The following is a 112,056-nucleotide window of genomic DNA, read 5'->3' as shown; positions in this document are numbered from 1 at the left end:
GCGCGACGCCGTAGAGGAAGAAGCCGGAGGAGAACGCGCCGAGCAGGAAGTACTTGAGCGCGGCCTCCTGCGAGAGCAGCCGGCGCCGGCGGGCGAGCCCGCACAGCAGGTAGAGCGGCAGCGACAGCACCTCGAGGGCCACGAACATGGTGAGCAGGTCGTTGGCCGTCGGGAAGAGCATCATGCCGCCGACCGCGAACATCAGCAGCGGGTAGACCTCGGTGTGGTCGAGCCCGCGGGTCGAGGCCTCGCGCTCGGCCTCGGTGCCGGGCAGCGCCGCGGCCTGGCCGGCGAACGCCGAGACGCCCGCCTCGAGTCGGCGCTCGGCGAAGAGGAGCACGCCGCCGATGGCGAAGACCAGGACCAGGCCCCAGAGGTAGACCGCGGGGCCGTCGACGGCGAGCGTGCCCTCGACGGCGAGCTTGCCGCGGGCCACGCCCTTGCCGAGCTCGCCGAGGCCGGAGCCGACGTAGATCGAGCCGCCGAGGGCGACCACGAGGCCGGCGGTGGCTAGCCCGGCCTGGGTGAGGTACCGGCGCTCGCGCGGGACGAAGGCCTCGACGACCACGCCGAGCGCGGCGACGCCGAAGACCACGAGCATCGGCCAGAGCTCGGCGTACTGGATGGTGGGCTTGTCGAACATGTCAGTGGTCACCCTCGCTGGAGGCGGCGTCGACGGGGACCCGGGGTCCGTCGTCGGGTACGCCGGTCTGCTGGAGCAGCTGCTCGGAGAACGGGTTGCTCACGTCGAGCAGCGGGCCGGGCACGAACCCGAAGAACACCAGCGCCAGCATGAGCGGGACCAGGACCAGCACCTCGCGGCGGCCCAGGTCGGCCACGCCCGCGCCGCCGGCGGCCACGTCGGTGTCCAGCGACTCGGGGTTCGGGCCGGTGAACATCTTCTGGTAGGCCCAGAGCATGTAGATCGCGGCCAGCACGATGCCGGTCACGGCGATCGCGCCGACGTACCAGCGGTAGTCGAAGGCCGAGATCAGCACCAGCATCTCGGAGACGAACTGGCTGAGCCCCGGCAGCCCGGCGGTGGCCAGCGCCGCCACCAGGAACAGCCCGGCGGTCACCGGGGTGACCTTCTCCAGCCCGCCCATCCGCGAGATGAGCGTGGTGCCGCGGCGGCGGATGAGGAAGCCCGCGATGAGGAACAGCGCGGCCGTCGCGATGCCGTGGTTGACCATGTAGAGGATCGAGCCGCTCGCGCCCTGGGTGGTGAAGACGAAGATGCCCAGGGTGATGAACCCGAAGTGGCTCAGCGAGGTCAGGCCGATCAGCCGCAGCACGTCGTCCTGGCCGATGGCCACGATCGCGCCGTAGACGATCGAGATCAGCGCGAGCACGACCACGAACGGCGTGGCCCAGTCGCTGGCCTCGGGGAAGAGCCCGAGGCAGAAGCGCAGCATCCCGAAGGTGCCGATCTTGTCCAGCACGCAGACCAGCAGCACCGACGTGGCCGGCGTGGCCTGCTCGGTGGTGTCGGCCAGCCAGGTGTGCACCGGGAACAGCGGCGCCTTGACCGCGAACGCGATGAAGAACCCGGCGAACAGCCACCGACCGGCGCTGGTCGAGATGTCGAGCTGGGCCAGGTCGTCGTAGAGGTACGACGGGGAGCCGGCGTCGGCCGAGACGACGTAGAGCCCGATGACCGAGCCGAGCAGCACCAGTCCGCCGCCGAGCTGGAACATCAGGAACTTCAGCGCGGCCGCCGAGCGCTTGGCGCGACCGAAGCCGCCGATGAGGAAGTACGCCGGGATCAGCGTGGCCTCGAAGACGACGTAGAAGAGGAACACGTCGGTGGCCAGGAAGACGACCAGCGAGAGCGCCTCGAGGGCCAGGGCCCAGGCGAACCAGCGCTTGGCGTCCTCCTCGGGGGCGTCGTTCCAGGCCGCGACCAGCACGATCGGCGTGAGCACCACGGTGAGCAGGACCAGGAGCAGTCCCAGCCCGTCGAGCCCCAGGGCGTAGTGCACCCCGAAGGCCGTGATCCAGTCGTGGGTCTCGTCGAGCTGGAAGCCGGAGCCGTCGCGGTCGAACTGCGTGGCCGCGACGATGGCCACGACCAGGGTCACCAGCGAGGCGACCACGGCGGTCTGCTTGGCCAGCGCGCCGCGCGGGCCGAAGGCCACCGCCAGCGCGCCCACCAGGGGGACCACCCAGAGGATGGTCAGGATCGGGAAGTCGTTCATGCCAGGTTCACCGCCAGCAGCGCGAGGACGACGAGGAGCACGCCGCCGAGCAGGGACAGGGCGTAGGAGCGGACGAAGCCGTTCTGTGCGCGGCGCACGAGCGTGCCCACCCCGTTGACGGTCAGCGCCCCACCGCGGAACAGGCCGTCCACGACGCTCCGGTCGAAGACCAGCAGGCCACCGGTCAGCCGCTTGCCGGGCTTGACCACGAGCTCGTCGTTGATCGCGTCGCCGTAGATGTCGCGACGGGCCGCACGGGTCACGAAGGAGACGTCCTGCGGCGCCTCGCGGGGCACGTCACGCTGCCCGACGAAGACGACCGCGACGGCCACGCCGATGACCACGACGACCAGCGCGAGCACGGTCACCACGATCGGTGCCAGCGGCGGGTCGGCGGCCTCCTCGAACCCGGTGACCGGCCCGAGCCAGTCGTGGATCCAGCCACCGGCGAGCATCAGCCCACCGAGCGCGGAGAGCGCGGCCAGCACCATCAGCGGGAAGGTCATGACCGCGGGCGACTCGTGCGGGTGCACGTCCTCGTCCCAGCGCTCCTTGCCGAAGTAGGTGAGCAGCATCAGTCGGGTCATGTAGAAGCCCGTGACGCCGGCCCCGAGCAGGGCGCAGATCCCGACGATCCAGTTGTGCTCCAGCGCGACCTCGATGATCTTGTCCTTGGACCAGAAGCCGGCGAACGGCGGGATGCCGATGATCGCGAGGTAGCCCAGCGCGAAGGTGATGAAGGTGATCGGCATCGCCTTGCGCAGTGCGCCGTAGTGGCGCATGTCCACGTCGTCGTTCATGCCGTGCATCACCGAGCCGGCGCCGAGGAACATGTTGGCCTTGAAGAAGCCGTGGGTGAGCAGGTGGAAGATCGCGAACGCGTAGCCGCCGACACCCAGCCCGGCGCCGAGCATCATGTAGCCGATCTGGCTCATGGTCGAGCCGGCCAGCGCCTTCTTGATGTCGTCCTTGGCGCACCCGATGACCGCACCCCACAGCAGCGTGACCGTGGCGACGATGACCACGACCGTCTGCGCGTCGGGGGCCCGCTCGAAGATGAAGTTCGAGCGGACGATCAGGTAGACGCCCGCGGTGACCATGGTCGCCGCGTGGATCAGGGCCGAGACCGGGGTCGGGCCCTCCATCGCGTCGAGCAGCCAGGCCTGCAGCGGCACCTGGGCGGACTTGCCGCACGCGCCCAGGAGCAGCAGCAGCCCGAGGGCGGTCATGGTCTTGTCGCTGGCGCCGTCGGCGTTCGCGCTGATGACCGTGAAGCTGGTCGAGCCGAAGGTGACGAAGGCCAGCATGATCGCGGTGGAGATGCCCATGTCACCGACGCGGTTGATGACGAAGGCCTTCTTGGCCGCCGCCGCCGCGGAGTGCTTGTGCTGCCAGAAGCCGATGAGGAGGTACGACGCGAGGCCGACGCCCTCCCAGCCGAGGAACAGCCCGAGGTAGTTCTCGCTCAGCACCAGCGTGAGCATCGCGGCCACGAACAGGTTGAGGTAGCCGAAGAACCGCACCCGCCGCGGGTCGTGCTCCATGTAGCCGATGGAGTAGACGTGGATGAGCGAGCCCACCCCGGTGATCAGCAGCAGGAACAGCGCCGTCAGCGGGTCGTAGAGCAGGTCCGCCCCGACGTGCAGCCCGCCGACGTCGATCCAGTCGTAGAGGTGCTGGCTGACCTGGCGGTCGCCCTCGTCGCGGCCGAGCAGCGTCACGAACATCGCCAGGCTGATCGCGAAGGAGCCGATCGGCATCAGCGTGCCGAGGAAGTGGCCGAACGCCGCGAAGGGCTTGGGCGCGAGCGCCCCGCCGATCAGCAGGATCGCCGCACCGGCCGCCGGCAGCGCGATGACCAGCCAGGCCAGGGAGAAGACACCGTCCGCGGTCGTCGGGTCGACGACCGGGATGCCTCCTTCGTGGAGTGTGAACATCGTGTGGGTCTGTCCCGTCCGGTCAGTACTTCAGCAGGCTGGCGTCGTCGACCGAGGCCGAGCGCCGGGTGCGGAAGATGGTCATGATGATCGCGAGGCCCACGACGACCTCGGCCGCGGCCACCACCATCACGAAGAACGCCGCGATCTGGCCGTCGAGGTCACCGTGCTGCTTGGCGAACGCGACGAGCGCGAGGTTGCAGGCGTTGAGCATGAGCTCGACGCACATGAACACCACGATCGCGTTGCGGCGCACGAGCACGCCGGTGGCACCGATGGTGAACAGGATCGTGGAGAGCACGATGAACGGCGTCACGCTGTCCACGACTCACTCACCGCCCTTCGTCGAGGTGTCGCCGGGGGCGGTGATGGTCTCCGCACTGGTGTCGGGGCCGCTCGAGGAGCCCGGGCCACGCGCCGAGGCGCTGCTGCGGACCTCGGGCGAGGTGGTGGAGACCGGCGTCCCGTCGGCGTGCAGGTCGATGGAGCGCTGGACCGAGTCGACGTCGTGCGGCACGACGGTGCGGACCGTGCCGCGGGCGGCCAGCACCCGCGAGATCGAGGACTCGGCCACCGAGCCGTCCGGCAGCAGCGCCGGCGTGCCGACCGCGTTGTGCCGGGCGAAGACGCCGGGAGGGGGCAGCGGACCGAGGTGCTCGCCGCGCTCGGCGTAGTGCCGGACGCGCTGGGCGGCCAGGTCGGCCTGGGTCGGCTTGGGCGTGAGGCGCTCGCGGTGGGCCAGCACCATCGCGCCGACCGCGGCGGTGATGAGCAGCGCCGAGGTGACCTCGAAGGCGAAGACGTACTTCGAGAACAGCACGTTGGCCAGCGCCTCGATGTTGCCCGGCTGGTTGGTGTCCGACAGGCCGACGACCGTGCCGAGCGAGATCTGGCTGAGGCCGACGACGAGCACGACGCCCAGGGCCAGGCCGCCGGCGATGGCCAGCAGCCGCTGACCGCGGATCGTCTCGACCACCGAGTCGGAGGCGTCGACGCCGACCAGCATCAGCACGAAGAGGAAGAGCATGAGGATCGCGCCGGTGTAGACGATGATCTGCACCGCGAAGAGGAACGGCGCCTCCAGGGCGGCGTACAGGACGGCCAGCGAGATCATCACGACGGCCAGCAGCAGCGCGGCGTGCACGGCCTTGCGGACGAACAGGATGCCCAGCGCGGCCAGCACCATGATCGGGCTGAGCACGTAGAACGCGATCACCGCTGGTCCCCGTCCTCGACGAGCTGCTCGCCCTGGGCCAGGTCGCGCAGCGCGGACTCCTCGAGGTGGAACTCGGGCTGCTCCGCGGCGGGCTGCTTGAACTGGCCGCGGTAGTAGTCGCCCTCGTCGTCACCGAGCCGCATCGCGTGCGGCGGACGCTCCATGCCCGGCAGCAGCGGGGCGAGCAGCTCGTTCTTGGTGTAGATGAGGTCGGCGCGGTTGTCGTCGGCCAGCTCGTACTCGTTGGTCATCGTGAGCGCGCGGGTCGGGCACGCCTCGATGCACAGCCCGCACAGGATGCAGCGCAGGTAGTTGATCTGGTAGACGCGGCCGTAGCGCTCGCCGGGGCTGAAGCGGCCATCTCCATCAGGGCCATCGGTGTTGGAGGCACCCTCGACGTAGATGGCGTCGGCCGGGCAGGCCCACGCGCAGAGCTCGCAGCCGATGCACTTCTCCAGCCCGTCGGGCCAGCGGTTGAGCTGGTGCCGGCCGTGGAAGCGCGGCGCCGTCGGCAGCTTCTCGAAGGGGTACTGCTCGGTCACGACCTTCTTGAACATCGTCCGGAAGGTCACGCCGAACCCGGCGACCGGGTCCCAGAACTGTTCCTTGAGCGTGGGCATGGTCAGTCCTCTCCAGTGCCCGCAGTGGTCCCGGCAGCCACGGTCCGGCTGCTGGTCTTGAAGGTCAGGGGCTGGGCGGCACCGCGCACCGCGCCGCCGGCCGGCATCGGCGGGACGGGGAAGCCCCCGGTCGCACCGTCGGCCTGGTCGCGGTCGGACTCCTCGTCGGAGCGGGCCGGCCAGAACGAGAAGGCCAGCAGGACGACGAGCAGCGCGCCGATCACCATGAGCAGCTTGTCGCGGTCGATGCCGCCGTCCAGCGAGATCGCGCGGATGGTGGCCACGGCGACGATCCAGCCGAGCGAGATCGGGATCAGCCACTTCCAGCCGAGGGCCATGAACTGGTCGTAGCGCAGCCGGGGCAGGGTGCCGCGCAGCCAGATGAAGAAGAAGATGAAGGCGAGCACCTTGCCGAAGAACCACAGCAGCGGCCAGTAGCCCTCGTTGAACCCGCCGTAGAGGTGGTCGATCCAGAACGGCGCGTGCCAGCCGCCGAGGAACAGCGTCGTGGCCAGCGCGGAGACCGTGGCCATGTTGATGTACTCGGCCAGGAAGAACAGCGCGAACTTCAGCGAGCTGTACTCGGTGTGGAAGCCGCCGACCAGCTCGCCCTCGGCCTCGGGCAGGTCGAACGGCGCGCGGTTGGTCTCGCCGACCATCGAGATCACGTAGATGACGAAGGACGGCGCCAGGATCAGGCCGTACCAGAGGTCGTCCTGGGCCGCGACGATCTCCGAGGTCGACAGCGACCCGGCGTAGAGGAAGACCGCGACGAGCGCGAGGCCCATCGCGACCTCGTAGGAGATCATCTGGGCGCTGGAGCGCAGGCCGCCGAGCAGGGCGTACGTCGAGCCGCTGGCCCAGCCGCCGAGCACGATGCCGTAGATGCCGATCGAGGCGATGGCCATCACGAACAGCACGGCGACGGGCATGTCGGTCAGCTGCAGCGGGGTGCGCTCGCCGAACATGCTCACCGTCGGGCCGAACGGGATGACCGCGAAGGTCACGAACGCCGTGGTGGCCGCGATGACCGGCGCGATGAGGAAGACCACCCGGTCGGCGGCCTTGGGGATGATGTCCTCCTTCAGCGCCAGCTTCACGCCGTCCGCGAGGGACTGCAGCAGGCCGAAGGGGCCGTGCACGTTGGGGCCGATGCGGTGCTGCATCCGGGCCACCACGCGGCGCTCCCACCAGATGTTGAACAGCGTGAGCAGCACCAGGACCACGAAGATCATCAGCGTCTTGATGATCACGATCCACCACGTGTCGTGACCGAACTGCTCGAGCGCCATCGGCGCGATGAGGCTGCTCATGACTGCGCTCCCTCCACGGTGACGCGGCTGCCGGGCGAGGCCAGGTCGGCCCAGACGCCACGGCCGGTGTTGTGGGTCGGGACCCAGACCACACCCTCGACCAGGTCCGGCGCCACCTCGACGGGCAGCGTCCAGGAGCCGCGGTCGCCGGTGAGGGTGACCGTGGCCGGCTCGCCCCCGAGCGCGGCGTACGTCGCGGGGCTGACCCGGGCGAGCGTCGTGCGGGCGGTGGCGCGCAGGTTGTCGTCGCCGTCCTGCATCGTGCCCAGGTCGATCAGCTGCTTCCAGGTCGACAGCACCAGGCCCTCGCCCGTGCCCCGGCCGCTGGTGGTGCCGCTCGGGCTGGCGGTGACCGCGCCGAAGGCGGCGCGCTCGCCGTCCCACGGACCGAGCTCCTCCATCTGGGCGCGGACCTCGGGCACGGTGCGGAAGCCGAGCGGGCGGTCCAGCTCCTCCGCGATCCCGGCCAGCACCCGGCTGTCGGGCAGCGCCTGCGGGTTGGTGAAGACCGCGTCGAACCAGCGCGGCCGGCCCTCCCAGGTCACGAACAGGCCGGCCTTGTCGGTCACCGCGGCGACCGGGAAGACCACGTCGGCCGCGCGGGTCACGTCGGTCTCGCGCAGCTCCAGCGCGACGACGAAGTCCGCCTGCGCCAGCGCCGTGCGGAACGCCGCGGGGTCCGCGGTGTCGTCCGGGTCGACGCCGCCGACGACGAGCCCGTTGAGCTCGCCGGTCAGCACCGCGGCCACGATCTCGTCGGCGTCGCGGCCGGGCACGCCGGGCAGCGAGCCCTCGAGCCCCCAGGCGGTGGCGACGTCCACGCGGGCGCGGGCGTCGTCGACCGGGCGGCCGCCGGGCAGCAGGTTGGGCAGGCAGCCGGTCTCGACCGCACCGCGGTCGCCGGCCCGGCGCGGGACCCAGGCCAGCTTGGCGCCGGTGCGCGAGGCCAGCCCGGCCGCGGAGGACAGCGCACCCGGCGAGGTGGCGAGCCGCTCGCCGACCAGGATCACCGAGGTGCCGTCGACCGGATGGTCGCCGGTGAGGCCGAGCGCGTCGAGCGCCGCGGCCTCCTCGCCCGGGACGGTGGGGACCAGGACGCCGCCGGCCTTGCGCAGCCCGCGGGTGGCGTACGGCGCGATGGCGACGACCTTGGTGCCCTTGGCGCGGTTGGCCTTGCGCAGCCGCAGGAACACCGCGCCGGCCTCGTCCTCGGGCTCGAAGCCGACCAGCACCACGGTGCCGGCGCGCTCCAGGTCGCCGAAGGTGGCGGCCCCGTCACCGGGGCCGTGCAGCACGACGTACGCGGCCAGGAACGACGTCTCCTCGGCCGAGAGCGGCCGGGAGCGGAAGTCGATGTCGTTGGTGCCGAGGCCCACGCGCGCGAACTTGCTGTAGGCGAAGGCGTCCTCGGCGGTGACCCGGCCACCGGGCAGCACCCCGACGCCGCCCGCCGTGCGGGCCGCGGCCAGGCCGCGCGCGGCCACGGCGAACGCCTCGGTCCACGACGCCGGGCGCAGGGAGCCGTCGGAGTCACGGACCTGCGGGTAGGTCAGCCGGTCCGGGGCGGTCGTGTAGTGGAACGCGAAGCGGTCCTTGTCGGTGATCCACTCCTCGTTGACCTCGGGGTCGTTGCCCGAGAGGCGCCGCATGACCTTGCCGCGGCGGTGGTCGACGCGGATCGCGGAGCCGCACGCGTCGTGCTCGGCGATCGAGGGCGTGGAGACCAGGTCGAAGGGGCGCGAGCGGAAGCGGTACTCCGCCGAGGTGAGCGCGCCGACCGGGCAGATCTGGATGACGTTGCCGGAGAAGTAGCTGTCGTACGGCTCGTTCTCGTAGATGCCGACCTGCTGCAGCGCCCCGCGCTCGACCAGCTCGATGAACGGGTCGCCGGAGATCTGGGAGGAGAAGCGGGTGCAGCGCGCGCACAGCACGCAGCGCTCGCGGTCGAGCAGCACCTGCGCGGAGATGTTGATCGGCTTGGGGAAGGTCCGCTTGAGCCCGCCGGACTCGAAGAAGCGCGACTCGCCGCGGCCGTTGGACATCGCCTGGTTCTGCAGCGGGCACTCGCCGCCCTTGTCGCAGACCGGGCAGTCCAGCGGGTGGTTGATGAGCAGGAACTCCATCACGCCCTGCTGCGCCTTGTCCGCGACCTCGCTGGTGACCTGGCTGTTGACGACCATGCCCTCGGCGACCGGCAGGGTGCAGGAGGCCTGCGGCTTGGGGAAGCCGCGGCCGTTGCCGGCGTCGGGGATGTCGACCAGGCACTGGCGGCAGGCGCCGACCGGCGCCAGCAGCGGGTGGTCGCAGAAGCGCGGGATCTGCACGCCGACCTGCTCGGCCGCGCGGATCACCAGGGTGTTCTCGGGGACCTCGACCTGGATGCCGTCGATGGTGAGCGAGACCGTCTTGACCGTCTCGACCTCTCCGGTCGCGGGCTTCTCCGGAGCCGTCGTCATGCCATCTCCAGCTCGTCGGCGAACAGGGTCGCCTTCATCGGGTCGAACGGGCAGCCGCCCTGGGTGAGGTGGTCGAGGTACTCCTGGCGGAAGTACTGGATCGAGCTCGAGATCGGGCTGGTCGCACCGTCGCCGAGCGCGCAGAACGAGCGGCCCAGGATGTTGTCGCACTGGTCGAGCAGCAGGTCCAGGTCGCTCTCCTGGCCGATCCCCTTCTCGAGGTTGGCCAGGGTCTGCACCAGCCACCACGTGCCCTCGCGGCACGGGGTGCACTTGCCGCACGACTCGTGCTTGTAGAACTCCGTCCAGCGCAGCACCGCCCGGACCACGCACGTGGTCTCGTCGAACAGCTGGAGCGCGCGGGTGCCGAGCATCGAGCCGGCCGCGCCGACACCCTCGAAGTCGAGGGGCACGTCGAGGTGCTCGGCGGTCAGCAGCGGGGTCGAGGAGCCGCCCGGGGTCCAGAACTTCAGCTCGTGCCCCTCGCGCATCCCGCCCGCGAGGTCGATGAGCTCGCGCAGCGTGATGCCGAGCGGCGCCTCGTACTGACCCGGGGTGGTGACGTGGCCGGACAGGCTGAAGATGCCGAAGCCCTTGGACTTCTCGGTGCCCATCGAGGCGAACCACTCCGCGCCGTTGCCGATGATGCTCGGCACCGAGGCGATGGACTCGACGTTGTTGATGACCGTGGGGCTGGCGTAGAGCCCGGCCACCGCGGGGAACGGCGGGCGCAGGCGCGGTTGGCCGCGACGGCCCTCGAGACCCTCGAGCAGCGCGGTCTCCTCGCCGCAGATGTAGGCGCCCGCACCGGCGTGCACCACGATGTCGAGGTCGTAGCCGGAGCCGTGGATGTCCCGGCCGAGGTGACCCGCGGCGTACGCCTCGGCGACCGCGGCCTGGACCCGGCGGATGACGTGCAGGACCTCGCCGCGGATGTAGATGAAGGCCTGGTTCGCCCGGATCGCGAACGAGCTGATGATGACGCCCTCCACGAGCACGTGGGGGTTGGCCATCATGAGCGGGATGTCCTTGCAGGTGCCCGGCTCGGACTCGTCGGCGTTGACGACGAGGTACTTCGGGTTCGGGTTGTCCTGCGGGATGAACGACCACTTCATGCCGGTCGGGAAGCCCGCGCCGCCGCGACCGCGGAGGCCGGAGTCCTTGACGGCGGTGATGATGTCGTCGGGGGCCATGGTCAGCGCCGTCTTGAGCGCCTCGTAGCCACCGCGGTCGGCGTACGTCGCCAGCTTCCAGGACTGCTCGGCGTCCCAGATGTCGGTGAGCACCGGGGTGAGGGTGCTGATCTCGCTCACTTCGCCTCGTCCTTCTCGGCGCCGCGCTCGGTCGCGGAGCTGCTCTCGTCGACGGCAGCGGCCTCGGTGGGGTTGGAGTCGGCCTCGTCGGCCGGGGAGCCTGCGGCGGCGCCGAGGCTCTTGCCGTCGTCCTGCGGCTTCGCGTCGCTCTCCGGCGCGGTCCACCCGCGCTCGCGGGCGATGCTCAGGCCGACCAGGGACGACGGACCCGCGCCCGGGCCCTCGTCGACGCGGCCGTCGGGGTAGCCCGCCAGCACGCGCTCGGCCTCGCGCCAGGTGCACAGCCGCGGGCCGCGGGTGGAGCTGACCTCGGTGCCGGCGCGCAGGTCGTCGACCAGCTGGACGGCCGACTGCGGGGTCATGTTGTCCATGAACTCCCAGTTGACCATCATCACCGGGGCGTAGTCGCAGGCCGCGTTGCACTCGACGTGCTCGAGCGTGATCTTGCCGTCCTCGGTGGTCTCGTCGTTGCCGACGTCGAGGTGGTCCTTGAGCCGCTCGAAGATCTGGTCGCCGCCCATCACCGCGCACAGGGTGTTGGTGCACACGCCGACGAGGTAGTCGCCGACGGGCTTGCGCTTGTACATCGTGTAGAACGTGGCCACGCCGCTCACCTCGGCGGCGGAGATGCCGAGGATCTCGGCGCAGGCCTCGATCCCCTCGGGCGTCACGCGGCCCTCGACCGACTGCACCAGGTGGAGCATCGGCAGCAGGCCGCTGCGGGCCTCGGGGTAGCGCGCGGCGATCTCCTCGAGCTCGCTGAGCGTCTCCTGGGTCAGGGCCGTCACCGGTCCACGCCTCCCATCACCGGGTCGATGCTGGCGATCGCCACGATCACGTCGGCGACCATGCCGCCCTCGCTCATCACGCTGGTGGCCTGCAGGTTGGTGAACGACGGGTCGCGGAAGTGCGCGCGGAACGGGCGGGTGCCGCCGTCGGAGACGACGTGCGCGCCCAGCTCGCCGCGGGGCGACTCGATCGGCACGTAGGCCTGGCCGGCCGGGACCCGGAAGCCCTCGGTGACCAGCTTGAAGTGGTGGATCAGGGCCTCCATCGACTCGCCCATGATGTGGCGGATGTGGTCGAGGCTGTTGCCCATCCCGTCGCTGCCGATGGCCAGCTGGCTCGGCCAGGCGATCTTCTTGTCGCCGATCATCACCGGGGCGCCCTCGAGCCCGGCCAGCCGGTCGGCGGCCTGCTCGACGATCTTGAGCGACTCCCACATCTCGTTGAGCCGGATGCGGAACCGGCCGTAGGAGTCGCAGGTGTCCCAGGTCTGGACCTCGAAGTCGTAGTCCTCGTAGCCGGAGTACGGCTGGGTCTTGCGCAGGTCCCACGGGTAGCCCGTGCTGCGCAGCACCGGCCCGGTCATCCCGAGCGCGAGGCAGCCGTCGAGCTCGAGGTGGCCGACGCCCTCGAGCCGGCCCTTGAAGATCGGGTTGGCGTTGCACAGGGCGGCGTACTCGGGCAGGCGCTTCTTCATCAGGGCGATGAACGCGCGGATCTCGTCGAGGGCGCCGGGCGGGAGGTCCTGCGCGACGCCGCCGGGACGGATGAACGCGTGGTTCATGCGCAGGCCGGTGATGAGCTCGAACAGGTCCAGGACCAGCTCGCGCTCACGGAAGCCGATGGTCATGACGGTCAGTGCGCCGATCTCCATGCCGCCGGTCGCGATGCAGACCAGGTGGGAGGAGATGCGGTTGAGCTCCATGAGCAGGACCCGCATGACCTGGGCCTTCTCGGGGATCTGGTCCTCGATGTCGAGCAGCCGCTCCACGCCCAGGCAGTAGGTCATCTCGTTGTAGAACGGCGAGAGGTAGTCCATGCGCGTGCAGAACGTGACGCCCTGCACCCAGGAGCGGTACTCCATGTTCTTCTCGATGCCGGTGTGCAGGTAGCCGATGCCGCAGCGGGCCTCGGAGACCGTCTCGCCCTCGAGCTCGAGGATCAGCCGGAGCACGCCGTGCGTCGACGGGTGCTGCGGGCCCATGTTGACCACGACCCGCTCGCTGACGTCCTCGGCCAGCCCCTCGGTGATCGAGTCCCAGTCCTGCCCGCTGACGGTGAAGACCTTGCCGTCGGAGGTGTCGGCGTCGCTCGCGTAGTAGTCGGTGCTCATCAGTTGTAGCTCCGTCGCTGGTCGGGCGGCGGGATGCTGCCGCCCTTGTACTCCACAGGGATTCCGCCGAGGGGGTAGTCCTTCCTCTGCGGGTGGCCCGGCCAGTCGTCGGGCATGAGGATGCGCGTCAGTGCGGGGTGGCCGTCGAACACGATCCCGAACATGTCGAAGGTCTCGCGCTCGTGCCAGTCGTTGGTCGGGTACGTCGCCACGATGGACGGGACGTGCGGGTCGGCGTCGGGGCAGCTCACCTCGAGCCGGATCCGGCGGTTGTAGGTCAGCGACGCCAGGTGGTAGACGGCGTGCAGCTCGCGGCCGGTGTCCTCGGGGTAGTGCACCCCGCTGACGCCCGAGCAGAGCTCGAAGCTCAGCGCGGGGTCGTCGCGCAGCCGCTGGGCCACCGTGGCCAGGTCCTCGCGGCGCACGTGGAAGGTGATCTCCCCGCGGTGGATGACCACGCTCTCCACGGCGTGCTCGACCCCGGCGCTGCGCAGCGCGCTGTCGAGCGCGGAGGCGACCTCCTCGTGCCAGCCGTCGAACGGGCGCTGGCTGGGCGCGGGGAACACGACGGGCTGGCGCAGCCCGCCGTACCCGCTGGTGTCGCCGGAGCCGCTGACGCCGAACATGCCGCGCCGCTCGCCCACCGCGTGCACCTCGGGCTCGAGGGTGGCGGGGGCGTTCTCCGGGCTCTGGTCGACGGCGTCCTGGGTCGGGCCCTTCGGCTCGGGGAGGACGTCCTTCTGGCCCTCGCTCACCGCAGCAGCCCCTTCATCTCGCTGGTCGGCAGCGCCTTGAGGGCGTCGTTCTCGCGGTGCTCGATCGCGTCGGCCATGTTGGAGCCGAGCGGGCGCTGCTGGACCTGGTCGTGCAGCTTGAGGATCGCGTCGATGAGCATCTCCGGGCGCGGCGGGCAGCCGGGGAGGTACATGTCGACCGGGACGACGTGGTCGACGCCCTGGACGATCGCGTAGTTGTTGAACATGCCGCCGCTGGAGGCGCACACGCCCATGGCCAGCACCCACTTCGGGTCGGGCATCTGGTCGTAGATCTGGCGCAGGACCGGTGCCATCTTCTGGCTCACCCGCCCGGCGACGATCATCAGGTCGGCCTGGCGCGGGCTGGCCCGGAAGACCTCCATGCCGAACCGCGCGAGGTCGTACTTCGGGCCGCCGCTGGTCATCATCTCGATCGCGCAGCAGGCGAGCCCGAACGTCGCCGGCCAGAACGACGCCTTGCGCATGTAGCCGGCGACGCCCTCGACGGTCGTCAGGAGGACGCCGCTCGGCAGCTTCTCCTCGATACCCACTTCGTTGTCCCTACGTCTCGGTGGTGCGCGTCAGTCCCAGTCCAGGCCGCCGCGACGCCAGACGTAGGCGTAGGCGACGAAGACGGTGAGGATGAAGACCACCATCTCGGCGAGGCCGAACCACTCCATGGCGTCGAAGTGCACGGCCCAGGGGTAGAGGAAGATGATCTCGATGTCGAAGACGATGAAGAGCATCGCGGTGATGTAGTACTTCACCGGGAAGCGGCCGCCTCCGACGGGCTGCGGCGTCGGCTCGATGCCGCACTCGTAGCTGTCCAGCTTGGCCCGGTTGTAGCGCTTGGGGCCCACCTGGCTGCTCATCGCGACCGACCCGGCGGCGAACAGGAACGCCAGGGCCGCGAGCGCCAGGACCGGGTAGTAGAGCTCCACCGCTGTGCCTTCTCTCCGTGTTGCAGTCTTGCTGCTCGGCTCTCTCAGCCGCTCCGCGGACCCCGGTTGCGTGTGGTGCACGTCTCAGTTGTGCGTTTGTGAACGCAATCACGAAGTCCCGCAGCGCTCAGTCTGCCACTCCGGCCGGACACCGTCACGCCGGGGGGACACCCTCTCTGACCTGGGCGGATAAGGTCACAACGGCATGTCTTAAATCGGCCCCGCTCGGTGGGCCTCGCCCTGGAGGGAGGTCCCGCCTCGGGTCACGCCGCAGCGCGGTGCAGGGCCACGATCCCGCCGGACAGGTTGCGCCACTCCGGGCGCTGCCAGCCGGCCTCGGCGATCAGGTCCGCGAGGCCCTGCTGGTCGGGCCAGGCACGGATGGACTCGGCGAGGTAGACGTAGGCGTCGGGCGAGCTGCTGACGGCGCGGGCGACGGGCGGCAGGGCGCGCATGAGGTACTCGACGTACACGGTGCGGAACGGCGCCCAGGTCGGGTGGCTGAACTCGCAGACGACCAGCCGGCCGCCGGGGCGGGTGACGCGGCGCATCTCGCGCAGGCCGGCGAGGGGGTCGACGATGTTGCGCAGCCCGAAGGAGATCGTCACGGCGTCGAAGGTGGCGTCGGCGAAGGGCAGCCTGGTGCCGTCGCCCGCGGTGAAGGGGAGCGCGGGCTTGGCCTGCTTGCCGACGCGGAGCATGCCCAGCGAGAAGTCGCACGGGACGACGGTGGCGCCGCGGTCGGCGAAGGGCTGGCTGGAGGTGCCGGTGCCGGCGGCCAGGTCGAGGACGCGCTCGCCGGGACGGGGGTCGACCGCCTCGATCACGTCGTGGCGCCAGCGGCGGTCCTGGCCGAGGGACAAGACGTCGTTGGTGAGGTCGTAGCGCTTCGCGACCGCATCGAACATGCGCCGGACGTCGGCGGGCTGCTTGTCGAGGTCGGCGCGGGCCACGCCGCAAAGATAGGTGCGGCGCGTCTGCAACCCGAATCCTTCCCCGGGCGTCACTGTGGTGACCACTCCCCTTCCCCTCAGGAGCCCGCACCACATGACCGCGTTGCGTCGCGCCGGCCTCGGCCTGCTCACCGTGCTGCTGCTGGCCGTCCTCGCCGTCGGCGCGGTGTTCGCGCTCGAGCGGCCGACCGGCCCCGACCTCGGCGCCCCGAGCGTCGCCGCCACTCCCGCGCCGGTGGTCAACGCCGCCGCGGAGCCGACCCCCACCACCGCCCCGGCGCCCGCCCCGGCCGCCGTCGACCCGGGCGCCGAGCCCGCGACGTACGAGCCGCGCTCGCAGGTCCGCCCGATCCGCGGCCTGGAGCCGGGCAAGGTCCTGCTCGAGCAGGGCGACCACGGCATGAGGGTGCGCGACCTGCAGGCCCGGCTGCGCGCGCTGGCGTGGTACTTCAGCACGCCGGACGGCCGGTACGACGACGAGACCGTCGAGGCCGTCCGCGGCTTCCAGGCCAAGCGGGGCATCCCCGTCACCGGCGCGGTCGACCAGCGCACGCTGGACCGCCTGCGCTCCATGACCGGTACGCCGACCCGCGACGAGCTGGGCCTGCACAACCGGCCCGGCCCGCTGGACGCACGGTGCAAGAAGGGCCGCGTCCTGTGCATCGACAAGACCTCACGCACGCTGCGCTGGGTCGTCGACGGCCGGGTGCTCAAGACCGTGGACGTGCGGTTCGGCTCGCAGTACACGCCGACCCGGGAGGGCGTGTTCAGCGTCTACTACAAGGACATCGACCACGTCTCGTCGCTCTACGACAGCTCGATGCCGTACGCCATGTTCTTCTCGCGTGGGCAGGCGGTGCACTACTCCAGCGACTTCGCGGCGACCGGCTACAACGGGGCCTCGCACGGGTGCGTCAACGTCCGCGACCACGACGCGATCGCGTGGCTCTACGACCACGTCGAGGTGGGCGACGAGGTCGTCGTCTACTGGAGCTAGATCTTCTCGGCCACGTCGTGGGTGAGCGCGACGGTGTCGTCGACGCTGTGGCCGTTGCTGGTCAGCTGGACGGTGTGGCCGTCGGCGGCGAGCTGGCAGGTGACGGCCAGCGGCGGCCCACTGGCGTCCTGGCCCTGGGGCACGGCCTGCTGGTTGACGATGCAGACCGTGTCGTCCTCGCGGACCAGCTCGGTGGTGGCGCGCTCGAGCCCCTGGGCGTCGGGGTCGGCCAGCCCGCTGGGCGGGCCGAAGGCGCCGCCCTCGCCGGTGAAGACGGTGACGACCAGGAAGTCCTGGAGGTCCTGGTCGGCGTACGCGCGGAACGCGACCGGCGCGTCGTACACCTCGGCGTAGACGTCCTCGACGTAGCGCACGGCCCGCTCGCGGTCGGCCTGCCGGTCGGCGTCGTCGCCGTCCAGCCCCGTGGGCCGGTCCACCGCGGTCCAGCCGCCCGGCAGGGTGTCGGGCAGGTCGACGGCGTCGGAGTCCGAGCCGGAGGCCTCGGGCAGCAGGACCCCGAAGGCCACGACCACCGCGAGGCCGACGACCCCGAGGACCAGACCGAGGGGCAGACCTAGGCGGCGCAGCGGAGTCACGGGGTTCGAGGTTACCGATCTCACGCAGCCGCGGCTTCGGGTCCCCGGCCCTCGCGTGGGTAACCTCGATCCTCGTGACCAGCGGCGCCAGGGGCGAAGTCGTCCCGGACAGCGCACCCCTCGTCGTCCGCACGGTCCGCCTGGAGATCCCGCGCGAGGCCTCGCTCATCGAGATGCTGCCCGAGGACCACCCGGTCACCTGGCTGCGGCGCGGCGACGGCGTGGTCGGCTGCGGCGTGGCCGCCGAGCTGCGCCCGCGCGGCCCGGGCCGCTTCGCCGAGGCCAACGAGTGGTGGGGCCAGCTGACCAGCCGCGCCATCGTGCGCAGCGACGTCGACGAGCCGGGCAGCGGCCTGGTGGCCTTCGGCTCCTTCGCCTTCGCCGACGAGCCGGGCGACTCGACCCTCGTCGTGCCCGAGGTGATCCTCGGCCGCCGCGGCGACGTGTCCTGGCTGACCACGGTCTCCTCGGTCGGCGGCCTGGACCAGCTGGACCGCCGCCTCGAGCTGGCCACCACCCCGCCCGCGCCGGTCGGCGTGAGCTTCACCGACGGCGCCCTGAACGGTGATGAGTGGATGGCCGCCGTCGGCGAGGCCGTGCGCCGCATCAACCGCGGCGACCTGGAGAAGGTCGTGCTGGCCCGCGACCTGATAGCCACCGCCGCGGAGCCGATCGACGTGCGCTGGCCACTGCGCCGGCTGGCCGCGGACTACCCCACCTGCTGGACCTTCCACGTCGACGGCATGTTCGGCGCCACCCCGGAGCTGCTGGTCCGCCGCGAGCGCGGCCTGGTCACCTCCCGCGTGCTGGCCGGCACCATCCGCCGCACCGGCGACGACGCCCGCGACCTCACCCTCGCCGCCCGCCTGGCCCGCTCGTCGAAGGACCTCGAGGAGCACGAGTACGCCGTCCGCTCGGTCGCCGAGGCCCTCGAGCCGCACTGCTCGTCGATGAACGTGCCCGAGGCGCCGTTCGTCCTGCACCTGCCCAACGTCATGCACCTGGCCACCGACGTGGCCGGCGTGGTGCACGACTCCGAGGAGATCACCTCCCTCGACCTGGCCGCCGCCCTGCACCCCTCCGCGGCCGTCGGCGGCACGCCCACGCGCGACGCCCTGGCGCTCATCACCGAGCTCGAGGGCATGGACCGCGGCCGGTACGCCGGACCGGTCGGCTGGATGGACGCCGCGGGTGACGGCGAGTGGGGCATCGCCCTGCGCTCGGCCGCCATCGAGGGCGACACCGTCCGGCTCTTCGCCGGCTGCGGCATCGTCGCCGACTCCGACCCCGAGGCCGAGCTCGCCGAGACGCAGGGCAAGTTCGTGCCGGTGCGGGACGCGCTCGGCGGCTAGGCGCAACCGGCTCCGTCGCCGCCGAGGGCGGGGCAGGCCAGGGCCAGGTGCACGTCGTGCCACCAGCCGATGGTCAGGGTGGCGGGCTGGCCGGTCGCGGTCACCAGCAGCCCCGGGTCCTGGGTCCACACAAGCCTCAGCACGTCCTGGTTGCCGGTGCAGAACAACCGGCCCGCGGCCTCGTCGACCGGGTCCAGGCCGCCGGCCTCCTGCTCGGCCACCGTCACCGCGTCGCCGTGCCCGAGGTCCAGGTCCCAGCTCAGCTCGCCCTCGGTGGAGGTCCCGCTGCAGTCGCCGACGTTCTCCGGGGCCGAGCCGCCCGCCAGCGCCGCGACCTGGTCCGCGTAGGCGTCGTACAGCGCCTGCGTCGTCGGGTACGGCGTGAGCACGACGGTCCCCATGCTCGGCGCCGGGTCGCGGCAGGTGACGGTCTCGGCGCCGGCCGTGCACGAGGCGGCCGGCAACCGCGCGGAGGCCGCGGCGGCGATGGCGGCCAGCACGTCGGCGGCCGGGGTCGTGGCGGCCGCCGCCGGAGCGGCCGACGCGGTCGCGGACGGGGACGGCGCCGCGGGCGGTGGGGAGGCCGCCTGGTCGGCACCCTTCGCCAGCACCGCCACCAGGACCAGGCCGGCGGCCGCGGCCAGCAGCACCGCCCCCACGAGCAGGTCGATCCTGGTCCAGCTCCGACCCGGCCCGGACGGCTCGACGGTCGGTGGGTCAACGCGCGACGTGGCGGGCGGCGGCGCGGGCGGCGCCGGCGCAGGCGCAGGCGGCTCGCTGCCCAGCGCCTGGTCCACCGCCCGGGCCAGCACCGACCCGGAGCGCCGGTCGTCCGGGTCGAACCGGCGCGCGCCGTCGAGCTCGAGGCGGACCACGGGCAGCTCGGCGGCCACCGCGCGCTTGGCCGCGAGCCGGCAGGTGTGCGCCTCGGCGTACGCCGGCGAGACCACGGCCACGAACGCCTCGCACGAGTCGATGCGCCGGATGACCTCGTTCCACCACGCGGACCCGCGCACGTCGTCGGTGTCGTCCACCGGCTCGTGCCCGGCTGCGCGGAGCAGCTCCCCGACCCGTCGACCCGCGTCCCGGTCGCGGTAGGCCGCGCTGACGAACACCCGGCTCATGCCTACCTCCCCCGTCGCGCAACCTGGTCCAGACCAGACAACGTCGACCTGTCGCGCACCACATCACCCAGGGTGGGGACGTTCGCCGACGGGAGCGGGCGGAGACCTAGGCTCCCCAGGTGCCTTCCGGAGCCCACGACCACGCCCGCGACCCCCGCAACGACGAGATCCTGATCTGGGTCAACGGCGAGCTGAAGCCGCGGGCCGAGGCGACGGTGTCGGTCTTCGACTCCGGGTTCGTGCTCGGCGACGGGATCTGGGAGGGGCTGCGGATCCACGACGGGCACCCGGCGTTCGTGGACCAGCACCTCGACCGGCTGTGGGAGGGCGCCGCGGCGCTGATGATCGACCTCGGCGTGAGCCGCGAGGAGCTGGTCCGGGCGGTGTACGACACCCTCGACGCCAACGGCATGACCGACGGGGTGCACGTGCGCCTGATGTGCACGCGCGGGGTGAAGTCGACGCCCTACCAGGACCCGCGGGTGACGCTCGGGCCGGCGACGATCGTCATCATCGCCGAGCACAAGGAGCCGACGCCGGAGACGGTCGAGCAGGGGCTGGCGCTGTTCACGACCCACGTGCGCCGCGCGACCCCGGACACCCTCGACCCCAAGCTCAACGCGCACAGCAAGCTCAACGACATCCTGGCCTGCATCCAGGCCTACCAGGCCGGCGCGGACGAGGCGCTGATGCTCGACCCGCACGGCTTCGTGGCCACGTGCAACAGCACGCACTTCTTCCTCGTGAAGGGCACCCCCGAGGACCCGGAGTTGTGGACCTCCGACGGCCGCTTCTGCCTCGGCGGGATCACCCGCGGCAACGTGCTGGCGATGGCGCGCCACCACGGCATCGCCGCGCGCGAGCTGACCTTCAGCCTCACCGACGTCTACTCCGCGCAGGAGGCCTTCGTGACCGGCACCTTCGCCGGCGTCGCTCCGGTGCGCTCGGTGGACGGCCGCACGATCGGCACCGGCGAGCGCGGTCCCGTCGTGCGCCGCCTCCAGGAGCTGTACGTCGACTGGGCGGCCCGCGACGTGGCGGGGAGGACCCGCCCGTGAGCGAGCCGGTCCGCGTGGCGATGTGGTCCGGGCCGCGCAACATCTCCACCGCGATGATGCGGGCCTGGGAGAACCGCCCGGACACGGTCGTCGTGGACGAGCCGCTCTACGCGGAGTACCTCGTGCGCACCGGACTCGACCACCCCGGCCGGGACGAGGTCGTCGCGGCCCAGCCGACCTGGCTGCCCGAGGTCGTCGAGGGCCTGCTCGCGCCGCTGCCGCGCGGCAAGGGCGTGCACTACGCCAAGCACATGGCCCACCACCTCGACCTCGAGGCGGAGGCGGACTGGACCGACGACTTCCGCAACGTGCTGCTCGTGCGCGACCCGGCCGAGGTGGTGGCGTCCTACGTCCGCTCCCGTGAGGCCTGCGAGCCCGACGACATCGGGCTGCTGCAGGAGCAGTGGCTGCTCGACCGCTGGGACGCGCTCGGCGCCGACGTCCCGGTCATCGACTCCGCGGACTTCCTGCGCGACCCGGAGGCCCACCTGCGCTGGCTGTGCGACTGGCTGGGCATCGCGTTCACCGACCGGATGCTGTCCTGGCCGCCGGGCCCGCGAGCCTCCGACGGGGTGTGGGCGCCGTACTGGTACGACGCGGTGCTCGCCTCCACCGGCTTCGAGCCCTACCGGCCGCGGGCCGTCGAGCTCTCCGAGCACGACGCGGCGGTCGCCGACGCCTGCCGCCCGGCGTACGAGAGGCTGCGTGAGCGGCGGGTGAGGATCTAGCGGAGCCAGAGCTCGACGACGGCCTCGACGGCCAGCACCACGACCAGCGCCTCGACGAAGACGGTGACGGCGATCCCGACCCACCGCCCGAGGGAGACCTCGCCGGTGAGCTGACCGTCCGGGCCGGGCTTCACGGAGTAGGGGTACTCCACCACGCACAGCGCCCGCGAGGGGTCGCGCGAGTCGGCCAGCACCACGCCGTTGGTGTAGAGCAGCCCGCGGTAGGTCAGGCTGCCGGCCACGCCGTCGAGGGTGTAGTCGATCTTGTTGGTGTACGCCGGCCCGCTGTACCAGATCGTCGAGACGTCCCAGCCGCGCGCGGTGCGCTTGCGCATGTTGTTGTAGGTCAGGCCGCCGTAGTAGGTGCCCTGGGTGAGCACCTCGGAGTGGGTGACGGTGGCAGCCTTGCCCCACTTCAGCATGCCGATGCGCCGGGCGTAGCGGCGGCCGCGGAACGCCGCGATGACGGCGACGGCCAGGAGCAGCGCGGCCGGCACGACGACCGGGAAGTAGACCCAGACCGCGATGGGCGCGGCGGTGAGGATGACGAGCAGGAACAGCTCGTACCAGCTCAGGTCGAAGGTGGCGAGCCGGAAGGACAGCGGCACCCGGCGCGGCGGGTCGGCCAGCGGCGCGACAGGCTCGGGCGGCGCGGGCGGGCCGGCCATGCCGCCGAAGAGGGCGCTGTGCCCGAGCCCGAGCGCCTGCAGCGAGCTGCGGAGCTGCTCGGTGGCCTGCGGGCTGAGGTAGGACGACACGTCGACCGGCTGGCCCATGACCGTGAACGCGTGCGGGGCGCCGTACGGCACCGCGGGGACAGGAGTGCTCGGTGGCGCCCCCGCGGTCGGGGCCACCCCGCCCTGGGCGACGGTGAGCTGGGCCTGCACGTGGGCCACCTGGGCCGCCGCCTCCGCCAGCTGTCGCTGCAGCTCGCTCACGTGCTCAGCGCTCAGGCCTGCGCCCGGCGTCGGGTCCTGCGTCATCCTCGCCCCTCCCCCTCCGGGGTGAGTATGGACCTCGGACGCTCAGCCGACGAACAACCGCGCCAGCGTCCAGACCAGCAGGGCGGTGAGACCCAGCTCGACCGCCAGGCTGAGGAGAAGGAGCAGCCAGCGCACGACGGAGAGCCGACCGCGGTACTGCCCGTCGACCCCGGGCTCGACCGAGTGCGCGAACTGGCTCACGACCAGCGCGCGCTGAGGGTCGCGGGAGTCGGCGAGCACGACGCCGTCGGTGTAGGGCAGGCCGTGCAGGTACACCTTCCCGCTGCGCCCGTCCAGGCGGTAGCGGACCGTCGTGCGGGTGCCGCGCCCGGTGGCCAGCACGGTGCTGACGTCCCACCCGCTCGCCCGGCGGACCGGCCAGTTGGTGGACGACGTGACGTCGGGCGCGGCCGTGACCCTGATGACGGTCGCGACCGCGCCCCAGCGGAGCAGGCCGATCCGGTACGCCGCGCGACGGGCCACGAGCCAGAGCAGCAGCGGCACGCCGAGGAGCAGCGCGACGGCCCGGGCCACCGGGCTCAGGATCCACAGGGCCAGCGGCGCCAGGACGGCGAGGCCGATCGCGAAGAGCCCCCAGAAGGGCAGCTCCAGCGCGGCCAGCCGGAAGGCCAGCGGCACCCGCCGGGGCGGCCCGGACAGCCGCACCGACCCGGTCGGCGCCGCGCCGCCGTCGGGCTCCTCGGTCAGCGGCCGCAGCCAGCGCGGCAGCGGCTCGGTCGAGGCCGGCGCGCCGTCGTCCCGATCCGGATCCGGGTCGACCGGGTCGCCGTACGGGACCGGCGGGTCGGTCATCCCTAGAGGTCCTCGCCGTCCCCTCGGCGCACCCACTCCAGGCCACGCGGGCCGGCGAGCTGCTCCATCTGCATCGCCAGGAACTGGTGGCCGGTCTCGGAGTAGATCCGGTCGTGGATGGCCAGGTTGCGCGGCGCCCCGACACCGCGGACGAACTCCACCGCCATCTCGCTGCGCAGCCAGGGCGCGGAGGCCGGGCACAGCAGCAGGTCGACCGGCACCTCGGGCAGGGCCAGGGCGTCGCCCGGGTGGTAGACGGTCTGGTCGCCGACCGTGACGAGGTAGCCGGAGTTGTAGGGCTGCGGCAGCTCGGGGTGGATGATGTTGTGGAGCTCGCCCACCGCGCGCACGGGCAGGCCGACGTCGAAGGCCGCGCCGACCGCGACCGTGGTGGTGCGCTCGGCCACGTCGGGGGCGTCCTCGCGCAGCTGGTCGTGCACCTGGCCCACGGTGAAGACCGGCGCGTCGGTGGCGCGCAGGTTGTCGGGGTGCAGGTGGTCGGGGTGCAGGTGGGTGACGAGGACGGCCGTCGCCCCGTCGACCGCCTCGGGTTCGGTGAAGACCCCGGGGTCGAGGACGACGACCTGGCCCTCGTGCTCGATCCGGACGCAGGCGTGGCCGAACTTGGTGATCCGCATGCCCCGCAGCGTAGGCACCGACCAGTTCCGGCGCACCCGCGGATCACACCAGACGAGAGCGGTCGTGCGGCCGCCCGCCGGACCCCGGTCCGGGACTGGTGAGGAGTGGTGGATGGACGGGAAGGGACGGCTCCGCTGGGTCGTCGTGCTGACGGCGGCCGGATCGTTCATGGCGGCCCTGGACACCCTGGTGGTGGCCTCGGCGCTGAGCACGATCCAGCGTGACCTCGGCGCGTCGCTGGCCGAGCTGGAGTGGACGGTGAACGCCTACAACCTGAGCTTCGCGGTGCTCCTGGTGCCGGCGGCGGTGCTCGGCGACCGGCTCGGCCGGGCGCGGACGTACGCCGCCGGGCTGGTGCTGTTCGCGCTGGCCTCGGCCGGCTGCGCGCTGGCCGGTGGTGCGGGCGCGCTGATCGCGATGCGCGTGGTCCAGGGCGCCGGCGCCGCACTGGTGATGACGCTGGGCCTGGCCCTGCTGACCTCGGCCTTCCCGGCCGAGAAGCGGGGTGCGGCGCTCGGGCTGTTCAGCGCGGTGACGGGGGTCGCGGTGGCGAGCGGGCCGCTCGTGGGCGGCGCGGTGGTGGACGGCCTCGCCTGGCCGTGGATCTTCTGGCTCAACGTGCCGGTCGGGCTGCTCGCGGCGCCCCTCGTGCTGCGCCACGTGCCGGAGGCGCGGGTTGCCGGTGCGCGGCTGGACGTGCCGGGCGTGGGCCTGCTCGCCGGCGGGGTGCTCGGCGTGGTCTGGGCGCTGGTCCGCGGCTCCGCGGCCGGGTGGACGTCGGCCGAGGTGCTCGGCGCCGGGCTCGGCGGCCTCGCGCTGCTGGGCGCCTTCGTGGCCTGGGAGCGGCGCGCGGTGCAGCCGTTGCTGCCGCCACGCCTGCTGCGGGTCCGCGGCTTCGTGGCCGGCAACGCCGCGATCGCGCTGACCTTCGCGGCGCTGTTCTCGGCCGTGTTCTTCTACGGCCAGCTGCTCCAGGTGGTGCAGGGCGAGTCGCCGCTGGGTGCCGGCCTGCGCCTCATGGCCTGGACCGGGACCTTCCTGGTCTTCGCACCCGCGGCGGGGGCGCTGGCCGACCGGATCGGCGAGCGGCCCCTGGTCACCGTCGGGCTCACGGTGCAGGCGCTGGCCATGGTCTGGTTCGCGAGCACCGTGGGCACCGACGCGTCCTACGTCTCGATGCTCGGGCCGTTCGTGGTCGGCGGCTTCGGCGTCTCGCTGGCCATCCCGTGCGGCCAGAGCGCCGTCGTCGCCGCGGTGGCCGACCGCGACGTGGCCACCGCGTCCGGGGTGAACGCGACCATGCGCGAGCTGGGCGGCGTGCTCGGGATCGCGGTGACCGTGGCGGTCTTCGCCAGCCGCGGTGGCTACGCCTCGCCCACGGAGTTCGTGGACGGCTTCCGGGCGGCGGTGCTGGCCGCGGCCGGGCTCTCGGCGCTCGGCGCGGTGGCCGGAGCGACCCTGCCGACCCGACGGCCCGGCGTACCGGCTCCTGCGGACGTGGCCGCCTCGTCCCCCGCGGCGGTGGCGGCGTGAGCGCCCGGATGGTGACCTACCGGGTCAAGGAGGGGCGCGCGGCGGAGAACGCGGCGTACGTTCGCGACGTGATGGCCGACCTGGCGCAGCGGGGCGCGGAGGGCGTCGCCTACCGGGTCTACCTGCTCGAGGACGGCGTCACCTTCCTCCACGTCGTGCACGAGGACGGCGAGGGCGGCGCGCTGGAGGTCTCCGAGGCGTTCCAGCGGTTCACCTCGACGCTGATCGAGGACCGGTGCGCCGACACCCCCGAGCTGCACCGGATGACGCTGGTCGGGAGGTACGACGGGTGAGCGTGGCCGCGGAGGGGTTCGCCGAGCAGGTCGCGCCGCTGCGGCCCGGGCTGCTGCTGCACTGCTACCGGATGCTCGGCTCCTCGCACGACGCCGAGGACGCCGTGCAGGAGACCCTGCTGCGCGGCTGGCGTGCGGTCGAGCGGTTCGAGGGCCGCAGCTCGCTGCGGACCTGGCTCTACTCCGTGGCCACCAACGTCTGCCTGCGTGAGATCGAGCGGCGCGGGCGGCGACTGGTCCCGGTCGACCTGGGCCCTTCCTCGGACCCGGCCGTCGGGCTGGCGCCGCCGGTCGAGACGGTGTGGCTCGGGCCGCTCCCGGACGCCGGCATCAGCTGGGGCGCGACGCCGACCGAGGCGGTCTACGAGCAGCGGGAGGCGGTGGAGCTGGCCTTCGTGGTCGCGCTCCAGCGCCTCCCGGCGCTCCAGCGGGCGGTGCTGGTCCTGCGCGACGTGCTGGCCTTCTCCGCGGCCGAGACCGCCGAGGTCCTGGACACCACGGTCGACGCGGTGACCAGCGCGCTGGCCCGGGCCCGCGGGTCGCTGCGCGCCGACCTGCCCCAGCGCAGCCAGCAGGAGGTGCTGGCCGAGGTCGGCGACCGCCAGGTGCGCGCCACGGTCGCGGCGTTCGTCGCCGCCTGGGAGCGCAGCGACGTGGACGCGGTCGTCGCGCTGCTGGCCGAGGACGTGGTGATGACGATGCCGCCGTTCGCCGAGTGGTACGTCGGCCGCCCGGACGTCGCGGCGTTCCTGGCCGCCGTACCCCTGCACCCGGAGCGGCGCTGGCGCGCCGAGGCCACCACGGTCAACGGCCAGCCGGGGATCGCCTTCGCGGGCTGGGACGAGCGCGTCGGGGCGTTCCTGCACCACGGTCTCGCCGTGCTCACCTTCGCGCCCGACGGCCTGGTCGCGGACTTCACGACGTTCCTCGACCCCACCGTGCTCCCCGCCTCGTAGGGTCGCGCCATGGCGCTCCCCTCGCACGTGACCATCCGGCGGGCGGTGCCCGAGGACGCCGAGGCGCTCGGTCACCTGCACCTCGACGTGTGGGACGACGCCTACACCGGGCTGATGCCGCAGTCGGTCCTCGACCGGCGCCGGGCCGACGCGTCGGGGCGGATCGAGCGGTGGCGGGAGATCCTCACCTCCTCCGACGAGCCGACCTACCTCGCCGAGGCCGCCGAGGAGGGACTGGTCGGCTTCGCCGGCTCGGGTCCGACGCGCGACAACGACGTGGACATCGAGCTCGAGCTGTGGGCGCTGTACGTGCGGGCGGCCTACTACGGCACCGGCGTCGGGTACGCGCTGTTCGAGACCGTCGTCGGTGACCGGGCGTGCTGCCTGTGGGTGCTGGCCGGCAACGAGCGGGCCATCGCGTTCTACGAGCGGCAGGGGTTCCAGCTCGACGGCACCGAGGACGAGCACGACGAAGGGCTGCACGTCCGGATGGTGCGCGCGGGGGTCTAGTTTCTGCGTCGTGCCGCTGTACGTCTTCGAGGGCAAGACCCCGACCGTCCACCCGACCGCCTTCGTCGCGCCGAGCGCCGACCTGATCGGCGACGTGGTCGTGGAGGCCGGCGCGTCGGTGTGGTTCGGGGCGGTGCTGCGCGCGGACTTCGGGCGGATCGTGGTGCACGAGGGCGCGAACGTCCAGGACGGCTCGGTCCTGCACGCCGGTGTGGGCGAGGACTGCACCATCGGCGCCGGCGCGACCATCGGCCACGCCTGCGTCGTGCACGCCTGCACCATCGGCGCCGAGGCGCTCGTCGCCAACCACGCGACGGTGCTCGACGGCGCGGTCGTCGGCTCGCGCACGCTGGTCGGCGCCGGCTCGCTGGTCACCGGCGGCACCACGCTTCCCGACGGCGTGCTGGCCATCGGGACGCCGGCCCGGGTCATGGGCCCCATCGAGGGGACGAGCGCCGAGGCCTGGGTCGAGGGCAACCCGTCGGCGTACCAGGAGCTCGCGCAGCGCTACCTCGCAGGCTTCGGGCCCGCGTGATGTTCGACCTCGGCGACCCGCGCTTCGACGTCACCTCGGCGCAGGTGCACGCCGCGCGCGAGCAGGACTGGTACGTCGAGACCACCTGGGGCTGGGCGGTGCTGCGCTACGCCGAGGCCAGCGAGCTGCTGCGCGACCGGCGGTTCCGGCAGGGCAACGCGCGGTGGCCGGAGCAGAACGGCATCCACTCCGGGCTGTTCTCGGACTGGTGGAAGCAGACGCTGCTCTCGCTCGAGGGCGACGACCACGCGCGGATCCGCAAGCTCATGGTGCCGGCGTTCAAGAACCGGGTCATCGCCGAGATGCGCCCGGTCTTCCAGGAGATCGCGAACTCGCTCATCGACGAGTTCGCCCCCCGTGGCGAGGTGGAGTTCATCCACGAGTTCGCCGAGCCGTACGCCGCGCGGATCATCTGCCTGCTGCTCGGCCTGCCCGACGACCACTGGCCGCAGGTGGCGCGGTGGGCCGACGACCTCGGCCACTCGTTCTCCATCGACGTCGGCAACCAGGTGCCCACGATCGAGGCGGCGCTGGAGGGTCTCTCGTCGTACGTCGCTGATGCCGTCGCCGCCCGCCGGGCCTCTCCTCAGCCCGACCTGGTCACGACGCTGGTGCAGGCCGGCTCGCTCACCGACCGCGAGCTCTCGGTGGCGCTGGTCTTCCTGGCCTTCGCCGGCATGGAGACCACCCGCAACCAGCTCGGGCTCGCGCTGCAGACGCTGCTCGCGCACCCCTCGCAGTGGGCACTGCTCGCCGCCGACCCGTCGCTCGGTGCGAACGCCGTGGAGGAGGTGATGCGCGTGAACCCCACCGTCACGTGGGTGACCCGGGAAGCGCTGGAGGACCTCACCTTCCACGGGCTCGACATCCCGCGCGGCGGCATCGTCCAGGTGCTCTCGCACTCGGCCGGCACCGACCCGCGCGCCGTACCCGACCCGGCCTTCGACATCACCCAGCAGCGCCCGCCCCACCACGGCTTCGGCGCCGGCATCCACCACTGCCTCGGCCACTTCGTGGCCCGCACCGACATGGCGGTCGCGTTGCCGCTCCTCGCTCGGCGGATGCCGGACGCGCGGCCCGACGGCCCTGGTGAGTGGCTACCGGTGTCCGGCAACACTGGTGCCGTGCGCTTCCCGATCTCCTTCACCCCCACCCCGCTGTCGTGACCGGCGTCGTCGGCATCACCGGCGCCACCGGCGCCGTCGGCGGCCGGGTCGCCCGCGCCCTGGCCGAGGACCTGCGCGTCGACCTGCGCCTGATCGTGCGCGACGCCTCCCGCGCGCCGGACCACGACACCGACGTGCGCGAGTGCACCTACGCCGACTCCTCCGCTGCCCGCTCGGCCCTGGAGGGCGTCACGACGCTCTTCATGGTCTCGGCCGCCGAGGCCGTGGACCGCCGCGCGCAGCACCGCACCTTCATCGAGGCCGCGGCGTCCGCCGGCGTCGCGCACATCGTGTACACGTCCTTCGCCGGCGCCGCGCCCGACGCCACCTTCACCCTCGGCCGCGACCACCACGACGCCGAGGCCGCCATCCGCGCCAGCGGGATGCGGTTCACCTTCCTGCGCGACAACTTCTACTCCGACCTGCTGCCCTTCTTCGCCGACGCCTCCGGCGTCATCCGCGGCCCCGCCGGGTCCGGCCGCGTCGCCGCCGTGGCCCGCGCCGACGTCGCGGACTCGGCCGTCGCGGTGCTGCGCTCGCCCTCCGCCCACCTGGACGCGACGTACGTGCTCACCGGCCCCGAGGCCCTCACCCTCACCGAGGTCGCCGCCCGCGCCTCGGCCGCCCTCGGCCGCGACCTCCGCTTCGGGGACGAGACCGTCGACGACGCCTACGCCAGCCGCCGCGCGGCGTACCCCGACGCCGGCGACTGGCAGCTCGACGCCTGGGTCTCGACGTACACCGCCATCCGTGACGGCTCCTGCGCCGAGGTCACCGGTGACGTCGAGCGCCTCACCGGCCACCCCGCCCGCACCCTCGAGCAGGCCCTCTCCGCCTGACCCCCCGCCCGCTTGTAACGCTCATTTACCGGTACTTCCGACCCGTTGCCACGGGTCCGAAGAGCCGACAACGAGGCGACAGATGGGCTCAGGCGGCTCGCCGGCGCGGCTCGTGGACGACGTACGCCGCGAGGTCGTCGATGCTCGTGCCGAACCGTGCACGCGTGTCCAGGACCTCGCGGGCCAGCCACGTGCGGGTCCGGTCCCAGGCGCCGGGGCGGACGTCGTCCCACACGAGCCGCGACATGCCGAGCTTGAACCCGCAGAGCCAGTCCTGGCGGCGCTTCTCCTCCCAGACGACGTCCTCGACGGGGCGGTCGGCGAGGCCACCGCGCTGGTACTTCACACGGCCGTCGAACTCGACCAGGTGCCGGCCCACGCGGAGGTCGACCCACGCCGTCCGACCTCCCGCGCTCAGCCCGAACTGCGTCTCAGGCTCACCCAGACCCAGGCTTGCGACCAGGAGGCGGCTCAGGCTCTCGCCGGCACTCTCCGCACCCCCCGTCGGCGAAGTCGACCGCCTCACGGGCCACGGTGACGCCGGGCCAGCTGCGCATGGGCGCGACGGCGGCCTCGAGCTGCTGCTTCGTCGCGCCGGCCCGCAGCGCCGAGTCGCAGGCCACCACGCCGTACGCCAGCCCGTCCGAGCCGTGACTGCGCGCGATGTCGACCGCCGTGCGCGCCAGGTCGAACGTGGGCACGCCCTCGATCTCGACGATCTGGTCGTCTCGGAACGGCGCGAGGTGGTGCGAGACACCGTGCCTGGTGCGACACCCCTGCACGCCGAAGCGCGTGACGTGCACCAACTCGCGGCGCGGCCGGAGGATCGGCAGACCGTGCGCGAGTGCCGCCGACTCGTGGCTGAGGACGTGCGGCATCGACATGTTGAGGCTCGCCGCCCACGCCCGGGCGAGTGGCCGGCCGCGGTGCTCGTCGAGGCTCGCCCAGTGCTCGGCGGTCGCGTACACGCCCCGGCGGACGGCGACCCACGTCCCTCGCCGGATGAGGTCGCGAACGGCGTCCTCGTCGACGCCGGCGTCCAGCACCTGCCGGCGCAGCACCAGCCCGCGCTGGCTCCGCATCAGGGCCGACACGTCCGCCTTCATGCCCTGAGCCTTCCGAGCGCCTCGTCACCTGAAGCCGAGGCCGCCGTACCTGTGGACAGGCGCCCGCCCGACGCTTGTAACGCTCAGTTACGGGATGTTCGGACCCGTCAGAACGGGTCGGGAGTTCCCATAACTGAGCGTTACAAGCCGGCGGCGGGCCGGCACGCGACGGCCCCCTTCCACGAGACGACCCAGCCGGTGATGGAGACGGCCGAGCCGGGGCGAGGACTGGCGGTGGTGCTCGGGGCGCCGCAGAGCGGCCGTCAGGCCGTGGCGTGGTGCACGTAGCACCAGCGCCAGTCCTCACCCGGCTCAGCCGTCTCCATCACGGGATGCGTGGTCTCGTGGAAGTGGGCCGTCGCGTGCTGGCCGGCGGAGCTGTCGCAGCAGCCGACCTCGCCGCACTCGAGGCACTGGCGCAGGGCGACCCACTCGAGGCCGTCGTCGAGGCAGTGCTGGCACACCGGGGAGGCGGCGGTCTCGACGACGGGGTAGCGGTTGAGGTCGTCGCAGACGAAGCCGGTACGCCGGCGGCGGGAGTACTCCTGCAGCTCGCGGCGCTCGTCGGTGGCGATGTCGAGCATCGACTCCTCGACGTCGAGCATGGCGAGGACGTCGGCGACGACGTCGGAGTCGACCTTGCCGGAGTCGCGGATCTTGAGGACCTTGGTGCGCTCGGCCTCGAGCATGGAGAGGCGGACGCGGGCGTAGAGGTCGGAGGGCGACTCGCGGTCGGCGACGGTGCCGAGGCGCTCCCAGGCGGCGAAGTTGCGCTGGTCGAGGCGCTGGCGGATGAGGTCGACGACGCCCTGCTGGTCGTCGTACTCCAGGTCGTCGAGGCGGTGCAGGGCGGCCTTCGAGGCCTGCTGCAGCAGCGTGGCGCGGGCGAGGGCGTCCTCGGCGGGGTCGGGGCTGGGCACGCGGAGCCGGCGGGCGAACCACGGCAGGGTCATGCCCTGGAGGAAGAGGGTGCCGGCGACGACCGTGAAGGCGGTGAGGAGCAGGACCTCGCGGTACGGCGTGTCTTCGGGGATGACGAACGCCGCGGCGAGCGTGACCACGCCGCGCATGCCGGCCCAGCCGAGCATGAACGTCGAGGTCCACGGCGGCTGCTCGCCGGTGACGGGGTCCGGGCCGGGGCGCACCAGCAGGTAGCGCGACGGGAAGACCCAGGCGAGCCGCAGCACGATGCAGGTCCCGAGCGCGGCGAAGCAGACCGCGAGGATCCGGCCCCAGGACAGTGAGCCCTCGCCGGCGTCCCTGATGATCTTCCAGGCCTGCAGGCCGATGAGCAGGAAGACGGCGTTCTCCAGCAGGAACGCGATGGTGCGCCAGTTGAGCCGCTCGGCGATCCGCGACTGCGCGCTCTGCAGGACCGGCGCCTGGTGACCGAGCAGCAGGCCGGCGACCACGACGGCGATCACGCCGGAGGCGTGCACCTCCTCGGAGACCGCGAAGGCCAGGAACGGCACGACCAGCGACAGCGCGCTGTCCAGGACCGGGTCCTGGAGGTGCTTGCGCACCCGCGCGACCACGAAGAAGAACACGAGCCCGACCAGTACGCCGCCACCGGCGGCCAGCAGGAAGTCCAGGCCGACGTGCGGCACGCTGAAGTGCCCGCCGCCGATGAGCGAGACCGCCGTGCCCAGCGCGACCAGCGCGGTCGCGTCGTTGAGCAGGGACTCGCCCTCGAGGATGGTGACCACGCGGCGCGGCAGCCCGATCCGGCGCCCGATCGCGGTGGCCGCGACGGCGTCGGGCGGCGCGACCACGGCGCCGATCGCAAAGGCCACCGGCCAGGTCACGCCGGGCAGCAGCAGGTGGGTCACCACGGCGACGCCGGCGGTCGTGAACGCGACCAGGCCGACGGACAGCAGCAGGATCGGCCGCTTGTTGACCCGGAAGTCGATGAGCGACGTGCTCTGCGCGGCGGCGTACAGCAGTGGCGGCAGCAGGCCGAACAGCACCACGTCCTCGGAGAGCTCGACGTTCGGCACCCAGGGGACGTAGGAGGCGATGACGCCGACCACGACGAGCAGGAACGGCGCCGGCACGTCGACCTTCTCGGCCACCCAGGTGCACGCGAGCACACCCACCGCCAGGCCGCACAGCAGCAGGGTGATCTCCACGGCGGCCATTCTGCTGATCGCACCCCAGCCGGACCTAACGCGTCCGCTGAGGGCGCAATCCGGGTCGAGCGGGAACGGGCGCCGGTGCCCCACGATCGGCCTGTGACCGCCGCGGACACCGGTCTTCCGGCGCCGCCTGCTGCTCGAGCGCGCGGCGTACCGCATGGTCACGACGCGCGCGCCGCTGGTCGAGATCGCGGTCGAGGCCGGCTGAGGCTCGCGCGAGGCGTTCTCGCGCGCCTCCGCCCGGGCGTAGGGCGTCGCGCCGGCGGCCCGGCGCCGAGCTCGACGAGCTCGACGAGCAGACCGTCCGCGCGCTGCTCCCCCGCCTGATCGGTCAGCTCGGGATGGGGAACGCCGCCGTGGCCGTGCGCGAGTGCGACTGGTCGGTCGAGGACCACGAGTCGCGCACCGCCGCACGCTCGTCACGCTGGCGCTGGCCCACCACGGCCACGACGAGCTCGGCTGGGGCGACCCGATGACCTGGGTGGCCCGGGCCTGAGGTCGGCTAGGGCCTGAGCGCCCGGATCGCCTCGTCCAGCGCGCGGCGGCGGGTCCGGTCGACGACGGCCTCGACCACCTCGATGCCGCCGTTGGGCTGGGCCAGGGCGTGCTCGAGCTCGGCGGTGGAGTCGACGCGCCAGTGCGGGGTGCGGGTGGCGGCGCAGAGGGCGGCCAGGTCGACGTGGTGCGGTGTGGCGAAGAGCCGCTCGTGGGCGTGGGCGTACTCCGGGCCGCCCTGCTCCAGCGTGGCGAAGATCGAGCCGCCGTCGTCGTTGACGACCACGATCGTCAGGTCCGGGCGGGGCTCGTCGGGTCCGAGGACCAGGCCGCCGGCGTCGTGCAGGAACGTCACGTCGCCCATCAGCGCGAGGTTGCGGTTCCCCTCGCGGCGGGCCAGCGACGCGCCGATCGCGGTCGAGACGGTGCCGTCGATGCCGGACAGGCCGCGGTTGGCGATGACCTTGCGGCGGCTGCCCACGTCGTACGCCGGGGCCATGAGGTCGAGGTCGCGGATCGGGTTCGAGGCGCCGACGACCAGGTGGCCGCCCGGCGGGAGGGCGCGGGCGACGGCGCCCGCGACGGCGTACGCCGTGAAGCCGGCCCCGGCGAGCAGCGCGTCGAGCTGCCGCGCGACCGAGGCGTCGGCGGCCCGCCACGCCTCGAGCCAGGCCGGGTCGTCGGGACCGGCCACCTCGGGCTCGGGCAACGGCGTGACGGCGTAGGGCCGGACCCACGACGGCGACGCGTCCAGGACCTCGACGCCGGGCCGCGAGAGCAGCCGCTGCACCGGGCGGGACAGCGTGGGGTGGCCGAAGAGCACGACGCGCTCCACGTCGGCGGCCAGGTCGGTGCCCAGCAGCAGCCGGTAGGTCCGCAGCGCGGGGCCGGTCCGCGCACCCGACGTGGGCTCGGCCAGCAGCGGCCAGCCGGCGTCGGCGGCCAGCCGGCGCGCGCGGGGGCCGGCGTCGTCGCCGGCGACCACGACCGTGCGCGGCCCGAGCGGGAGCGTCACGGCACCCACCGGTCCGCGGGCACGAGCGGGTCGTCGAGCTGGACGTTGAGGTGCACGAGCCCGTCCGCGACCGAGGACAGCTCGGCGGACACGTCGACCGTCGGCACCAGCGGCCCGAACACCCCGACCTGGTCGGTGGTCTGGTTGGCGTCGGTGCCGCGCAGCCGCGCGGGCCGGTCGGCGGTGACCGCGACCAGCGCCACGCGGGCGTGGCAGGCCTCCAGCACGGCCGGGTGCAGGTTGGCCACGGCCGTCCCGGAGGTGCACACGACGGCCGCCCGCGAGCCGCCCTTGGTCAGTCCGAGCGCGAGGAAGCCGGCGGTCCGCTCGTCGATGCGCGTGTGCAGCCGCAGCAGCCCGGCCTCGGCGGCGTCGAAGACCGCGAAGGCCAGCGGCGCGTTGCGCGAGCCGGGCGCGAGGACCACCTCCCGGACTCCCGCCGCGACCAGTGCCGTCACCACCGACCGTGCCACGGCCGTCGCGCTCACGAGGCGGCCACCGCCCGGCACGCGGCCAGCCGCGCCTCCCAGTGCGCGACCCGGTCGGCGGACGCGCCCAGGATGTCGAGCGCGTGCGGGTCGACGGCCGGGCGGCGCACGGGCAGCGCACCGTCGACGGGCAGCAGCGGCTCGCCCACCACGTCGGCGGTGAGCAGCTGGACCGTCGCCAGCCCGCAGGCGTACGGCAGCGAGGGCAGCGCCGCGGCCAGCGCGACCCCGGCGGCGATGCCGACCGACGTCTCCAGCGCCGAGGACACGACCACGGGCAGGCCGATCTCCTCGGCGATGCGCAGGCACGCGCGGACCCCGCCGAGTGGCTGGACCTTGAGCACGGCGATGTCGGCGGCCTCCCGGTCGCGGACCAGGTAGGGGTCGGCGACCCGCCGGATCGACTCGTCGGCGGCGATGGGCACGGACACCGCGCGGCGCACGGTGGCGAGCTCGTCGACGGTGGTGCACGGCTGCTCGACGTACTCCAGCCCGCCCGCGGAGCGGTCCAGCACCGGGATGGCGGCGACCGCCTCGTCGACCGACCAGGCGCCGTTGGCGTCGATCCGCACCCGCCCGGACGGGCCGAGCGCGTCGCGCACCGCCTCGAGCCGGGCCTGGTCGTCGGCCAGCGTCTGGCCGGGCTCGGCCACCTTGACCTTGGCCGTGGTGCAGCCACCGGCGGTGACGATCGCGTGCGCCCGCGACGCTTGTACGGCGGGCACGGTGACGTTCACCGGCACCGAGGAGCGCACCGGCGCGGGCCAGTCGCCCGCCGCGGCCTCCTCGGCCGCGCGGAGCCAGGGCTCGGCCACGGCGGGCTCGTACTCCAGGAACGGGCTCCACTCGCCCCACCCGGCCTCGCCGCGCAGCAGCATCCCCTCGCGCACCGTGATGCCCCGGAACCGGTGGTGCAGCGCCACGGCGTACACCCGGGTCTCGCTCACGCGCCTCAACCTACGACCCGGCCAGGGCCGCCAACCGCAGCCGGTCCACCTTGCCGTTGCCCAGCAGCGGCAGCGCCTCGAGGGCGACCAGCTGCCGCGGCGCCCACGAGCGCGGGTGCGCCTCGGCCACCCACGCCCGCGCGTCCTCGAGCGCGAGGTCACCGACCACGAAGGCGACCAGCCGGTTGCCCCACTCCTCGTCCGGTACGCCGAGCACCTCGGCCTCCCGCACGGCCGGGTGCATCCGCAGCCGGCGGGCCACCACGGGCGCGGGCACGTTGACGCCCCCGGTGACCACCACGTCGTCCAGCCGGCCCAGGACCTGGAGCCGGCCGTCCTCGTCGATGCGCGCCGCGTCCTCGGTGCGGAACCACCCGTCGACCAGCACCCGCGCGGTCAGCTCGGGGTCGCCGTCGTAGCCCTCGAACAGCGTCGGTCCCGCCACCCGCAGCCGCCCGTCGGCCTCGGTGGCCAGCGCGACGCCGTCGAGCGCGACGCCGTCGTACACGCAGCCGCCCGCGGTCTCGGCCGAGCCGTAGGTCGCGACGACGCGCACGCCCGCCCCGGCCGCCCGGGCACGCAGGGCCGGGTCGATCGGCCCGCCACCCAGCAGCACGGTGTGCAGCGAGCGCAGCGCGTCGACCTCCTCGGACACCTCCAGCATCCGGACCAGCTGGGTCGGCACCAGCGAGACGAAGTCCACGCCGGCCGCGGCCTCGGCGAACGAGCCGTGCTCCTCGAGCAGCACCGGCGGCTCCCCGGCCACGACCGAGCGGCACACGACCTGCGCGCCGGCGACGTACGCCGCGGGCAGGGCCAGCAGCCACCGCCCCTCCCCGCCCAGCCGCCGGGCGGTCGCGCGCACCGAGGCCAGCACGGCCCGCCGCGACAGCACCACCCGCTTGGGTCGGCCGGTCGAGCCGGACGTCTCCACGACCAGCGGCTCGTCGTCGGACGCGGAGACCCAGGCGCTCAGCGCGGTCACGACCTCCGGCGTCGTCCCCCGCAGCTCCACGTGACGGACCGTATCCCCGCGTGGTCTGATGCCCCTCGTGTCCGGGCACCTTGGCAGCATCCTGCCGTCGAACCCCCTCACGCGGCGACTGGCCGCGCAGTCGGTGCTCTTCGCGGTCGGCGAGGGCACCTTCATCACCGGCAGCGCTGTCTTCTTCACCCAGATCGTGGGCCTGAGCGCCGGTCAGGTCGGCATCGGCATCACCGTGGCCGGGCTGTTCAAGTTCCTCCTGTCGGTGCCGCTCGGCCGGCTCGTGGACCGGGTGGGCGCCCAGCGGATGTGGGCCCTGGGGGCGACCGGGAGCGCCGCGCTCTACGCCGCGTGGCCGTTCATCGAGGGGTTCGCGGCCTTCCTCGTGATGATGGTGGCGCTGAGCCTGGTCGAGGTGGCCGGGTGGTCCGGGGCCGGCGCGTACTCCCTCGCGGCGTTCCCGCGCGAGGAGCGGGTCCAGTCGCAGGCCTTCCGCCGCTCCGCGCTCAACCTCGGCTTCACCCTCGGCGCCCTCTTCAGCGGCATCGCGCTGGCCTTCGACAACGACGACCTGGTGCGCGCGGTCCCGGTCTTCACCGCCGTCGTCCTCGCCGCCAACGCCTTCTTCGTCACCCGGCTGCCGGCCGCGGCCCACGCCGTGGAGCGGGCGGTCGACGACCAGCCCGCCCGCGGCAGCGCCCTGCGCAACCGCGGCTTCGTCCTGCTCAACGTCTGCGACGGCGTGCTCGGCACCAACCAGGTGCTGCTCAACGTCGTCATCCCGCTCTGGCTGGTCCAGGAGACCGACGCCCCGCGCGTGCTGCTGGCCTGGCTCTTCGGGACCAACACCGTCATGGCGGTGCTCCTGCAGGTCGCGGCGGCGCGCGGCGTGGACTCGGTCGACCGCTCACTGCGCGCGGCCCGGATCAGCGCCGGCTTCTTCGTGCTCTCCTGCCTGGTCGTGCTCGTCACCCACGACACCATCGGCTGGGTGACCATCGCCCTGGTCTGGCTCGGCCACGTCACCGTGACCGGCGCGGAGCTGTTCCAGTCCGCCTCGCACTGGGGCTTCCTCGCCGAGCTGTCCGACCCCGAGCGGCTCGGCGAGTACCAGGGCGCGGCCAGTCTCGGCAGCACGCTCGGCGAGGTGTGGGCGCCGGCGGCCTACACCTTCCTGGCCATCGAGTGGGGCGCGCCCGGCTGGATCGTCATCGCCGGCATCGTGGTGCTGGCCACGCTCGGCATGGGTCCCACGTCACGCGCGGCACAACGGTTCCTCGCCCGCGACTCGGCGGTGGACCCGCAGCCTGCTTGAATCACCCCTCGTGGCAACTCCCGGTCAGTGGGTCGCCGGCGCGCGGCCCCGGACCCTCCCCGCAGCGGTCTCGCCGGTGCTCGCCGGCACCGGCGTCGCGGCGTACGTCGACCACGCGGTCTGGTGGAAGGCGCTGCTCGCGCTCGTCGTGAGCCTGGCCCTGCAGGTCGCGGTCAACTACGCCAACGACTACTCCGACGGCATCCGCGGCACCGACGCCGATCGCGTCGGCCCGATGCGGCTCGTCGGCTCCGGTGCCGCGACGCCCGGCGCCGTGAAGCGGGCGGCGTTCCTGGCCTTCGCCGTGGCCGGCGTGGCCGGCCTGGTGCTGGCCGCGACGACCGCGTGGTGGCTGGTCGCCGTCGGCCTGGTCTGCGTCCTCGCCGCGTGGTTCTACACCGGCGGCGCGCGGCCCTACGGCTACCTCGGCCTGGGCGAGGTGATGGTCTTCGTGTTCTTCGGGCTCGTCGCGGTGCTCGGGACGACGTACGTGCAGACCGAGTCCTTCGACCTCCCCGCGCTGTACGCCGCGGTCGGCGTCGGCGCGCTGGCCTGCGCGATCCTCGTGGCCAACAACCTGCGCGACATCCCCACCGACACCGTGGCCGGCAAGCGCACCCTCGCGGTCCTGCTCGGCCCGGACCGCACGCGCGGGCTCTACGCGCTGCTCGTCGCGGCCGCGGTCGTGGCCTGCGTCGCGGTGGCCGTCTCCACGTCGTGGTGGGCGCTGCTCGGGCTCGGCTTCCTGGTCCCGGCGCTGCGCGGGGTCTGCACCGTGCTGTCGGGGGCGGTCGGTCCGGCGCTCATCCCGGTGCTGCAGTCGACGGGCCTGGCCGAGCTGGTGTGGGCCGCGCTGGTCGGCGTACCGCTGCTGCTGGTCGGGTAGCGACCCTGGGCGCGCGGGCTAGCCTCGGAGCATGCTGACCCTGCTGATCATCGTGGCGATCGTCGTGGCCGCGGTCGTGGTGTGGCGGATGCGGGTGCCGCTGCTGGCCAAGCTCCTCGGCCAGTCCGAGTCGCGCATCGACCGCCAGCTCAACCGCCGCCGGCGCTAGTCGGACTCGGCGTCCTCCCTGGCCCGCCGCTGCTCGAACGCGGCGGCCGCGCGGGACGCACGCGCCTCGACGTGACGGGCCAGCGCCTCGCGCTGCCGGTCCAGCAGGAAGTAGGAGCCGAGGCCGCTGACCACGAAGGCGGCGATGACCGCGACGAAGATGTTGGCCGAGTCGCCCACGGCCGTCCACACCCCGACCACGATGCCGAAGGTCGCGGCGAACAGCAGCAGCCGCAGCCCGGTGTAGACGACGAACTCCTTCACGCCCCCAGGGTACGGAGTCCCGGCGCGGGGTTTGCCGGTGCGCCTTAGGCTGGGCGTGTGCTCAAGGTCCTGCTGGTGGTGCTGCTCTTCGCGGCCGTGACGTACGCCCTGGTCCGCGTCATCGAGCGCCGCGGCGTGGCGCGCCCCGCACCCCGAGGCCAGCGGACCCAGCGCCCACAGCGTCCACCGGCCCGCCCGGTCGCCCCGGACGACGACGAGGACTTCCTGCGCGACCTCGACCGCAAGCGGCGCCACCCCGAGGACCCGGAGGCCTAGCGCCTCCTCGCCCCCTCGGGGCCGCGAACCCAGCACGCCGTCGCGCTGGTCTGGACCGTGAGCCCGGCTTGGATGCGGACTGTTACCTCGGTGTGTCTCGAGCGAGGACGCGGCGTGCCCCGCCCGGCCCTAACGTTCTTCTCGGAGCCGTTCCCACGGGGGTGGTCGGCACCGGGTGGAGCCCAGCTCGTCGTCTTCGGGGGTTGACGTCGATCGGGCTCACCAGAGTCAGAAGCAGCCCGCCGGACGCCTCAGGGACGCGTCCTGCGGGTTCTTCTGTTTCCGGGCGGCGCTACGCCGACGTGCGGGCCCGCGGGCCCCTGCCGGGCACCCGGACCCAGTCGCTGCCCTTGCCGGGGCGGCTGTTGGTGCCCTGGGAGTACTTCACGCGCACCTTCCAGCGACCCGGGTCGACGCCCACGAAGCGGGCGATGGCCTTGCCCTTCTTGACCGCGACCGTGCGTTGGGCCTTGCCGAGCAGGATCTGCACCTGGCCGTCGGGCACCGCGATCCCGGGCGCCGTCACGTCGACGTGCACGATGACCTTGCCGCCCGGCTTGCGCTGGGTGCGGATGGCCAGGGTCGGGATCGACCGCGCCGCGCGGTCTGCGGCGACGCTCTGGGCGACCGGTGCGACACCCGGGAGCGAGCCGGTGACCACGACGCCGACGGTCTGGCCGACGTCCTCCGGCGCCACGACGTACGACGAGGCGACCGCGCCGGCGATCGGCGTACCGTTGCGCAGCCACTGGTAGGTCACCGCGGCCGTGTTGGGCTTGAACTTGCCGTCGGCCACGGTGAGCGTGTGGCCGAGGGTGGCCTTGCCGCTGATGACGTAGGGCTGCTTGAGCTTGAGCGTGGCCGCGGCGATCCCACCGGCGGCCGCCGTGCGCAGGGCGGGCAGCTGGGCGTAGAGGTTGCCGCCGGGGCACGCGGTGTCGTTGGTGTCGCGGTGGCCGTCGATGACCGGCAGGGTGACCGTGCGGCCGCTCGGGAACTTGTCGCTGCCCTCGGAGACGACCTGGGTCCAGCCCTGCGGGTCGCGGGCGTACATCGACAGCTTCCACGCCGCCAGCGCGGCCAGGGAGTTGAGGGTGGCCTGCGTCGGCGCGACCTGGTCGAGGTTGCCGATGACGCAGAAGCCGGTCGAGGAGGCGTTGAAGCCGAGCGTGTGCGCGCCGCGGACGGCCTGGTCCACGCCGCCGTACCGGCCCTCCCAGATCGTCCCGTAGGCGTCGACCAGGAAGTTGTAGGCGATGTCGGACCAGCCCAGCGACTTGGTGTGGTACTTGTAGAAGCTCCTGATCAGGGCGGGTACGTCGGCCTGCGCGTAGCCGTTGCCCGAGGCGCTGTGGTGGATGTGCGCCTGCAGGATCGTGTCGTTGTAGCGCGGGGCGCCGTCGCGCCAGCTCTCGTTGGCGCCCCACTGCGCGCGCGAGTAGATCGTCGGTGCACTGACCGGCGTGGTGTCGGCCTTCGCCGCCACGACCCGGGCGCTCGAGCGCGACGCCTCCGCCGCGACGCGGGCGTCGCCGGCCAGCCGGTCGGCGTGGATGAGCGTGACGGAGAGCTCGGGCGGCAGCGCGCCGTTGACCTGGACCTGGATGCCGTCGGCCGGCTGGTCGAGGGCAGGGCACAGCACCAGGCCGGTGCCGGTCTTGCCGTTGCCCTCGCCCGACGTGCGGTCCGGCTCGTCGTGTAGCAGTGGCGCGGGCAGCCACAGCGACCAGCGGCCGCCGGTGCGGTAGCGCACCAGGATCCGCGGTGGCGTCCGCGTCCCGGCCCGCCAGGTGAAGCCGGTCATCGACACCAGCGAGGTGTCCAGGACCGGCGTCTGCCAGCTGCTGGCGCTCTGGGCCTTGAGCCCGAGGCCCTTGAGCCCGCGCTCCAGGATGCCGACCCCGCTGGTGGCGTCGGCCTGCAGGAGCAGCCGGCCGCCGGCGCTGCCGTCGGAGGAGTTCAGGGCGCGCAGCACCCCCGCGCCGGTCCCCGTGACGACCCCCGCACCGAGGACCGTCGCCGTGGCGGCACGCAGCACGTGTCGTCGTCGGGGGCCCTGGGCGCCCGAGTCGTCGTCAGTAGTCACTTCAGTCTCACCTGCCACACATGGAAACACACCGACCCGCATCCGCGCAGGTCCACGCGCCCATCCGGACCTCGCCCGCGAGGTTGTCCAAACCGCCCACGCACCCCTGTGACCCGCCGTAACTTGGTCGGCATGGCCGCCGACCCCCAGCGCCCGGGCGCTGACTCGACCGATCTCATCGGTCGGTGGCTGGCCCACCACGAGGGGAAGCCCGACGCCCCGTCGGCCGAGGGACCCGAGACGCCCGCCGACCAGCCCGCCCGTCGCCTGCCCACCGCCGCCGTGGCCTCCTCGGCCGTCCAGCGCGACCCGGTCATCGGCGCGCGCGTGGTGCCGCCGTCCGGCTTCGGCGCGCGCCGCCCCTCCCCCGCCGCCGGCGCCTCCGCCGCCTCGCCCGACGCCGACCGCCAGGCGCCGCAGGCCTGGGAGCCGATCGTCATGCGCTCGGTGCGCAAGAAGGCCGAGAAGGAGGCCGCCCGCACCCCCAAGGCCCCCGACGGCCAGGGCCGGCTCAAGCGCCTCAAGGCCCGCTTCGTCGACCCCGTCGAGCACGGCGACGACCCCACCCTGGACCACGAGGCCGACAGCGACCTCGCCACCGAGGAGCAGGCCCCGCCCCCCGCCCTCGGCGGCCCGGCCTTCCTGGCCCCCGCACCCACGCCTCCCCCGCTCCCCGTGCGCTCGCCCGCCCCGCCGCCGCAGATGCTGCCGTTCGAGGAGGTGCTGCGCCGCGCCGTTCCGCCGCCTCCTCAGCGGACCCCCCGCCGCGCGGCCGCGCCGGCGCCGGCTCCCGAGCCTGTGGTCGAGACGCCGGTCGCTTCCGCGCCCGCCCCGGTCGTCCCTGCACCCGCGCCTCCCTCGACGCCCGCCCTCCCGGTGGAGGAGGTGCTCGAGCGCGCCGTCGCGCGGGCGCCCGAGCCGGCCTCGCGCCGGGCCGCGGAGCCGGAGCCCGCCGTCGAGCCGGCGCCCGTCGAGCCGGCGGTGGTCGAGCCGGCGGTGGTCGAACCGGCGGTCGTCGAGACGCCCCCTGTCCAGGCGCCCCGGGCCGAGGTGCCCGCTGCCCGTGCGCCGATCCCCCAGCGGCCGCGGCCCGCCGCGCCGGCGCCCGAGCCGGCACCGGTCGCACCGCAGGAGTCGTTCTCGTTCCTCACCAAGCGCCCGCAGCCGACGGTCCCGGTCGCCGCGCCGCCGGTCCCCGCCCCTCCTGCTCCGTCGCCGGAGCCGGTGGTGGTGCCGCCGGAGCCCGTGGCGGTGGTGCCACCCGAGCCTGAGGCTTTCATCGAGCCCGAGCCCGAGCAGGTGGTCGAACCCGAGGTCCTCGCCGAGCCAGAGCCCGAGGTCCTCGCCGAGCCTGAGCCCGAGGCGCTCGTGGAGCCCGAGCCCGAGCCGACCGCGGCACCCGCGGCGAAGGAGCCGCTGCCGACCCGGACGCGCCTCACCGGCCTCCTCAGCCGCAAGACTCCGCCCGAGCCCGAGCCCGAGCCCGAGGCGCTCGTCGAGCCTGAGCCCGTCGTCGAGTCCGAGCCCGTCGACGAGGCCGAGCCTGAGGCGCTGCCCGAGCCCCTAGACGAGCCCGAGCCCGAGCCGACCGCTCCACCGGCCCCCCGCACCGAAGGAGACGCTGCCGACCCGCACGCGCCTCACCGGCCTGCGCAGCCGCAAGACCCCGCCGGCACCCACCCCGGAGCCGGCGCCGGTCCGGACGCCGGCCCAGGCGCCGGTCCAGGCCGCCACGCCGGCACCCGTCCCCACACCCGAGCCACCCGCGCAACCCGAGACCCCCAAGGCCCCCAAGGCCGCCAAGCCCGCCGACACCGCGGCGGAGATGCCCGGCGTCTACGTGTTCAAGGCCAGGCGGACGTCGCGGCAGCTGCTGACCATCGCGCTGCTGATCGGGCTGGTGGGGTCGGCGTACTTCGTGCGGGAGGCGGTGACCTACCAGGACACGCTGTCGATCGGGCTGGCGGCGATCGCGCTGCTGGTGACGGTGGTGGTGTGGGCGATCCGGGCGGGTGCGAGCGTGACCCGGCTGACCGTGCGGCAGGGGCAGCTGGAGGTCGTGCAGCAGGGCGGGCGGTACGTGTTCGACCTGGCCAGCCAGTACACGATCTTCGAGGTGCACGGGCGATCGGAGCGGCGCGGGTGGTACGTCCTGTTCCACCGGCGCGACCTGGCGCCGTTCAAGGTCGACAAGACGATGGTCGACCCGCAGGACTTCATGCGGGTGCTGCGCTTCTTCCGTCCGCAGTTGGTCGAGCAGCAGCGCTGATCCCGGTCGCGACCCAGTAGCGGCGCTTGCCGTTGCGGCTGTCCTCGTAGGCGCCGCCGTTGGTCTCGATGGTCCGCGCCGAGGCGACGTTGTCCTCGTCGCAGGTGACCAGCACGCGGTCGAGGCCGAGGCCGGCGGCGCGCCGTACGCCGAGCGCGAGCGCCGCGGACGCGTGGCCCTGGCGGCGGCGCGAGGGCCGGATGGAGTAGCCGATGTGCCCGCCCTCCTCGAGCAGCCAGGCGTTGAGCCGGTGCCGCACCGCCAGGAAGCCGATGACCTCGTCGCCGGCGGTGATCCAGAGGTAGTCGCAGTGCACCGAGCCCTCGGGGAGCGCGGCGGCCGGATCGGCGTACGGCCCCCAGAGGGCCAGCAGCTCCTCCAGCCCGGCCCGGGTGAGGTCGACCGGGCCCTCGCGGTGCCACAGGCCGGCGCCGTGGACCGTCTCGGGGCCGAACTCGTGGACGCAGGCGGCCCAGCTCGCGTGCAGCCGGGCGTCGGGGCGGACGAGCGCGGTCATGCCCCATTGCACCAACCGCGCCGGGGTCCGGGCCACCCGATAACTACAGTGCGGTGGTGACCTCCGGCTACCAGATGGACGACGCGAGCCTCGAGGGGCTGGAGGCGGAGCGGGCGCTCTACGGGCCGTTCACCCAGGCCGTCCGGGACCTGGTCGACACCGCGATCCGCACCCAGGCCGGTCCGGAGGAGGTGCGCCGGGCGCAGGCGGAGGTCGAGGCGATCACCGCCCGGCTGCGCGAGGAGGGGCTGACTGGCCCGTACGGCGTGCGCTTCCGTCAGGACGGGTTCAGCCGGGCGTGGGGCAACGCGGTGGTGGGCCTGCGCAACGCGGTGGCGCCGCCGCTGGTGGTGGAGACCGGCGAGCGCGGGGTGCACGCGACGTTCCACCTCGGCGCGGCGTACGAGGGGCCGCCGGGCAGCGTCCACGGCGGGGTGTCCGCGCTGGTGCTGGACCAGATGCTGGGGCAGGCGGCCGGCGCGGGCGGGAAGCCGGGCATGACCGCGACCCTGACCGTGACCTACAAGCAGCGCACGCCCCTCGGCGACCTGAGCGCGAGCGCGTGGATCGACCGGAGCGAGGGCCACAAGACGTGGGCCCGCGGTGAGCTGGTCGGCCCGGACGGGGTGTGCGTGGAGGCCGAAGGGCTGTTCATCCTGCCGCGGTGGGCGCGGGAGCGGCTCGCCCAGAGCGACGAGCCGGCCCCGCGGTTCTTCGAGTAGCCCGAGACGCGGCTCAGACCTCGGCCTCGTGCCGGACGCCGCGCTCACCGGAGTCGGTGAGTCGGGCCTCCTCACGCGCGATGGCCTCGAGCTCCTGCCGGCGCGCCTCGAAGGCGCGCGTGGTCTCGAGCAGGTCCTCGACCTCGGGCGGCGAGATCAGCTCCTGGGCGCCCCGGTCGAGCCGGCCCATGGCCAGCCGACCGAAGATCTGCTGCTCGGTCGCCGTCCGCTCCGAGCGGCCGCGGCCCACGAACGAGACGGCCCAGTGCAGGACCGCGGTCACGCGGTTCTTGAAGCCGGTCACGTAGAACAGGTGCACGACCAGCCACATCAGCCAGGCGATGAACCCGGTCAGCCGGAACCGCCCGATCAGGGCCACCGCCCGGAAGCGGCTGATGGTGGCCATCGAGCCCTTGTCGAAGTACTTGAACGGCTTCTGCGGCGGCTTGCCCTCCAGCCGCCGGTCGATCGCGTCGGCGGCGTACTTGGCGCCCTGGATCGCGACCTGCGCGACGCCGGGCAGGTGGTCGAGGTTGATCATGTCGCCGACCACGAACACCTCCGGGTGCCCGGGCAGGGTGAGGTCGGGGTTCACCGCGATCCGGCCGGCGCGGTCGAGCGGGGCACCGGTCTGCTCCGCGAGGGTCTTGGTCAGCGCGTTGGCCTGCACGCCGGCGGCCCACATCTTGGTGACCGACTCGATCCGCTCGGTGCGGTCGTCCTTGTACTTCAGCGTGATCCCGCGCTCGTCGACGTCGGTGACCATCGCCCCGAGGATGACCTCGACGCCCAGCTTCTCCAGCTCGCGCTTGGTCTTCTGGCCCAGCTTGGCGCCGAACGGGGGCAGGACCTGGCCGGCGGCGTCGATGAGGACGACGCGGGCGTCGCGGGAGCTGATCGCGCGGAAGTCGCGCTTGAGCGTACGGCGGGAGAGCTCGGCGATCTGGCCGGCCATCTCCACGCCGGTGGGGCCGGCGCCGACGACCACGAAGGTCAGCAGGTGGTCGGTCGAGCGGCCCTGCAGCGCGGCCAGCTCGGCCAGCTCGAACGCGCCGAAGATCCGGCCGCGCAGCTCGAGGGCGTCGTCGATGCTCTTCATGCCCGGGGCGAACTCGGCGAAGTGGTCGTTGCCGAAGTAGGACTGGCTGGAGCCCGCCGCCACGATGAGCGAGTCGTACGGCGTCACGTTCTCCCGGCCGAGCACCTGCGAGGTGACGGTCTGGGCGTCCATGTCGATGGCGGTGACCTCGCCGAGCAGGACGCTGGCGTTCTTCTGCCGGGCCAGGACCTCGCGCGTCGGCGGGGCGATCTCGCCCTCGGACAGGATGCCGGTCGCGACCTGGTAGAGCAGCGGCTGGAACAGGTGGTGCGTCGTGCGCGCGATCATCGTCACGTCGACGTCCGAGCCCTTGAGGGCCTTGGTCCCGAAGAGGCCGCCGAAGCCGGAGCCGATCACCACGACCTGGTGCCGGCGCGGGGCCTCCGGGTGGCCCGCCACCGCCGCGGTCGCGGTCGTCGTCCCTGAACTGGTGCCTGAACTGGTGCCCGTGCTGGTGTCCGTCATCGCCTCATCACTCCTCGACCCTCAGTGTCCCGAGCCGCGGCGGGCCGGTCCAGGCCCCTGGTCGACCCAGGTCATCTCTACAGGGGTAACCACCGGTCCAGAACTGCTCATCCGGTGTCGTGTGTGGGGCGAGACACAACGGATCGAGCGGGGATACCCTGAGTCGACAACGGTTTCCGTGGCCGGCCCGGCACACCTCGGATGTTTGGTCGCCACCGCACCGGGTAGACGCCCATCGACGTGCTCAGCGGGCTGACGCCCCACCGACCGAGACAGCTGGAGACCCCGTGCCGCTCAACCGGCCCCCTCTCGCCCTGGGCCAAGGTGCCCGCGGCGTGCAGGACGCGCGCCGATGGGTCGCCGACCTCTGCGAGGAGATCGGCCGCCCGGAGCTGGCCGAGTGCGCACAGCTGGGGGTCTCGGAGCTGGTCACCAACGCGCTCCTGCACGGCGAGCCGCCGATCACCGTCCGGATGCGCGGCACCACCGAGCACCCGCGGGTCGAGGTCCGCGACTCCTCCGTCGAGCCGCCCATCCTCCCCGACCAGCCGCTCGACAAGCCCGAGGTCGACGACCTGCTGCTGACCTTCGGTCGCGGCCTGTCGATCGTGGCCCGGTGCTGCGACGCCTGGGGCGCGGAGATCGAGGAGGACGGCAAGATCGTCTGGTTCGCACCGGCCGAGGACTTCGCCGACGGCGACGGCGTCCCCGGGACCATCACCGGCGTCGACCACTCGCGACTCCACTCGACCCCGACCCGCGACCGGGTGCGGGTCCGCATCCTCGACGTCCCGCTCGGCCTGTTCGTCGGCTTCCAGCACCACTTCCGCGAGCTGCGCCGTGAGGTCCGGCTGCTGGCCCTGGCCCACGAGTCGGACTACCCGCTGGCCAAGAGCCTCTCCGACCTGTTCGGCTCCCTCGACCGCCAGCTGCGCGACGGCATCGGCGTGGAGCAGATCGACGCCGCGCTGGCCGAGGGGCTGGAGTCCACCGACCTGGTCGTGCACATGCCCCGTGCCACCGCGGCCACGCTGGTCCGGTTCGTGGAGCTGCTCGACCTGGCCGACGAGTTCTGCCGCGAGGAGCGGCTGCTCTCGCTGGCCCGCAGTGCCGAACAGCGGCAGTTCCAGGTCTGGTTCCTCACCGAGTTCGTCCGGCAGGCCAACGGCGAGCAGCCGGTCCCCTGGCGCGAGGCCCGGTCGCCCGGCCGCGCCGACGTGGTCTCCTAGCCTCTGCGGGTGAGGTTCCTCGGGGTCGCGGTCGGCGGCGCCCTCGGCGCCGTCCTGCGCTGGTGGCTCGGCGACCTCCTGCCCACCACCGCCGGCTTCCCCTGGGTCACCTTTGCCATCAACGTCAGCGGCTCGGCCGCGCTCGCCGCGCTCCCCCTGCTCTCGGCCGTACGCCGCTCGCCCGCGCTCACCGCCACGCTGGGGTCGGGGCTGCTCGGCGGCTACACCACGCTCTCGGCGTACTCCGAGCAGGCGCGGGCCCTCCTCGACGCCGGCCGCACCCTCACCGCGCTGGCCTACCTCATCGGCACCCTGGCCGCCTGCCTGGTCGTCGTGGCGCTGATCAGCCGCGCGGGCCCGGAGCGCCCCAAGTGACCCCGCTGTTGGTGGCCCTGGGCGCGGCGGTCGGGGCGCCGCTGCGCTACCTGCTCGCCTCGACGCTCGACCAGGAGCGCTTCCCGCGCGGGACCCTGCTGGTGAACGTGCTCGGCTCCTTCGCGCTCGGCCTGCTGTCCGGCGCGGCGGTCTCCGAGTCGGCCGCGGCGCTGCTCGGCACCGGCTTCTGCGGCGGCTTCACGACGTACTCCGCCTTCGCCGTGCAGACCCACCGACTCGGCTGGACCCGCGGCTCGGCGTACGCCGCGGCGACGGTCGGGCTCGGGCTCGCGGCCTGCGCGCTGGGCTTCGTGGTGGCTCAGGCGTAGCCGAGCTCGTGCAGCCGGGCGTCGTCGATGCCGAAGTGGTGCGCGATCTCGTGGACCACCGTGATCCGGACCTCCTCGACCAGCTGCGCCTCGGTGTCGCAGAAGTCGAGCAGCGGACCGCGGAAGATGAAGATCCGGTCCGGCAGCGTCATGGTGAGCGTGCTGTCGCGCTCGGTCAGCGCCACGCCGTCGTACAGCCCCAGCAGGTCGTCCGGCTCGCCCTCCGGCGGCTCGTCCTCGACCAGCACCACGACGTTGCGCACGTGCTGGGCCAGCTCGTCGGGGACCCCGTCGAGGGCCTGGTCGACCAGCTCGTCGAACCGCTCGGGCTCCATGTCGATCGGCACGCGGCCATTGTCGCGGCCCGGACAAGCAGCAAGGCCCCCTCGCGCGGAGGGGGCCTTGCTCGGAGCGACCCCGACGGGACTCGAACCCGCGGCCTCCGCCGTGACAGGGCGGCGCGCTAACCAACTGCGCTACGGGGCCAGGTTGCTCCCGACCCTGCGGCCGGAGCGAAGTGACTCTAACGCACGCCGGGTCGCCGAACCCAATCCCCGGCGGACGCCGCCACCGCCTGTGCCGGCCCGCCTAGAGGACGAGCGTCGCTCGCCCGCTGCCGGAGCCGACGACGACGACGGTCCGGTTCAGGCTCCCCCGGGTGGTGACCCGGAACGTGTGCTCACGGACGCGGGACCGGTCCACGACCGTGCCGTCGTCCAGCAGACGCACCTGGGCCCCGTTCCGCGCCGTCGTGCGGCAGGTCACCGAGTGCGTGCCGTGCTTCGACGAGAACGAGCACGCCGACACGGGCGGCTCCGGCACGGCCACCGCGCTGCTCGCGAACCTGCCTCGCTGCTCGAGGGCGACGCGGAGCAGCGGCGTCTGGGCCTTCGGCCGCCAGCGCAGCGCGAAGAGACCCTTCTGGTCGATGCGGTCGCGGTCGACCGTCGTCCACGCGTCGCTGGTGGCGCGTCGGACCTGCAGGAGGACGCGGGTCCCGGCGAGCTCAGCCGCGGACTTCACGCGCGTGCCCCGGACCACCCCCACGCGACCTGTGACGTGAGCTGCGGACGGCGCCTTGGTCGCCCCCGGCCGCGCCACGACGATCCCGGTGGCGCGCAGCGCACCGGCACCGGCACCCACGGTCCCCGGGGCGGGGCCGGCGGCCGTCGGCGCCACGCTGAACGTGCTGCGCGTCGTCGCCGTCGCGCCGGAGGTGAGCGTCGCCCTGGCGATCGCGGTGTACGTGCCCTCGCCGAGAACGAAGTCCGCCCGCCACCCGCCGACCGCGTTGACCTGAGCAGCCACCGCGACCTTGCCGATGGAGACGGAGACGCCGCTGACGGCGTCGGGCTGCGAGGCGCTCAGCTGGGCCGTCAGATCGGCCGGGGACCCCACGCTCGTGCACGACTCGCCGGTGGCGGAGGCGATCTTGGCCAGGCTGCCGTAGTGGACGCAGCTCGCGTCCGCCCCGACGGCGAAGGTCCGCACCTTCACTCCCGAAGTCGTCAGCTGCTGGAGCAGCGCGTCGTCGACGGGCGACTGGCCGTCGGAGAGCAACATGACGTACTTCGGACCGGCCGGCGCCGAGGCGAGGGTCGCCAGGGACGTCTGCAGGGCGCTGTCGAACGCGGTGCCCGAACCGCTGCCACCGAGGTCCTTGGGCGTGTACTGCGTGATCGCACCGCGCACCACGCTGCGCGCCACCGACTCCACCCGCGGTCGGGCGTCGCCGCCCGTGAAGCCCACGGGCGTGAACGCCGGGGCGTCGGCGCCGGGGTCCAGGTCAGCTGCCGCGGCCTGGTTGGCGAAGCCCACCACGCCCGCCTGGACGGAAGAACCTCCGACCAGGCTCCGGTTGAGCGACACGACGCCCGCGATCTCGCAGTCCAGGACGTCGCCCACGGCACCGTCACCGTTCAGGTCGTCCGCAGCGTCGACCGCACCGTCGCCCGAGCAGTCCGATCGGTCAGGGGTCGCCGTGGAGTTGGTGGCGTCGAACGCGTACAGCACCGAGGTCGTCTGGCCGCCCTCGGCCCCCGCGGTGCCGCTCAGCGTGACCTGGCCGGCCACGGGGTTGCCCGGCGGGTTGATGGAGACCGCAGCGGCCGTCGCTGCCTCGGCCCCTCCTCCGGCGAAGGGGACGAGCAGCGCCGCCCCCAGTCCAGCCAGTGCGACAGCGCACCCCGTCGCTCGCAGTCGTGCGTGCACATCCGCCTCCAGTCTTCGCGTCACGCGGCTCCGCACGACGGCGGCCAGAGAGTAACCAGCCGGGGGCGGCCTCGCCCCCGCAGCTCCGGGCGCGCATACCTCATATTGGGGTCAGGGATCCGCCGCCGGTGCGGAGGTATCTGGACAGGCCCGTCCGTCTCCTGAGGTGCGTGGGCCGGTAGGGCGATCGCGGGCCGACTCCGGTTGGGGGATCGGGACGACTCGCGCCGCCCTGCCGACCCTGCCAGTCTCTGGAGACCCGCCCGCTCGACGATGGGGGCCGGGCCCCCCACCGCCGGACGTGGCACCCCCCACGGGATCCGAACCCGTGCTACCGCCGTGGGAGGGCGGGGTCTCTGAGGACCCGCCCGCTCGACGATGGGGGCCGAGCCCCCCGACCGCTGGACGTGGCACCCCCAACGGGATTCGAACCCGTGCTACCGCCGTGAAAGGGCGGGGTCCTGGGCCGCTAGACGATGGGGGCCAGTGCCGGACCAGCGTAGAGGACGCCGGCCGCGCGCCGCGCCGCTAGCCCGGCCCGTCGCCGGTGAGCTGAGCGAGGGTGAGCACGTGGTCGCCGATGCCCCAGCCGCCGTCGGGGACCTCCTCGACGAGGACCATCGTGGTGGCGCGGGCCTGCTCGCCGAAGGCCTCGACGTACATCTCGGTGATCTGGTGGACCCAGCGCTCCTTCTGCTGGGCGTCGACGAGGCCGGCGGGGACCTTGAGGTTGGCGTACGGCATGACGGTTCTCCTTCGGTGGGTGAGGCGTTGACTAGACGAGGCCGCCGTTGGCCCGCAGGGTCTGGCCGTTGACCCAGTGGCCCTCGGGGCCGGCGAGGAAGGCGACGACGCGGGCGATGTCCTCGGGCTGGCCGAGGCGCTGCAGCGGCGGCTGCTGGGCCAGCTGCTGGACCTGCTCGTCGGTCTTGCCGTCGAGGAACAGGTCGGTGGCGGTGGGGCCGGGGGCGACGGTGTTGACGGTGACGTCGCGACCGCGCAGCTCCTTGGCCAGGATCGGGGTGAGGGCCTCGACGGCGCCCTTGCTGGCCACGTAGGCGCCGTACGTCGGGAAGGCCAGGCCGACGACCGAGGTCGAGAACAGCACCATCGAGCCGCCGGAGCGCAGGCGGCGCACGCCCTGCTGGGCGAGGGCGAACGTCGAGCGGACGTTGACCTGGAAGGTGCGGTCCAGGTCGTCGAGGTCGAGCTCGGCGACGGGCGCGAGGACCATCTGGCCGGCCGCGTGGACGAGGAGGTCCGCGCCGCCGAAGGCCTCCTCGGCGACGTCGAACAGGTGCTGCGCGACGGCGGGGTCGGCCAGGTCGCCGCCGGCGGCGAGGGCGTGGCCGCCGGCGGCCTCGACCTCGGCGACGACCTCCTCGGCGAGGGCCCGGTTGCCGGCGTACCCGACCACGACGGCGTACCCGTCGCGGCCCAGGCGCAGGGCGGTCGCGCGGCCGATGCCGCGCGAGCCGCCGGTGACGATGGCGGTGCGTGTGCTGTCCATGCCTCGAGGCTGCCGCGGTACGACGGCGCGAGGAAGGCGCCGCTCACCCTGGGGTCGGCGACCCCAGGCTCGGGGGCCGCGGAGCGAGCACACTGAGGGCATGGACCTCGTCGACCTCGGCGCCTTCCTCAAGTCGCGGCGCGACCGGATCCGCCCGCAGGACGTCGGCCTGCCCGCGGGTCCGCGGCGTCGGGTGCCCGGGCTGCGCCGCGACGAGGTCGCGGTGCTGGCGGGTGCTTCGGTGGACTACTACGTCGAGCTCGAGCAGGGCCGCGGCGCTCAGCCGAGCGAGCAGATGGTCGCCGCGCTCGCCCGCGCCCTGCGCCTCAACAGCGACGAGCGCGACCACCTCCACCACCTGGCCGGACGACCGCTGCCGCCCCGCAGCGGGGCCACCGCACACGTCCACCCCGGCATGCTCGACCTCCTCGACCGGCTGCCGGACACACCGGCCCGGGTCATCACGGACCTGCACATCACCCTCGTCCAGAACCGGATGGCCCGGGCGCTGCTCGGCGAGCCGTCGCCGCGGCGCTGGGTCGAGGCGAGCTTCGTGCACGAGTGGTTCACCGACCCGAGCGTGCGCGAGCGCTACCGGCCCGACCAGCGTGAGCGCCAGGCCCACGCGCTGGTGTCCGACGTGCGCTCCGTGGTCGGCCGGCGCGGCCACGACGCCGACGTGCGGGAGCTGGTCGACCGCCTCACCACGCGGAGCGCGGAGTTCGCCGCACTGTGGGAGCGCCAGGACGTCGCCGTACGCCGGCACGACCAGAAGGTCCTGCTCCACCCGACCCTCGGCGAGCTCGAGGTCAACTGCCTCAACCTCGAGAGCGAGGACTCCACCCAGCGGCTCCTGTGGTTCACCCCGGTGGCGGGCACCGAGACCGTGGAGAAGTTCGAGCTCCTCTCGGTCGTCGGAGCCCAGGACCTCGAGCCCGTGTCAGGCTCCGCTCATGACTGAGCAGCTCCCCGCCCCGATCCGGGCGGTCGTGGACGCGACCAACGCCGGGGACACGGAGGCCTTCGTGGCGGCGTTCACCGACGACGCGACCATCAACGACTGGGGACGCGAGTTCACTGGCCACGACGGCGCCCGGTCCTGGGACCGCACCGACAACATCGGGGTGCACGCCCACTTCGAGGTCGAGGACGTGGTCGCCGGACCGGGCCCGGACGAGTACACCGTCACGCTCACCGTCACCTCCCAGCGGTTCAACGGCACCGGCCCGGTCCGCTTCACCGTCCGCGACGGCCTGGTCTCCGCACTGCGCATCGACCCGTCCTGACGCGATTCGGAGTCGGTCGTCGGACTCGGGTAGGGTGGCGCCGCTCGGGCAGGTAGCTCAGTTGGTACGAGCGTCCGCCTGAAAAGTGGAAGGTCGGCGGTTCGACCCCGCCCCTGCCCACGAGCAACGAAGGCCCTCGCCGATCTCTTCGGCGAGGGCCTTCGTCGTGGCTCGGACGCGGTCGGGGTCAGCGGGTGGCCAGCCCGCTGTCGGCGTCGAAGAGGTGGGCCCGGTCGAGGTCGACGGCGACGGACAGCCGCTCCCCGCGGGCGCCACTGACCGTCGGACGCGCCTTGACCCTGAGCATCTCGGTGCCGACCTTGACGTCGACCAGCGTGCGGTCGCCGAGCGGCTCCAGGCCGTACAGCTCGCCCGGCAGCGCGGCCTCGCCCCGCTGCTCGACCGAGAGGTCCTCGGCGCGCAGGCCGAGCAGGAGCGGCTGGCCCTCCCGGGCCGTCGCCCAGCGGGGCCGGGGCAGGGTCCAGCCCTGGTCCCCCACCAGCTGCTCGCCCTCCACCCGGCAGGCGAGCAGGCTGATCTGCGGGCTGCCGACGAAGCCCGCGACCCACCGGTTGGCCGGCCGCTCGTACACGTCGTCCGGCGTCCCGACCTGCTGGACCTGACCCTCCCTCAGCACCGCGATCTGGTCGGCCATGGAGAGCGCCTCGACCTGGTCGTTGGTCACGTAGACGAACGTGCCGCCCAGGCTGCGGTGGATGCGGGTCAGCTCGGTCCGCATCTCCACGCGCAGCTTGAGGTCGAGGTTGGTGAGCGGCTCGTCCATGAGGAACGCGCGCGGGCGGCGGACCAGGGCGCGCGCCAGGGCGACGCGCTGCATCTCGCCGCCCGACATCTGCGCGGGTCGGCGCCGGAGGAGCCGCTCGATGTGCAGCAGCCCCGCCACCTCGTTGACGGCCGCGGCGATGTCGCTGGACGAGGCGCGGCGGGCCCGCAGCGGCGAGGCGATGTTCTCGTACGCCGTGCGGCGCGGGTAGAGCGCGTAGCTCTGGAACACCATGGCCAGGTCGCGGGCGGCCGGGGTGTCGCCCGTGGCGTCCCGGCCGTCGAGGTGCACGCTCCCCCTCGTCGAGCTCCTCGAGACCGGCGATCGCGCGCAGTGTCGTCGTCTTGCCCGCTCCCGACGGCCCCAGGACCACGAAGAACGAGCCGTCCGGCACCTCCAGGGTCACGCCGTCGAGGGCCTGGACGTCACCGAAGGACTTGCGCAGCCCGTAGGCGGCCACCGTTGCCATCAGGCCACCAGCTCCTCGGTCGTGAGGTCGTAGACGGGTGGGGTCGCCCCGGAGTGGCGCAGCCCCACCAGGGCGTCCGGAGCGAAGCGGACGGTCGGGGGCATCCGGACCCGCAGGTCGCGCTCGCCGCCGTGGTCGACGACGTAGATGATCTCGTCCCCCAGGCCCTCGGCCGAGACCACCCGGGCCGGGACCGAGCTCTCGGCGCCCGGTGCCGTGACCTCGAGCGCCTCCGGCCGGACGCCGGCCACGAGGTCACGCTGGCGCGAGAGGCCCGCGGGTGGGGTGAGCACCAGCCCACCCGGCCCGCGCAGCGACCCGTCGACGACCTCGACCTCGATGAGGTTCATCGGCGGCGAGCCGATGAAGGCGGCACAGAACAGGCTCGCCGGCCGGTCGTAGACCTCCAGCGGGGTGCCGACCTGCTCGACCCGGCCCTTGTTGAGGATCGCGATCCGGTGGCCGAGCGACATCGCCTCGACCTGGTCGTGGGTGACGTAGACCATCGTGGTCCCCAGCTCGGCCTGCAGGTGCTTGATCTCGGTGCGGGTCTCGGACCGCACCTCGGCGTCGAGGTTGGTGAGCGGCTCGTCCATCAAGAACGCGTGCGGACGGCGTACGAGCGCCCGGGCCAGCGCGACCCGCTGCTGCTCGCCGCCGGACAGCCGCTGCGGCTTGCGGTCCATGAGCGGACCGAGCTGCATCATCCGCGCGGCCTCGTCGACCCGCTGCTGGACCTCCCGCTCCGGCAGCCCCTCGGCGCGCAGCGGGAAGGCCAGGTTGTCGCGGGTCTTCAGGTGCGGGTAGAGCGCGTAGAACTGGAAGACCATCGCGATGTCCCGCTCGGCCGGCGGCAGGTCGTTGACCAGCGTGGGGCCGATGCGGATGTCGCCGGAGGTCTGCCGCTCCAGGCCGGCCATGGCGCGCAGGGTGGTGGTCTTGCCGCAGCCGGAGGGGCCCAGCATGACGAACAGCTCGCCGTCGGCGATGGACAGGTCGACGTGCTCCACCGCGACGGTCCCGTCGGGGTAGCGCTTGTGCAAGGAGGTCACCTCGATGCCGGCCATCAGCGACGCACCGCCCCGAGGGTCACACCGGCGACGAGGTGCTTGCGGACCAGGTAGGCGAACACGAGCACCGGCAGGGCGAACACCGCGGCGGAGGCGGCCACGAGGCCCCAGTCCACCGTGGTCCCGCCGATCAGGCCGGCGATCGCGGGCGGCGCCGTGCGCACGTCCTGGCTGGAGGTGAGGAAGATGGCGAACACGAACTCGTTCCAGGAGAAGATCAGGGCGAACACCGCGGTGGCGGCGATGCCGGGCACGAGCAGCGGCAGGGTGACGCGCCAGAACGCCTGCAGGCGCGTGTAGCCGTCGAGCATGGCGGCGTCCTCGTACTCCGACGGCACCTCGTCGACGAACCCCTTCATCATCCAGATCGTGAACGGGACGTTGAACGCGGCGTAGATGAGGATGAGGCCGAGCTTGCTGTCGATGAGCCCGACCTCGCGGTACATGAGGAAGATCGGGATCACGACCACCACCGGCGGCATGAAGCGGGTCGAGAGGATGAAGAAGAGCAGGTCCTTCTTGGCCCGCACCGCGAACCGGGAGAAGGCCCAGGCGGCCGGTACGCCGAGCAGGGTGGCGAGCAGGGTCGACACCCCCGCCACGACCACCGAGTTGAGGAACGACGTCGAGAGGTCCGAGCGACCGCCGCCCCGGCCCACGAAGACGTCCTTGAAGTGGTCCAGGGTGACGTCGAAGCGGAAGAACTTCGCGGGCACGGCGTAGACGTCCCGGTTCTCCTTGATCGACGTCTCCAGGATCCACAGGACCGGGAAGAGCATGGCCACGGCGAGGGCCGTCAGGAGCACGACCTCCACGACGGAGCGGGCGCTCCCACCGCGGCGCACGCGTGGCTGGTCGTCCGGGACGGGACCGGCGGGCACGGCCTCGTCGACCGAGATCGCCATCAGCCCTCCTTCAGCTTGTTGAGGTAGCGCAGGTAGAACTGCGCGAGGACGATGACGACGAGGACCATGAGGATCCCGTACGCCGAGGCGGTGCCGGTGTTGAAGCCGAGGAACGCCACCTTGTAGACGTGGAACGAGAGCGTCTCGGTCGACACCCCCGGACCTCCGCTGGTGAGGATGTAGACGAGGTCGAACAACCGGAACGCCTCGATGGCCCGGAACATGACCGCGATGAGGAGCAACGGCCACACCAGCGGCAGCGTGATGTTGCGGAACCGGAACCACTCGGACGCCCGGTCGATGGAGGCCGCCTCGTACAGGTAGTTCGGGACCGCGGTGAGGCCGGCCAGGGCGATGAGCATGATGAAGGGCGTCCACTGCCAGGTGTCGACCACGATCAGCGAGAGCAGCGCCGTCCGCTGACCGGTGAGCCACTCCACCTGACCGATGCCGAGCGAGCCGAGCATGCTGTTGACCACCCCGAACTGGGCGTCGAGCATGAAGCGCCAGAACAGGCCGACCACGACCGGTGACAGCATCATCGGCACCAGGAACAAGGTGGTCAGCAGTCCGCGGCCGTGCGTGCGCCGCGAGATCAGGTAGGCGATGGAGAAGCCCAGGACGGTCTGCAGCGTCACCGCGCCGACGACGTACAGCAGCGTCGTCAGGGCCCGCTGGTGGACCTGGTCCGAGGTGAGGATGTCGACGTAGTTCCGGAGCCCGACGAAGTGGGCGGGCGCGTCCCGGGTGGCCGAGTAGTCGGTGAACGACAGGTACAGCGCCCACAGCAGCGGGAAGACCGACATCGCGAGCAGCAACAGCATCGCCGGGGAGATGAACGCCGCCGCGAGTCGTCGGTCGCTGCGGCGCCGGGTGCGCCCCGGCGCAGGAGGCGTCGAGGACGCCTCCTGCACCGGGTGGTCCGTCGTCGTCGTCACAGCGTCAGCTCACAGCCCGCTGCCGCCGCTGGAGTCCAGCACGTCCTGCTGCTCCTGGGCGATGTCGTCGAGAGCGTCCTTCGGGTCCTTCGCGCCGTTGAGCGCGGCGTTCACGTTGGTGTTCTCGATGTCGATGAGGCGGGCGTACTCCGGGACGTTCCACATGTCCCGCATCCGCGACACCGAGTCGGTGTAGACCTGGGCGAACGGTGAGGAGTTGAGGAACTCGGGCGACTCCAGGGCGTCCGTGCGGGCGGGCACCCCGCCGGCCGCAGCCCACTTCTTCTGGATCTCGGGCTGCTCGAACCACTTCATGAAGTTGAGCGCCTCGGCCTGGTCCTCCTCGGAGGCGTACGCCGAGACGTGCATGCCCATGCCGCCGAGAGGAACGAGGTCGGTCTCCTGCGACGGCAGGGTGGCGAAGCCGAGCTTCTGCTCGATCTCCTCGCGCGTGCTGCCGAGCGTCGACTGCTCCGGGTCGAGCAGCCCACCGCTCGCCGCGATCCACTGGAAGGCGATGCAGGCCTTGCCCTGCGCCACGGCGGCGTTGACCTCGTCGATGAACCAGTTGCCGGAGCCCTTGGCGGTCAGCGGCTTCATCTGGTTGACGAGGACGTCCATGGCCTTCTGCCCGGCGTCGTCGTTGATGACGCCGTCGATCAACTTGTCCTTGGCGTCCCACAGGTTGCCGCCGTAGACGCCGTTCACCGTGTTGTAGGTGACGGCCGCGGCGTCGGAGCCGTTGGACTGGTGGAAGGCGAGCCCGCTGATGCCCGGGTTCTCGTCCTGGCACTTCTGGGCGGCCGCGATCATGTCGTCCCAGGTCTTCGGCGGGTCCTCGCCGATGAGGTCCTTGCGGTAGATCATCGTCCAGGTGTCGCCGAGCAGGGGCAGGCCGTAGAGGCTGGCGTTCTCGTCGCGCTGCCCGGTCTCGGCCTGCGGGTACTGGCCGTAGGCGGCGAGCAGGTACGGGTTGTAGGCGTCGGTGTCGATGTTCTCCTTGATGAAGTCGGTGAGGTCGAGGATGTTGCCGTTGGTGACCGCCTCGCCGATGTGCTGGGAGTCCAGGATGGCGATGTCGAAGTCGGTCTGCCGGGCCGCGAACTGGGTGAACATCGCGTCGTGCCAGTTGGCGTTGGGCACCGTGTTGACCTCGATGGTCACGTTCGGCCGCTCCTTGGTGTACTCCGCGTTCGCGAAGTCCTCCAGGGCCTGGGCGGGCGGCCACTCGAACCAGATGAAGCTGAGGTTGACGGGGTCGTCGGTCAGCTCGGGGATGGTCGCCGGCGCCTTGGGACCCTTGGCCTCTGCGACGCCCCCGCTGCCGCCACCTCCGTCGTCGTCGCCGCCCCCACAGGCGGCGAGGGCGGTGGCGGCCAAGAGCGCCGCCGTCGCCAAGCCGACCGGCCGGCTCAGAAGGGATCGTCGTCCCACTCGCTGTGCGTACCTCATCTGTTCTCCTGCTTCCTGGCTGAAGTGCTGCTGATGACGTTCCCGAGGGGTGCTGCTGGTGGGTCCGGTGGGCCTCACCACGAGGTCGCGACGTACTGGGCCTCCATGAACTCCAGGAGCCCCTCGGTGCTGCCCTCGCGGCCGAGGCCGCTCTGCTTGGTGCCGCCGAACGGCGCGGCCGGGTCCGAGACGAGCCCGCGGTTGAGGCCGACCATGCCGCTGTGGATCCCCTCCGACAGCCGCAGGCCGCGGGCGAGGTCGGCGGTGTAGAGGTAGCTGACGAGGCCGTACTCGGTGTCGTTGACCTGCTCCAGCACGTCCTCCTCCTGCTCGAACCGGACCACGGGTGCGACCGGGCCGAAGATCTCCTCGTGCAGCAGCCGGGCGTCCGGCGGTACGTCGACCAGCACCGTCGGCGGGTAGAAGCAGCCCTCGCCGGGCTGCCCCCCGAGGACCGCCCGTGCGCCCTTCGCGATCGCGTCGCGCACGAGTGAGTCGACCTTCGCGACGGCCTCGGCGTTGATGAGCGGTCCGCACTGGGCGCTCTCGTCGGTGCCCGGACCGACCCGCACCGCGGACATCCGCGCGACGAGACCCTCGACGAAGGCGTCGTGGACGGGCGCCGCCACGAAGAACCGGTTGGCCGCCGTGCAGGCCTGGCCGCCGTTGCGCATCTTGGCGACCATGGCGCCCTCGAGCGCGGCCTCGACGTCGGCGTCGGCCAGGACGACGAACGGCGCGTTGCCGCCGAGCTCCATCGCGCACTTGAGCACGTGGTCGGCAGCCGTGCGCAGCAGCAGGCGACCCACCTCGGTCGAGCCGGTGAACGACAGCATCCGGGTGCGGCGGTCGCTGAGCATCGCCTCCACCACCGGCCCGGGCTCGGAGGTGGTGACGACGTTGACCACGCCGGGCGGCAGCCCGGCCTCCTGCAGCAGGGCCGCCACGGCCAGGGCGGTGAGCGGGGTCTCCTCGGCCGGCTTGAGCACGGCGGTGCAGCCCGCGGCCAGGGCCGGCGCGATCTTGCGGGTGGCCATGGCGGCCGGGAAGTTCCACGGCGTGATGAGGACGCTGATCCCGACCGGCTGGTAGGTCACCAGCAGCCGGTTGGCCCCGCTGGGCGCCATCCCGACCTGCCCCCGCAGCCGGACACCCTCCTCGGCGTACCAGCGGAAGAACTCGGCGGCGTAGCCGACCTCGGCGCGCGCATCGGCCAGCGACTTGCCGTTCTCGAGGCTGATGAGCAGGGCCAGCTCCTCGCTCCGCTCGTGCATCAGTGCGAAGGCCCGCATCAGCAGGTCGGACCTCTCGCGTGGCGAGGTCGCCGCCCAGTGCGCCGCCGCGGCCGCGGCACCGTCAACCGCGGCCACGGCGTCGTGGGGGTCCGCGTCGGCGACGGAGGCCAGCACCGTGCCCGTCGCCGGGTCGGACACCTCGAGCCGGCGACCGCTCGCGGCGGGACGCCAGACACCCCCCACGAGCAGGTCGGTGGGGACCTCGATGGTGTCGACGACGGGTCGCAGGACGCCGTCCAGGACCGTCATCGCGCGCCCACCGTCGTGGCCAGGTCCGCGGCCGACGACCCGGAGGTCTCGCGCAGGGCACCGCGGTCGCCGGCGTGGGCGGCGCGGACGATGCGCTCGAGGCCCTCGACGTCGAGGGCCCTCGGGTTGTTCGCGACCAGCCGTTCGGCGCCCATCGCCTGCTCGGCGGTCCAGCGCAGCCGGTCGGCCGGCAGCCCGAGGTCGGCGAGCGTCGCGGGGATCCCCACGGAGGCCAGAAGGGCGCCCACCCGGTCGATCGCCTCGTCCGCCAGGGCCTCGGCCGTCGCGTCGGGGGCGGCACCCATGGCGACCCCGACGGCCGCGAGCTCCGGGATCCGGGCGGGCCGGTTGAACTCCATCACGTAGGGCAGCAGCACCCCGACCCCCACCCCGTGCGGCGTGTGGGTGAGCGCGCCGACCGGGTACTGGATCGCGTGCGCCGCGGCCGTGCCGGCGGTGCCGAGGGCGAAGCCTCCCGCCGTCGCGCCGAGCATCATCGCCTCCCGCGCCTCGCGGTCCTCCGGGTCCGACCACGCCCGCTCGAGGCTGCCGGCGATGAGCCGGATCCCGAGCAGGGCGAAGGTGTCGGTGAGCTCGTTCTTGCCGACGAAGACCCGTTCCGCGGCCAAGCCGGGCGCGACCGGGCGGCGTACGGCGGTGAAGGCCTCGACCACGTGCGAGAGCGCGTCGGCGCCTGCGCTCGCCGTGAGCGCCGGCGGGCAGCCGGTGGTGAGCTCCGGGTCGCACACCGCCGTGTGCGGGATGAGGTGCGGGCTGGAGATGCCCACCTTGCTCACCCTCGAGGGGTCGGTGAGGACGGCGACCGGTGTCACCTCCGAGCCCGTGCCCGCCGTGGTCGGCAGGGCGACCACGGGGAGCACGGGGCCGGGCACCCGGAACTCGCCGTAGTAGTCGGAGGCCGAGCCGCCGTGGGTGAGGACGAGGGCGACCGCCTTGGCGAGGTCCAGGCAGCTGCCGCCACCCATCCCGACCACGACGTCCGGGTCGAACCCGGCCGCGCGCTCGGCGCACTCGGCCACCTGGTGCACGGGTACGTCGGCCAGCACCTCGGCGAAGGTCATCACCTGCACGCCGGCGTCCTCCAGGAGCCGGACCAGCTCGGCGAACTCGGGGGTGTCGCCGAAGCGGGCGTCGGTGCAGACGAGGGCGCGCGACCCGAGGGCTGCGGTGACCGCCCCCAGGGCGTGCCGCTGTCCTGCGCCGAAGAGGACCTGGCGCGGTCCGCGCAGGACGCCGAGCATGCTCAATGGGGGCTCCGGAGGTGGACGATGGGGTGGGGGTGGCGGTCCTCCGAGAGCGGGGGACCAACCCCCGGACCGTCATTTCCTATACGATCTGATGCGAGAGCATGGAGCAGCGGATGGGGCGTGTCAACCACCTGCCGCGACACGACGAGGGGAGTCGACCCGACGTGGGTGACGAGACGAGGGCGCACGACACCGCGACGCTGGACGACCTCTCGCCACCCGCGAGGGGGCGCGGCCGGATGGCCGACGAGGTCTACGACAAGCTGCTGGCGCAGCTGATGTCGCAGCGGATCGTGCCGGGTTCGCGGATCACCATCGACGCCCTCGCGCGCGAGATGGGGGTCTCCCAGACCCCGATCCGCGACGCCCTCGGCCGGATGGAGGCCGACGACCTCGTCGTCCGCATCCCGCACGCGGGCTACCGGATCCCGCCCCAGATCACCCGCTCCCGGTTCGAGGACATGGTCGAGATCCGGCTGCTCCTGGAGCCGGCTGCGGCGCGTCGGGCCGCGGAGCGCGCGACCACGGAGCAGGTGGCCCGGCTGCGTGGCGTCCTGGACGAGATGGTCGAGCTCGCCGAGGGCGAGGTGCACACCTACGGCGCCTTCGGGCTGCGCGACGCCGTCTTCCACGACCTGGTCGCCGAGAGCGCCGGCAACCAGGTCGTCCGCGAGGCGCTGGGCCGGCTGCACACGCACGTGCACCTGTTCCGGCTGCTCTACGACACCCAGGTGACCTACCTGGCGATGGGCGAGCACGACGAGGTCCTCGCCGGCATCGCCGCCCGGGACCCGGACGCCGCGGCCTACGCGATGCGCCGCCACATCCTGCTGTCGGCCGAGCGCTTCGGGCGCCTGTTCGCCGACGACGGCGAGGACGACCCTCGGTTCGAGGGTTGACGCGCCACGCCCGACCTGTAACCTGTGTCACGCAAAATCCAATCGGATCAGACGTGACGTGGCTCACCCCACGCCCAGCGCGAGGAGAAGCGAGTGCCCAGAGCACTGCTCCTGACCGGCGACGCCGCCGAGGAGCTCGACACCATGTACCCCTACTACCGCGTGCAGGAGGGTGGCTGGGACGTCGACGTGGCCAACCGCACGCTGCGTGACGTGCAGCTGGTCATCCACGAGTTCGACCCCAACTCCGATGCCTACGTGGAGAAGAACGGGCGCAAGCTGCCGGTCGACGTACCGTGGGCCGAGGTCGACGTCGAGCGGTACGACGCCCTGATCATCCCCGGCGGCCGCGCCCCGGAGTGGATCCGGGTCGACGCCGACGTCCGGCGGATCACCGAGCACTTCTTCGCCCGGGACCTGCCGATCGCCCTGGTCTGCCACGGCGCGCAGGTGCCCGCCGTGTACGGACTGCTGAAGGGTCGCAAGACGGCGTGCTTCCCCCGATCACCGGCGACATGGAGAACGCTGGCGCCACCGTCATCGACGCACCCGACGTCGTCGACGGCAACCTGGTCTCCTGCCGCGGCTGGCCCGACATGCCTCAGTTCGGCCGGGCCATGATGGACCTGTTCGCGAAGTCGGTCAGCGCCGTCCCGGCGTGAGCGCCCCCGCCACCTGCGCGACGGCATGACGGGCCCGACGACGACCCCGTCCGCCTCCCGGACGGTCGACGTCGACGGCTCGGCCGTGCACGTCCTCGAAGGTGGCGAGGGACCCGCGGTGCTGCTGCTCCACGGCTCCGGACCCGGCACGACCGGGTCCGGAGCCTGGGGGCGACCGTGGAGGCGCTGGGCGCCGCGTGGCACTTCGTCGCCCCCGACCACGCCGGCTTCGGCCGCACCCCGCTCCCGCCCGGCTCGCGCGGCGGGCTGACGCAGTGGACCGACGGGGCCGCGGGCGTGATGGAGGCCCTGGGCTTCGACACCTACGCGGTCGTCGGCCACTCCATGGGCGGGGCGGTGGCCCTGGCTCTGGCGGCAGCACGCCCCGCGCAGGTCGAGCGGGTCGTCGCCGTCTCCACCATGGGCGCCCCCGGGGCTCCGCTGTCGCCCGACCTCGACGCCCTCTGGGCGGCCCCGCCCGATCGGAGCGGGGCCGCGGACATGCTGAGCCGGCTGGTGCTCGACCAGTCCCTCGTCACCGACGCGGCCGTCTCGGCCCGCGCCGAGGCCATGGCGGCGGGAGCGGCCGCCTTCGCCGGCGTGTTCCCGGCGCCGCGGCAGCGGTGGGCCGAGGACCTGACCCTGTCGCCAGACCAGCTCACCGAGGTGCGCGCCCCGGTCCTGCTGGTCCACGGCGCCCAGGACCGCGTCACCCCGCTACGAGAGGCCGCGCTCCCCCTGCTCGACCTGCTGCCCGACGTCCGCCTGCACGTGCTGGGGCGCTGCGGCCACGTGCCCGCGCTGGAGCACCCACGAGCGTTCCGGCACCTCCTGGCCGACTTCCTGACGTCGCCGTGAGTCCGGTCGGTCAGGCGTAGGCGCCGCCACCGGCCGGCACGGGCGGCTCGGTCGGGAAGTCGCCGTACTCGCCGTTGCTGAGGTCGCCGTCGGTCTTGTCGTCCTGGTCGTCGCCGCCGCCGCCCTCGCCGTCCGCCCGGTCCTGGAGGCCACCGAGCTCGTGGTCGAGGGCGCCGCGCTGGCCGGTGTCGTCGACGCCGTAGTCGACGTCGTCGAAGGTGTGCTCGGCCTGGCCGAGCTTGGTGTTGAGGGCGGACAGGCCGGACAGGCCCTTGACGCCGGGGAGGCCGCTCAGGGTGTCGAGGACGTCGTGGAAGCTCTCGAGGCGACCGGCCTGGGCCTGCGCCCAGTCCCGGATGGTCTTCTTGAGGTTGAGGCAGTCCTCGATGATCCCGCGGACGGTCTCGATGTCGTCGATGATGTCCTGGAACTGCTTCAGGGGGCTGTCGCCGGAGAACAGGTCCTTGATCGCGTGGAAGGCCATCTGGAGCTCGCCGGCGAACGGGATCACCCGCGAGCCCACCTTGCTGGCCAGCTCGGTGATCTTGGTGCCGAGCAGGACCAGGACTTTCTCCACCTCGACGGCGATCTTCTCCGAGACGCGGGCGATGCCCTCGAAGGCGTACGAGCCCTTGCTGAGCGCGTCGCCGGCCAGGTCCATGGCCTTGCCGAAGGCCACGAACGTCGCCGCGACCGCCGCGCCCGTCTCGCCCTCGAGCGACTGCGGCGTCTTGGCCCCGAGCTGACGGAAGTTGCGGGCCCAGGCGTCGAAGCCCTTGTCGAGGTCCTTGCAGGCGTTGGCGTTGCGGCCGATCGCGGTGTAGTCGGCGGCCAGCGGGTAGACCAGGTAGTCGCGCAGCCCGAGCTCGGTGAGCGGCGTGATGCCGGCGCCGAGCTTGTTGAGCAGGTCGATGCCGTCGTTGATGGTGTCGCGCGCCGTGTCCCACGCCGCCGCGGCGGCGTCGAAGCGCGCGTCGTGCTCCATGCTGCTTCCGCCGTCGGCGGGCGAGCCGAGCGCGGCCTCCACGTCGCTGAGGTGGAAGTTCTCGATCGACGGGGGCGTGGCGTCGCACCGGATGTCGTTGGCGCGGTACGACATCAGCGCGTCGCGGACCACGGCGTCCTGGTCGCGGATGTGCTTGGCCGAGTCGTAGATCGCGCCGCCCACGTCGTTCCACGACGTACCGAACCCGCGCACCGCCTCGTCGAACCAGTCGGCCATCTTGGGCAGCACGTCGGCGATCGGGCGCAGCGCGCAGGTGTGGTAGGCGAACCCCGACGGGTCGCAGACCTTGCTGCGGAAGTAGCCGCCGAGCTGCCCCGCCTCGTCGCCGACCGCGTTCATCGCCGTGAACAGCTGGCCCAGGTGGGTGTAGTCGATCTTGAGGTTGCCGTGTCCGCTCACTGCGCCGTCCCCGTGCTCAGCTCCCGGGTGGCCCGGCTCCACAGCCACAGGCCCCCCTCGTGGTCCTCGGGCGCGCGCCACACGGCCGCCCAGGTCAGATCGCTCTCGGCGACCTTGCCGGCCAGCCACCGCGCCTCGAACGGCGCCCCGTCGGCCTCCGCCGCCCGGGCCATCGCGTCGGCCACCGCCGGCTCGAGGGGGCGGTCGGCGTCGTCCGCGCGGACCGCCTGCACCCGCTGCTCGACCCGGTCCAGCGCGGCCAGCAGCCGGGCCTCGGCGTCGCGCTCGGCGCGCTCCGCGAGGCCCTGGTCGAGGTCCTCGACGGTCTCGAGCGCCGCGGGCGTCTCGGAGGCGGAGAAGTGGTCCGGCACCCTCGGCGGATACCCGCCCCCAGGCGGCCCGAAACGATCAGACCAGGTCCTTGCGCAGGTGCACGTCGTCGATCCCGGCCCCGGCCTCGAGGAACGTGCGCCGCGCGGAGTCGTCGTGGGCGTAGACCCGCAGGTGGACGTCGCGCACGCCGAGGGACTGCACGTGACGCCGCAGCGCGCCGAGGAACGACGGCGTGAGCCGCTGCCCGCGGTGCTCGGGGAACAGCTCGAGCGTGTTGCCCAGGAAGTCCAGCGCGCCGTCGTCGGTGGTGACCAGGGTGGCCCACGCCCGGCCCACCGGTACGCCGTCCACGAGCCCCACCATGAGCAGCTCGCCGTCCGGCGGCGGGTCGGCGGCCAGCCCGGCCACCCGGTCGCCGAGGTCGCCGAGCGAGGTCCCGCTCAGGACGCCCGCGCGCGCCATCCCGTCGCGCAGCAGCGCCGCGACCTCCGCGGAGAACACCCGACGCTCCTCGCTCGTCATGGCCCGCACCGCCACCCGACGGTCCTCCTGGAGCTCCGGCGCCGCGTCGGGGTCGAGCCGCTTGGAGACCGTCGTCATCGTGGCGAGGTAGCCGGCCGCCCGGAAGACCCCGGACAGCACCGGCGGCACGGCGGTGACGACGGAGTCCGCTCCTCGGGCCCGTGCGTGCTGCTCCAGGGCGGCCAGCACCGCGGCCCACGGCTCGGCCGCGCCCGGGTCCAGGGTCGTCTGCAGGCGTCGGACGGAGGTGCGCCGGCGGCCGTCCTCGGACGTGTGCCCGAGGAGCGCGCCGCCGACGACCACGTCCCCGACGGCGAGCTCGACGGCCTCGAGCTCACCGTCGGTGGGCAGCGGTGTCCCGGCGTCGGCGGAGCCGGCTCGCCACGCGGCGAGCCGGTCCTCCGGCATGGGGGTGACGCGGGCGACGCTCACGTCAGCGCAGCGTGACCTTCTTGGACTTCGAGCCGACGACCCGCTCGCTCGAGAGCAGCTTGACGACGTACGTCGTGGCCGCGCGGCCGTTCTTGTCCTTGACCTTGACGACGGCGTCGCCCTTGGCGTTCAGGGTGAGCCCCTTGAGCTTGACCTTCTTGCCGCCGACGCGGAACACGACCACGGTCTCGCCGGCCAGGGAGTCGTCGCCCTTGACGATGAGCTTGTCCTTCTTGCCGGCGTTCTTGGCCTTGAGCTTGACCTTGCCCTGGCCCTTGTCCGCGGCGGAACCGAAGGCGATCGGCACCGTGACCGTCTCGTTGGCGTTGCCGGTCAGCGGGCCACCGGTCGCCGGCTGGCTGGCCAGCACCAGCTTGCCGCCGAGCTCCGCGGGCTGCGGGCTCTGAGCCGGGTCGGCCACCGTCACACCCACCCCACCGAAGACGTCGGTGACGCCGGTCAGCGAGAGGGTGCGGCTCGAGCCGTCGACCAGTGCCGCGTCGGCGGTCGTGCCCGGGACCAGCTCGATCCCACGCTGGTAGGTCGCGCTCACCCGGCGGCCCGACAGCGGCTTGCCGGCCACCGCGAGCGCGGCTTTGACCGGCACCTGGCTGCCCGGCGCCGCGGTCGCGGTGGCGGGGTTGGGCGTGAGGGTGGCGTCGCCGGCGGTGAACGTCAGGAAGTACGTCGTGCCGCCGCCGGGCAGGCGGTACTCGACGGTGTAGTCCCCGTCGGGACCCGACGACGCGAAGGCGATCGGCGCCAGACCGCGGGCGTCGCTGGTCGTGGTCTCGTACGTCGCGGGCGGGGTCCCGCCCGTCGGGTAGAGGCGGTACTCGACCTGACCGGCCGGCACCGGGCGGCCGTAGCTGTCCTGGAGCGCCAGGCGCAGGTCTCCCGCGGCGTACTCGTCGTCGTCGAAGACGTGCCCGTCGACCGAGACCCCGGACACCTCGTTGACCGACGAGGTGTACGACGACGGCGTGGTCTCCAGGTCGGTCCCGGCCTCGTAGGCGTCGGCGTCCGTGGTGTTGACGTAGTAGGACCCCACGGACCCGGCCACCGCCGTGTCGACGATCAGCCCAGCGCCGTCGGTGTAGCCCACCAGGGACCCGTCGCCCGAACGGCGGATCTCGGCGCCCGCCACGGGCTGCGTCGACGGCCCGCCCGCGTTGTCGTAGACGCTGATCGTCACCGGCACGGCTTGTCCCGCCGGGGCGGACGGCACGCCGGCGGAGATGCTGCCGATCGTCTGCGGGTGGAGCGTGCGGGCCTGGACGTCGTCGGTGTCCCGCACCGCACCGATGGCGATGGCCTTGCCGTCCGCGGCACCGAAGGCGGTGATGTCCAGTGCGGCGTGGAACTGCCCACCGGCGAAGGACTGCGTGGACGGCGACAGCGTCTTGAGGTCGTAGGCCTCGACCGACGCGTTGACCTTGCCCTGAAAGGACTGGCTGGCCGGGTTCCACCACCCGACCTCGACCGTGCCTGCGGTCGCCGACGTCTCGCCCTCGACGCCGACCTGGGTCGCGGTGTGGCCACTGGACGCGTACGGCTGCACGAAGTAGCCGGTGTCCCCGGTGTCGATGAAGTCGGTCCGCGCCGCGACGGCCTCCGTGCCCCAGTCACCGCGGGCGATGGCGACGCCCTGGCGGGTCGAGTACGTCGCCGCCCCGCCCACCGTGGCCACGGCTCGCACCGCGACCTCCTTGCCGACCAGGGCCGCGTCCGGGGTCCAGTCGAGCTGGGCGAAGGTCCCGGTGGTCGCGACGGTGCCGGCGATGTCGGTCCAGCCCGTCGTCGCGTCACCGGCCTGCGGGTTCGCGTTGTACTGGAAGCTCACGGTGGCCGCCGGGTCCAGCTGCTCCGCAGTCAGGGTGACGGTCTCGTCGAGGCCGTCGTAGCGGACCGATGCGTCGGAGCCCGGGCCGAGCTGGCTGAGCAGGACGACGCCGGGGCCGGCGGCCTGGGACGGCGCGGCCGGGCCGGCGACGGCCAGGCCGGTGGCGGCCAGGGCGGCGACGGCGGTCGCGGCCAGACCTCGGTGCAGGTGGAGACGATTCACGGGACCCCGTTCGGGACGCCCCAGGCCGAGTCGTGCAGGCGCACCCCGAGGACCACGCGGATCATAAGGGCACGTCCGATCCGCGACACACCGCCCCGAAGGGTGTGCCGCCCGGGGCGTCGTTCAGTCGACCCGGAAGTTCTTGATCGCCACGTTGCCGGCGCGGTCCTTGGCGGTGGCCTGGTAGCGGCCGCCGCCGAGCGCCTTGACGTGGCACTTGCCCTTGACGCCGGAGAGCTTGTCGGTGGCGGTGCAGGTGCGGCCGTCGACGGAGATCTTGGGCTTCTGGCGGTCGATGTCGATGCCGGACACGGTGAGGGTGGCCGAGCCGCCGTCCTTGGCGGTGACGCGCACGGTGACGGACTGGTCGGCGCCGCTCTTCTTGAGGGTGATCACGTCGGGGCACTCCTCGACGAGCTCGGAGCCCTGGGGCCGGCACTTGACCCACACGTCCACGGGTGCGGAGTACCAGCCGGCCTTCTGCGGGAACGTCGACAGCACGCGGGCCTCGAGGAGCGGGTCCGTGCGGCTCTCGGTGCCGCTGGCGCCGGAGGTGTAGTGGTCGTCGCCGGCGTACGTCGCGGAGAGGGTGTGCGGCCCCGGGGCCAGCGTGCGGTTCAGCGTGGCCCGACCGGCCACGGCCTGGACCGGGGCCTGGGCGACGCCGTCGATGGTGAAGGTGACCTGGCCGGTGGCGCGCTCGGCGTTGGGGACCTCGGCCGAGGGCGCGGCGCCGCTCACGTCGGCGGTGATCGTCGACGGGCCGGTGAGCACCGCGACCGAGCCCGGCGCCTTGTTGACGAAGATCGGCTGTGATGACTGCGACGTCATGTTCTCCGAGGTCGGCGGCATGTAGATCGCCCGCAGGGAGTAGAAGTCGCTCCCCTGCGTCACTTCAAGCGGGGTGAGGTCGTCGGTCTGGAGGACCGGGCTGGTCGCCTGGCCCGCGGCGTTCAGGGCGACGGTGGCGACGACGGGGCCGGGCGGGCTCCCGCCGGGCGGGTTGAGCCGGAACTCGACGTTGCCCACGGTGACCGGCTGGCCGGCCTGGGTCACGGTGGCGACGGCCTTGACGGCCTGGCCGTAGAGGATCGTGCCGGGCGCGCTGAGCGTGGTCTCGGTAGGCCCCGCGGCGTGGGCCGGTCCAGCCAGCACCACGGGCGCACCGAGGGCCAGCGGCAGCGCCACCACGAGCGCAGCACGACGCAACAGCTTCATCGCAGATCCCCCTTGTCGTCGCCTCCTCGAGAGGACGACCTCCCTCGACTCTAGAGGGAGGGTCCGCGGACGTCGATGGCTCAGCTGGCCAGTTCCCGGGGCACGTCCAGCCGTGGTATCCCGCCGAGCCCCTTGCGGTAGCGCACGTGGTCGGCGTGGGCGTCGAGGGTCCGGTAGAGCACCTGGTGCGCCTCCCACGGCAGCGGGTCGGGGCCGGGCTGCCAGCTCTCGCCGAAGGCGATCCACACCGGCACCCAGCCCGCGGCGTCGTCCCAGGCGCCGCGCTTGGCCGTCAGCATGCGCCGGCGGATCTGGAACGCCGTGCGCGGGCCGTCGGTGCAGATGGGGGCGGTGGCCACCGGCCAGAGCCGGAGGTCCTGGGCCATCAGCTCGACCTCGAGGTCGCGCAGCACGCGCGGGTCGACCAGGACGGTCGCGGCGTTCTCGTGCCGGAGACGCTCCATGGCGGAAACGCTCGCTCGCCCGAAGCGCGCACGTCAAGCCTTGACAGGTGCGACGATCGGTGGGTGCGCCTGCTCCCCCCGCTGGCCGTCGCCGGGCTCCTGGCCGCCGCGCTGACCGCGGCCCCGACCACCGACACCGCTGCCGCGCCGGCCGTTCCGGCAGCAGCGGCGGCAGCGCCACGCCCCGCGCAGACCTCGGTGGCCAAGCCGGCCAAGGGCCCGCGGCTGAGCGTCGACCTCAAGAAGGGCACGCACCGGATCTCGCCGCTGGTCTACGGGGTGAACTTCGCCGACGCGGGATTCGCCAGGACCGTGGACCTGCCCGTGGACCGGTGGGGCGGCAACGCCACCGAGACCTACAACTGGCAGGTCCGGGGCAGCAACCGCGGCCAGGACTACTACTTCACCAACTTCGCCGACTGCTGGACCGCGGCCTTCGGCTACTGCAAGCAGGGCCAGGACTTCAGCGCGGCCGACGCGCAGGTCCAGCAGGACCGCTCGACGCGCACGCAGACCCTGCTCACCCTGCCGCTCATGGGGTGGGTGGCCAAGGCGGTGTCGTACTCCGGCGACCACCCGTGCAGCTACCCCGCCTCGGCCGACCCGCAGGACGCCCACGACCCGTTCCACGCCAGCTGCGGCAACGGCCGGCGCGGCGGGCAGTGGCTCACCGCCGACCCGACCACCGCCGGGGTCGCGGTCGGCCCGTCCTTCTCCGCGCAGTGGATCTCCTCGCTGGTGCAGAGGTACGGCGACGCGGCGCACGGCGGGGTGTCGATCTACGCGCTCGGCAACGAGCCCAACCTGTGGGACGAGACGCACCACGACTTCCACCCCCAGCCCACGACGTACGACGAGCTGTGGGCCAAGTCGCGCGACCTGGCCACCGCGGTCAAGCAGGCCGACCCGACCGCGAAGACGCTCGGACCGGCCGAGTGGGGCTGGCCCAACTACTTCTGCTCGGCGGCCGACGACATCGACCGGGGCTGCTTCGCCAGCTCGCCGGACCGGGCCGCGCACGGCGGCACCGAGCTGTCGGCGTGGTACCTCCAGCAGTTCGCCGCGCAGGAGCGGCAGACCGGCCAGCGGCTGCTGGACTACTTCGACCTGCACTACTACCCGCAGGGGAACTACTCCCCCGTCACCGACGTGACCCGCCCGCTCTACGACACCGACTACACCGACCCGTCGTGGATCGGTCAGAAGATCGGGCTGGTCCCGCGGATGCGCGCGTGGGTCAAGGACAACTACCCCGGCACCAAGCTGGGGATCAGCGAGTACAACATGGCGCTCGACGTCACCGACGACCCGCGCCTGCAGAACGTCATCCAGGCCGACACCCTCGGCCTCCTCGGCCGCGAGGGCGTCGACCTCGCGACGTTCTGGCCCGACGGCAGCTCCGGCGTGCCGGAGGCGGCGTTCCGGATCTTCCGCAACTACGACGGGAGGGGCCACGCGTTCGGCGACCGCGGCGTGGCCGCCACCAGCAGCGACCAGCGCACCGTCTCGGTGTACGCCGCCCGCGTGGGCAAGCGCGGCCCGCTCACCCTCGTCGTGGTCAACAAGGCCACCCGGGCCCTCAAGACGTCCGTGGCCCTCCAGCACGCCCGGCCGCGCGGCGAGCCGAAGGCCTACCAGTACGCCGGGAAGAAGATCCGCAAGGTCCGCTCGGTCCGGCTGCGCGGCCAGGCGCTGCGCCTGTCGCTGCCGGCGTCCTCGATCACCCTGGTCCAGCTGCCGCTGCGGAAGTGATACCCCGGTCCGCTTCGGGTACCACTCGCTCATGCGCCTCGCCAAGCTGACCTCCCGCGTCCTCATCGGTGCCCTCTTCGTGGGCCACGGCACCCAGAAGCTCAAGGGCTGGTTCGGGGGCCCCGGCATCGAGGGGATGACCGCCGGCATGGAGCAGATGGGCATGCACCCGCCGCGGCGCAACGCCTACGCCGCCGGCCTCAGCGAGACCGTCGGCGGCGGTCTGCTCGCGCTCGGTCTGTTCACACCCGTCGCCGCCTCGATGCTGAGCGGCACCATGCTGGTCGCGATCGAGAAGGTCCACCGCGCCAACGGCCCCTGGGTCTCCAGCGGCGGCTGGGAGTACAACGCGGTGCTCATCGCCGCCGCGCTGGCCTTCGCCGAGGACGGCCCCGGCGACGTCTCCCTGGACCACGCCCTGGGCATCGAGCGCACCGGCGCCTCGACCGCGCTGGGTGCGGCCGCGCTGGCCGCGGCGGCGGCGTACGGCGCGCTGTCGGCGGCCAAGAAGGCCGCGCCGGCCTCCTGATCGTCAGCGGTCGGGGGTCACCACGAACCACGGCTCGTGCCAGCCGCCGAGGCTCTCGCGGTCGGCCAGCCACTGCTCGCGGGTGACCGTCACCGACTGCCCGCCGCCGGGCTCGTAGAACGTGATCGACCCGGCGTCGGAGGCGGTGGCCAGCACCACGTGCCGCGGCGCCCAGTCGCCGACGTACACCGGCACCGTGTGGCCCGCCCGGACGGCCTGCGCGATCTGGTCGTAGCTGGAGCCGCGGTCGCCGACGAGGTGCCAGCCGTACGTCGTCCCCGGCACGCCCGAGCCGCCGGCCGCGGACATCTCGCGGGCCGCGTCGTGCGGGTGCGTGCCCCAGCCCTCGGGCCAGGCCGGGTTGAGCTCGCCGTCGCGGGAGTGCCAGCCGTTGGTCTGGTGGTGCATGGCCAGGGCCTCGGCGCCGAAGCGGCTCTGCGCGTCACCGCCCGTCGTCTGGCCGGTGGCGGGGTCGTAGCCGTCCAGCACCTTCATCGCGTACGCCGGGTCGTTGATCATCCGCGACATGACCAGGCTCGCCGAGCCGCAGGTCGTCTGGTCGGGCTGGGTGCCGTGGAAGCGGGTCGGGTCCAGGGCGGCCACCTGCTCGGGCGTCATCGCGGCCAGCCGGTCGTGGTAGCGCTGGAGGGCCTCGCCCTGCAGTCCCCTGCGCTGGGCCCGGTCGGTGAGGGCCCGGACCTGCTGGGCGGCGGGGTCCTGTGGGGTGGTCAGCGCGCTCGGCGCCGCGGCGCCCGAGCCCGCGCCGCCGTCCCCCGACACCTCGTCCTGGCTCCGGGCCTCCTCGCGCAGGGCCGCCGCCAGCGCGGCCACGAAGCGTGCGGCCGCGTCGAGGGCGGGCCGCTCGGTCGCCGACCAGCCGTCGCGGACCCGTTCGGCGTCCGGCCCGGTCCAGTCGAAGGCGTGCAGGCTGCTCTCGAGACGCCCGGCCAGGGCGAGGAGCTCCTCGGCCCCGCGCGCCAGCGTGTCGCCGGTGGCGAGCCCCGCGGTGGTGTCCATCCCGAGCAGCTGCGTCACGCCCAGACCGTAGGGCCGGCGCGGGCGTGGCGGCAGGTGGAAGGTTCCGGGCTCGTGCGCCCGGCGTACCCCTGGCCCGGACGGGCCATCGGGTCCCGGGGGTCCGACCCCTTGCCGCGGGTGCGGGGTTCGGGGTACTCAAGGGGCGGGTCGGCGTCGCGGGAGGCCGACCACGCCGGGAGGTGGAGCGGGATGAGGCTCGTCATCGGGGTCGTGCTGGTGGTCTGGCTGGTGATCGGGGCGGCCGCCGCCGCCCAGCGTGGCTACTTCGACAACGACCGCACCGTGGACTGCCGGTCCGGCGCCACGACCGCGGTCACGGTCGTGGCCGGACCGCTCAACTACGTCGGCGTCGACCCCAAGATCAGCTGCAAGGCGCCGCGCCCGAGCTGACGTCCCGGCCTCAGCGCGCGGCGGCCGCGACGGAGTCCATGTACTCCTTGATCGTCGGCACCGCGGTGAGCCGGTCGCGGAAGAAGTTGTTGATGAGGTTCACGACCTGGGTCTTGGCCGACTCGATGTCGACCGATCCCTCGGCGGCCAGCTCGCCGCCCTCGGCGGTCTCCTCCAGCGCGCTGCGCAGCTTGAGCAGCGCCGCGACCAGCTCGGTCTCCTGGACGCCGTCGAGCGCCTGGACCACCGTGAGCACCAGGTCGTCGGTCTGCGCCTGGACGGTCTCGACCGGGACCGTGGAGCCGGGCGCGGCGGCGTTCTCCAGCGTCCCGATCAGCGACCAGACCTGGTAGAGCATCGTGGTCGGCTCGTCGAACAGCTCGCGGACGTACGCCGCGTCGAGGTGGCGGCCGGTGAGCCGGAAGACGTTGTACATCCGCTTGGCGGCCTTGCCGTAGTTGGCGTGGCCGGCGTCGAGGTACTTGCGGACCTCGCCCTCGAGCTGGTCGACGTAGTGGTCGAGCGCGTCGCCCGAGACGTGCTGGACGACCTTGGTGAACGTCGGCAGCTGCTCGGCGTCGAGGTAGACCTCCTGGAAGTAGGCGTCCAGGTAGCCGTCCAGCGCGACGATGTCACCGTCCGGCGACTCCCAGGTCACGTCGATGACGTTGCTGGCGTTGGTGAGCCGGTGCCGCTCGGGGTCGACCACGACCCAGTCGAGCTTGCACCAGCCCGGCTCGGACGCCAGCTCGTCCCAGCGCAGCGTCGTGGGGGTGCCGTCGACCTCGACGCCGAGCTCACCGGCCCTGATCTCGTCGATCCGCCAGGAGATCGGCGCCCCCTTGCGCTGCGGCGCGCCGGCGCGGACGCAGTCGAACGGGTAGGAGCTCCACTTGGCCTCGATGAACTGGTACGTCGGGCCGGTCTCGAACCCGATCGCCTTGTCCCGCATCAGCCCGGCCAGGACCGAGCACGCCTCCGCCCGGCTCACCGCCCGGATGTTGAGCCGCTGGAAGAAGTCCGCGTCGCCCGGGTGGGTCTGGATCTTGGACTGCGCCGCGGAGCCGGAGAGGGCCAGCGCACCCTCGGCCACGCCCTCGGGCCCGGTCACCTCGACGATCGCGCCGATCGCGCGGAACCGGGCCAGGTCGCGCGCGCTGAAGTCGAGCATGCTCACCCGGTGGCCGAAGACGCCCGCGGTCTCGTCGATGACGATGTCCTCGGTCTCGACGCCGTCCTCGCGGGTCATGGCCGCGAGCCAGCGCTCGGTGTCGGCGGCGTCCAGCTCGATCCCGAGCCGTTGCGCCGACTCCACCAGCCGGGTGACGTCGTCCTCGGGGGCCGGGGTCTCGCTCATCGTGGTCCTAGTCGTCGTGCGCGTGCGCGGGCTCGTCGTACAGCGCGCGGAACAGGGCGGCCTGGTCCTGCGCGTCGGAGAGAGCGTGGTGGGCGAGGGGCCGACCTGACAAGTACTTCGGGCCCAGCACCTTCATGCTCGTCTCCGCCCACGTGCTGCCCAGCCGGCCCATCGCGAACGCCTTGATGTCGAGCGGGCTGTGGCCGAACGGGTTGCGCCCGACGTAGCGCTCGAAGTAGTCGGCCACGAACATCCAGTCGAAGGCCGCGTTGAAGCCCACGAACACCGCGCGGTGTCCCTCCGGCACCACCTCGGCCACCCAGGCCGCGAACTGCGGCATCGCCTCGTCGGGCGGCACGCCCATGGTCCGCAGGACGTCGAGCGAGAGCTTGCTGACCTCGAGGGCCTCGAGCGTCGTGCGCTTGTCCTCGGGCCGCAGCTCGACGTAGTACGTCCTCTCCGGGTCGTCGACCAGGCAGGCGCCGATCGAGAGCAGCGCGTAGTCGCCCGGCGTCGCGCCGCCGGTCTCGACGTCGACCGAGATCAGCGTCTCCGCCGCGTCCACGCGCTGGTTGTGGCCCACCATGGCGGTGAGCCTTGCACGGGCTACTGCTCGGCGGAGCAGAACCAGGTGGTGCGGCCGCCGACCGTGGCGCGCTGCATCTCGGCGCCACAGCGCGGGCAGTGGTCGCCGCGCTTGCGGTGCTTGATGATCTCGCCGGTGTGCACGCCACCGTTCTTGAGCGCGCGGCGGATCGAGGTGCGCAGCGTGCGCGCGAGCGTGGTGGCCTCCTCCGCGGTGAGCTCGTCGGCCGGCTTGCGCGGGTCGACGGCCGCCTGCCACAGGGCCTCGTCGGCCAGGAGGTTGCCGACGCCGGCGATGGCGTGCTGGTCGAGCAGCCGCGCCTTGACCGCGGTGTGCGAGCGGCCGAGCAGCGCGCGCAGGTCCGGCGCGCGGACCTCGGCGGCGTCCGGGCCGAGGGCGTCGATGTCCGGATCGAGCCGGACCCGGCCGAGCCGGCGCTTGTCGAACAGGCGCAGCGAGCCGCCGTCCTCGAACACCAGGGTGAACCGGTCCCACTCCGGCTTGGTCGCCCGCGCCTGGCGCCGGCGGCCGGTGCCGACGTAGTCGCCGCCCTCGTCGTCCTCCCGGTCGGGCTTGCTGATGTGGATCCGCCCGCTCATGCCCAGGTGGATGCCGAGCGCGGGCCCGTCGTCGGAGGTGTCGCACCAGATCGACTTGCCCCGGCGGTTCGCCCGGGTGAGCGTGCGGCCGACCAGCGCGTCCTTGATCTCGCCCGGCGTGTGCGGGCGGCACACCCAGGTGTCGGCGTCGTCGACGTCGGCGATCGTGCGGCGCAGACCGGAGCGCTCGATCACCGCCCGGGCGGACTCGACCTCGGGCAGCTCGGGCACACCAGATGAGTACCCGGACTCAGCCTCCCTGAGCGCGCCCGCGCTGCCGCCGGACCGGGTCGCGCGGGCGCAATGGGGTGGTGACCGTGCGCCCCGACTGCTGTCCCCGCTGCGGCTTCGTGCTCGACCAGCCGCCGCCGCCCCCCTCCCCCGCCCCTGCCGACGTACCCAGCGCCCGTGCGACCGGCGCTGCCTCCTCGACGCGGACTCCGCACCGCGTCGGTGCCCACGCTCCTCCTCGGACTCGGCGGCACCTGCCTGCTCGTCGCGGCCGTCATCTTCCTGGCCGTGGCCTGGACCTGGCTCGGGGTCGGCGGCCGGACCGCCGCCCTGCTGGGCCTGACCGTCCTGGCCGGCGCCGGCGGGCAGTGGCTGGCCCGGCGCGACCTCGGGGTCGCGGCCGAGGCGCTCACGACCGTCTCGCTCGGGCTGCTGGTGCTCGACGTGGTCGGCGCCGATCGGGCCGGCTGGCTCGGCGACCTCGCGCCCGGCCACCTCGTCGCGGTGACCGGCGCCGTCGTCCTCGCCGCCTGCCTCCCGCTGCTGCGGCTCGTCACGCCGCAGGTCGTCGCGCCGCTGGCCGTCGCCGCGATCGCCGCGGGCCTCGGCGAGATCTGGGCACCGGCGCTGGCCGTCGTGGCCTGCGCGGCGCTGGCCCTCGCCCGGCGCCGGGTCGTGCTGCCCTGGACCTCCCTGGCGGTCGGGGGGCTGGCCTGGCTGGTGCTGGGGCTGTGGGCGCTGGCCGACGTGGGGACGCCGACGCTGCGCTCGCTCTGGCTCGAGGGCCACGGCGCCTGGCTGCTGGTCACCGCCGCGCTGGCCCTGGTCCTGTGGCCGCTGGCGCCGGCGCGGCCGCTCGCCGCCGCGGTCACCGTCACCGTGCTCACCGGCACCGTCGGGCTGCCGGTGCTCGACGAGGGCCCGAGCGCGATCGGGTGGGCCGCGGTCGGCGCCGTCGCCCTCTGGGCGGTGGTCGCGGCGGTGACCCCGCCGCGGTGGTCGGTCGTCCCGCGGGTGCCGCTGGTCGGCGCGCTGCTCGTGCTGCTGCCGCCGGTGGCCTGGCTCGCGACGTCGGCGGTGACCAACCTGGTGACGGTGGCGGCGCCGTTCGCCGCGGACGCTGGCGTGCGGCTCACCCCGGGTGCGGTGGAGCTCGACCCGCTGGTGCTGTCCGCCGGCGTGGCCGCGGTCGCGCTGGCCCTGCGACTGACCCTGCGCCGGGTGCCGGTCTGGCCGCTGCTGGCCCTCGGCGCGGTGCTGACGGCAGCCCTCTACCCGCTGCCGCTGTGGGTGTTCGTGCTCGTCCTGGGCCCGCTCGGCGTGCTGGTGGCCCTGCCCAGCGCGGTGCTGACCCTGCTCGTCCTGCTCGAGGTCGTGGCGCTCAGCGCGTGGCGGTGCCGGCCGGCCCTCCCGGCGGCCGTCGGTGCGGCGGTGTGGACGGCCGGGGAGCTGCTCGGCACGGCGTACGACGTCCGCTCGCTCGCGGTGCTGGTCGTCGCGGGGCTGCTCGCGGTGGCCCTGCGGCGGCCGGTGGCCGACGCGGTCGCGGCGGGGACCGCGCTCGTGGCGGCGCTCGGCGTGCTGGCCGCCGACGACCTCTCCGTGGCCCTCGCCGTGCACCTGACCGTGGCCGGGGCGCTGGTCACGCTGCGCGGCCACCGCTGGGCGGGCGGCCTGCTGCTGGCCGCGGCCACGTGGGTGCGGCTGCGGGACCTCGGCGTGACCGCACCGGAGGCCTACACCCTGCCGACCGCGCTCGTCCTCGTGGCCGTCGGCGCCCACCGGCTCTGGTGGGACCCGGACGCGGACACCACCTCGACGCTGCTGCCCGGGCTGGTGCTGGCCACGGTGCCGTCCCTGCTCTGGGCGCTCACCGACCCGGTCTCGCCGCGGGCCGTGCTGCTCGGCGCAGGGTGCCTGGCCCTGGTGCTGGGCGGGGCCGCGCTGCGGTGGTCGGCGCCGGTGGCCGTCGGCGCCCTGGTCGGGCTGGTGCTGGTGCTCCGCGAGCTCGCGCCGTACGCCGCGCTGTGGCCGCAGTGGGCGCTCATCGGCACCGCCGGGTCGGTGCTGCTCGTGGCCGGGGTGACGTGGGAGGCGCGGGTGCGCGACCTGCGCCGGACGGCGGCCTACCTCGGCCGGCTGCGATGATCGGCGGGTGCTCCCTCGCTACGAGGTCGCCGCGCGCCTGCGGCCGGTCGACCTGTGGCGGCCGGGGCCGGTGCGAGCGCCGTACGCCGCGGTCACGGCCGAGCGCGGACCGCTCGAGCTCGCGGGCGTCGAGGCCACCTTCGACGACCGGGTCACCCTCCACGTGGACGGGACGAGCCACCGCAGCCGGCGCAGCGGGCGACCCGAGGCGCCGGTGGAGGCGGTGGCGCTGACCCTGACCGGGCCGCAGGTCACGGCGTTCACCCGGGAGCGCGGGACGTGGGTGGCGCGGGCGCGCTGCGTGTTCGAGGAGCAGCCGCCGGTGCCGACCGCGGCCAGCCACGAGCTCGGCCGGTTCGGTCAGCTCGGGCTGCGCGACCTGCGCGTGGTCGACCACGACGGCGACGAGCTCCTGCTCACCGCCACCAGCGCCGGGCCGGGCGGCTTCCCGACCGGCCACACCTCGGTGTGGGCGCTGGACCGGTCGACGCTCGGCCTCGAGCACCGTGCCGACCTGTTCCTGCGCCGGGGCGGCCGCGTCTACGGCGACCACGCCGCGCACCTGCTGCGCGACGGCGGCCGGTGGCTGCTGGCCGCGAGCACGTGGGGCGACTTCGAGCCCGACGAGCGACCGGTGTCGGTCGTCCTCGCCACCTCGAGCGAGGACCTCACCCGCGGCGTGCACGTCCTCGACGCCGAGCCGCTCGCGCTGCCCACCGACGGCTTCCGCTCGGTCGGCGTGTGGGACCCGCACCTGGCCCGCACCGACGACGGCTGGCTGGTCGGCTACGTCAGCGCGCGGCGCTACTTCCGCTTCCACCCCGTGCTCGCGGCCGGGCCGTCGCTGGACGCGCTCACGGTGCGGGCCGTCGGCGCGGGCCACGAGACCGAGGGCACCACGCTCGCCCGCCTCGACGGGGAGTGGCGGGTGCTGGCCAGCGACAAGCACCGCCGCGCCTACCCGGTCCTCGACCTGGACCTGCGGGAGGTCGGGACCCTCGACGCGGCGTACCCCTCCAACATCCCGTGGCCGACCCTGGCCGGCGACCTCCTGATCGGCTTCGACGGCACGGCGTACGGCGGGCGGGTGGTGGGCTACGGCAGCCACGGCGACGTGGTCGTGCAGCGAGCGGTCAGTCCGTGACCTTCAGCAGCGGGCGCACGGCCTGGCGGGCGGAGTGGATCCGCGACTTCACCGTGCCGAGCGGGACGTCGAGCAGCCGCGCGATCTCGTCGTAGGCCAGCTCCTGCACGTCGCGCAGGACCAGGGGCTCGACCAGCTCGGGGTGGTCGGTGCCGACGACCTCGAGCGCCTCGAGGAGGTCGAGCCGGCTGCCCGCGATGACGCTGGTCGTGCGCGGGTCGGCGTGCACCGGCAGCTGGTCGGTGACGCGCTCGGCCGCGCGGCGCTTCAGGCTGCGGTAGGTCGAGCGGGCGCTGTTGGAGGCGACGGCGTGCAGCCAGGTGGTGAACCGGCTGCGGCCGTCGAACTGGTGGATCCGGGTGGCCACGAGCAGCAGCGCGTCCTGGGCCGCCTCCTCGGCGTCCTCGGGGAACAGCAGCATCCGCCCGCAGATGCGGCGCACGCGCGGCTGGACCTCGGCCAGCACCTCCTCGAGAGCGGGCCGGTCGCCCGCCGCCGCGCGGGCGGCCAGGGCGTCCAGCTCGTCGGGCTCCACGGCTTCACCCTAGAGGGCACCCAACCTCCGGCCCGGACGCTCCGTCAGAGGAGTGGAAGCACATCCACCCCCTCACGGATCCAACGGAGGAACCATGAAGCTCAGCAGCCTCGTCCGCGGCAAGGTCGGCGTGGTCGTCGCGGCCGCCGCGATCGCCGCCGTGGCCGGCGCCGGCACGTCCGTCGCCGCCAACCAGATCACCTCGGCGCAGATCAAGAACGGCACCATCCAGACCCAGGACCTGACGAAGAACAACTTCGCCCGGTTCACCTCGACCGAGAACGTCGTCACAGCGCAGACCCCGGCCAGCACCGTCCCGGCGTACGCCGGCGCGCGGGTGGTCGACGTCAACGCGGCCAACACCCCGCTCGCCACCATCGTGCTGGACAAGGGCACCTGGAAGATCGACGGCATCGGGCAGTTCTGGCACATCGGTCCCGCCACGGTGAACGACCCCGACTACGGCGTGCTCAACGTGCCGTCGCTGCAGGGCGGCACCGGCACCGTGTGGACCGCGGACGTCCCCAACGGCGGCCAGAACGCCGCGCAGACGTCGTTCTCCGGGACCATCAAGGTCACCGCGAACGACACGCCCATCACCATCACCGGCTCCTTCACCGGCGGCAACACCGGTCAGGCGGGCGTCTACGTCGAGGCCACGCAGTACGAGTACGTGAAGCTCTACAGCGGCGGCCGCTGAGCCCCAGCTGGTCCTGGGGGGACTGACCTGACCCTCTTCCCCGGGTCGGTCAACGCGGGCCGCGCCACCTCGTCCGGCGCGGCCCGCTCCCCCTGTTCTGACAGCATGACGCCGTGCCCCTGCCCACTCGTCTCGGCCGCCTCGAGCGCGTCGACCGGCTGGGCGAGGGCGGCTTCGCGACGGTCTGGCTCTACCACGACGCCGAGCTCGACTCCGACGTCGCGGTCAAGGCGCTGGCCGAGAACTGGGCGCAGCGGCTCGACGTCCGCGAGCGCTTCCTGGAGGAGGCCCGGATCCTGCGCCGGGCGGACTCCGACCACATCGTGCGGGTCTACGACATCGGCCAGGTCGACGAGACGCCGTACTTCGTCATGACCTACGCCGACCTCGGCTCGCTGGCCCACCAGCTGGAGCCCGGTCGGCCGCTGCCGGTCCCGCGGGCCGTGGACCTGGTCAGCCAGGCCGCCGCCGGCCTCGCCGTCCTGCACGAGCACGGCGTCGTGCACCGCGACATCAAGCCGCAGAACCTGCTGCTGCGCTCCGGCGGCTCGGCCGGCGAGCGGCTGCTGGTCGCCGACCTCGGCGTGGCCAAGGCGATGCTGCACGCCTCCGGGCTCACCCAGGTCGTCGGCACGCCGGCCTACATGGCTCCCGAGCAGGCCACCGGCGGGACCATCGACGAGCGCGCCGACGTGCACGCGCTCGCCGCCGTCGCCTACCAGATGCTCACCGGCCGGCACGCCCGCGAGGGCTCGCTGGCCGAGCTCGCGGTCCACGCCAGCGCCCCGGTCGCGCCCTCGACGCTGGTGCCCGAGCTCCCACCCGAGGTCGACGAGGTGCTGCTCCGCGCGCTCTCGGCCGACCCCGACGACCGGCCCGGGTCGGTCGGTGCTCTCGACGCCGCGCTCCGGGCGGCGCTGCCGGTGACGTCGGTGCGCGGCGGGCCGGGCGCCACGCGCTACCAGACTCCCCACACGGTCACGACCGTGCCGGCCGCGTCGGCCGACCGGCCCCGGTCCCCGCTGCTCCTGGCCCTGGTCTGCCTGGCCGTCTTCGTCGCGACCTTCGCGGCGGCGTACGCCGTGACGGCGACGCTGTCCTGACTCAGCCCTGCGGCTCAGGCGTCGGCTCCCCCGGCGCGTCATCGGCCATCAGGCGTCGCAGCCGGGTGAGGGCCCGGTGGTGGGCAACGCGCACGGCGGTGGTGCGCAGTCCGAGCGCCTCGGCCGTCGCGGCCACGTCCAGGCCGACGACGTCCAGGCACACCACGACCTCGGCCTCACGCGGGCTGAGGTGGCCGAGCAGCCGGCGGACCGTGTCCTGGCCCTCGATCGGGCTGAGGTCGTCGCCCGGCACGCCGAAGACGGGTTGGGCGCCGCTGTCGAGCTCGGCGGGTGAGGTGCGGCGGCGCACGCCGCGGCGGTAGTCGTTGAGTGCGTGCTTGCGGGCGATGCCGAACAGCCAGCCCGCGAAGTCGTCGTCGCTGCCCGAGAAGTCGTGCACCTTGCCGGCCGCGGTGAGCCACGCCTGGGCGGCCACGTCCTCGGCCGAGACCGCGGCGTCGGAGGCCGGCAGCCACCGCAGCCAGAGCTCCAGGCGACCGGCGTGGCGGCGGTACAGCTCCGCCCACGCGGCCTCGTCACCGGTGCGCGCAGCGGCGATCAGTGTGTCTGCGCCGCCCACAGGAGACATCATGGACTCATGCGCCGATTTCCGAGCCGTTCTGAGGTGGCTCGCGCGCTGCGCATCGACCCCGACGAGCCGTCCGTGGACGAGGGGTTCATCGCCCGGCTGGCCGCCACGGCCCGCGCCGCGGCCCCGGCCGGCGGCGCGGCACGTCGCGGACGGGTGGTCGCCGCCGCCGTCGGCGCGGTCATGCTGGTCGGCGCGGGCGGCGTCGGGATCGCGTACGGCGCGGGCGCGGTGCACGCGCCCTGGTCGCCGGACCCCGAGCCGTCCACCCCCACCACGAGCGTCCCGAGCACGGGCTCCCCCTCCTCCGAGGTGACGTCCGCACCGTCCTCCGCGGTGTCCTCGGAGCCGACCTCGGACGGGTCGGCGACCACCGATCCGAGCTTCTCCTCGTCCCCCTCGGCCTCGCTCTCGCCCGGAGACCCGACGTCCACCCCGACGACCGACATCCAGGCGTCCCCCGCGGCCTCCGGGCTGGCCTCGCCCGAGGACGAGCCGACGCCCACGACGCCGGCCACCCAGCCGACCACCCAGCCGACCACCCAGCCCACCACCCAGCCGACGCCGCCCTCGAAGACCCCGAAGCCGACCCCGACGCCGAAGCCGAACAACGGTCACCACCAGGGCGGCGGGAACAGCGGCAACGGCCAGGGCAACGGGGGCGGCGACGGCAGCAACGCCGGCGGGAACGGGAACGGCAACGGGCCGACCGAGAACAACGCGGGCGGCAACGGGAACGGGAACGGCCCGAAGGCCCGCTAGCCCGGCAGCCCGATCGGCGTCACCGGCGGCAGGGCGGCGCGAGCGGCGGCGGACAGCGGCGCCGCGAGCTCCTGGAAGCGCGCCAGCGCCGGCTCCGACCACGGCTCGAGCGCCAGCTCGTCGGTGAGCGCCTCGGCCCGGTCCAGCCGCTCGAGCCCGGCGGCGGTGGCCCGCCCGGCGGCGTCCACCAGCCCGCGGGCCGCGAGCCCCTCGGCCGCGGCGTCCCACTCCTCGTCGGTCCAGCCGCGGTTCGGCTGGAGGACCTCGCGGGTCAGGTCGTGGCCGGCGCGCAGGACGATCGTGTTCAGCCCGTCGAGCCCGACCGCGAGCTGGGCCAGCACGTGGCCGTCGCCGCGCAGCTCCCGCAGGGTGGTCGCGGCCCGCCAGAGCACGGCGTACGGCTCGTCGGGCCAGGGCAGCGCGGCGTTCGCGGCGCCGAGCGCGCGGCCCGCGGTCGGCGCGCCGGCGGCGACGTCGCGGAGGACCCGGGCGGCCGGCGCGACGTCGGCACCGCCCAGGAGGTCGCGGAGCGCCGCGACCGCGCCGGCCTGCCGGGCCGCGAGGGCCTGCTCCGGGGTCGCGAGGGACCACACGGCGGGCAGCGCGCGCTCGACCATGCGCGGAGCGAAGTTCGCGTACAGCGCCGTGGTGACCGCCGCCGGGGCGGCCCCGAGGGGCGCCGAGCGGCCGGCGAAGTAGCCGCGCCAGAAGCCGCGCAGCCCGGCCGCCTCGAACTCCTGCCGCGCCTGCGGCGCGAAGTAGGTGACGGCGTGCAGTGGCTCGAACAGCGTCCACATGACGCGGGCGGGGCTCACCCGCTCTACCCTAGAAGTGATCCGCGCCACCCCTGCGGCTCGCCCACCACCGCCGCCACACCACCCCCGTGGCCACACACCGCGAAGGACCATCCATGTCCCAGCAGCACGCCGCAACCGCACCCAGCCCCACCGACGTCTTCGAGGCCGGCGCCGACCACGAGCAGGTCGTCTTCGCCCACGATCCGGCCACGGGGCTCAAGGCGATCATCGCCATCCACTCCACTGCTCTCGGCCCCGCGCTCGGCGGGACCCGCTTCTTCCCGTACGCCAGCACGGCCGACGCCCTCGCCGACGTGCTCAACCTCTCGCGCGGCATGTCCTACAAGGCCGCCCTGGCCGGCCTGGACCTCGGCGGCGGCAAGGCCGTCATCATCGGCGACCCCGCCGAGCTGCGCAGCGAGGCGCTGTTCCGTGCGTACGGCCGGTTCGTCCAGTCGCTCGGCGGGCGCTACCACACCGCCTGCGACGTGGGGACGTCCTCGCCCGACATGGACGACATCGCCCGCGAGTGCGACTACGTCACCGGCCGCACCCTGGCCCACGGCGGCGCGGGGGACAGCTCGGTGCTCACGGCGTACGGGGTCTACCAGGGGCTCCGCGCGGCGGCGCAGTTCCGGTGGGGCACCACGGCGCTCGAGGGCCGCACGGTCGGGGTGGCCGGCGTCGGCAAGGTGGGTCACCACCTGGTCCGACACCTGCTCGACGAGGGGGCCGACGTCGTGGTCACCGATGTCGACCGCGCCGCGCTCGACCGGGTGCGCGAGGAGCACCCGTCGGTCCGCGTGGTCGGCTCGACCGAGGAGCTGGTCGCCACCGAGCTGGACGCCTACGCCCCTTGCGCCATGGGCGGCGCGCTGAGCGACGAGGTCGTCGACACCCTGAGCGCGAGCGTGGTCTGCGGCGCGGCCAACAACCAGCTCGCGCACCCGGGCGTGGAGAAGGTGCTCGAGGAGCGGGGCATCCTCTACGCGCCCGACTACTGCGTGAACTCCGGCGGCCTCATCCAGGTCGCCGACGAGCTCGACCCCGCCGGCTTCAGCTTCGAGCGCGCACAGCAGCGCGCGACGGGGATCTTCGACACGACGTACGCCGTGTTCGAGCTGGCCCGCACCGACGGCGTCAGCCCCGCGGTCGCCGCCGACCGGCTCGCCGAGCGCCGCATGCGCGACGTCTGCCGCCTCCGCGGTCTCTGGCTCCGCTGAGGCCGGACCGGACACCGGCGCGCCGAGTCGCCTGACCCAGCCAGCAGGCTCGGCGCGCCGGACCGTTCCAGGTGCCGCGCCCGTGCGGGTGGGGCGTGCTGGCGCGCCGCGCGTGCGGGGGTGGTGCCTGGGGCGGTTCGATCAGAGCGCGCCTAGCGCGCATCGACGGAGTCGGTGCAGGGTGGCTCGGCGCGCCGGACCGTTCCAGGTGCCGCGCCCGTGCGGGTGGGGCGTGCTGGCGCGCCGCGCGTGCGGGGGTGGTGCCTGGGGCGGTTCGATCAGAGCGCGCCTAGCGCGCATCGACGGAGTCGGTGCAGGGTGGCTCGGCGCGCCGGACCGTTCCAGGTGCCGCGCCCGTGCGGGTGGGGCGTGCTGGCGCGCCGCGCGTGCGGGGGTGGTGCCTGGGGCGATTCGATCAGAGCGCGCCTAGCGCGCATCGACGGAGTCGGTGCAGGGTGGCTCGGCGCGCCGAAGCGCTCCAGGTGCCGCGCCCGTGCGGGTGGGGCGTGCTGGCGCGCCGCGCGTGCGGGGGTGGTGCCTGGGGCGATTCGATCAGAGCGCGCCTAGCGCGCATCGACGGAGTCGGTGCAGGGTGGCTCGGCGCGCCGGACCGTTCCAGGTGCCGCGCCCGTGCGGGTGGGGCGTGCTGGCGCGCCGCGCGTGCGGGGGTGGTGCCTGGGGCGGTTCGATCAGAGCGCGCCGAGCGCGCATCGACGGAGTCGGTGCAGGGTGGCTCGGCGCGCCGGACCGTTCCAGGTGCCGCGCCCGTGCGGGTGGGGCGTGCTGGCGCGCCGCGCGTGCGGGGGTGGTGCCTGGGGCGGTTCGATCAGAGCGCGCCGAGCGCGCATCGACGGAGTCGGTGCAGGGTGGCTCGGCGCGCCGGACCGTTCCAGGTGCCGCGCCCGTGCGGGTGGGGCGTGCTGGCGCGCCGCGCGTGCGGGGGTGGTGCCTGGGGCGGTTCGATCAGAGCGCGCCGAGCACGCATCGACGGAGTCGGTGCAGAGTGGCTCGGCGCGCCGGACCGTTCCAGGTGCCGCGCCCGTGCGGGTGGGGCGTGCTGGCGCGCCGCGCGTGCGGGGGTGGTGCCTGGGGCGGTTCGATCAGAGCGCGCCGAGCACGCATCGACGGAGTCGATGCAGAGTGGCTCGGCGCGCCGGACCGTTCCAGGTGCCGCGCCCGTGCGGGTGGGGCGTGCTGGCGCGCCGCGCGTGCGGGGGTGGTGCCTGGGGCGGTTCGATCAGAGCGCGCCGAGCACGCATCGACGGAGTCGATGCAGAGTGACTAGTCCCGGCTCGGGCCGGCGTAGTCCGACCACTTCTCCAGGACTTCCGGGTCCACCTCGTCGGGAGCGTCACCGCTCTCCTTGTGGAGCTCGTTGGCCAACGCGCCGAAGTCCGTCTCGTGGGTCCGGTACTTCAGGTCGCGGGCGACCTTCGTCTGCTTGGCTTTTGCACGGCCGCGCCCCATAGGGTCAGCCCCCTCGCACACTCGGCCGGGGCAACAAGGCTCCCGGGCGTCTCAAAGAGTTCTCGTGCCGACAACGCTACCCGGTGCCTGGCTGTTCCTGCACACCCCCACCCGGAATTGGTCACGTTTCCGTGTGTAACGCCCATCCCAGCGGGGGTGGTCGTCACCAACCGGGGTGCTGACCGACGAGATCGACCGTCCCGCCGGTGCCCTCGGCGGCCCGGACCTCGCCGGCCAGCCAGGCGTCGACCCCGTGCTCGGCGAGCAGCGAGATCGCCGCGTCCACGCCGGTCGGGTGGAGCAGCGCGACCATGCCGACGCCGCAGTTGAGGGTGGCCTCCAGGTCGGCCTGGGGCAGGCGGCCCAGCCCGCGGACCAGGTCGAAGACCGGCGCCGGGGTCCAGGTGCCGCGCTCGAGCGTGGCGGTCAGCTCCTCCGGCATGACGCGGGCCAGGTTGGCGGCCAGGCCGCCGCCCGTGACGTGGGCCATGGCGTGGGTGCCCTCGACGCGGGCGAGCTCGAGGCAGGCCTTCGCGTAGATGCGGGTCGGCTCGAGGAGCTCCTCGCCGAGGGTGCGGCCGAGCTCGGGCACGTCGCGGTCGTAGGCCCAGCCGGCCTGGGCCACGACGTGGCGGACCAGGGAGTAGCCGTTGGAGTGCAGCCCGGAGGAGGCCATGGCCAGGACGGCGTCGCCGGGGCGGACGCGGGCCGGCCCGAGCAGCAGGTCGGCCTCGACCACGCCGGTGGTCGCGCCCGCGACGTCGTACTCGTCCTCGCCCATCAGCCCGGGGTGCTCGGCGGTCTCGCCGCCGATGAGCGCGCAGCCGGCCTCGACGCAGGCCGCGGCGATGCCCTTGACGATCGCGGCGATCCGCTCGGGCTCGACCCGGCCACAGGCGATGTAGTCGGTCATGAACAGCGGCTCGGCGCCGCACACGACCAGGTCGTCGACGACCATGCCGACCAGGTCGAAGCCGATGGTGTCGTGGACGCCCATGGCCTGGGCCACGGCGACCTTGGTGCCGACGCCGTCGGTGGAGGTGGCCAGCAGCGGTCGCTTGTACGCCGTGAGGGCGGTCGCGTCGAACAGCCCGGCGAAGCCGCCGATGCCGCCGATCACCTCGGGACGGGAAGCCTGCTCGACCCAGGTGCGCATGAGCTCGACCGCGGTGTCCGCGGCCTCGATGGAGACGCCGGCCTCGGCGTAGGAGTCGGTCACGGGTTGTTCAGCACCGGGAGGGCCTTGCCCAGCGTCGGCGACTGCAGCGTCGCCTCCAGCAGGTGCTTGCCCAGCAGGCTCTCGTCGGGGAGCGGGACGGGGTACTCGCCGGTGAAGCAGGCCTTGCACAGCGCGTCGTCGGGCTGGCGGGTGGCCTTGACCATGCCGTCGAGGGAGATGTAGCCGAGGCTGTCCGCGCCGATGGAGGCGCGGATCTCCTCGTCGTCCAGGCCGTTGGCGATGAGCTCGGCGCGGGTGGCGAAGTCGATGCCGTAGAAGCACGGCCACTTCACCGGTGGCGAGGAGATGCGCACGTGCACCTCGAGGGCGCCGGCCTCGCGCAGCATCCGGACCTGGGCGCGCTGGGTGTTGCCGCGCACGATCGAGTCGTCGACCACGACCAGCTTCTTGCCGCGGACCATGTGCTCGAGGGCGTTGAGCTTGAGCCGGATGCCGAGCTGGCGCAGGGTCTGGCTGGGCTGGATGAAGGTGCGCCCGACGTAGGCGTTCTTGACGAAGCCCTGGCCGAACGGGATGCCGCTCTCCTCGGCGTACCCGGCGGCGGCCGGCGTCCCGGACTCCGGCACCGGCATGACCAGGTCGGCCTCGACCGGGAACTGGCGGGCCAGCTCGCGGCCCATCTCGACGCGCGCGGCGTGCACCGACTGGCCGCTGATGGTGGCGTCGGGGCGGGCCAGGTAGACGTACTCGAACACGCAGCCCTTGCGGGCGGGCTCGGCGAACTTGTGCGTCCGCAGCCCGTGCTCGTCGATGGCGATCAGCTCGCCGGGCTCGATCTCACGCACCACGCTGGCGCCGACGGTGGCCAGCGCGGCGTCCTCGGAGGCCACCACCCAGCCGCGGTCCAGGCGGCCGAGCACGAGCGGGCGGATGCCCTGCGGGTCGCGCGCGGCGTACAGGGTGTTCTCGTTCATCCAGACGAAGGAGAACGCGCCGCGCAGCATCGGCAGGACCTCGAGCGCCCGCTGCTCGAGCGAGGTGTCGGGGTGGTGCGCGAGCAGCGCGGTGACCAGGCCGGTGTCGTTGGTCGAGGTCTCCACGTCCCGGGTGTGCAGGGGCAGCTCGCCGTCGGGGTCGGGCAACGACTCGACCAGCCCGCGCAGCTCGTGGGTGTTGATGAGGTTGCCGTTGTGGCCGAGCGCGATCGAGCCGTCGGCGGTGGGGCGGAACGTCGGCTGGGCGTTCTGCCAGGTGCTCGCGCCGGTCGTGGAGTAGCGCGAGTGGCCGATGGCCAGGTGGCCCTTGAGCGAGTCCAGCGTGGTCTCGTCGAAGACCTGCGAGACCAGCCCCATGTCCTTGTAGACCAGGATCTGCCGGCCGTTGCTGACCGCGATGCCGGCCGACTCCTGGCCGCGGTGCTGGAGGGCGTAGAGGCCGAAGTAGGTCAGCTTGGCGACGTCCTCGCCGGGCGCCCAGACCCCGAAGACGCCGCAGGCGTCCTGCGGACCCTTCTCCTGCGGGTCGAGGTCGTGGTTGAGCCGACCGTCACCCCCTCGGCGCTGCGGTCGGAACGGGCCGCCGGTGCTGAGGTAGGGCACGGCCCCACTCTACGGGTGCGGGGCCCTCGCGAGGGCATCGACGGGCGCCCGTGACGTGGCCGGGCCGTCGTCGTTGATTCGCCGGACAACGGCTAGACCAGCGCCTAGCCTGAGCCTGCCCCCTCCCTCCCTCGCCCCAGGATCCCCATGTCGATCGAGCCCCGCGCCGAGGTGCGGTCACGCCCGTCCGCGACGGCGGGCGCGGTGGTGGACGCGGACGAGGCGACGAGCTGGGCCGACGGGGCGACGCACGAGGCGCTGCTGGTGATCGCCGAGGGCATCACCCAGCTGGCCGGCTTCGAGGTCGCCGCGGTGAGCGTGGTGCGCGACTCGCAGCACATGCAGGTGATGGCCGTCGCCGGCAGCGACGAGGCCCGCGAGACCCTCCAGGGCACCTTCACGCCGATCACCCGGCTGATGGAGGAGCTCGAGCACGCCCAGGACTGGGGCATGTTCAAGTTCGTGGCCCACGAGGCGCTCGACTCCCAGGTCGAGAGCTGGGGCTGGGTCCCCGACATCGAGCCGATCGACGGCGACGACGCCTGGCACCCCATGGACCTCCTGGTCGCCCCGCTGTACGGCCCCGACGGCGAGCTGCGCGGCACGCTCTCGATCGACGTGCCCAGTGACGGCCGACGCCCCGACGAGCCGCACCGCCGGATCCTCAACCGGTACGCCGAGCAGGCGGCCCGGGCCCTCTACATCGCCGTCGAGCGCGAGGCGTTCGCCGAGCAGGTCCGCGTCCTGTCGGCCACCCGCGAGGTGGTCCGCAACGCGGCGCGCGAGCGCAACATCGGCGTGATGCTGGAGAAGATCCAGCCGAGCCTGGTCGAGGGGTTCCGCGCGCTGGGCATGTGGGTGCACACCTTCGACGAGGACGGCCACGGCCTCGGCGCCGTGTACTCCGGCGACGGCAACCGCATCCAGATGCCCGCGCACCTCGTCTCCATCGCCGAGCGCGCGGCCGCGGCCTCGTGGCGGGCGCAGCGGGTCGGCATGGTCTCCCGGCACGCGCCGCACGACGCGCAGATCGCGCAGGTCTCCGACGCGGAGTTCCAGGAGATCCTGCAGTTCCTCGAGGGCATCGGCGTCGGCTCGCTGCTCTTCGTGCCGATGGGCGCCGGCCGCGAGTGCCTCGGCAGCCTGGTGCTGACCCGTGCCCTGGGCGACGCCGAGTGGACCGACGCCGAGGTCGACGCGGCCCTCGAGGTCGGCCGCGACCTGGGCCGCGCCATGCTCAACGCCCGTGCGCTGGAGCGCGAGCGCGAGCTGGTCCGCGAGCTCAAGGCGCTCGACGACTACAAGAGCAAGCTGATCGCCACGCTCTCCCACGAGCTCAAGAGCCCGCTGACCGCGATGCTCGCCAACATCGAGCTGCTGCAGCACGGCGAGGACCTCGACCCGTCGGCGTCCGAGGTGCTGGCCGCCGTCGACCGGGGCGCCGTGCGTCTGGTCCGCGTCGTGGAGGACCTCCTCCTGCTGGCCAAGGTCGGCGACCCGCACCTGCCGCTGCTGACCCGTCCGGTCCCGCTGCACGACGTGGTCGACGACGTGGTCAACCTGACCTCGATCGCCGACCAGCGCCGGGTCAGCGTCGACGTGGTCGGCGACCTCGACGACATGGTCGCGCTGGGCGACCCGGCCGAGATGGACATCCTGGTCACCAACCTGGTCACCAACGCCATGAAGTACTCCGGCGCCGGCTCCCCGGTCACCATCACCCTCGCCCGCGCCGGCGAGTGGGTGGTGCTCAGCGTCCAGGACTGCGGCATCGGCATCTCCCCCGAGGACCGGCACCAGCTGTTCCGGGAGTTCTTCCGCTCCGACTCCGCCCAGGTCAAGGCCCAGCCGGGCACCGGGCTGGGGCTGACCATCGTGGACCGCATCCTGACCCGGCACGCCGGTCGCATCGAGGTGGACTCCGAGCTCGGCGAGGGCAGCACCTTCCGGGTCTTCCTGCCGGCCCCCTAGCCGAGCGCGGCCAGCAGCTCCTCGGGCGTGGTCACGCGCACCAGCCGGTCGCGGCGCTCGGCGCTGAGGTAGCCGCCGGCCACGATGCGGTCCAGCTGCTCGGCCAGCGGGTCGAAGAAGCCGTCCGGGTCGAGCAGGAGCACAGGCTTGTCGTGGATGCCGAGCAGCTGCCAGGTGAAGACCTCGAACAGCTCCTCCAGCGTGCCGACGCCACCGGGCAGCGCGACGAAGGCGTCGGCGAGCTCGGCCATCCGTGCCTTGCGGGCGTGCATGGAGTCGACCTCGACCAGCTCTGTCAGGTCGCGGTGCGGGACCTCGCGGTCGAACAGGTCGCGGGGGATGACGCCGACGACCTCGCCGCCGGCCTCCAGCGCGGCGTCCGCGAGCAGGCCCATGAGCCCGACCCGCGCGCCGCCGTACACGATGCCGACGCCGGCCGCGACGAGCACGTCGGCCAGGGCCACGACCGCGTCGCGGTGCCGCTCGGTGCCGGGTGAGGAGCCGAGGAAGACCGCCACGCGCACGCGGCCATCAGACCACGGCGCGGACCAGCTCCGGCAGCCGCTGGGCGAGTGCGGCGGCCTGGCCGCGGATCTCGGGCACAGCGGTCGACTCCCACAGCACGCCCTTGAGCGCGGGGCCGACCACGAACAGCCCCGGCACGACCTGGCCGGAGACGTCGAGGACCTCCCCGGTCGGCGTGGCCGCCACCCCGAGGCGGAGCGGGTCGGGCGTGAGCACGCCGCGCTGGACGAGCGAGCGCACCAGCGGGTCGGCGCTGCGCGAGACGTCGGTCATCGGGCCGGTGCAGTTGACCACGGCGTCCGCGAAGAGCGCGTCCGGCAGCCCGGGCAGCTCCACCTCGCAGCGGGTGCCGTGGTCGGTCACGGCGGCCAGGCCGCCGCCGACGACGAGCAGCCGGCCGTCCTCGCGGTAGGACGCCAGGCGGGCCGCGACGTCGGGCGCCATCCGGTGCCGGCGCACCTCCCAGTCGCGGACGTAGGTCGCGAGGAACCGCTCCCGCTCCTCCAGCGGCAGCCGCTGCCAGAGCCCCTGGGTCGGGGCGCGCAGGCCGTCGACGACCGGTCGCCAGTCCACGCCCTGACGCGCGGCGGCCGCGATCTGCTCGCGCAGCAGGCCGGCCAGCGCGTCGGCGGTGACCGGGCCGGACGGGACCGGGCTGAGCCAGGCCGTGGACTGCTGCTCGATGTGCGCCTCGGGGAGCAGCCCGTGCCGGCTGACCATGACCACGCGCCGGTCCGGGGCGTCCTCGAGCAGCGAGATCGCCGCGTCGACGGCGGTGAGGCCGGTGCCTACCAGGACGACGGTGGCGTCGGCGGGCAGGGCGGTGAGCCGGTCGAGGTCCCACGGGTCGCCCAGGTGCCAGCGGGCCTCCGGCAGCGGCCCGGTCGCGGTCGCCAGCGGCGCCGGGCGCTGGTTGCCGAGGGCGAGCACGACGGCCCGCGCGCGGGTGCGGGCGCCGTCCGCCGTGCTCAGCTCGAAGCCGTCGGGGCCGGGCGCGACGTCGACCACCTGCGCGCCGCGGAAGCTGAAGCGCTCGTCGCGGAGCCGGTCGAGGGTCTCCTGCAGGTAGACCGCGTAGTCGCGCCGCGGCAGGAACGCCTGCGCATCGCTCAGCCGACCGGTCCGCTCCGCCCACTCGACCAGGTCCCCGGGGATGTCCGGGAACGCGCTCATGTGGCGCGAGCGGACGTTGAGCAGGTGGCGGCGGTCGGTGGTCGAGTAGGCGAGGCCCTGGCCGAGCCCGCCCGAGGCGTCGTACGCCGCGACGCGGAGCGCGTGCGCCCGCGAGGCCATCAGGTGGATCGAGGTCAGCGTGCCGCTGGCCCCGCCGCCCACCACGGCCACGTCGACCTCGGCCGGACCCGGGTCGGCCGCCGTCGGTCCGGGACGGGCGGCGACGGGCGACTCGGGGCGCAGCATGCCGAAAACTGTAGTAGGTCGGTGCTGTTTGTGCACAACGCCGCTCCGGGGCGGCTCAGTGCGCGGCGAGGTTCCTCAGCAGCAGGGTCTCGGCCAGGACGACGCGCTCGAACTCGGCCAGGTGCAGGCCCTCGTTGGCGCCGTGGGCGCGGGTGTCGGGGTCCTCGACACCGGTGACCAGCACGCTGGCCTGCGGGAAGGCCTCGAGGAACTCGGCGATGAACGGGATCGAGCCGCCCACGCCCATGTCGATCGGCGCGGTGCCGTCCCAGGCCTCCTCGAACGCCGCCCGCGCCGCGTCGTACGCCGGACCGGTGGCGTCGATCTGGGTCGGCTCGCCGGTGTCGACCACCGTGAAGGTGAGCTGGGCGCCCCACGGCACGTGGGCCTCGCAGTGGCGGCGCAGGCACTCGACGGCGTTGGCCGTGGTGTCGCCCGGCGCGATCCGCAGGCTGAGCTTGGCGCGCGCGGACGGCACGAGCGTGTTGGAGGCGCCGTCGACCTTGGGCGCGTCGAGCCCGGTGACGCTCAGCGCCGGGCGGGTCCAGAGCCGCTCCACGACGGGGCCGTCGCCGATCCACTCCACGTCGCCGTGCGCGCCGGACTCGGCGCGCAGCCGCTCCTCGGGGTACTCCACGTCCGCCGCCGGGCCGCCGCGCAGCCCCTCGACGGCCACGTTGCCCGCGTCGTCGTGCAGCGAGGCGATCACCCGGCTCAGCGTGATGAGCGCGTCCGGCACCAGCCCGCCCCACATGCCGGAGTGCACCGCGTGCCCGAGGGTGCGCACCTCGATGTCGGCGCGCACCAGCCCGCGCAGCGACGTGGTCAGCGCCGGCTCGCCGATGTCCCAGTTGCCGGAGTCGGCGATGACGATGACGTCGGCCCGCAGCCGCTCCTGGTGCTGCGCCAGCAGCTCCGGCAGCGTGTCGGAGCCGACCTCCTCCTCGCCCTCGATGAAGAAGCGCACCGTCACGGGCAGGTCGTCGCCGTAGGCCCGCAGCGCGCCCAGGTGCGCCGCGATCCCCGCCTTGTCGTCGGCCGCGCCGCGCCCGTAGAGCCGTTCGCCCCGCTCCGTCGGCTCGAACGGCGGCGAGTCCCAGTCGGCCGGGTCGTTCTCCGGCTGCACGTCGTGGTGGGCGTAGAGCAGCACCACCGGCGCGCCCTCGGGCCCCTTCTTCTCCGCGATCACCGCCGGCGCCGCCGCACCGTCGACGGACACGACGTCGACCGGGTCGCACCCCGCGCCCCGCAGCAGCTCGGCCACCGCCTCGGCCGAGCGCCACACCTCGTCGGACCGCTCCGGGTCGGCGCTCACCGACGGGATCCGGACCAGGTCCTCCAGGTCCGAGCGCAGGGCGGGCATCAGGTCGCGCACCGTCGCGCGGAGGTCGTCGGTCATGGCTCGACCCTAGGACGCACCTGCCGGGCGGCCCAGCGGGAGGTACGGCGTGAGGTCGGTCCGCTCTCCGGAGGCCGTGGCCCGGGCGCCGGCGAGCGCCTCGTGCCACGTCAGCTCACCGGTGGCCAGGGCGATCCAGGTCTCGGCGTCGGTCTCGACGACCGCGGGCGGGGTGCCGCGGGTGTGGCGGACGCCCTCGACGACCTGCACCGCGGCGTACGGCGGGACGCGGACCTCGACGGAGCGCCCCGGGGCGCGGGTCTCGAGGAGGGCCAGGTAGTGCTTGGTGAGCAGCCGGAGGTCGCCCTTCTCGGGCTCACCGGCGCGCACGCGCGCCAGAGCGTCGGCGACGTCGGCGGGGTCGGCCGGTCGCAGGCGGGCCGGCATCAGCCCTCGTCCACGGCGGGGTAGGGCAGGATCGCCGCCCAGTAGAGGTAGGTCATCCGCTCCTCCTGGTCGTCGGGGACCGCCCGGTTGCCCCACCGGCTCAGGACCTCCTCGATCTCCTCGGAGAGCTGCTGGGCCTCGGCGCGGGTGAGCAGCACGGCGGTGTCGGTCAGGGAGCTCCACCGGCCCTTGCGTGGCTCGTCGGAGAGCACGGCGTCGACGACCAGGTGGCCCCAGTCGCGCTTGGTGCGGCGGAAGACGCGGGAGGCGGCCTTGCCGCCGGGCTGCTGCTCGACCTCGGACATCTCCACGGAGAAGCCCTCGGGGTTGACCGTGCGCCACACCCGGTCGCGCTTGTCCCGGGCGGCGTCCGGGTCCTCCTCGATCAGTCCGTACTTGGCCAGCTGACGCAGGTGGAAGCTGGCCTGGTTGGCCGGCAGGTCCAGCTCGCGGGCGACGTCGGCGGCGCGCAGCGAGCCGCGGGCGTCGAGCTCGGCCAGGATCCGGTTGCGGACCGGATGGGCGATCGCGCGCAGGATCTGCGGGTCGTGCATCGGCGTGGCTCTGGGCACGTCGCCGACCCTACCGACCATCCGCACCACAAGTTGCGCAACAACTATTGCGCAATAGATGGTGCGCACGTACTGTTGCGCACATGACCGGCTTCCGGGACCTGCGCCGCAACCACGACTTCACCGCGCTCTGGGTGGGCCAGACCGTCAGCGAGCTCGGCTCGGCGCTCAGCGTGTTCGTCTTCCCGCTGCTCACCTACGCGCTGACGGGCTCGACCCTGCTGGCGGCCACGGCCGGCGCGATGGACCTGCTCGGCACGGCCCTGTCCGTCCTGCCCGGCGGGCTGCTGGCCGACCGGGTGCACCGTCGCCTGGTCATGAGGAGCGCCGCCGCGGCGGGCGCGCTCCTCTACGCGTCCCTGGTCGTCGCGGGCGTCCTGGGGGCACTGACCGTCCCGCACGTCTTCGCGGTGGCGCTGCTCACGGGGGTCTGCAGCGGCGTCTTCGCCCCGGCGGAGATGTCGGCCGTGCGCTCGGTCGTGCCCACCGAGCAGCTGCCGACGGCCCTGAGCCAGCAGCAGGCGCGCCAGCACGTCGCGAACCTGCTGGGCGGGCCCGTCGGCGGCCTGCTGTACGCCGTGACCCGGTGGCTGCCCTTCCTGGTCGACGCGGTGAGCTTCGCGGCCGCCTGGGTGCTGCTCGGGCGCATCCGCACCGACTTGGCGCCCGCGCCCCGCGCGGAGGTGACCCGCCGCCGCGCCCGCGCGGAGCTGTGGGAGGGCGTGCGCTACTCCTGGCGCCAGCCCCTGTTCCGCACGCTGATGCTCTACAGCGTCGGCTCGAACCTCACCATCAACGCGGTGTTCATGGCCGCGGACCTGCGGCTGATCCAGGCCGGCTACCCCGCCTGGTCCATCGGGCTCGTCGGCACCGCCGCCGGCGTCTGTGGCATCCTGGGCGCCCTCGTGGCGCCGCGGATCATCGCGGCGCTGCCGACCGGGCGGCTCACCGTCCTGGTCGCGTGGAGCTTCGTGCCGCTCATGGTGCCGCTGGTGTTCTTCAACCACCCGGTGGCCGTGATCATCGCGCTGTCCACCGGGGTGTTCCTCAACCCGGCCGGCAACGCCGGCATGAGCTCCTACCGGATGGCGATCACCCCGCCCGAGCTGGTCGGGCGGGTGCAGTCGGTCGGGCAGTTCCTGAGCTGGTCGCTGATCCCGGCCGCGCCGATCGTCGGCGGCACGCTCCTGGCGCTGCTGGGCGGTCCGACCACCATGGCGGTGCTCGCCGGCCTCGCCGCGCTGGTCGCCCTGGTGCCGACGCTCAGCCGCAGCGTGCGCGCCGTGCCCCGGCCTGTTGAATGGCAGGGTGCCGGAGGGGGACAGCGTCTACGTCCTGGCCCGGAAGCTGGACCAGCGGCTGACGGGGCGGACGGTCGTGCGCTCGAGCCTGCGGGTGCCCCGGCTGGCCACGCGTGACCTGGCCGGCCGCACGGTCCTCGAGCAGGCCACCCACGGCAAGCACCTGCTGACCCGCTTCTCCGGCGGCGCGACGCTGCACAGCCACCTGCTCATGGACGGCGAGTGGAGTGTGGTCCGCCCGGGCAAGGTCCTCCCCCGCCGGCTCATGCCCGAGGTGCGGGTCGAGCTGGAGACCGAGCAGGGCTGGACGGCGTACGGCATCCGGCTGCACCAGCTCGAGCTCGTGCCCACCGCCGAGGAGCACCGGCTGGTGGGCCACCTCGGCCCGGACCCGCTGCGGGCGGACTGGGACCCCGACGAGGCGGTGCGCCGCCTGCTGGCCGACCCGAGCCGGCCGCTGGTGTCCGCGCTGCTCGACCAGACGCTGGTCGCCGGGCTCGGCAACCTGTGGGTCAACGAGCTGGCCTTCCTGGTCGGCCGCAGCCCGTGGACGCCGATCGGCGAGCTCGGCCCCGACGGCGTGCGCCGGCTGCTCGACCGCGCGGCCGTGGCCCTGCACCACTCGGCCACCGTGCCGGGCGCCTTCCAGGTCACGACCGGGCGCAACGTGCGCGGCGAGGACCACTGGGTGTCCGGGCGGCAACGGCGCCCGTGCCTGCGGTGCGGGACGACCGTGCTCATGGCCGACGAGCTCGTCAACGACCCGGACAACCGGCGCACCTGGTGGTGCCCGCACTGCCAGCCCGGGCCGGGTCCGGAGGCGCGGGTCAGGCGGAGTGTCGCGGGCGGCGGTCGACCGGCAGGTCGCCCTCCTCGCAGCTGACCAGCTCGGAGGCCTCGAGCACCAGGTCGCGCAGCTTCCAGGCCGAGCGCTCGACGGCCTGCAGCCACTTGGCCAGCTCCGGGTCGAGGTCACTCGCGTGATCGCGGATCAGCTCGGCGTGGCCGAGCAGCGCCGCCAGCGGGGTGCGGAACTCGTGGTTGATGGTGGCCACCAGCCGCTGGCGCAGCGCCTCGGCGCGCTGGGCGGCCAGGGTCTCGGCGGTCACGTCGTGGGCGATGACGACCGCCCCCGTGATGCGGTCGCCGTCGAGGAGCGGAGCCCCGTTGCACCGCAGGTAGATCAGCGCGTCGTCGTGGTCGCGGGCCGCCACCACGGCATCGCGGACGAACTCGCCGGCGCGGGCCCGCGCGAGCGGCATCTCCTCGGTCGGCAGGGGGGGTCACGCCGTCGACCCGGTAGAGCCGGAACACCGCGGGCAGGTCCACCTCGTCGAGCGGCTCGAAGCACAGCCCGAACAGGTCCTGGAGCGCGCGGCTGAGCAGGGTCAGCCGACCCTCGGCGTCGCACGCGATGAGGGCCACACCCGTGCGCTCCACGGCCTCGTGGAGCGGCACGCCCTTGAGGGACTCCAGGGACCCGAGTGTCCCGTGCATGCAGACCTCCTCACCAGTGCGGGTGCTGATACCCCTAGAGGTATGTGGCAAACCTCAGTGTGCCAGTCGTGGACCTCACGCGGGCGTGCTCGTGGGCTGACCACCCGACACGGTGAACCGGGCGCCGGTACGCCGCACCAGGTCGCGCAGCTCCGGCGGCGACTCGACCGTGCACGCCGCGTCCGTGGTGGCCAGCACGAACAGCGGCCAGTCCAGGCTGTCGACGTTCATCTCGAGCACGGCCCGCCCGGGCTCGCCGGTGACCTGGGCCCACCGGCCCACCCGCGCCGCCAGGTCGGCGGGGTCGGCGTCGAAGACCACCCGCACGGCGTACCGCTGGGGCATCCGGCGGATGCCGGCCTGCACGAAGGTGAGCGCGTCGGCCGCCGGCAACGCGCGGGGCCGGAACGTGTGGCCGCTGGTGCGCGGCTCGCTGATCCGGTCCACGCGGAAGGAGCGCCAGTCCTGGCGGTCGCGGTCGTAGGCCACGAGGTACCACCGCCGGCCCATCGAGACCATCCGGTGCGGCTCCACCCAGCGCTCGGTCGGCTCGCTCTCCCGTGCGGTGTAGGTGAAGTGCACCGGCTCGCTGTCGCGGCAGGCCTGGGCCAGCGTGGACAGCAAGGCCGGGTCCAGGGTCGGACCGCCGGAGAACGGCAGCCGCTCGGTCTGCGAGCGGAGCGCGTCCATCTGGCGCCGCAGCCGCGGCGGCATCAGGGCGATGACCTTGGACATCGCCTGGATGCTGGTCTCCTCCAGCCCGGGCGTGCCACCGGCGGCCGCGGCCTGCAGGCTGACCGCGACCGCGACGGCCTCGTCGTCCTCCAGCAGCAGTGGCGGCAGCCGGCCGCCGGCCCGGAGCTGGTACCCGCCGGACACCCCGCGGGCCGCGTCCACGACGTACCCGAGCTCGCGCAGCCGGTCCACGTCGCGACGCAGGGTCCGCGGGCTCACCTCGAGGCGGTCGGCCAGCTCACCGCCGGGCCAGTAGCGGTGGGTCTGGAGCAGCGAGAGCAACCGCAGCATGCGGGCGCTGGTGTTCACGTCGTCCAGACTAGATCCGATTGCGGCCAGGATCTGACCTGTTTGATCCCTAGCGTTCTCGTCATGACCACACAGCAGCTGTCCGGGCCGGTGATCCGCACGCAGGGGCTCACCCGCCACTTCACGCGACACAAGAAGACCGTCGAGGCGGTCCGTGGACTCGACCTCGAGGTAGGCCACGGGGAGCTCGTCGCCTTCCTCGGTCCCAACGGCGCCGGCAAGTCCACGACGCTGCGGATGCTCACCACGCTCATCGAGCCGACCGCGGGCACCGCCGAGGTGGCCGGGTACGACGTGGTGCGCCAGCGCGGCCAGGTCCGGCGCAGCATCGGGTACGTCGGGCAGGGCAACGCCGCCGGCCACGCCCAGCGCGGCCGTGACGAGCTGGTCAGCCAGGCGCGGGCCTTCCAGATGACGCGCCGGCAGGCGCACGCCCGCGCCGACGAGCTGCTCGACGCCTTCGACCTCACCGAGCACGCCGACCGGCCGGTCTCGACCCTGTCGGGGGGCCAGCGGCGCCGCCTCGACGTGGCCATCGGGCTGGTGCACACGCCGACGCTGCTCTTCCTGGACGAGCCCTCCACCGGGCTGGACCCGCAGAACCGGGTCAACCTCCAGGAGCAGGTCCGCCGGCTGAACGACGAGCAGGGCACGACGATCGTGCTGACCACGCACTACCTCGAGGAGGCCGACGCGATCGCCGACCGCGTCGTGGTCATCGACCACGGCCGGGTGATCGCCGACGACAGCGCGGCCCGGCTGAAGTCCGGGCTCGGCGACCTGGTCGTCCTCGGCTTCGAGTCCGAGCCCGCCGCGGCCTCGGCCGCGCGCCGGGTCGGGCTGCTGGCCGGCGCGGCCGTGACCGTGGCGGACGCCGAGGTGCGGCTCCGGGTCGCCCACGGACGGGACCTGGCGCCCGGGATCGTCGTCGACCTCGCGCGGGCCGGTCTCGACGTGCGCCGCATCGAGGTGGTCGGGCCGACGCTCGACGACGTGTTCCTCGACCTCACCGGCCGGTCCCTGCGCGAGACCGCCACGGACTCGGCCGAGCCGACCCTCGAGGAGGTGGCGGCATGAGCAGCGTGACCTCGGTGGCCGCCGACACCTGGAACGTGATGAACCGCGAGCTCAAGCCGGTGTGGCGCGAGCCCGCGTCGGTGCTGTTCGCGATGGTGCAGCCGCTGGTCTTCCTCGGGCTGTTCGCGCCCTTGCTGCCGGACCGCCCGGGCGGCTCGGCCCTGCAGTGGTTCGTGCCCGGCATCATCGCCATGACCGCGCTCATGGGGGCGTCGTTCACCGGCGCCAACCTGACCACGGAGATCATGACCGGCTCGCACGAGCGGATGCTGGTCTCGCCGCTCTCGCGCTCCTCGCTGCTCATCGGCCGCGCGCTCAAGGAGGTGGTGCCGATGCTGCTGCAGACCGCGCTGATCCTCGCGGTCGTGACGCCGTTCAGCTTCGACCTGCACCTGGGCCACGTGCTCGTCGGCGTCGTGGTGCTGGCCGGCTTCAGCGTCGGGATCGGCTCGCTGAGCTTCGCCCTGGCCCTGGTGGCCAAGGACCAGGAGTGGCTGTTCTGGACCGTGCAGCAGACGCTGGTCTTCCCGGTCCTGCTCCTGGCCGGCGTGCTCCTCCCGCTCGACGGCGCACCCGGCTGGCTGCGCACCGCCTCCGACCTCAACCCGCTGACCTACGTGGTCGAGGCCGAGCGCGCGCTGTTCGCCGGCACCTTCCCGGCCGCCACCGTCGCGTACGGCGCGCTGGCCTCCGCGCTCGTCGCGGCGTTCGGGCTGTGGGTCGGGCTCAAGGCGATGCGCTCGTCCAACTAGGTCCTCCGCGTCGCGGCCGCAGCACCCTAGGCTGCGGCCGTGACGTCGGCGCTGCACGAACCGCTGGAGGCGCCCGCGGTCAAGGAGACCGTCGAGGAGCTGTACGGGCGGATCGAGGCGCGCTTCCCCACCCGGGGGTTGCTCAAGGTGTGCGGGGACCTCGGCCAGCTGGTCGACGAGGTGGAGGTCGCCTCCGGCGTCGGGCACCGGCAGATCCGGGTCGCGCGGGCGGTCTCGCGGGTGGCGATCGTCCTCGTGGCCGCGATCACCGGGCTGGCCATCGTGCTGGCCGCCAAGGACGTGGCCACCGGCGACGTGGACAACTTCATCGACGGCCTCAGCATCGCCGAGACCGCGATCAGCGACCTGGTCTACGCCTCGATCGCGATCTTCTTCCTCTGGGCGCTGCCCGAGCGGCTCCAGCGCAGCAAGCTGCTCAACCTGCTGCACCAGCTCCGCTCCACCGCGCACGTCATCGACATGCACCAGCTCACCAAGGACCCCGAGCAGCTCAAGCCGAGCTTCGTCTCGACCGCGAAGAGCAAGCCGCTGGACCTGGACCGCGACCAGATGGAGCGCTACCTCGACTACTGCTCGGAGCTGCTGAGCCTGGTCGGCAAGACCGCCGCGCTCTGCGCCGAGGAGTCGCGCGACAGCCTGGTCCTCGAGACCGTCTCCACGGTCGAGAACCTCACCGTCGGGCTGTCCCGCAAGATCTGGCAGAAGATCTCGAACCTGCCGCCCGGCGAGCCGCGTGAGCCCGTGCCCGTGCAGGTCGCCGGCGTCAGCTGAGCTGCTCCAGGAGGTCGACGGTCCGCGCCCACGCCGTCGAGGCCGTGTCGATGACCACGAAGTGGTCGCCCGCGACCTCCACCAGCTCGGCCTGCGCGCCCGCGGCCGTGGCCGCCGCGACGTAGGACTGCGACTGGCTGATCGGCACGATCTCGTCGGCGGTGCCGTGCACGCACCAGACCGGTACGCCGAGCGGCACCTGCTGGACCGGGTCCACCGTGGCGTCGATGGGCGCCTCCCCCAGGAAAGCGCGGACCGCGCCGTCGCCCAGGCCCTCCGCGTCGGCCGCGACCAGGTCCACGACGCCCGCCTGGCTGATCACGTGCGTCACCGCCTCGACCGCGCTGCCCGCCCACGTGGCCAGGTGGCCGCCGGCGGAGTGGCCGAGCGTCACCACCGGCCCTGCCCCGAGCTCGACCGCCGCAATCGCCGCCCGCACGTCGTCGAGCGTCTGCGGCACTCCGCCACCGTTGCCGACCCGGCGGTACTCGGTGTTCACCACCGTCCACCCGCGCGTCGCCAGGTCGCGGGCCAGCGGGCGGCCGAGGTCCAGGTCGTACGCCGCGCGCCAGAACCCCCCGTGGATGACGACCACCGTCCCGCGCGAGGCGCCCTCGGGCCGGGTGAGCTCGACGTACTGGCTCGGGTCGTCGCCGTACCGGATCGTCTCGGGGCCGCTCGTCGTCGTCACCCGCTCATCCTCGCCGCAGGCCACGAGGACGGCAGCGGCACCCGCCCCGAGGAGCAGAGTCCGCCGCCGCACCCGGCCAGTCTGCCCTCAACCCGCCTGGACGATGGTCCAGCTCTTGGCGCCGGGCTGGCCGAGGTTCGTCGGCAGCGAGGCGCCGTTGCAGGTGATGCCCACACGGCCGGCGTGCACGCCCTTGGTCAGGTCGAGGGTCGCGGTCAGCTGCACCGAGCGGTCGTTGGCCGGCGCCGGCACGTTCGCGGCCGTCCCCGGGACCGGCACGTTGTCGATGTACAGGCCGATGGCGGGCCGGTCGGCGCTGCCGTCGCAGTCGGCGCCGATGGTCGGGATGAAGACGGTGACGCTCGTGCGCCCGGTGCCGGGGAGGCTGAAGTCGTAGGGCGCCACGCTCACCACGTCGGGCGCCGCGGGCGGCGTGCCGAGGCCGAGGTTGGTGCTCTGCACGTAGGTCGCCTTCTTGAGGTCCTTGGGCTTGACCGAGCCGTTCTTGATCTTGTTCGAGGTCACGGCGTTCTTGTGGATCTTGGCCGCGGTGACGGAGTTGTTCGGGATCGCCGAGGCGGCGTACGCCGTGCCGGTGCTGAGGGCGACGCCGAGGGCGACGTAGGCGACCGCGTTGCGGCGCAGGTGGTTCAGGATCATCGGGGACCTCCACGAGACGGCGTCAGGCGGGGTGCCGGCGCTCACTGGCTCTGACGCTGCCCCCGGTCGATCGGTTGGGTCAAGCGTCGTAGCGACCCTGACGCCCGCGCTTGGTCTCGCCGCGCCGCTTCTTCTCGGCGATCCGGCGCTCCTGGGAGCCGCGCGTGGGGCGGGTGGGCCGGCGCTTGCGGGGCGGTGGCGCGGCGGCCCGGCGCAGCACCTCGGCCAGCCGCTCGCGCGCCGCCCGGCGGTTGTCGAGCTGGGCGCGGTGCTCGCTCGCGGTCACGGTGAGGACGCCGTCGACGAGGCGGCCGGCCAGCCGGTCGAGCAGCCGGGCGCGGACGCGGGCCGGGGCGCGGGTGACGTCGTAGGACAGCTCGACGCGGGAGTCGGTGGTGTTGACGCCCTGGCCGCCCGGGCCCGAGCTGCGCGAGAACCGCTCGTGCAGGTCGCCGGCCGGGATGGCCCAGCCGTCGGTGACGACGAGGTCGTCAGGCACCCAGCGCGTCCGGCAGCGTGCGGGTCCAGGTGTCGCGCAGCAGCTCGAGGTCGACGTCGAACTGCCCGTCGACCACGAGCGCCCCGCCGCCGGTGGTGCCGAGCTCGGTGGTCGGTACGCCGTGCTGCGCGGCCAGCGCGGTCAGCCGGTCCAGGTCGGCTTCGGGGACGGTGACGACGACCCGGCCGGCGGACTCGGAGAACAGCGCGACGAAGGGGTCGCCGTCGAGGGAGACGGAGACGCCGACCCCGTGGCGGAGCGTGGACTCGACCAGCGCCTGGGCCAGCCCGCCCTCGGAGAGGTCGTGCGCGGAGCTGACCAGCCCGACCGCGGTCTGCAGCACGGTCGCGAGTGCCTGCTCGTGGGCGAGCGAGACGACGGGCGGGGTGCCGCCGAGGTGCTGGTGGACGACGTGCGCCCACTCCGAGCCGGAGAGCTCCTCGCGGGTCTCGCCGAGGAGCACGACGCGCTCGCCGGCGGCCGGGAAGCCGGTCGGGGTGCGCCGCTCGACGTCGTCGATGACGCCGAGGACGGCGACGACGGGGGTGGGGAGGATCGCGGTCTCGCCGGTCTGGTTGTAGAGGCTGACGTTGCCCCCGGTGACGGGCACGCCGAGGGCGAGGCAGCCGTCCTTGAGGCCGCGGCAGGCCTCGGCGAACTGCCACATGACGCCCGGGTCCTCGGGCGAGCCGAAGTTGAGGCAGTCGGAGATGGCCAGCGGGGTCGCGCCGCCGGTCGCCACGTTGCGGTAGGCCTCCGCCAGCGCGAGCTGCGCACCGGCGTACGGGTCGAGGGCGGCGAAGCGGCCGTTGCAGTCCGTCGCGACGGAGACCCCGAGCCCCGTCTCCTCGTCCACGCGGACCATCCCGCTGTCCGACGGCTGGGCGAGCACCGTGTTGCCGCGCACGTAGCGGTCGTACTGGTCGGTGATCCACGACTTGTCGCACAGGTTCGGCGAGCCGGCCAGCCGCAGCAGCGTCGCGCGCAGCTCCTCGCCGCCCACCGGCCGCGGCAGGGCCTCGGCGCGGTCGGCCTGGAGCGCGTCCTGGGCGTCGGGGCGGGCGAAGGCGCGCTGGTACGTCGGCCCGTCGTGCGCCACCGAGCGCGGCGGGACGTCCACCACGCGCTCGCCGTGCCAGTCGACCTGGAGCCGACCGGTCTCGGTGACCTCGCCGACGACGGTGGCGTCGACCTCCCACTTCGCGCAGATGGCGAGGAACTGCTCGACGTCGCCGGGCTCGACCACGGCCATCATCCGCTCCTGCGACTCGCTCATGAGGATCTCCTCGGGGGCGAGCGTGGAGTCGCGCAGCGGGACCAGGTCGAGGTCGACGTGCATGCCGCCGTCGCCGGCGGAGGCCAGCTCGGACGTGGCGCACGAGAGGCCCGCACCGCCGAGGTCCTGGATGCCCGCGACGATGCCGGCCTGGAACAGCTCGAGGGTGCACTCGATGAGCAGCTTCTCCATGAACGGGTCGCCGACCTGCACGCTGGGCCGCTTGGCCGGACCGGTCGCGTCGAAGGTCTCCGAGGCGAGCACCGAGACGCCGCCGATGCCGTCGCCGCCGGTCTTGGCGCCGTACAGGACGACCTGGTTGCCCTCGCCGCTGGCCTTGGCCAGGTGCAGGTCCTCGTGGCGCAGCACGCCGACGCAGAGCGCGTTGACCAGCGGGTTGCCGAGGTAGGACGGGTCGAAGACCGCCTCGCCGCCGATGTTGGGCAGCCCGAGGCAGTTGCCGTAGCCACCGACGCCGGCCACGATCCCGGGCAGCACGCGGTGGGTGTCGTCGGCGTCGAGCGGGCCGAACCGCAGCGGGTCCATGACCGCCACCGGTCGGGCGCCCATGGCCAGGATGTCGCGGACGATGCCGCCCACGCCGGTCGCGGCGCCCTGGTAGGGCTCGACGTACGACGGGTGGTTGTGCGACTCGACCTTGAACGTGACCGCGTAGCCCTGGCCGATGTCGATGACGCCGGCGTTCTCGCCGATGCCGGCCAGCATCCTCCCGGCCGGCGTCTCCTGGGGGATCTCCGAGAACTGCTTGAGGTGGACCTTCGAGCTCTTGTAGGAGCAGTGCTCGGACCACATCACGCTGTACATGGCCAGCTCCGAGCTGGTCGGCCGGCGCCCGAGGATCTCGCGGATGCGGGCGTACTCGTCGGCCTTGAGCCCGAGGTCGGCCCACGGCTGCTCGCGGTTCGGGTCCTCGGTCGCGACGGCGACGGTGTCGAGGGCGGAGATGGTCGGCGCGGCCTCAGGCACGGCGACAATCTACCGGCGCCGCGCGGCCGGCGAGCGCCGGCTCAGCCGGCCTGGACGCCGCGCAGCTGCGCGGCCGGTCGCTGCGCGAGCGCCGTGAGGTCCTCGGGCGCGAGCTGGGTGCCCGCCGGGGCGGTGATGGTCTGGCTCAGCCCGACCTCGGCGTAGAGCTGGACGAGCTTGAGCGTGCCGTCGGTGGTGCCGCTGAACCGGGAGCCGGCGGCGTCCTGCTGGGTCGTGGCCAGGCCCTGGCCGGTGAAGAACGCGACCGCGGCCTCGACCGACTGCCACTCGTAGTAGCCGACCTGGACCTTGGCGCCGCTGGTCAGCACGTGGCGGCACACGATGCGCAGCAGCGCGCCGTCCTTGCGGCTGTACTGCGCCGGACCGCAGCGCTCAGTGGCCATCGACGGGTAGGCGTAGCGCAGCCCCTCCTCGCCGTGCGGCAACGAGCAGCGCTTCACCTTCGCGGCGGTCGTGCCGTCCCAGCAGGTGTACGTCGCCGCCGCGGCGCTGGGCTCGTCGGAGGCGGGTGCGGAGGTGGAGGCGGACGGCGACGAGGACGGGTCCGTGCTCTGCGCGGCCTGGCTCGGGGCGGCGGTCGGGCGCACGTCGCTGCGGTCGTCGGAGGCCGAGTCGTCGTCGCCGATGCCGCTCACGACGTAGGCGAGGCCACCGCTGATGAGCAGGCCGAGCACGACGGCCGCGACGACGGCCCACACCCACGGGTGGCCCTGGTCCGGCGTCCCGGGCGAGCCGTACTCGCGCGGCGGCGGGGCCGGGGGCGAGGAGTGCGGCGGCGGCCACGTCGATCCGCCGGACCGCTCGGACACGCCCGGACCGGCCCCCTGCTCGCTCTCCACGCGGAGTGGTCTACCCCGTGATCGGGCTATCGCACCAGTCCGTCGGCCACGACCTCGAGCATCGGACGCACCGCGGCCTGGTCGAGCTCGGCCTGGTCGGCCACCGTCGCGACCCCGCCGACGAGACGGCAGACCTGGAGCGTGTCGACGCCCTGCTTGAGCACGCCCTCCTCGCGGAGCCGGCCGACGACCCGCTCGCTGGCCGAGGCGAGGACCTGGCACTTGGTGTTGATCGGCGAGTCCGGGTCGCCCATGGCCGAGGTGATCTTGGCCGGGCCACCCTTGTGCAGGCTGATGAGCGCGACGTACTGCTCGAACCACGCCAGCAGGAGGTCGCGCGGCGAGCCCTCGTGGGTCAGCGCCTTGTCCGCGGCCTCGTCGACGCGGTCCATCCAGTTCTGCATGATCGCGTCGAGCAGGGCGTCGCGGGTGGGGAAGTGCCGGTAGAGCGTGCCCGGGCCCACGCCCGCGCGCTTGGCGACGGTGTCGAGGGAGGCGTCGTACCCCTGCTCGCGGAAGACCTCGCGAGCGACCTCGACGATCCGGTCGTAGTTGCGCTTGGCGTCGGCGCGCACGGCGAATTTCCTTTCGGGCTTGCTAAGCGGAGACAGTCTCCGTATCGTGGTGCGGGAACCGGAGAAACCCTCCGGATCAAAGAGTACCTCGGCCGATCCGGCCAGAACAGGACCTCTGCTCCATGACTTCCAGCCTCACCTCTCCCGCTCGGACCACCCGTCCGGTCGACCTCCCCGACAACGCCGGGCGCGCCGCGATGGGCATCGCCCTCGTGCTGACCGCCCAGCTCATGTTCATCCTCGACGCGACGGTCGTGAACGTCGCGCTGCCCAAGATCGACGCGGACCTCGGCTTCGGCCCGGCCTCGCTGTCGTGGGTCCTCAACGGCTTCACCCTCGCCTTCGGCGGCCTGCTGCTCCTCGGCGGCCGGCTCGGTGACGTGTTCGGGCGGCGCCGGATGTTCCTCTCCGGCGTCCTCGTCTTCACCGTGGCCTCGCTGCTCGGCGGCCTGGCCGGCACGCCGGAGCTCCTGGTCGGCGCCCGCGCCCTCCAGGGCGTCGGGGCGGCGATGGCCGCCCCCGGCGTCCTGGCCCTGCTCACCACCAGCGCCCCCGACGAGCCGGCCCGGCTCCGGGCGCTCGCGCTCTTCGGCGCCGTCTCCTCCGGCGGCATGTCACTGGGGCTGCTGCTCGGCGGCTTCCTCACCGACATCGGCTCGTGGCGCTGGACGCTGTTCATCAACGTCCCGATCGGGCTGGCCATCCTGGCCCTCACGAGGCGCTACGTCGACGAGACCGCGCGCCGTCCCGGCCGCTTCGACGTGGTCGGCGCGATCAGCGCGACCGGCGGTGCGGTGGCCATCGTGTGGACGCTCATCAACGTCCCCGAGCACGGCTGGACCTCGGCCCGCACCGTCCTCGGCTTCGTCCTGGGTGCCGCGCTGCTCGGCCTGCTGGCCGTGACCGAGCGCCGGGTGGCACACCCGCTGCTGCGACCCGCCCTGCTGCGCAGCCGGCGCCGCCTCGGCGGCCTCGCGGCGATCGGCCTGGTCGTCGGCGGTCAGCTGTCGATGTTCTTCCTGGCCGTGCAGTTCATCGAGGGCGGCCTCGGCTTCGGCCCGATGGAGTCCGGGCTGGCCTTCCTCCCGCTGACCCTCGGCATCTTCGCGATGTCGCGGGTGACCCCGCGCATCATGGCCGTCGTCGGCCCGCTGCCCATGATCGCGGTCGGCGCGGTCGGACTGGCCTCGAGCTTCGCCTGGCTGAGCACGCTCAGCGCCGGTGACGACTACCTCAGCGGCGTCTTCGGCCCGATGCTCGTCAACGGCCTCTCCGCCGGGCTGCTGTTCATGCCGGTCACCTCGATCGTCCTCGGCGGTGTCGAGCCGGAGCACGCCGGCGCGGCCAGCGGTCTGCTGCAGACCTTCCAGCAGCTCGGTGGCGCGGTCGGCCTCGCGGTGATCGTCTCGGTGTACGCCGCGGGCTCGGTCCCCGGCGAGTTCCTCCCGGGTGCGCGTGCGGCGTTCCTGACCTCGGCGACCATGGCCGCCCTGGCCGGTGTCGCCGGCGTGGTCGGGCTCTACCGCCGGCGGACCCCGCGTCTCGAGCCGGTGGCCGAGGTGAGCGAGGAGGACGTCACGCCCGTCGCGGCGTAGGTGCCGCAACCCGTGTCGTTGAGCCGGGTCCGAACCACACCGGTGTGGTTCGGACCCGGTTCTGCGTCCCTCGCTAATTACAGCGTTGTAGTTGCAGCGAACCCGGTGACGGGTGTGACTGGTGTGACTTACGGTCGGTCGCGGAAAGCCCACTGACCTTCCCCCAGGAGCCTCCGTCATGCCTCGTCCGCGCGCCCTGCTCCGGGCCGCCGTCCTCGCCCTCGTCGCGTCGGTGGTGGTCGCCTCGCCGACCCCCGCGGGCGCCGACCCGACCACCGCTCCGGCCCCCGGCGCGATGCCGGCCCAGGCCGCGCAGCAGCTGGCCACCAACCCCGTGACGCCCGGTGACTACACCGGCCTCGGCTTCGACCAGTGCCTCGCGCCCGAGCAGTCCAAGATGGACGCCTGGCTGGCCTCCTCGCCGTTCCGCGCGGTCGGCATCTACATCTCCGGTCTCTCCCGCGGCTGCCGCAGCCAGCCGAACCTCACGCCCACCTGGGTCGCCACCCAGCTGGCCAACGGCTGGCGGCTGCTGCCGATCACGCTCGGCCCGCAGGCCAACTGCAGCCCGCACTTCCCGCGCTACGGCAACGACCCCGTGATCAGCGGCAAGCTGAACGCGCAGGGTCAGTACGCCCAGGCCGCCCGTCAGGGCGCCGACGAGGCCAGCACGGCCGTGGCCGCGGCCCAGGCGCTCGGCATCGTCCCGGGCAGCACGCTGTGGTACGACCTCGAGGGCTACGACGCCACCAACACCGCGTGCCGCGAGTCCTCGCTGTGGTTCCTCAGCGCGTGGACCCAGCAGCTGCACGCGCTCGGCTACGTCTCCGGCGTCTACTCCAGCGCGGGTTCCGGCATCAAGGCGCTCGACGACGCGCGGGTCGGCCGCCCCGGCACCTTCACCATGCCCGACCAGATCTGGATCGCGCGCTGGGACAACCAGGCCAACACCGAGACGTCGTACGTGCGCTCCGACGGCTGGGTGCCCGGCCGGCGGGTCAAGCAGTTCCAGGGCGGCCACGACGAGACGTGGGGCGGGG

At 73.4% G+C, this 112,056-nt stretch carries 113 protein-coding genes, 4 tRNA genes and 2 pseudogenes (2 of these 119 running past the window's edge); 44 read left to right on the top strand and 75 right to left on the bottom strand.

Translation table 11 applies throughout. The features are described 5' to 3' along the window. The 15 genes from nuoN to G5V58_RS25305 all read right to left on the bottom strand — a co-directional run. Window positions 1–643 carry the 5' end (the start) of an NADH-quinone oxidoreductase subunit NuoN gene (gene nuoN, locus G5V58_RS25375; protein ID WP_165238384.1) on the bottom strand. The gene continues 944 nt to the left of window position 1, outside the view, so 643 of the gene's 1,587 nt are visible here — the first part of the coding sequence; the start codon lies at window positions 641–643; its stop codon lies beyond the left edge, outside the window. Window position 644: 1 nt separating this feature from the next. Then, the gene (locus tag G5V58_RS25370; protein WP_165238382.1) at window positions 645–2,198 is read right to left on the bottom strand and encodes an NADH-quinone oxidoreductase subunit M; all 1,554 of its coding nucleotides are present in this window, start codon (window positions 2,196–2,198) and stop codon (window positions 645–647) included. Further along, window positions 2,195–4,135: an NADH-quinone oxidoreductase subunit L gene (nuoL, locus tag G5V58_RS25365; RefSeq protein WP_165238380.1), complete on the bottom strand. Its 1,941-nt coding sequence runs from the start codon at window positions 4,133–4,135 to the stop codon at window positions 2,195–2,197. The genes G5V58_RS25370 and nuoL overlap by 4 nt, the downstream gene beginning before the upstream one ends. 22 nt (window positions 4,136–4,157) lie before the next feature. Next, complete coding sequence (gene nuoK / locus G5V58_RS25360) at window positions 4,158–4,451, bottom strand: NADH-quinone oxidoreductase subunit NuoK (protein WP_230487413.1); 294 nt, start codon at window positions 4,449–4,451, stop codon at window positions 4,158–4,160. A 12-nt stretch (window positions 4,452–4,463) separates the two neighbouring features. Next, window positions 4,464–5,321, bottom strand: coding sequence for an NADH-quinone oxidoreductase subunit J (locus tag G5V58_RS25355; protein WP_407939766.1), 858 nt, complete (start codon window positions 5,319–5,321; stop codon window positions 4,464–4,466). Window positions 5,322–5,347: 26 nt separating this feature from the next. After that, on the bottom strand, window positions 5,348–5,971 hold the full coding sequence (gene nuoI, locus G5V58_RS25350; protein ID WP_165238374.1) for an NADH-quinone oxidoreductase subunit NuoI: 624 nt from the start codon (window positions 5,969–5,971) through the stop codon (window positions 5,348–5,350). Window positions 5,972–5,973: 2 nt separating this feature from the next. Beyond that, window positions 5,974–7,284 carry an NADH-quinone oxidoreductase subunit NuoH gene (gene nuoH / locus G5V58_RS25345; protein ID WP_165238372.1) on the bottom strand — a complete coding sequence of 437 codons (1,311 nt, stop codon included), beginning with the start codon at window positions 7,282–7,284 and terminating at the stop codon, window positions 5,974–5,976. Then, window positions 7,281–9,740 carry an NADH-quinone oxidoreductase subunit G gene (locus G5V58_RS25340; protein WP_165238370.1) on the bottom strand — a complete coding sequence of 820 codons (2,460 nt, stop codon included), beginning with the start codon at window positions 9,738–9,740 and terminating at the stop codon, window positions 7,281–7,283. Before G5V58_RS25340 ends, nuoH begins: the two co-directional genes overlap by 4 nt. Then, complete coding sequence (nuoF, locus tag G5V58_RS25335) at window positions 9,737–11,044, bottom strand: NADH-quinone oxidoreductase subunit NuoF (protein ID WP_165239686.1); 1,308 nt, start codon at window positions 11,042–11,044, stop codon at window positions 9,737–9,739. The genes G5V58_RS25340 and nuoF overlap by 4 nt, the downstream gene beginning before the upstream one ends. Window positions 11,045–11,049: 5 nt before the next feature. Beyond that, window positions 11,050–11,841, bottom strand: a complete 792-nt coding sequence (gene nuoE, locus G5V58_RS25330) for an NADH-quinone oxidoreductase subunit NuoE (RefSeq protein WP_165238368.1) — start codon at window positions 11,839–11,841, stop codon at window positions 11,050–11,052. Further along, complete coding sequence (locus G5V58_RS25325) at window positions 11,838–13,172, bottom strand: NADH-quinone oxidoreductase subunit D (protein WP_165238366.1); 1,335 nt, start codon at window positions 13,170–13,172, stop codon at window positions 11,838–11,840. The genes nuoE and G5V58_RS25325 overlap by 4 nt, the downstream gene beginning before the upstream one ends. Continuing rightward, the gene (locus G5V58_RS25320; RefSeq protein ID WP_165238363.1) at window positions 13,172–13,927 is read right to left on the bottom strand and encodes an NADH-quinone oxidoreductase subunit C; all 756 of its coding nucleotides are present in this window, start codon (window positions 13,925–13,927) and stop codon (window positions 13,172–13,174) included. Before G5V58_RS25320 ends, G5V58_RS25325 begins: the two co-directional genes overlap by 1 nt. After that, window positions 13,924–14,478 (bottom strand): NuoB/complex I 20 kDa subunit family protein, encoded by a 555-nt coding sequence (locus tag G5V58_RS25315; RefSeq protein ID WP_165238361.1) that lies wholly within the window; start codon window positions 14,476–14,478, stop codon window positions 13,924–13,926. The genes G5V58_RS25320 and G5V58_RS25315 overlap by 4 nt, the downstream gene beginning before the upstream one ends. 30 nt (window positions 14,479–14,508) lie before the next feature. Next, a complete protein-coding gene (locus G5V58_RS25310; RefSeq protein ID WP_165238359.1) occupies window positions 14,509–14,868 on the bottom strand; it encodes an NADH-quinone oxidoreductase subunit A in 360 nt (119 codons plus the stop codon). Between the two features lie 263 nt (window positions 14,869–15,131). Continuing rightward, window positions 15,132–15,776, bottom strand: a complete 645-nt coding sequence (locus G5V58_RS25305; RefSeq protein ID WP_230487411.1) for a demethylmenaquinone methyltransferase — start codon at window positions 15,774–15,776, stop codon at window positions 15,132–15,134. A gap of 139 nt (window positions 15,777–15,915) precedes the next feature. Here G5V58_RS25305 and G5V58_RS25300 point away from each other — a divergent pair, with 139 nt between their 5' ends. Further along, a complete protein-coding gene (locus tag G5V58_RS25300; protein ID WP_165238357.1) occupies window positions 15,916–16,818 on the top strand; it encodes a L,D-transpeptidase family protein in 903 nt (300 codons plus the stop codon). On the opposite strand, the gene G5V58_RS25295 is transcribed toward G5V58_RS25300, so the two are convergent. Next, window positions 16,815–17,414, bottom strand: a complete 600-nt coding sequence (locus G5V58_RS25295; RefSeq protein WP_165238355.1) for a hypothetical protein — start codon at window positions 17,412–17,414, stop codon at window positions 16,815–16,817. The two genes, G5V58_RS25300 and G5V58_RS25295, sit on opposite strands and share 4 nt — an antisense overlap. Window positions 17,415–17,488: 74 nt before the next feature. Between G5V58_RS25295 and G5V58_RS25290 the strand changes: the two genes are divergently transcribed. Beyond that, window positions 17,489–18,766, top strand: a complete 1,278-nt coding sequence (locus G5V58_RS25290; RefSeq protein WP_230486962.1) for an isochorismate synthase — start codon at window positions 17,489–17,491, stop codon at window positions 18,764–18,766. Here G5V58_RS25290 and G5V58_RS25285 read toward each other — a convergent pair. Further along, on the bottom strand, window positions 18,763–19,890 hold the full coding sequence (locus tag G5V58_RS25285) for a toll/interleukin-1 receptor domain-containing protein (RefSeq protein WP_165238353.1): 1,128 nt from the start codon (window positions 19,888–19,890) through the stop codon (window positions 18,763–18,765). The genes G5V58_RS25290 and G5V58_RS25285 overlap by 4 nt on opposite strands. A gap of 119 nt (window positions 19,891–20,009) precedes the next feature. On the opposite strand from G5V58_RS25285, the gene G5V58_RS25280 reads away from it, so the two are divergent. Further along, the gene (locus tag G5V58_RS25280) at window positions 20,010–20,948 is read left to right on the top strand and encodes an aminotransferase class IV (RefSeq protein ID WP_165238351.1); all 939 of its coding nucleotides are present in this window, start codon (window positions 20,010–20,012) and stop codon (window positions 20,946–20,948) included. Further along, window positions 20,945–21,676, top strand: a complete 732-nt coding sequence (locus G5V58_RS25275) for a sulfotransferase-like domain-containing protein (protein WP_165238349.1) — start codon at window positions 20,945–20,947, stop codon at window positions 21,674–21,676. Before G5V58_RS25280 ends, G5V58_RS25275 begins: the two co-directional genes overlap by 4 nt. Here the strand turns inward: G5V58_RS25275 and G5V58_RS25270 are convergent. From G5V58_RS25270 to G5V58_RS25260, 3 genes are all read right to left on the bottom strand, one after another. Beyond that, window positions 21,673–22,614 carry a hypothetical protein gene (locus G5V58_RS25270; protein WP_165238347.1) on the bottom strand — a complete coding sequence of 314 codons (942 nt, stop codon included), beginning with the start codon at window positions 22,612–22,614 and terminating at the stop codon, window positions 21,673–21,675. The genes G5V58_RS25275 and G5V58_RS25270 overlap by 4 nt on opposite strands. An 87-nt stretch (window positions 22,615–22,701) precedes the next feature. Continuing rightward, entirely contained in the window at window positions 22,702–23,472 is a 771-nt protein-coding gene (locus G5V58_RS25265; protein WP_165238345.1) for a hypothetical protein, read from the bottom strand. A gap of 2 nt (window positions 23,473–23,474) precedes the next feature. After that, a complete protein-coding gene (locus tag G5V58_RS25260) occupies window positions 23,475–24,110 on the bottom strand; it encodes an MBL fold metallo-hydrolase (RefSeq protein WP_165238343.1) in 636 nt (211 codons plus the stop codon). A gap of 112 nt (window positions 24,111–24,222) precedes the next feature. On the opposite strand from G5V58_RS25260, the gene G5V58_RS25255 reads away from it, so the two are divergent. From G5V58_RS25255 to G5V58_RS25225, 7 genes are read left to right on the top strand one after another with little or no spacing between them, the layout of a single operon-like run. Then, window positions 24,223–25,644 carry an MFS transporter gene (locus G5V58_RS25255; RefSeq protein WP_165238341.1) on the top strand — a complete coding sequence of 474 codons (1,422 nt, stop codon included), beginning with the start codon at window positions 24,223–24,225 and terminating at the stop codon, window positions 25,642–25,644. After that, a complete protein-coding gene (locus tag G5V58_RS25250) occupies window positions 25,641–25,937 on the top strand; it encodes a hypothetical protein (RefSeq protein WP_165238339.1) in 297 nt (98 codons plus the stop codon). The genes G5V58_RS25255 and G5V58_RS25250 overlap by 4 nt, the downstream gene beginning before the upstream one ends. Next, on the top strand, window positions 25,934–26,893 hold the full coding sequence (locus G5V58_RS25245) for an RNA polymerase subunit sigma-70 (protein WP_165238337.1): 960 nt from the start codon (window positions 25,934–25,936) through the stop codon (window positions 26,891–26,893). Before G5V58_RS25250 ends, G5V58_RS25245 begins: the two co-directional genes overlap by 4 nt. Window positions 26,894–26,902: 9 nt before the next feature. Continuing rightward, a complete protein-coding gene (locus tag G5V58_RS25240) occupies window positions 26,903–27,403 on the top strand; it encodes a GNAT family N-acetyltransferase (RefSeq protein ID WP_165238335.1) in 501 nt (166 codons plus the stop codon). A gap of 10 nt (window positions 27,404–27,413) precedes the next feature. After that, window positions 27,414–27,938 carry a gamma carbonic anhydrase family protein gene (locus G5V58_RS25235; RefSeq protein ID WP_165238332.1) on the top strand — a complete coding sequence of 175 codons (525 nt, stop codon included), beginning with the start codon at window positions 27,414–27,416 and terminating at the stop codon, window positions 27,936–27,938. After that, window positions 27,938–29,104 (top strand): cytochrome P450, encoded by a 1,167-nt coding sequence (locus tag G5V58_RS25230; RefSeq protein WP_165239680.1) that lies wholly within the window; start codon window positions 27,938–27,940, stop codon window positions 29,102–29,104. Before G5V58_RS25235 ends, G5V58_RS25230 begins: the two co-directional genes overlap by 1 nt. After that, on the top strand, window positions 29,101–29,943 hold the full coding sequence (locus G5V58_RS25225; RefSeq protein WP_165238331.1) for an NAD(P)H-binding protein: 843 nt from the start codon (window positions 29,101–29,103) through the stop codon (window positions 29,941–29,943). The genes G5V58_RS25230 and G5V58_RS25225 overlap by 4 nt, the downstream gene beginning before the upstream one ends. 88 nt (window positions 29,944–30,031) lie before the next feature. Here the strand turns inward: G5V58_RS25225 and G5V58_RS25220 are convergent, their stop codons facing one another. The 3 genes from G5V58_RS25220 to G5V58_RS25210 all read right to left on the bottom strand — a co-directional run bounded on the left by G5V58_RS25220 (window position 30,032) and on the right by G5V58_RS25210 (window position 33,187). After that, window positions 30,032–30,322, bottom strand: coding sequence for a hypothetical protein (locus G5V58_RS25220; RefSeq protein ID WP_165238330.1), 291 nt, complete (start codon window positions 30,320–30,322; stop codon window positions 30,032–30,034). Between the two features lie 58 nt (window positions 30,323–30,380). Continuing rightward, window positions 30,381–31,049 (bottom strand): type IV toxin-antitoxin system AbiEi family antitoxin domain-containing protein, encoded by a 669-nt coding sequence (locus G5V58_RS25215; RefSeq protein WP_165238329.1) that lies wholly within the window; start codon window positions 31,047–31,049, stop codon window positions 30,381–30,383. Between the two features lie 263 nt (window positions 31,050–31,312). After that, complete coding sequence (locus G5V58_RS25210) at window positions 31,313–33,187, bottom strand: Na+/H+ antiporter (protein ID WP_230486961.1); 1,875 nt, start codon at window positions 33,185–33,187, stop codon at window positions 31,313–31,315. 367 nt (window positions 33,188–33,554) lie between these two features. On the opposite strand from G5V58_RS25210, the gene G5V58_RS26525 reads away from it, so the two are divergent. After that, entirely contained in the window at window positions 33,555–33,680 is a 126-nt protein-coding gene (locus G5V58_RS26525) for a hypothetical protein (protein ID WP_268991248.1), read from the top strand. 6 nt (window positions 33,681–33,686) lie between these two features. On the opposite strand, the gene G5V58_RS25205 is transcribed toward G5V58_RS26525, so the two are convergent. Genes G5V58_RS25205 through G5V58_RS25195 form a run of 4 tightly spaced genes read right to left on the bottom strand, consistent with a single transcriptional unit; the run spans window position 33,687 to window position 37,144 of the window. Then, window positions 33,687–34,694: a thiamine pyrophosphate-dependent enzyme gene (locus G5V58_RS25205; protein WP_407939658.1), complete on the bottom strand. Its 1,008-nt coding sequence runs from the start codon at window positions 34,692–34,694 to the stop codon at window positions 33,687–33,689. After that, window positions 34,691–35,152 carry a thiamine pyrophosphate-binding protein gene (locus tag G5V58_RS26800; protein WP_407939657.1) on the bottom strand — a complete coding sequence of 154 codons (462 nt, stop codon included), beginning with the start codon at window positions 35,150–35,152 and terminating at the stop codon, window positions 34,691–34,693. The genes G5V58_RS25205 and G5V58_RS26800 overlap by 4 nt, the downstream gene beginning before the upstream one ends. Before the next feature lie 26 nt (window positions 35,153–35,178). Beyond that, window positions 35,179–36,129 carry an o-succinylbenzoate synthase gene (locus tag G5V58_RS25200; protein ID WP_230486960.1) on the bottom strand — a complete coding sequence of 317 codons (951 nt, stop codon included), beginning with the start codon at window positions 36,127–36,129 and terminating at the stop codon, window positions 35,179–35,181. 10 nt (window positions 36,130–36,139) lie between these two features. Further along, on the bottom strand, window positions 36,140–37,144 hold the full coding sequence (locus G5V58_RS25195; protein WP_230486959.1) for an AMP-binding protein: 1,005 nt from the start codon (window positions 37,142–37,144) through the stop codon (window positions 36,140–36,142). 37 nt (window positions 37,145–37,181) lie between these two features. Here G5V58_RS25195 and G5V58_RS25190 point away from each other — a divergent pair, with 37 nt between their 5' ends. Genes G5V58_RS25190 through G5V58_RS25180 form a run of 3 tightly spaced genes read left to right on the top strand, consistent with a single transcriptional unit; the run spans window position 37,182 to window position 39,484 of the window. After that, entirely contained in the window at window positions 37,182–38,429 is a 1,248-nt protein-coding gene (locus G5V58_RS25190; protein ID WP_230486958.1) for an MFS transporter, read from the top strand. A 10-nt stretch (window positions 38,430–38,439) separates the two neighbouring features. Further along, entirely contained in the window at window positions 38,440–39,315 is an 876-nt protein-coding gene (locus tag G5V58_RS25185; RefSeq protein WP_165238325.1) for a 1,4-dihydroxy-2-naphthoate polyprenyltransferase, read from the top strand. Window positions 39,316–39,346: 31 nt separating this feature from the next. Beyond that, window positions 39,347–39,484 (top strand): hypothetical protein, encoded by a 138-nt coding sequence (locus tag G5V58_RS25180; protein ID WP_165238324.1) that lies wholly within the window; start codon window positions 39,347–39,349, stop codon window positions 39,482–39,484. On the opposite strand, the gene G5V58_RS25175 is transcribed toward G5V58_RS25180, so the two are convergent. Further along, window positions 39,481–39,747: a DUF4229 domain-containing protein gene (locus tag G5V58_RS25175; protein WP_165238323.1), complete on the bottom strand. Its 267-nt coding sequence runs from the start codon at window positions 39,745–39,747 to the stop codon at window positions 39,481–39,483. The two genes, G5V58_RS25180 and G5V58_RS25175, sit on opposite strands and share 4 nt — an antisense overlap. Window positions 39,748–39,804: 57 nt before the next feature. Here G5V58_RS25175 and G5V58_RS25170 point away from each other — a divergent pair, with 57 nt between their 5' ends. After that, window positions 39,805–40,023 carry a hypothetical protein gene (locus G5V58_RS25170; protein WP_165238322.1) on the top strand — a complete coding sequence of 73 codons (219 nt, stop codon included), beginning with the start codon at window positions 39,805–39,807 and terminating at the stop codon, window positions 40,021–40,023. Window positions 40,024–40,315: 292 nt separating this feature from the next. Here the strand turns inward: G5V58_RS25170 and G5V58_RS25165 are convergent, their stop codons facing one another. Continuing rightward, entirely contained in the window at window positions 40,316–42,109 is a 1,794-nt protein-coding gene (locus G5V58_RS25165) for an N-acetylmuramoyl-L-alanine amidase (protein ID WP_165238321.1), read from the bottom strand. 1,825 nt (window positions 42,110–43,934) lie between these two features. Between G5V58_RS25165 and G5V58_RS25160 the strand changes: the two genes are divergently transcribed. After that, entirely contained in the window at window positions 43,935–44,378 is a 444-nt protein-coding gene (locus tag G5V58_RS25160; protein ID WP_165238320.1) for a hypothetical protein, read from the top strand. Here the strand turns inward: G5V58_RS25160 and G5V58_RS25155 are convergent. Then, window positions 44,326–44,895, bottom strand: coding sequence for a GNAT family N-acetyltransferase (locus G5V58_RS25155; RefSeq protein WP_165238319.1), 570 nt, complete (start codon window positions 44,893–44,895; stop codon window positions 44,326–44,328). The genes G5V58_RS25160 and G5V58_RS25155 overlap by 53 nt on opposite strands. Window positions 44,896–44,951: 56 nt before the next feature. On the opposite strand from G5V58_RS25155, the gene G5V58_RS25150 reads away from it, so the two are divergent. Further along, window positions 44,952–45,617: a PaaI family thioesterase gene (locus G5V58_RS25150; RefSeq protein WP_230486957.1), complete on the top strand. Its 666-nt coding sequence runs from the start codon at window positions 44,952–44,954 to the stop codon at window positions 45,615–45,617. 13 nt (window positions 45,618–45,630) lie between these two features. Here the strand turns inward: G5V58_RS25150 and G5V58_RS25145 are convergent, their stop codons facing one another. Beyond that, complete coding sequence (locus G5V58_RS25145; RefSeq protein WP_165238318.1) at window positions 45,631–47,181, bottom strand: NAD(P)/FAD-dependent oxidoreductase; 1,551 nt, start codon at window positions 47,179–47,181, stop codon at window positions 45,631–45,633. A gap of 335 nt (window positions 47,182–47,516) precedes the next feature. On the opposite strand from G5V58_RS25145, the gene G5V58_RS25140 reads away from it, so the two are divergent. The 3 genes from G5V58_RS25140 to G5V58_RS25130 are packed head-to-tail and all read left to right on the top strand — an operon-like array spanning window position 47,517 to window position 49,114. Further along, a complete protein-coding gene (locus G5V58_RS25140) occupies window positions 47,517–48,410 on the top strand; it encodes an ATP-binding protein (RefSeq protein WP_230486956.1) in 894 nt (297 codons plus the stop codon). A gap of 9 nt (window positions 48,411–48,419) precedes the next feature. After that, a complete protein-coding gene (locus tag G5V58_RS25135) occupies window positions 48,420–48,785 on the top strand; it encodes a fluoride efflux transporter FluC (protein WP_165238316.1) in 366 nt (121 codons plus the stop codon). Beyond that, a complete protein-coding gene (locus G5V58_RS25130; RefSeq protein WP_165238314.1) occupies window positions 48,782–49,114 on the top strand; it encodes a fluoride efflux transporter FluC in 333 nt (110 codons plus the stop codon). Before G5V58_RS25135 ends, G5V58_RS25130 begins: the two co-directional genes overlap by 4 nt. Here G5V58_RS25130 and G5V58_RS25125 read toward each other — a convergent pair. The 7 genes from G5V58_RS25125 to G5V58_RS25095 form a co-directional block, all read right to left on the bottom strand. Next, window positions 49,105–49,461, bottom strand: coding sequence for a metallopeptidase family protein (locus G5V58_RS25125; RefSeq protein ID WP_230486955.1), 357 nt, complete (start codon window positions 49,459–49,461; stop codon window positions 49,105–49,107). The genes G5V58_RS25130 and G5V58_RS25125 overlap by 10 nt on opposite strands. Window positions 49,462–49,526: 65 nt before the next feature. Then, window positions 49,527–49,600: transfer RNA gene (locus G5V58_RS25120), tRNA-Asp, on the bottom strand. A gap of 102 nt (window positions 49,601–49,702) precedes the next feature. Next, the gene (locus G5V58_RS25115; protein WP_165238312.1) at window positions 49,703–51,361 is read right to left on the bottom strand and encodes a vWA domain-containing protein; all 1,659 of its coding nucleotides are present in this window, start codon (window positions 51,359–51,361) and stop codon (window positions 49,703–49,705) included. Between the two features lie 266 nt (window positions 51,362–51,627). Further along, window positions 51,628–51,711 (bottom strand) — tRNA-Gly (locus G5V58_RS25110). Between the two features lie 22 nt (window positions 51,712–51,733). Further along, a tRNA-Glu gene (locus G5V58_RS25105) sits at window positions 51,734–51,809 on the bottom strand. Between the two features lie 44 nt (window positions 51,810–51,853). Then, the gene (locus G5V58_RS25100; RefSeq protein ID WP_165238310.1) at window positions 51,854–52,069 is read right to left on the bottom strand and encodes a tautomerase family protein; all 216 of its coding nucleotides are present in this window, start codon (window positions 52,067–52,069) and stop codon (window positions 51,854–51,856) included. A 31-nt stretch (window positions 52,070–52,100) separates the two neighbouring features. Next, complete coding sequence (locus G5V58_RS25095) at window positions 52,101–52,835, bottom strand: SDR family oxidoreductase (RefSeq protein WP_165238308.1); 735 nt, start codon at window positions 52,833–52,835, stop codon at window positions 52,101–52,103. A gap of 100 nt (window positions 52,836–52,935) precedes the next feature. Between G5V58_RS25095 and G5V58_RS25090 the strand changes: the two genes are divergently transcribed. The 3 genes from G5V58_RS25090 (at window position 52,936) to G5V58_RS25080 (ending at window position 54,241) form a co-directional block, all read left to right on the top strand. Then, window positions 52,936–53,796, top strand: coding sequence for a helix-turn-helix transcriptional regulator (locus G5V58_RS25090; RefSeq protein ID WP_165238306.1), 861 nt, complete (start codon window positions 52,936–52,938; stop codon window positions 53,794–53,796). Continuing rightward, window positions 53,789–54,121 carry a nuclear transport factor 2 family protein gene (locus tag G5V58_RS25085; RefSeq protein WP_165238304.1) on the top strand — a complete coding sequence of 111 codons (333 nt, stop codon included), beginning with the start codon at window positions 53,789–53,791 and terminating at the stop codon, window positions 54,119–54,121. The genes G5V58_RS25090 and G5V58_RS25085 overlap by 8 nt, the downstream gene beginning before the upstream one ends. A 46-nt stretch (window positions 54,122–54,167) precedes the next feature. Beyond that, window positions 54,168–54,241, top strand: a tRNA-Phe gene (locus tag G5V58_RS25080). 67 nt (window positions 54,242–54,308) lie between these two features. On the opposite strand, the gene G5V58_RS26520 is transcribed toward G5V58_RS25080, so the two are convergent. The 8 genes and pseudogenes from G5V58_RS26520 to G5V58_RS25045 all read right to left on the bottom strand — a co-directional run bounded on the left by G5V58_RS26520 (window position 54,309) and on the right by G5V58_RS25045 (window position 62,545). Further along, on the bottom strand, window positions 54,309–55,196 hold the full coding sequence (locus tag G5V58_RS26520) for an ABC transporter ATP-binding protein (protein WP_268991247.1): 888 nt from the start codon (window positions 55,194–55,196) through the stop codon (window positions 54,309–54,311). 67 nt (window positions 55,197–55,263) lie between these two features. Further along, window positions 55,264–55,374 (bottom strand): annotated as a pseudogene (locus G5V58_RS26795) (spermidine/putrescine ABC transporter ATP-binding protein); the annotation flags it as partial. Further along, entirely contained in the window at window positions 55,374–56,441 is a 1,068-nt protein-coding gene (locus G5V58_RS25070; protein WP_165238302.1) for an ABC transporter ATP-binding protein, read from the bottom strand. The gene G5V58_RS25070 and the pseudogene G5V58_RS26795, both read right to left, overlap by 1 nt. After that, window positions 56,441–57,349, bottom strand: coding sequence for a carbohydrate ABC transporter permease (locus G5V58_RS25065; RefSeq protein WP_165238300.1), 909 nt, complete (start codon window positions 57,347–57,349; stop codon window positions 56,441–56,443). The genes G5V58_RS25070 and G5V58_RS25065 overlap by 1 nt, the downstream gene beginning before the upstream one ends. Then, window positions 57,349–58,287, bottom strand: a complete 939-nt coding sequence (locus G5V58_RS25060) for a carbohydrate ABC transporter permease (RefSeq protein ID WP_230486954.1) — start codon at window positions 58,285–58,287, stop codon at window positions 57,349–57,351. The genes G5V58_RS25065 and G5V58_RS25060 overlap by 1 nt, the downstream gene beginning before the upstream one ends. Window positions 58,288–58,296: 9 nt before the next feature. Then, window positions 58,297–59,667 (bottom strand): extracellular solute-binding protein, encoded by a 1,371-nt coding sequence (locus G5V58_RS25055; RefSeq protein WP_230486953.1) that lies wholly within the window; start codon window positions 59,665–59,667, stop codon window positions 58,297–58,299. A 146-nt stretch (window positions 59,668–59,813) separates the two neighbouring features. After that, the gene (locus tag G5V58_RS25050) at window positions 59,814–61,283 is read right to left on the bottom strand and encodes an NAD-dependent succinate-semialdehyde dehydrogenase (protein ID WP_165238296.1); all 1,470 of its coding nucleotides are present in this window, start codon (window positions 61,281–61,283) and stop codon (window positions 59,814–59,816) included. Then, a complete protein-coding gene (locus tag G5V58_RS25045; RefSeq protein ID WP_230487409.1) occupies window positions 61,280–62,545 on the bottom strand; it encodes an iron-containing alcohol dehydrogenase in 1,266 nt (421 codons plus the stop codon). The genes G5V58_RS25050 and G5V58_RS25045 overlap by 4 nt, the downstream gene beginning before the upstream one ends. Before the next feature lie 170 nt (window positions 62,546–62,715). On the opposite strand from G5V58_RS25045, the gene G5V58_RS25040 reads away from it, so the two are divergent. The 3 genes and pseudogenes from G5V58_RS25040 to G5V58_RS25030 all read left to right on the top strand — a co-directional run bounded on the left by G5V58_RS25040 (window position 62,716) and on the right by G5V58_RS25030 (window position 64,970). Further along, window positions 62,716–63,450 (top strand): GntR family transcriptional regulator, encoded by a 735-nt coding sequence (locus G5V58_RS25040; RefSeq protein WP_230486952.1) that lies wholly within the window; start codon window positions 62,716–62,718, stop codon window positions 63,448–63,450. 144 nt (window positions 63,451–63,594) lie between these two features. Continuing rightward, window positions 63,595–64,112 (top strand): annotated as a pseudogene (locus G5V58_RS25035) (DJ-1/PfpI family protein). A gap of 177 nt (window positions 64,113–64,289) precedes the next feature. Continuing rightward, window positions 64,290–64,970 (top strand): alpha/beta fold hydrolase, encoded by a 681-nt coding sequence (locus tag G5V58_RS25030; protein ID WP_230486950.1) that lies wholly within the window; start codon window positions 64,290–64,292, stop codon window positions 64,968–64,970. A gap of 10 nt (window positions 64,971–64,980) precedes the next feature. Here the strand turns inward: G5V58_RS25030 and G5V58_RS25025 are convergent, their stop codons facing one another. From G5V58_RS25025 to G5V58_RS25000, 6 genes are all read right to left on the bottom strand, one after another. Next, window positions 64,981–66,375, bottom strand: coding sequence for a hypothetical protein (locus G5V58_RS25025; protein ID WP_165238292.1), 1,395 nt, complete (start codon window positions 66,373–66,375; stop codon window positions 64,981–64,983). Beyond that, window positions 66,372–66,746, bottom strand: a complete 375-nt coding sequence (locus G5V58_RS25020; RefSeq protein ID WP_165238290.1) for a hypothetical protein — start codon at window positions 66,744–66,746, stop codon at window positions 66,372–66,374. Before G5V58_RS25020 ends, G5V58_RS25025 begins: the two co-directional genes overlap by 4 nt. Before the next feature lie 37 nt (window positions 66,747–66,783). After that, window positions 66,784–67,662, bottom strand: coding sequence for a hypothetical protein (locus G5V58_RS25015; protein ID WP_165238288.1), 879 nt, complete (start codon window positions 67,660–67,662; stop codon window positions 66,784–66,786). Window position 67,663: 1 nt separating this feature from the next. Next, complete coding sequence (locus tag G5V58_RS25010; protein WP_165238286.1) at window positions 67,664–69,727, bottom strand: hypothetical protein; 2,064 nt, start codon at window positions 69,725–69,727, stop codon at window positions 67,664–67,666. A 123-nt stretch (window positions 69,728–69,850) separates the two neighbouring features. Continuing rightward, complete coding sequence (locus G5V58_RS25005; protein WP_165238284.1) at window positions 69,851–70,945, bottom strand: Ig-like domain-containing protein; 1,095 nt, start codon at window positions 70,943–70,945, stop codon at window positions 69,851–69,853. 80 nt (window positions 70,946–71,025) lie between these two features. Next, on the bottom strand, window positions 71,026–71,409 hold the full coding sequence (locus tag G5V58_RS25000; protein WP_165238282.1) for a hypothetical protein: 384 nt from the start codon (window positions 71,407–71,409) through the stop codon (window positions 71,026–71,028). Between the two features lie 63 nt (window positions 71,410–71,472). Here G5V58_RS25000 and G5V58_RS24995 point away from each other — a divergent pair, with 63 nt between their 5' ends. Together G5V58_RS24995 and G5V58_RS24990 are read left to right on the top strand one after the other, a co-directional pair. Next, the gene (locus G5V58_RS24995; protein WP_165238280.1) at window positions 71,473–73,161 is read left to right on the top strand and encodes a glycoside hydrolase family 44 protein; all 1,689 of its coding nucleotides are present in this window, start codon (window positions 71,473–71,475) and stop codon (window positions 73,159–73,161) included. A 31-nt stretch (window positions 73,162–73,192) separates the two neighbouring features. Beyond that, window positions 73,193–73,690, top strand: coding sequence for a DoxX family protein (locus tag G5V58_RS24990; RefSeq protein ID WP_165238278.1), 498 nt, complete (start codon window positions 73,193–73,195; stop codon window positions 73,688–73,690). 3 nt (window positions 73,691–73,693) lie between these two features. Here the strand turns inward: G5V58_RS24990 and G5V58_RS24985 are convergent, their stop codons facing one another. Further along, window positions 73,694–74,725 (bottom strand): hypothetical protein, encoded by a 1,032-nt coding sequence (locus tag G5V58_RS24985; RefSeq protein WP_165238276.1) that lies wholly within the window; start codon window positions 74,723–74,725, stop codon window positions 73,694–73,696. A 192-nt stretch (window positions 74,726–74,917) separates the two neighbouring features. Between G5V58_RS24985 and G5V58_RS24980 the strand changes: the two genes are divergently transcribed. Beyond that, on the top strand, window positions 74,918–75,118 hold the full coding sequence (locus G5V58_RS24980; protein WP_165238274.1) for a hypothetical protein: 201 nt from the start codon (window positions 74,918–74,920) through the stop codon (window positions 75,116–75,118). A 10-nt stretch (window positions 75,119–75,128) separates the two neighbouring features. Here the strand turns inward: G5V58_RS24980 and G5V58_RS24975 are convergent, their stop codons facing one another. From G5V58_RS24975 to G5V58_RS24965, 3 genes are read right to left on the bottom strand one after another with little or no spacing between them, the layout of a single operon-like run. Beyond that, window positions 75,129–76,475: a hypothetical protein gene (locus G5V58_RS24975; protein ID WP_165238272.1), complete on the bottom strand. Its 1,347-nt coding sequence runs from the start codon at window positions 76,473–76,475 to the stop codon at window positions 75,129–75,131. 7 nt (window positions 76,476–76,482) lie between these two features. Further along, a complete protein-coding gene (locus G5V58_RS24970; RefSeq protein ID WP_230486949.1) occupies window positions 76,483–77,061 on the bottom strand; it encodes a 3'-5' exonuclease in 579 nt (192 codons plus the stop codon). Between the two features lie 20 nt (window positions 77,062–77,081). Then, window positions 77,082–77,891 carry an Fpg/Nei family DNA glycosylase gene (locus G5V58_RS24965; RefSeq protein WP_165238270.1) on the bottom strand — a complete coding sequence of 270 codons (810 nt, stop codon included), beginning with the start codon at window positions 77,889–77,891 and terminating at the stop codon, window positions 77,082–77,084. 222 nt (window positions 77,892–78,113) lie between these two features. Here G5V58_RS24965 and G5V58_RS24960 point away from each other — a divergent pair, with 222 nt between their 5' ends. Further along, on the top strand, window positions 78,114–80,039 hold the full coding sequence (locus G5V58_RS24960) for an SCO7613 C-terminal domain-containing membrane protein (protein ID WP_165238268.1): 1,926 nt from the start codon (window positions 78,114–78,116) through the stop codon (window positions 80,037–80,039). Window positions 80,040–80,046: 7 nt separating this feature from the next. Next, a complete protein-coding gene (locus G5V58_RS24955; protein ID WP_165238266.1) occupies window positions 80,047–81,183 on the top strand; it encodes a hypothetical protein in 1,137 nt (378 codons plus the stop codon). Here G5V58_RS24955 and G5V58_RS24950 read toward each other — a convergent pair. Then, entirely contained in the window at window positions 81,173–81,718 is a 546-nt protein-coding gene (locus G5V58_RS24950; protein ID WP_165238264.1) for an RNA polymerase sigma factor, read from the bottom strand. The genes G5V58_RS24955 and G5V58_RS24950 overlap by 11 nt on opposite strands. A gap of 94 nt (window positions 81,719–81,812) precedes the next feature. Here G5V58_RS24950 and G5V58_RS24945 point away from each other — a divergent pair, with 94 nt between their 5' ends. Both G5V58_RS24945 and G5V58_RS24940 read left to right on the top strand, forming a co-directional pair. After that, complete coding sequence (locus tag G5V58_RS24945; protein ID WP_165238262.1) at window positions 81,813–82,418, top strand: hypothetical protein; 606 nt, start codon at window positions 81,813–81,815, stop codon at window positions 82,416–82,418. Window positions 82,419–82,531: 113 nt separating this feature from the next. Further along, a complete protein-coding gene (locus G5V58_RS24940; RefSeq protein ID WP_165238260.1) occupies window positions 82,532–83,521 on the top strand; it encodes a serine/threonine-protein kinase in 990 nt (329 codons plus the stop codon). Window position 83,522: 1 nt separating this feature from the next. Here the strand turns inward: G5V58_RS24940 and G5V58_RS24935 are convergent, their stop codons facing one another. Next, complete coding sequence (locus G5V58_RS24935; RefSeq protein ID WP_165238258.1) at window positions 83,523–84,101, bottom strand: RNA polymerase sigma factor; 579 nt, start codon at window positions 84,099–84,101, stop codon at window positions 83,523–83,525. A gap of 45 nt (window positions 84,102–84,146) precedes the next feature. Between G5V58_RS24935 and G5V58_RS24930 the strand changes: the two genes are divergently transcribed. Continuing rightward, window positions 84,147–84,872, top strand: a complete 726-nt coding sequence (locus G5V58_RS24930) for a hypothetical protein (protein ID WP_165238256.1) — start codon at window positions 84,147–84,149, stop codon at window positions 84,870–84,872. Here the strand turns inward: G5V58_RS24930 and G5V58_RS24925 are convergent. Then, window positions 84,869–85,687: an SCO6745 family protein gene (locus tag G5V58_RS24925; protein WP_230486948.1), complete on the bottom strand. Its 819-nt coding sequence runs from the start codon at window positions 85,685–85,687 to the stop codon at window positions 84,869–84,871. The two genes, G5V58_RS24930 and G5V58_RS24925, sit on opposite strands and share 4 nt — an antisense overlap. 95 nt (window positions 85,688–85,782) lie before the next feature. Here G5V58_RS24925 and G5V58_RS24920 point away from each other — a divergent pair, with 95 nt between their 5' ends. Further along, window positions 85,783–86,892, top strand: a complete 1,110-nt coding sequence (locus tag G5V58_RS24920; RefSeq protein WP_165238254.1) for a Glu/Leu/Phe/Val family dehydrogenase — start codon at window positions 85,783–85,785, stop codon at window positions 86,890–86,892. Window positions 86,893–88,173: 1,281 nt separating this feature from the next. On the opposite strand, the gene G5V58_RS24915 is transcribed toward G5V58_RS24920, so the two are convergent. The 3 genes from G5V58_RS24915 to purF form a co-directional block, all read right to left on the bottom strand. Next, window positions 88,174–88,359: a DUF3073 domain-containing protein gene (locus tag G5V58_RS24915; RefSeq protein ID WP_165238252.1), complete on the bottom strand. Its 186-nt coding sequence runs from the start codon at window positions 88,357–88,359 to the stop codon at window positions 88,174–88,176. 163 nt (window positions 88,360–88,522) lie between these two features. Beyond that, window positions 88,523–89,578 (bottom strand): phosphoribosylformylglycinamidine cyclo-ligase, encoded by a 1,056-nt coding sequence (gene purM, locus G5V58_RS24910; protein WP_165238250.1) that lies wholly within the window; start codon window positions 89,576–89,578, stop codon window positions 88,523–88,525. Then, the gene (gene purF, locus G5V58_RS24905) at window positions 89,575–91,137 is read right to left on the bottom strand and encodes an amidophosphoribosyltransferase (protein WP_165238248.1); all 1,563 of its coding nucleotides are present in this window, start codon (window positions 91,135–91,137) and stop codon (window positions 89,575–89,577) included. Before purF ends, purM begins: the two co-directional genes overlap by 4 nt. Before the next feature lie 147 nt (window positions 91,138–91,284). Between purF and G5V58_RS24900 the strand changes: the two genes are divergently transcribed. Beyond that, window positions 91,285–93,108 (top strand): sensor histidine kinase, encoded by a 1,824-nt coding sequence (locus tag G5V58_RS24900; protein WP_165238246.1) that lies wholly within the window; start codon window positions 91,285–91,287, stop codon window positions 93,106–93,108. On the opposite strand, the gene G5V58_RS24895 is transcribed toward G5V58_RS24900, so the two are convergent. From G5V58_RS24895 to G5V58_RS24875, 5 genes are read right to left on the bottom strand one after another with little or no spacing between them, the layout of a single operon-like run. Then, window positions 93,105–93,632 (bottom strand): LOG family protein, encoded by a 528-nt coding sequence (locus tag G5V58_RS24895; RefSeq protein WP_165238244.1) that lies wholly within the window; start codon window positions 93,630–93,632, stop codon window positions 93,105–93,107. The two genes, G5V58_RS24900 and G5V58_RS24895, sit on opposite strands and share 4 nt — an antisense overlap. A gap of 7 nt (window positions 93,633–93,639) precedes the next feature. Continuing rightward, window positions 93,640–95,052: an FAD/NAD(P)-binding protein gene (locus G5V58_RS24890; RefSeq protein WP_230486947.1), complete on the bottom strand. Its 1,413-nt coding sequence runs from the start codon at window positions 95,050–95,052 to the stop codon at window positions 93,640–93,642. A gap of 55 nt (window positions 95,053–95,107) precedes the next feature. Then, on the bottom strand, window positions 95,108–96,451 hold the full coding sequence (locus G5V58_RS24885) for a dipeptidase (protein ID WP_165238242.1): 1,344 nt from the start codon (window positions 96,449–96,451) through the stop codon (window positions 95,108–95,110). A gap of 9 nt (window positions 96,452–96,460) precedes the next feature. Next, entirely contained in the window at window positions 96,461–96,838 is a 378-nt protein-coding gene (locus tag G5V58_RS24880; RefSeq protein WP_165238240.1) for a sterol carrier family protein, read from the bottom strand. Next, the gene (locus G5V58_RS24875) at window positions 96,838–97,410 is read right to left on the bottom strand and encodes a winged helix-turn-helix domain-containing protein (protein ID WP_230486946.1); all 573 of its coding nucleotides are present in this window, start codon (window positions 97,408–97,410) and stop codon (window positions 96,838–96,840) included. The genes G5V58_RS24880 and G5V58_RS24875 overlap by 1 nt, the downstream gene beginning before the upstream one ends. A gap of 83 nt (window positions 97,411–97,493) precedes the next feature. On the opposite strand from G5V58_RS24875, the gene G5V58_RS24870 reads away from it, so the two are divergent. Beyond that, the gene (locus G5V58_RS24870) at window positions 97,494–98,828 is read left to right on the top strand and encodes an MFS transporter (protein WP_165238238.1); all 1,335 of its coding nucleotides are present in this window, start codon (window positions 97,494–97,496) and stop codon (window positions 98,826–98,828) included. Further along, window positions 98,719–99,594, top strand: a complete 876-nt coding sequence (locus G5V58_RS24865; protein ID WP_165238236.1) for an Fpg/Nei family DNA glycosylase — start codon at window positions 98,719–98,721, stop codon at window positions 99,592–99,594. Before G5V58_RS24870 ends, G5V58_RS24865 begins: the two co-directional genes overlap by 110 nt. Here G5V58_RS24865 and G5V58_RS24860 read toward each other — a convergent pair. Further along, the gene (locus G5V58_RS24860) at window positions 99,539–99,973 is read right to left on the bottom strand and encodes a histidine kinase dimerization/phospho-acceptor domain-containing protein (RefSeq protein WP_165238234.1); all 435 of its coding nucleotides are present in this window, start codon (window positions 99,971–99,973) and stop codon (window positions 99,539–99,541) included. The genes G5V58_RS24865 and G5V58_RS24860 overlap by 56 nt on opposite strands. Window positions 99,974–100,283: 310 nt before the next feature. Beyond that, the gene (locus G5V58_RS24855) at window positions 100,284–101,252 is read right to left on the bottom strand and encodes a helix-turn-helix transcriptional regulator (RefSeq protein WP_230486945.1); all 969 of its coding nucleotides are present in this window, start codon (window positions 101,250–101,252) and stop codon (window positions 100,284–100,286) included. A 63-nt stretch (window positions 101,253–101,315) separates the two neighbouring features. On the opposite strand from G5V58_RS24855, the gene G5V58_RS24850 reads away from it, so the two are divergent. Genes G5V58_RS24850 through G5V58_RS24840 form a run of 3 tightly spaced genes read left to right on the top strand, consistent with a single transcriptional unit; the run spans window position 101,316 to window position 103,873 of the window. Beyond that, a complete protein-coding gene (locus G5V58_RS24850; protein WP_165238231.1) occupies window positions 101,316–102,329 on the top strand; it encodes an ATP-binding cassette domain-containing protein in 1,014 nt (337 codons plus the stop codon). Continuing rightward, the gene (locus tag G5V58_RS24845; RefSeq protein WP_165238229.1) at window positions 102,326–103,081 is read left to right on the top strand and encodes an ABC transporter permease; all 756 of its coding nucleotides are present in this window, start codon (window positions 102,326–102,328) and stop codon (window positions 103,079–103,081) included. The genes G5V58_RS24850 and G5V58_RS24845 overlap by 4 nt, the downstream gene beginning before the upstream one ends. Window positions 103,082–103,120: 39 nt before the next feature. Continuing rightward, window positions 103,121–103,873 carry a hypothetical protein gene (locus G5V58_RS24840; protein ID WP_230486944.1) on the top strand — a complete coding sequence of 251 codons (753 nt, stop codon included), beginning with the start codon at window positions 103,121–103,123 and terminating at the stop codon, window positions 103,871–103,873. Here the strand turns inward: G5V58_RS24840 and G5V58_RS24835 are convergent. From G5V58_RS24835 to G5V58_RS24810, 6 genes are all read right to left on the bottom strand, one after another. Then, entirely contained in the window at window positions 103,866–104,564 is a 699-nt protein-coding gene (locus G5V58_RS24835) for an alpha/beta hydrolase (RefSeq protein WP_230486943.1), read from the bottom strand. The genes G5V58_RS24840 and G5V58_RS24835 overlap by 8 nt on opposite strands. An 87-nt stretch (window positions 104,565–104,651) precedes the next feature. Continuing rightward, entirely contained in the window at window positions 104,652–105,224 is a 573-nt protein-coding gene (locus tag G5V58_RS24830) for a hypothetical protein (protein ID WP_165238225.1), read from the bottom strand. A gap of 79 nt (window positions 105,225–105,303) precedes the next feature. Next, complete coding sequence (arfB, locus tag G5V58_RS24825) at window positions 105,304–105,723, bottom strand: alternative ribosome rescue aminoacyl-tRNA hydrolase ArfB (RefSeq protein ID WP_165238223.1); 420 nt, start codon at window positions 105,721–105,723, stop codon at window positions 105,304–105,306. Further along, window positions 105,716–107,986: a phosphoribosylformylglycinamidine synthase subunit PurL gene (gene purL, locus G5V58_RS24820; protein WP_230486942.1), complete on the bottom strand. Its 2,271-nt coding sequence runs from the start codon at window positions 107,984–107,986 to the stop codon at window positions 105,716–105,718. The genes arfB and purL overlap by 8 nt, the downstream gene beginning before the upstream one ends. A gap of 41 nt (window positions 107,987–108,027) precedes the next feature. Continuing rightward, complete coding sequence (locus tag G5V58_RS24815) at window positions 108,028–108,846, bottom strand: hypothetical protein (protein ID WP_165238221.1); 819 nt, start codon at window positions 108,844–108,846, stop codon at window positions 108,028–108,030. Between the two features lie 26 nt (window positions 108,847–108,872). Then, window positions 108,873–109,421, bottom strand: coding sequence for a TetR/AcrR family transcriptional regulator (locus G5V58_RS24810; protein ID WP_165238219.1), 549 nt, complete (start codon window positions 109,419–109,421; stop codon window positions 108,873–108,875). A 122-nt stretch (window positions 109,422–109,543) separates the two neighbouring features. On the opposite strand from G5V58_RS24810, the gene G5V58_RS24805 reads away from it, so the two are divergent. Further along, complete coding sequence (locus G5V58_RS24805) at window positions 109,544–111,016, top strand: MFS transporter (protein WP_165238217.1); 1,473 nt, start codon at window positions 109,544–109,546, stop codon at window positions 111,014–111,016. Between the two features lie 178 nt (window positions 111,017–111,194). Next, a protein-coding gene (locus G5V58_RS24800) for a glycoside hydrolase domain-containing protein (protein WP_165238215.1) crosses the window boundary here: on the top strand, window positions 111,195–112,056 show its 5' portion. 551 nt of this gene lie beyond the right edge of the window; 862 of the gene's 1,413 nt are visible here — the first part of the coding sequence; its start codon is at window positions 111,195–111,197; its stop codon lies beyond the right edge, outside the window.

This window comes from Nocardioides anomalus, from assembly GCF_011046535.1.
Lineage (GTDB): Bacteria > Actinomycetota > Actinomycetes > Propionibacteriales > Nocardioidaceae > Nocardioides > Nocardioides anomalus.
The sequence above is the reverse complement of the archived record's forward strand: the minus strand, read 5'-3'. Positions and strand labels throughout refer to the sequence as shown.

Bases quoted from the DNA above. Each gene is read 5' to 3' on its own strand.
- G5V58_RS25210 (WP_230486961.1), bottom strand. From the start codon at position 33,187: ATGGCCGCCGTGGAGATCACCCTGCTGCTGTGCGGCCTGGCGGTGGGT.
- G5V58_RS24915 (WP_165238252.1), bottom strand. From the start codon at position 88,359: ATGGGGCGCGGCCGTGCAAAAGCCAAGCAGACGAAGGTCGCCCGCGAC.
- nuoH (WP_165238372.1), bottom strand. From the start codon at position 7,284: ATGAGCAGCCTCATCGCGCCGATGGCGCTCGAGCAGTTCGGTCACGAC.
- nuoI (WP_165238374.1), bottom strand. From the start codon at position 5,971: ATGCCCACGCTCAAGGAACAGTTCTGGGACCCGGTCGCCGGGTTCGGC.
- G5V58_RS24805 (WP_165238217.1), top strand. From the start codon at position 109,544: ATGACTTCCAGCCTCACCTCTCCCGCTCGGACCACCCGTCCGGTCGAC.
- G5V58_RS25155 (WP_165238319.1), bottom strand. From the start codon at position 44,895: ATGACCGCGCTCGTCCGCCCCGACGCCCGGCTGCACGCGAGCTGGGCC.
- G5V58_RS25300 (WP_165238357.1), top strand. From the start codon at position 15,916: ATGACCGCGTTGCGTCGCGCCGGCCTCGGCCTGCTCACCGTGCTGCTG.
- G5V58_RS25050 (WP_165238296.1), bottom strand. From the start codon at position 61,283: ATGACGGTCCTGGACGGCGTCCTGCGACCCGTCGTCGACACCATCGAG.
- G5V58_RS24885 (WP_165238242.1), bottom strand. From the start codon at position 96,451: ATGACCGACGACCTCCGCGCGACGGTGCGCGACCTGATGCCCGCCCTG.
- G5V58_RS24900 (WP_165238246.1), top strand. From the start codon at position 91,285: ATGTCGATCGAGCCCCGCGCCGAGGTGCGGTCACGCCCGTCCGCGACG.
- G5V58_RS24870 (WP_165238238.1), top strand. From the start codon at position 97,494: ATGACCGGCTTCCGGGACCTGCGCCGCAACCACGACTTCACCGCGCTC.
- G5V58_RS24970 (WP_230486949.1), bottom strand. From the start codon at position 77,061: ATGGTGGGCCACAACCAGCGCGTGGACGCGGCGGAGACGCTGATCTCG.
- G5V58_RS25255 (WP_165238341.1), top strand. From the start codon at position 24,223: ATGGACGGGAAGGGACGGCTCCGCTGGGTCGTCGTGCTGACGGCGGCC.
- G5V58_RS24975 (WP_165238272.1), bottom strand. From the start codon at position 76,475: ATGAGCGAGACCCCGGCCCCCGAGGACGACGTCACCCGGCTGGTGGAG.
- G5V58_RS25000 (WP_165238282.1), bottom strand. From the start codon at position 71,409: ATGGAGCGTCTCCGGCACGAGAACGCCGCGACCGTCCTGGTCGACCCG.
- G5V58_RS25355 (WP_407939766.1), bottom strand. From the start codon at position 5,321: ATGGTGCTGGCCGCGCTGGGCATCCTGTTCGTCCGCAAGGCCGTGCAC.
- G5V58_RS24990 (WP_165238278.1), top strand. From the start codon at position 73,193: ATGCGCCTCGCCAAGCTGACCTCCCGCGTCCTCATCGGTGCCCTCTTC.
- nuoL (WP_165238380.1), bottom strand. From the start codon at position 4,135: ATGTTCACACTCCACGAAGGAGGCATCCCGGTCGTCGACCCGACGACC.
- G5V58_RS25215 (WP_165238329.1), bottom strand. From the start codon at position 31,049: ATGAAGGCGGACGTGTCGGCCCTGATGCGGAGCCAGCGCGGGCTGGTG.
- G5V58_RS25340 (WP_165238370.1), bottom strand. From the start codon at position 9,740: ATGACGACGGCTCCGGAGAAGCCCGCGACCGGAGAGGTCGAGACGGTC.
- G5V58_RS24880 (WP_165238240.1), bottom strand. From the start codon at position 96,838: ATGCCGGCCCGCCTGCGACCGGCCGACCCCGCCGACGTCGCCGACGCT.
- G5V58_RS25090 (WP_165238306.1), top strand. From the start codon at position 52,936: ATGGACCTCGTCGACCTCGGCGCCTTCCTCAAGTCGCGGCGCGACCGG.
- G5V58_RS25230 (WP_165239680.1), top strand. From the start codon at position 27,938: ATGTTCGACCTCGGCGACCCGCGCTTCGACGTCACCTCGGCGCAGGTG.
- G5V58_RS25160 (WP_165238320.1), top strand. From the start codon at position 43,935: ATGCCCGGCGTCTACGTGTTCAAGGCCAGGCGGACGTCGCGGCAGCTG.
- G5V58_RS24945 (WP_165238262.1), top strand. From the start codon at position 81,813: ATGAAGCTCAGCAGCCTCGTCCGCGGCAAGGTCGGCGTGGTCGTCGCG.
- G5V58_RS25265 (WP_165238345.1), bottom strand. From the start codon at position 23,472: ATGACCGACCCGCCGGTCCCGTACGGCGACCCGGTCGACCCGGATCCG.
- G5V58_RS25065 (WP_165238300.1), bottom strand. From the start codon at position 57,349: ATGGCGATCTCGGTCGACGAGGCCGTGCCCGCCGGTCCCGTCCCGGAC.
- G5V58_RS25370 (WP_165238382.1), bottom strand. From the start codon at position 2,198: ATGAACGACTTCCCGATCCTGACCATCCTCTGGGTGGTCCCCCTGGTG.
- G5V58_RS25045 (WP_230487409.1), bottom strand. From the start codon at position 62,545: ATGCTCGGCGTCCTGCGCGGACCGCGCCAGGTCCTCTTCGGCGCAGGA.
- G5V58_RS25005 (WP_165238284.1), bottom strand. From the start codon at position 70,945: ATGAAGCTGTTGCGTCGTGCTGCGCTCGTGGTGGCGCTGCCGCTGGCC.
- G5V58_RS24850 (WP_165238231.1), top strand. From the start codon at position 101,316: ATGACCACACAGCAGCTGTCCGGGCCGGTGATCCGCACGCAGGGGCTC.
- G5V58_RS25305 (WP_230487411.1), bottom strand. From the start codon at position 15,776: ATGTTCGATGCGGTCGCGAAGCGCTACGACCTCACCAACGACGTCTTG.
- G5V58_RS24980 (WP_165238274.1), top strand. From the start codon at position 74,918: ATGAGGCTCGTCATCGGGGTCGTGCTGGTGGTCTGGCTGGTGATCGGG.
- G5V58_RS25145 (WP_165238318.1), bottom strand. From the start codon at position 47,181: ATGACGGACACCAGCACGGGCACCAGTTCAGGCACCAGTTCAGGGACG.
- G5V58_RS24860 (WP_165238234.1), bottom strand. From the start codon at position 99,973: ATGCCGCTCGCGCGGGCCCGCGCCGGCGAGTTCGTCCGCGATGCCGTG.
- G5V58_RS25260 (WP_165238343.1), bottom strand. From the start codon at position 24,110: ATGCGGATCACCAAGTTCGGCCACGCCTGCGTCCGGATCGAGCACGAG.
- G5V58_RS25095 (WP_165238308.1), bottom strand. From the start codon at position 52,835: ATGGACAGCACACGCACCGCCATCGTCACCGGCGGCTCGCGCGGCATC.
- G5V58_RS24890 (WP_230486947.1), bottom strand. From the start codon at position 95,052: ATGCTGCGCCCCGAGTCGCCCGTCGCCGCCCGTCCCGGACCGACGGCG.
- G5V58_RS25285 (WP_165238353.1), bottom strand. From the start codon at position 19,890: ATGAGCCGGGTGTTCGTCAGCGCGGCCTACCGCGACCGGGACGCGGGT.
- G5V58_RS25180 (WP_165238324.1), top strand. From the start codon at position 39,347: ATGCTGACCCTGCTGATCATCGTGGCGATCGTCGTGGCCGCGGTCGTG.
- G5V58_RS25325 (WP_165238366.1), bottom strand. From the start codon at position 13,172: ATGAGCACCGACTACTACGCGAGCGACGCCGACACCTCCGACGGCAAG.
- G5V58_RS25240 (WP_165238335.1), top strand. From the start codon at position 26,903: ATGGCGCTCCCCTCGCACGTGACCATCCGGCGGGCGGTGCCCGAGGAC.
- G5V58_RS24920 (WP_165238254.1), top strand. From the start codon at position 85,783: ATGTCCCAGCAGCACGCCGCAACCGCACCCAGCCCCACCGACGTCTTC.
- G5V58_RS24830 (WP_165238225.1), bottom strand. From the start codon at position 105,224: ATGATCCTGAACCACCTGCGCCGCAACGCGGTCGCCTACGTCGCCCTC.
- G5V58_RS25100 (WP_165238310.1), bottom strand. From the start codon at position 52,069: ATGCCGTACGCCAACCTCAAGGTCCCCGCCGGCCTCGTCGACGCCCAG.
- G5V58_RS24845 (WP_165238229.1), top strand. From the start codon at position 102,326: ATGAGCAGCGTGACCTCGGTGGCCGCCGACACCTGGAACGTGATGAAC.
- G5V58_RS25070 (WP_165238302.1), bottom strand. From the start codon at position 56,441: ATGGCCGGCATCGAGGTGACCTCCTTGCACAAGCGCTACCCCGACGGG.
- G5V58_RS25085 (WP_165238304.1), top strand. From the start codon at position 53,789: ATGACTGAGCAGCTCCCCGCCCCGATCCGGGCGGTCGTGGACGCGACC.